Origin of the sequence: Streptomyces sp. CB00316, assembly GCF_001905595.1 — a bacterium.
GTDB lineage: Bacteria > Actinomycetota > Actinomycetes > Streptomycetales > Streptomycetaceae > Streptomyces.
On record NZ_LIXI01000011.1, the window covers coordinates 112226 to 224263 of the forward strand.

105 protein-coding genes, 1 tRNA gene and 3 pseudogenes (1 of these 109 running past the window's edge) are annotated in these 112038 nt (G+C 71.4%); 39 read left to right on the forward strand and 70 right to left on the reverse strand.

The genetic code is table 11. The features are described from left to right. The 3 genes from AMK21_RS27440 (at position 1) to AMK21_RS27450 (ending at position 1838) form a co-directional block, all read left to right on the forward strand. On the forward strand, positions 1 to 858 hold the full coding sequence (locus AMK21_RS27440; RefSeq protein ID WP_073881873.1) for a 3-hydroxybutyryl-CoA dehydrogenase: 858 nt from the start codon (positions 1 to 3) through the stop codon (positions 856 to 858). A 264-nt stretch (positions 859 to 1122) separates the two neighbouring features. Beyond that, positions 1123 to 1437 (forward strand): hypothetical protein, encoded by a 315-nt coding sequence (locus AMK21_RS27445; RefSeq protein WP_073881874.1) that lies wholly within the window; start codon positions 1123 to 1125, stop codon positions 1435 to 1437. 116 nt (positions 1438 to 1553) lie between these two features. Continuing rightward, entirely contained in the window at positions 1554 to 1838 is a 285-nt protein-coding gene (locus AMK21_RS27450) for a tail fiber domain-containing protein (protein WP_073881875.1), read from the forward strand. A 428-nt stretch (positions 1839 to 2266) separates the two neighbouring features. Here AMK21_RS27450 and AMK21_RS27455 read toward each other — a convergent pair whose 3' ends face one another. From AMK21_RS27455 to infC, 9 genes are all read right to left on the reverse strand, one after another. Then, positions 2267 to 2794 (reverse strand): NUDIX domain-containing protein, encoded by a 528-nt coding sequence (locus tag AMK21_RS27455; RefSeq protein ID WP_073881876.1) that lies wholly within the window; start codon positions 2792 to 2794, stop codon positions 2267 to 2269. Between the two features lie 86 nt (positions 2795 to 2880). After that, on the reverse strand, positions 2881 to 4230 hold the full coding sequence (locus tag AMK21_RS27460) for a transcriptional regulator (RefSeq protein WP_073881877.1): 1350 nt from the start codon (positions 4228 to 4230) through the stop codon (positions 2881 to 2883). A gap of 417 nt (positions 4231 to 4647) precedes the next feature. Next, positions 4648 to 7161, reverse strand: a complete 2514-nt coding sequence (gene pheT / locus AMK21_RS27465; RefSeq protein ID WP_073881878.1) for a phenylalanine--tRNA ligase subunit beta — start codon at positions 7159 to 7161, stop codon at positions 4648 to 4650. Continuing rightward, complete coding sequence (gene pheS, locus AMK21_RS27470; RefSeq protein WP_073881879.1) at positions 7161 to 8300, reverse strand: phenylalanine--tRNA ligase subunit alpha; 1140 nt, start codon at positions 8298 to 8300, stop codon at positions 7161 to 7163. Before pheS ends, pheT begins: the two co-directional genes overlap by 1 nt. Positions 8301 to 8416: 116 nt before the next feature. Continuing rightward, on the reverse strand, positions 8417 to 9562 hold the full coding sequence (locus tag AMK21_RS27475) for a sensor histidine kinase (RefSeq protein WP_073881880.1): 1146 nt from the start codon (positions 9560 to 9562) through the stop codon (positions 8417 to 8419). A 172-nt stretch (positions 9563 to 9734) separates the two neighbouring features. Then, a complete protein-coding gene (locus tag AMK21_RS27480) occupies positions 9735 to 10580 on the reverse strand; it encodes a TrmH family RNA methyltransferase (RefSeq protein ID WP_073881881.1) in 846 nt (281 codons plus the stop codon). A gap of 114 nt (positions 10581 to 10694) precedes the next feature. Beyond that, the gene (rplT, locus tag AMK21_RS27485) at positions 10695 to 11078 is read right to left on the reverse strand and encodes a 50S ribosomal protein L20 (RefSeq protein ID WP_007457565.1); all 384 of its coding nucleotides are present in this window, start codon (positions 11076 to 11078) and stop codon (positions 10695 to 10697) included. A 108-nt stretch (positions 11079 to 11186) separates the two neighbouring features. After that, the gene (gene rpmI / locus AMK21_RS27490; protein WP_003970213.1) at positions 11187 to 11381 is read right to left on the reverse strand and encodes a 50S ribosomal protein L35; all 195 of its coding nucleotides are present in this window, start codon (positions 11379 to 11381) and stop codon (positions 11187 to 11189) included. 121 nt (positions 11382 to 11502) lie between these two features. After that, on the reverse strand, positions 11503 to 12213 hold the full coding sequence (infC, locus tag AMK21_RS27495; RefSeq protein WP_214961713.1) for a translation initiation factor IF-3: 711 nt from the start codon (positions 12211 to 12213) through the stop codon (positions 11503 to 11505). A 323-nt stretch (positions 12214 to 12536) separates the two neighbouring features. Between infC and AMK21_RS27500 the strand changes: the two genes are divergently transcribed. After that, positions 12537 to 12902 carry a DUF1844 domain-containing protein gene (locus AMK21_RS27500; protein WP_073881883.1) on the forward strand — a complete coding sequence of 122 codons (366 nt, stop codon included), beginning with the start codon at positions 12537 to 12539 and terminating at the stop codon, positions 12900 to 12902. Positions 12903 to 12969: 67 nt separating this feature from the next. On the opposite strand, the gene AMK21_RS27505 is transcribed toward AMK21_RS27500, so the two are convergent. The 3 genes from AMK21_RS27505 to AMK21_RS27520 all read right to left on the reverse strand — a co-directional run bounded on the left by AMK21_RS27505 (position 12970) and on the right by AMK21_RS27520 (position 16093). Beyond that, the gene (locus AMK21_RS27505) at positions 12970 to 13698 is read right to left on the reverse strand and encodes an SseB family protein (RefSeq protein WP_073881884.1); all 729 of its coding nucleotides are present in this window, start codon (positions 13696 to 13698) and stop codon (positions 12970 to 12972) included. Positions 13699 to 14042: 344 nt separating this feature from the next. Next, positions 14043 to 15227, reverse strand: coding sequence for a type VII secretion-associated serine protease mycosin (mycP, locus tag AMK21_RS27515; protein ID WP_073881885.1), 1185 nt, complete (start codon positions 15225 to 15227; stop codon positions 14043 to 14045). Next, entirely contained in the window at positions 15224 to 16093 is an 870-nt protein-coding gene (locus tag AMK21_RS27520; protein WP_073882106.1) for a hypothetical protein, read from the reverse strand. Before AMK21_RS27520 ends, mycP begins: the two co-directional genes overlap by 4 nt. A 484-nt stretch (positions 16094 to 16577) precedes the next feature. On the opposite strand from AMK21_RS27520, the gene AMK21_RS27525 reads away from it, so the two are divergent. Continuing rightward, positions 16578 to 17780, forward strand: a complete 1203-nt coding sequence (locus AMK21_RS27525) for an amino acid deaminase/aldolase (protein ID WP_073881886.1) — start codon at positions 16578 to 16580, stop codon at positions 17778 to 17780. A gap of 17 nt (positions 17781 to 17797) precedes the next feature. Here the strand turns inward: AMK21_RS27525 and AMK21_RS27530 are convergent, their stop codons facing one another. Further along, positions 17798 to 18751, reverse strand: a complete 954-nt coding sequence (locus tag AMK21_RS27530) for a DUF2510 domain-containing protein (protein ID WP_073881887.1) — start codon at positions 18749 to 18751, stop codon at positions 17798 to 17800. Positions 18752 to 18771: 20 nt separating this feature from the next. Beyond that, positions 18772 to 19740: a LysR family transcriptional regulator gene (locus AMK21_RS27535; protein WP_073881888.1), complete on the reverse strand. Its 969-nt coding sequence runs from the start codon at positions 19738 to 19740 to the stop codon at positions 18772 to 18774. A 71-nt stretch (positions 19741 to 19811) separates the two neighbouring features. Between AMK21_RS27535 and AMK21_RS27540 the strand changes: the two genes are divergently transcribed. Then, complete coding sequence (locus AMK21_RS27540) at positions 19812 to 20993, forward strand: TDT family transporter (protein ID WP_073881889.1); 1182 nt, start codon at positions 19812 to 19814, stop codon at positions 20991 to 20993. Here the strand turns inward: AMK21_RS27540 and AMK21_RS27545 are convergent. The 4 genes from AMK21_RS27545 to AMK21_RS27560 form a co-directional block, all read right to left on the reverse strand. Continuing rightward, entirely contained in the window at positions 20932 to 21642 is a 711-nt protein-coding gene (locus AMK21_RS27545) for a helical backbone metal receptor (RefSeq protein WP_073881890.1), read from the reverse strand. The genes AMK21_RS27540 and AMK21_RS27545 overlap by 62 nt on opposite strands. Positions 21643 to 21657: 15 nt before the next feature. Next, positions 21658 to 22203: a helix-turn-helix domain-containing protein gene (locus AMK21_RS27550; protein ID WP_015607480.1), complete on the reverse strand. Its 546-nt coding sequence runs from the start codon at positions 22201 to 22203 to the stop codon at positions 21658 to 21660. A gap of 161 nt (positions 22204 to 22364) precedes the next feature. Continuing rightward, positions 22365 to 24992: an ABC transporter permease/substrate binding protein gene (locus AMK21_RS27555; protein ID WP_073881891.1), complete on the reverse strand. Its 2628-nt coding sequence runs from the start codon at positions 24990 to 24992 to the stop codon at positions 22365 to 22367. After that, positions 24985 to 26076: a quaternary amine ABC transporter ATP-binding protein gene (locus AMK21_RS27560; RefSeq protein WP_073881892.1), complete on the reverse strand. Its 1092-nt coding sequence runs from the start codon at positions 26074 to 26076 to the stop codon at positions 24985 to 24987. The genes AMK21_RS27555 and AMK21_RS27560 overlap by 8 nt, the downstream gene beginning before the upstream one ends. A 320-nt stretch (positions 26077 to 26396) precedes the next feature. Here AMK21_RS27560 and AMK21_RS27565 point away from each other — a divergent pair, with 320 nt between their 5' ends. Together AMK21_RS27565 and AMK21_RS27570 are read left to right on the forward strand one after the other, a co-directional pair. After that, positions 26397 to 27305 carry a 5'-3' exonuclease gene (locus tag AMK21_RS27565; protein ID WP_079181270.1) on the forward strand — a complete coding sequence of 303 codons (909 nt, stop codon included), beginning with the start codon at positions 26397 to 26399 and terminating at the stop codon, positions 27303 to 27305. 126 nt (positions 27306 to 27431) lie between these two features. Continuing rightward, positions 27432 to 28283, forward strand: a complete 852-nt coding sequence (locus AMK21_RS27570; protein WP_073881894.1) for a siderophore-interacting protein — start codon at positions 27432 to 27434, stop codon at positions 28281 to 28283. A 104-nt stretch (positions 28284 to 28387) separates the two neighbouring features. Here AMK21_RS27570 and AMK21_RS27575 read toward each other — a convergent pair whose 3' ends face one another. Next, complete coding sequence (locus AMK21_RS27575; RefSeq protein ID WP_073881895.1) at positions 28388 to 29044, reverse strand: MerR family transcriptional regulator; 657 nt, start codon at positions 29042 to 29044, stop codon at positions 28388 to 28390. 168 nt (positions 29045 to 29212) lie between these two features. Between AMK21_RS27575 and AMK21_RS27580 the strand changes: the two genes are divergently transcribed. From AMK21_RS27580 to AMK21_RS27600, 5 genes are all read left to right on the forward strand, one after another. Continuing rightward, on the forward strand, positions 29213 to 30142 hold the full coding sequence (locus AMK21_RS27580; RefSeq protein WP_073882107.1) for a hypothetical protein: 930 nt from the start codon (positions 29213 to 29215) through the stop codon (positions 30140 to 30142). Further along, the gene (locus AMK21_RS27585; protein ID WP_073881896.1) at positions 30139 to 30582 is read left to right on the forward strand and encodes an ABA4-like family protein; all 444 of its coding nucleotides are present in this window, start codon (positions 30139 to 30141) and stop codon (positions 30580 to 30582) included. The genes AMK21_RS27580 and AMK21_RS27585 overlap by 4 nt, the downstream gene beginning before the upstream one ends. A gap of 105 nt (positions 30583 to 30687) precedes the next feature. Beyond that, positions 30688 to 31296 (forward strand): sigma-70 family RNA polymerase sigma factor, encoded by a 609-nt coding sequence (locus AMK21_RS27590; protein WP_199863299.1) that lies wholly within the window; start codon positions 30688 to 30690, stop codon positions 31294 to 31296. Next, positions 31293 to 32045: an anti-sigma factor gene (locus tag AMK21_RS27595; RefSeq protein WP_073881898.1), complete on the forward strand. Its 753-nt coding sequence runs from the start codon at positions 31293 to 31295 to the stop codon at positions 32043 to 32045. The genes AMK21_RS27590 and AMK21_RS27595 overlap by 4 nt, the downstream gene beginning before the upstream one ends. Positions 32046 to 32087: 42 nt before the next feature. Beyond that, a complete protein-coding gene (locus AMK21_RS27600; RefSeq protein WP_073881899.1) occupies positions 32088 to 33443 on the forward strand; it encodes a cryptochrome/photolyase family protein in 1356 nt (451 codons plus the stop codon). A gap of 40 nt (positions 33444 to 33483) precedes the next feature. Here the strand turns inward: AMK21_RS27600 and AMK21_RS27605 are convergent, their stop codons facing one another. Genes AMK21_RS27605 through AMK21_RS27625 form a run of 5 tightly spaced genes read right to left on the reverse strand, consistent with a single transcriptional unit; the run spans position 33484 to position 39020 of the window. Then, entirely contained in the window at positions 33484 to 34287 is an 804-nt protein-coding gene (locus AMK21_RS27605; protein WP_073881900.1) for a DUF1295 domain-containing protein, read from the reverse strand. Continuing rightward, entirely contained in the window at positions 34284 to 35633 is a 1350-nt protein-coding gene (locus tag AMK21_RS27610; protein ID WP_073881901.1) for an SAM-dependent methyltransferase, read from the reverse strand. Before AMK21_RS27610 ends, AMK21_RS27605 begins: the two co-directional genes overlap by 4 nt. Then, a complete protein-coding gene (locus AMK21_RS27615; RefSeq protein WP_073881902.1) occupies positions 35630 to 37018 on the reverse strand; it encodes an SAM-dependent methyltransferase in 1389 nt (462 codons plus the stop codon). Before AMK21_RS27615 ends, AMK21_RS27610 begins: the two co-directional genes overlap by 4 nt. Further along, positions 37015 to 37752, reverse strand: coding sequence for a DUF1365 domain-containing protein (locus AMK21_RS27620; protein ID WP_073881903.1), 738 nt, complete (start codon positions 37750 to 37752; stop codon positions 37015 to 37017). The genes AMK21_RS27615 and AMK21_RS27620 overlap by 4 nt, the downstream gene beginning before the upstream one ends. After that, positions 37746 to 39020, reverse strand: a complete 1275-nt coding sequence (locus AMK21_RS27625) for an NAD(P)/FAD-dependent oxidoreductase (protein WP_073881904.1) — start codon at positions 39018 to 39020, stop codon at positions 37746 to 37748. Before AMK21_RS27625 ends, AMK21_RS27620 begins: the two co-directional genes overlap by 7 nt. 740 nt (positions 39021 to 39760) lie before the next feature. Between AMK21_RS27625 and AMK21_RS27630 the strand changes: the two genes are divergently transcribed. Both AMK21_RS27630 and AMK21_RS27635 read left to right on the forward strand, forming a co-directional pair. Further along, complete coding sequence (locus tag AMK21_RS27630; RefSeq protein WP_073881905.1) at positions 39761 to 40408, forward strand: fasciclin domain-containing protein; 648 nt, start codon at positions 39761 to 39763, stop codon at positions 40406 to 40408. Positions 40409 to 40699: 291 nt separating this feature from the next. Next, a complete protein-coding gene (locus AMK21_RS27635; protein ID WP_073881906.1) occupies positions 40700 to 41149 on the forward strand; it encodes an SPW repeat protein in 450 nt (149 codons plus the stop codon). A gap of 150 nt (positions 41150 to 41299) precedes the next feature. Here the strand turns inward: AMK21_RS27635 and AMK21_RS27640 are convergent, their stop codons facing one another. The 13 genes and pseudogenes from AMK21_RS27640 to AMK21_RS27700 form a co-directional block, all read right to left on the reverse strand. Next, the gene (locus AMK21_RS27640; protein WP_073881907.1) at positions 41300 to 44140 is read right to left on the reverse strand and encodes a DEAD/DEAH box helicase; all 2841 of its coding nucleotides are present in this window, start codon (positions 44138 to 44140) and stop codon (positions 41300 to 41302) included. 63 nt (positions 44141 to 44203) lie between these two features. Further along, complete coding sequence (locus tag AMK21_RS27645; protein ID WP_073881908.1) at positions 44204 to 45094, reverse strand: diacylglycerol kinase; 891 nt, start codon at positions 45092 to 45094, stop codon at positions 44204 to 44206. An 18-nt stretch (positions 45095 to 45112) separates the two neighbouring features. Continuing rightward, positions 45113 to 46078: a twin-arginine translocase subunit TatC gene (gene tatC / locus AMK21_RS27650; protein WP_073881909.1), complete on the reverse strand. Its 966-nt coding sequence runs from the start codon at positions 46076 to 46078 to the stop codon at positions 45113 to 45115. 49 nt (positions 46079 to 46127) lie between these two features. Continuing rightward, a complete protein-coding gene (tatA, locus tag AMK21_RS27655) occupies positions 46128 to 46424 on the reverse strand; it encodes a Sec-independent protein translocase subunit TatA (protein WP_015607501.1) in 297 nt (98 codons plus the stop codon). 193 nt (positions 46425 to 46617) lie between these two features. Continuing rightward, a pseudogene (locus AMK21_RS36950) lies at positions 46618 to 47029 on the reverse strand (IS200/IS605 family accessory protein TnpB-related protein); the annotation flags it as partial. A 10-nt stretch (positions 47030 to 47039) separates the two neighbouring features. Next, entirely contained in the window at positions 47040 to 47237 is a 198-nt protein-coding gene (locus tag AMK21_RS27665; RefSeq protein WP_073881910.1) for a hypothetical protein, read from the reverse strand. A 57-nt stretch (positions 47238 to 47294) separates the two neighbouring features. Further along, positions 47295 to 47606 (reverse strand): hypothetical protein, encoded by a 312-nt coding sequence (locus tag AMK21_RS27670; RefSeq protein WP_199863300.1) that lies wholly within the window; start codon positions 47604 to 47606, stop codon positions 47295 to 47297. A 22-nt stretch (positions 47607 to 47628) separates the two neighbouring features. After that, positions 47629 to 48582, reverse strand: coding sequence for a helix-turn-helix transcriptional regulator (locus tag AMK21_RS27675; protein ID WP_073881911.1), 954 nt, complete (start codon positions 48580 to 48582; stop codon positions 47629 to 47631). A 12-nt stretch (positions 48583 to 48594) separates the two neighbouring features. After that, a complete protein-coding gene (locus tag AMK21_RS27680) occupies positions 48595 to 49548 on the reverse strand; it encodes a helix-turn-helix transcriptional regulator (RefSeq protein ID WP_073881912.1) in 954 nt (317 codons plus the stop codon). A gap of 133 nt (positions 49549 to 49681) precedes the next feature. After that, a complete protein-coding gene (locus tag AMK21_RS27685) occupies positions 49682 to 50053 on the reverse strand; it encodes an FKBP-type peptidyl-prolyl cis-trans isomerase (protein WP_073881913.1) in 372 nt (123 codons plus the stop codon). A gap of 43 nt (positions 50054 to 50096) precedes the next feature. Further along, complete coding sequence (locus AMK21_RS27690; protein WP_073881914.1) at positions 50097 to 51035, reverse strand: FKBP-type peptidyl-prolyl cis-trans isomerase; 939 nt, start codon at positions 51033 to 51035, stop codon at positions 50097 to 50099. Between the two features lie 130 nt (positions 51036 to 51165). Continuing rightward, a complete protein-coding gene (gene pafA, locus AMK21_RS27695) occupies positions 51166 to 52527 on the reverse strand; it encodes a Pup--protein ligase (protein ID WP_026242080.1) in 1362 nt (453 codons plus the stop codon). 9 nt (positions 52528 to 52536) lie between these two features. Then, positions 52537 to 53109 (reverse strand): annotated as a pseudogene (locus tag AMK21_RS27700) (MFS transporter); the annotation flags it as partial. Positions 53110 to 53218: 109 nt separating this feature from the next. On the opposite strand from AMK21_RS27700, the gene AMK21_RS27705 reads away from it, so the two are divergent. Then, entirely contained in the window at positions 53219 to 54253 is a 1035-nt protein-coding gene (locus AMK21_RS27705; RefSeq protein WP_073881915.1) for a LacI family DNA-binding transcriptional regulator, read from the forward strand. A 56-nt stretch (positions 54254 to 54309) separates the two neighbouring features. Here AMK21_RS27705 and prcA read toward each other — a convergent pair whose 3' ends face one another. The 6 genes and pseudogenes from prcA to arc all read right to left on the reverse strand — a co-directional run bounded on the left by prcA (position 54310) and on the right by arc (position 60185). Next, complete coding sequence (prcA, locus tag AMK21_RS27710; protein ID WP_073881916.1) at positions 54310 to 55128, reverse strand: proteasome subunit alpha; 819 nt, start codon at positions 55126 to 55128, stop codon at positions 54310 to 54312. A gap of 58 nt (positions 55129 to 55186) precedes the next feature. Then, positions 55187 to 56032, reverse strand: coding sequence for a proteasome subunit beta (prcB, locus tag AMK21_RS27715; protein WP_073881917.1), 846 nt, complete (start codon positions 56030 to 56032; stop codon positions 55187 to 55189). After that, positions 55984 to 56170: pseudogene (locus tag AMK21_RS34550) on the reverse strand (endonuclease domain-containing protein); the annotation flags it as partial. The gene prcB and the pseudogene AMK21_RS34550, both read right to left, overlap by 49 nt. 154 nt (positions 56171 to 56324) lie before the next feature. Continuing rightward, complete coding sequence (locus tag AMK21_RS27725; RefSeq protein ID WP_030114141.1) at positions 56325 to 56543, reverse strand: ubiquitin-like protein Pup; 219 nt, start codon at positions 56541 to 56543, stop codon at positions 56325 to 56327. A gap of 129 nt (positions 56544 to 56672) precedes the next feature. Next, positions 56673 to 58184 (reverse strand): depupylase/deamidase Dop, encoded by a 1512-nt coding sequence (gene dop, locus AMK21_RS27730; protein ID WP_073881918.1) that lies wholly within the window; start codon positions 58182 to 58184, stop codon positions 56673 to 56675. A gap of 234 nt (positions 58185 to 58418) precedes the next feature. Next, positions 58419 to 60185, reverse strand: a complete 1767-nt coding sequence (gene arc, locus AMK21_RS27735) for a proteasome ATPase (RefSeq protein WP_073881919.1) — start codon at positions 60183 to 60185, stop codon at positions 58419 to 58421. A 240-nt stretch (positions 60186 to 60425) separates the two neighbouring features. Between arc and AMK21_RS27745 the strand changes: the two genes are divergently transcribed. Further along, entirely contained in the window at positions 60426 to 60737 is a 312-nt protein-coding gene (locus AMK21_RS27745) for a ferredoxin (protein WP_073881920.1), read from the forward strand. Positions 60738 to 60754: 17 nt separating this feature from the next. On the opposite strand, the gene AMK21_RS27750 is transcribed toward AMK21_RS27745, so the two are convergent. The 3 genes from AMK21_RS27750 to AMK21_RS27760 all read right to left on the reverse strand — a co-directional run bounded on the left by AMK21_RS27750 (position 60755) and on the right by AMK21_RS27760 (position 63774). Then, positions 60755 to 61318: a hypothetical protein gene (locus AMK21_RS27750; RefSeq protein ID WP_073882109.1), complete on the reverse strand. Its 564-nt coding sequence runs from the start codon at positions 61316 to 61318 to the stop codon at positions 60755 to 60757. Between the two features lie 219 nt (positions 61319 to 61537). Beyond that, the gene (locus AMK21_RS27755; RefSeq protein ID WP_073881921.1) at positions 61538 to 62452 is read right to left on the reverse strand and encodes a tRNA (adenine-N1)-methyltransferase; all 915 of its coding nucleotides are present in this window, start codon (positions 62450 to 62452) and stop codon (positions 61538 to 61540) included. Positions 62453 to 62523: 71 nt separating this feature from the next. Further along, complete coding sequence (locus AMK21_RS27760; protein WP_073881922.1) at positions 62524 to 63774, reverse strand: site-2 protease family protein; 1251 nt, start codon at positions 63772 to 63774, stop codon at positions 62524 to 62526. A gap of 177 nt (positions 63775 to 63951) precedes the next feature. On the opposite strand from AMK21_RS27760, the gene AMK21_RS27765 reads away from it, so the two are divergent. Then, positions 63952 to 64800 (forward strand): RecB family exonuclease, encoded by an 849-nt coding sequence (locus AMK21_RS27765; RefSeq protein WP_234422070.1) that lies wholly within the window; start codon positions 63952 to 63954, stop codon positions 64798 to 64800. 9 nt (positions 64801 to 64809) lie between these two features. Further along, entirely contained in the window at positions 64810 to 65481 is a 672-nt protein-coding gene (locus AMK21_RS27770) for a response regulator (protein ID WP_030570198.1), read from the forward strand. Between the two features lie 100 nt (positions 65482 to 65581). Here the strand turns inward: AMK21_RS27770 and AMK21_RS27775 are convergent, their stop codons facing one another. The 3 genes from AMK21_RS27775 to metH all read right to left on the reverse strand — a co-directional run bounded on the left by AMK21_RS27775 (position 65582) and on the right by metH (position 71800). Beyond that, entirely contained in the window at positions 65582 to 67180 is a 1599-nt protein-coding gene (locus tag AMK21_RS27775) for an ABC transporter substrate-binding protein (protein WP_073881924.1), read from the reverse strand. A 261-nt stretch (positions 67181 to 67441) separates the two neighbouring features. After that, positions 67442 to 68143: an HAD family hydrolase gene (locus AMK21_RS27780; protein WP_073881925.1), complete on the reverse strand. Its 702-nt coding sequence runs from the start codon at positions 68141 to 68143 to the stop codon at positions 67442 to 67444. Positions 68144 to 68284: 141 nt separating this feature from the next. Beyond that, on the reverse strand, positions 68285 to 71800 hold the full coding sequence (gene metH / locus AMK21_RS27785; RefSeq protein ID WP_073881926.1) for a methionine synthase: 3516 nt from the start codon (positions 71798 to 71800) through the stop codon (positions 68285 to 68287). 240 nt (positions 71801 to 72040) lie between these two features. On the opposite strand from metH, the gene AMK21_RS27790 reads away from it, so the two are divergent. From AMK21_RS27790 to AMK21_RS27810, 5 genes are all read left to right on the forward strand, one after another. After that, on the forward strand, positions 72041 to 72805 hold the full coding sequence (locus tag AMK21_RS27790) for an IclR family transcriptional regulator (protein ID WP_030570186.1): 765 nt from the start codon (positions 72041 to 72043) through the stop codon (positions 72803 to 72805). 385 nt (positions 72806 to 73190) lie between these two features. Next, a complete protein-coding gene (locus tag AMK21_RS27795) occupies positions 73191 to 73982 on the forward strand; it encodes an MIP/aquaporin family protein (protein ID WP_073881927.1) in 792 nt (263 codons plus the stop codon). A 57-nt stretch (positions 73983 to 74039) separates the two neighbouring features. Continuing rightward, positions 74040 to 75584 carry a glycerol kinase GlpK gene (gene glpK, locus AMK21_RS27800; protein ID WP_073881928.1) on the forward strand — a complete coding sequence of 515 codons (1545 nt, stop codon included), beginning with the start codon at positions 74040 to 74042 and terminating at the stop codon, positions 75582 to 75584. 13 nt (positions 75585 to 75597) lie between these two features. Continuing rightward, on the forward strand, positions 75598 to 77208 hold the full coding sequence (locus AMK21_RS27805) for a glycerol-3-phosphate dehydrogenase/oxidase (RefSeq protein WP_073881929.1): 1611 nt from the start codon (positions 75598 to 75600) through the stop codon (positions 77206 to 77208). A gap of 219 nt (positions 77209 to 77427) precedes the next feature. Continuing rightward, complete coding sequence (locus tag AMK21_RS27810; RefSeq protein WP_073881930.1) at positions 77428 to 78465, forward strand: PAC2 family protein; 1038 nt, start codon at positions 77428 to 77430, stop codon at positions 78463 to 78465. A 93-nt stretch (positions 78466 to 78558) separates the two neighbouring features. Here AMK21_RS27810 and mshC read toward each other — a convergent pair whose 3' ends face one another. The 4 genes from mshC to AMK21_RS27830 all read right to left on the reverse strand — a co-directional run bounded on the left by mshC (position 78559) and on the right by AMK21_RS27830 (position 82102). Then, complete coding sequence (mshC, locus tag AMK21_RS27815; protein ID WP_073881931.1) at positions 78559 to 79788, reverse strand: cysteine--1-D-myo-inosityl 2-amino-2-deoxy-alpha-D-glucopyranoside ligase; 1230 nt, start codon at positions 79786 to 79788, stop codon at positions 78559 to 78561. Positions 79789 to 79914: 126 nt separating this feature from the next. Beyond that, positions 79915 to 80754: an SCO1664 family protein gene (locus AMK21_RS27820; protein WP_073881932.1), complete on the reverse strand. Its 840-nt coding sequence runs from the start codon at positions 80752 to 80754 to the stop codon at positions 79915 to 79917. Next, positions 80718 to 81308 (reverse strand): DUF3090 domain-containing protein, encoded by a 591-nt coding sequence (locus tag AMK21_RS27825; protein ID WP_073881933.1) that lies wholly within the window; start codon positions 81306 to 81308, stop codon positions 80718 to 80720. Before AMK21_RS27825 ends, AMK21_RS27820 begins: the two co-directional genes overlap by 37 nt. A gap of 71 nt (positions 81309 to 81379) precedes the next feature. Continuing rightward, complete coding sequence (locus AMK21_RS27830) at positions 81380 to 82102, reverse strand: histidine phosphatase family protein (protein WP_073881934.1); 723 nt, start codon at positions 82100 to 82102, stop codon at positions 81380 to 81382. 123 nt (positions 82103 to 82225) lie between these two features. Between AMK21_RS27830 and corA the strand changes: the two genes are divergently transcribed. Next, a complete protein-coding gene (gene corA / locus AMK21_RS27835) occupies positions 82226 to 83212 on the forward strand; it encodes a magnesium/cobalt transporter CorA (protein ID WP_073881935.1) in 987 nt (328 codons plus the stop codon). Positions 83213 to 83241: 29 nt separating this feature from the next. On the opposite strand, the gene AMK21_RS27840 is transcribed toward corA, so the two are convergent. Continuing rightward, positions 83242 to 84024 (reverse strand): hypothetical protein, encoded by a 783-nt coding sequence (locus AMK21_RS27840; protein WP_073881936.1) that lies wholly within the window; start codon positions 84022 to 84024, stop codon positions 83242 to 83244. A gap of 235 nt (positions 84025 to 84259) precedes the next feature. Further along, positions 84260 to 85309, reverse strand: coding sequence for an LLM class F420-dependent oxidoreductase (locus AMK21_RS27845; protein ID WP_073881937.1), 1050 nt, complete (start codon positions 85307 to 85309; stop codon positions 84260 to 84262). A 138-nt stretch (positions 85310 to 85447) separates the two neighbouring features. On the opposite strand from AMK21_RS27845, the gene AMK21_RS27850 reads away from it, so the two are divergent. Then, positions 85448 to 86431: an aldo/keto reductase gene (locus AMK21_RS27850; protein ID WP_073881938.1), complete on the forward strand. Its 984-nt coding sequence runs from the start codon at positions 85448 to 85450 to the stop codon at positions 86429 to 86431. Then, positions 86428 to 88713, forward strand: coding sequence for an ATP-dependent DNA helicase (locus AMK21_RS27855; RefSeq protein ID WP_073881939.1), 2286 nt, complete (start codon positions 86428 to 86430; stop codon positions 88711 to 88713). The genes AMK21_RS27850 and AMK21_RS27855 overlap by 4 nt, the downstream gene beginning before the upstream one ends. 51 nt (positions 88714 to 88764) lie before the next feature. Here the strand turns inward: AMK21_RS27855 and AMK21_RS27860 are convergent, their stop codons facing one another. Beyond that, positions 88765 to 89427, reverse strand: a complete 663-nt coding sequence (locus AMK21_RS27860; protein WP_030570140.1) for a hypothetical protein — start codon at positions 89425 to 89427, stop codon at positions 88765 to 88767. A 47-nt stretch (positions 89428 to 89474) separates the two neighbouring features. On the opposite strand from AMK21_RS27860, the gene AMK21_RS27865 reads away from it, so the two are divergent. Further along, on the forward strand, positions 89475 to 89663 hold the full coding sequence (locus AMK21_RS27865) for a DUF5703 family protein (protein ID WP_003970138.1): 189 nt from the start codon (positions 89475 to 89477) through the stop codon (positions 89661 to 89663). 109 nt (positions 89664 to 89772) lie between these two features. Here the strand turns inward: AMK21_RS27865 and AMK21_RS36955 are convergent, their stop codons facing one another. From AMK21_RS36955 to AMK21_RS27880, 3 genes are all read right to left on the reverse strand, one after another. Further along, positions 89773 to 90573: a chaplin gene (locus AMK21_RS36955; protein ID WP_073881940.1), complete on the reverse strand. Its 801-nt coding sequence runs from the start codon at positions 90571 to 90573 to the stop codon at positions 89773 to 89775. Positions 90574 to 90712: 139 nt separating this feature from the next. Beyond that, the gene (chpH, locus tag AMK21_RS27875; RefSeq protein ID WP_015607544.1) at positions 90713 to 90946 is read right to left on the reverse strand and encodes a chaplin ChpH; all 234 of its coding nucleotides are present in this window, start codon (positions 90944 to 90946) and stop codon (positions 90713 to 90715) included. A 164-nt stretch (positions 90947 to 91110) separates the two neighbouring features. Beyond that, the gene (locus AMK21_RS27880; RefSeq protein ID WP_073881941.1) at positions 91111 to 92445 is read right to left on the reverse strand and encodes a M20/M25/M40 family metallo-hydrolase; all 1335 of its coding nucleotides are present in this window, start codon (positions 92443 to 92445) and stop codon (positions 91111 to 91113) included. A gap of 183 nt (positions 92446 to 92628) precedes the next feature. Between AMK21_RS27880 and AMK21_RS27885 the strand changes: the two genes are divergently transcribed. Together AMK21_RS27885 and AMK21_RS27890 are read left to right on the forward strand one after the other, a co-directional pair. After that, a tRNA-Leu gene (locus tag AMK21_RS27885) sits at positions 92629 to 92716 on the forward strand. A 62-nt stretch (positions 92717 to 92778) separates the two neighbouring features. Further along, positions 92779 to 93723 (forward strand): RluA family pseudouridine synthase, encoded by a 945-nt coding sequence (locus AMK21_RS27890; RefSeq protein ID WP_073881942.1) that lies wholly within the window; start codon positions 92779 to 92781, stop codon positions 93721 to 93723. A 12-nt stretch (positions 93724 to 93735) separates the two neighbouring features. Here AMK21_RS27890 and AMK21_RS27895 read toward each other — a convergent pair whose 3' ends face one another. The 3 genes from AMK21_RS27895 to AMK21_RS27905 all read right to left on the reverse strand — a co-directional run bounded on the left by AMK21_RS27895 (position 93736) and on the right by AMK21_RS27905 (position 96222). Further along, a complete protein-coding gene (locus AMK21_RS27895) occupies positions 93736 to 94365 on the reverse strand; it encodes an MBL fold metallo-hydrolase (RefSeq protein WP_073881943.1) in 630 nt (209 codons plus the stop codon). Further along, positions 94365 to 95450, reverse strand: coding sequence for an S-(hydroxymethyl)mycothiol dehydrogenase (locus AMK21_RS27900; protein WP_073881944.1), 1086 nt, complete (start codon positions 95448 to 95450; stop codon positions 94365 to 94367). The genes AMK21_RS27895 and AMK21_RS27900 overlap by 1 nt, the downstream gene beginning before the upstream one ends. 70 nt (positions 95451 to 95520) lie before the next feature. Further along, on the reverse strand, positions 95521 to 96222 hold the full coding sequence (locus AMK21_RS27905) for a FadR/GntR family transcriptional regulator (RefSeq protein ID WP_073881945.1): 702 nt from the start codon (positions 96220 to 96222) through the stop codon (positions 95521 to 95523). Between the two features lie 131 nt (positions 96223 to 96353). Between AMK21_RS27905 and AMK21_RS27910 the strand changes: the two genes are divergently transcribed. Continuing rightward, positions 96354 to 96863 carry a gluconokinase gene (locus tag AMK21_RS27910; RefSeq protein ID WP_073881946.1) on the forward strand — a complete coding sequence of 170 codons (510 nt, stop codon included), beginning with the start codon at positions 96354 to 96356 and terminating at the stop codon, positions 96861 to 96863. An 11-nt stretch (positions 96864 to 96874) separates the two neighbouring features. After that, on the forward strand, positions 96875 to 98272 hold the full coding sequence (locus tag AMK21_RS27915) for a GntP family permease (protein ID WP_073881947.1): 1398 nt from the start codon (positions 96875 to 96877) through the stop codon (positions 98270 to 98272). A 77-nt stretch (positions 98273 to 98349) separates the two neighbouring features. Here AMK21_RS27915 and AMK21_RS27920 read toward each other — a convergent pair whose 3' ends face one another. Together AMK21_RS27920 and AMK21_RS27925 are read right to left on the reverse strand one after the other, a co-directional pair. Next, positions 98350 to 99930: an APC family permease gene (locus AMK21_RS27920; protein WP_073881948.1), complete on the reverse strand. Its 1581-nt coding sequence runs from the start codon at positions 99928 to 99930 to the stop codon at positions 98350 to 98352. Between the two features lie 60 nt (positions 99931 to 99990). Further along, on the reverse strand, positions 99991 to 100962 hold the full coding sequence (locus AMK21_RS27925; protein ID WP_073881949.1) for a hypothetical protein: 972 nt from the start codon (positions 100960 to 100962) through the stop codon (positions 99991 to 99993). On the opposite strand from AMK21_RS27925, the gene AMK21_RS34935 reads away from it, so the two are divergent. Together AMK21_RS34935 and AMK21_RS27930 are read left to right on the forward strand one after the other, a co-directional pair. Then, positions 100961 to 101188, forward strand: coding sequence for a hypothetical protein (locus AMK21_RS34935; protein WP_143194886.1), 228 nt, complete (start codon positions 100961 to 100963; stop codon positions 101186 to 101188). The two genes, AMK21_RS27925 and AMK21_RS34935, sit on opposite strands and share 2 nt — an antisense overlap. After that, positions 101167 to 101610, forward strand: coding sequence for an ASCH domain-containing protein (locus tag AMK21_RS27930; protein WP_073881950.1), 444 nt, complete (start codon positions 101167 to 101169; stop codon positions 101608 to 101610). Before AMK21_RS34935 ends, AMK21_RS27930 begins: the two co-directional genes overlap by 22 nt. Positions 101611 to 101695: 85 nt before the next feature. Here AMK21_RS27930 and AMK21_RS27935 read toward each other — a convergent pair whose 3' ends face one another. Then, complete coding sequence (locus tag AMK21_RS27935) at positions 101696 to 103348, reverse strand: FAD-binding dehydrogenase (RefSeq protein ID WP_073881951.1); 1653 nt, start codon at positions 103346 to 103348, stop codon at positions 101696 to 101698. 129 nt (positions 103349 to 103477) lie between these two features. On the opposite strand from AMK21_RS27935, the gene AMK21_RS27940 reads away from it, so the two are divergent. The 3 genes from AMK21_RS27940 to AMK21_RS27950 all read left to right on the forward strand — a co-directional run bounded on the left by AMK21_RS27940 (position 103478) and on the right by AMK21_RS27950 (position 104886). Next, positions 103478 to 103987, forward strand: coding sequence for an NUDIX domain-containing protein (locus AMK21_RS27940; RefSeq protein WP_073881952.1), 510 nt, complete (start codon positions 103478 to 103480; stop codon positions 103985 to 103987). Positions 103988 to 104179: 192 nt separating this feature from the next. After that, entirely contained in the window at positions 104180 to 104575 is a 396-nt protein-coding gene (locus AMK21_RS27945; RefSeq protein ID WP_073881953.1) for a YidH family protein, read from the forward strand. Beyond that, positions 104572 to 104886, forward strand: a complete 315-nt coding sequence (locus tag AMK21_RS27950; protein ID WP_073881954.1) for a DUF202 domain-containing protein — start codon at positions 104572 to 104574, stop codon at positions 104884 to 104886. The genes AMK21_RS27945 and AMK21_RS27950 overlap by 4 nt, the downstream gene beginning before the upstream one ends. Before the next feature lie 20 nt (positions 104887 to 104906). On the opposite strand, the gene AMK21_RS27955 is transcribed toward AMK21_RS27950, so the two are convergent. Further along, a complete protein-coding gene (locus AMK21_RS27955) occupies positions 104907 to 105842 on the reverse strand; it encodes an NADP-dependent oxidoreductase (protein WP_073881955.1) in 936 nt (311 codons plus the stop codon). A 55-nt stretch (positions 105843 to 105897) separates the two neighbouring features. After that, positions 105898 to 106038, reverse strand: a complete 141-nt coding sequence (locus AMK21_RS35185; RefSeq protein WP_158070732.1) for a hypothetical protein — start codon at positions 106036 to 106038, stop codon at positions 105898 to 105900. 155 nt (positions 106039 to 106193) lie between these two features. Between AMK21_RS35185 and AMK21_RS27960 the strand changes: the two genes are divergently transcribed. Continuing rightward, positions 106194 to 107216 carry a phosphotransferase family protein gene (locus tag AMK21_RS27960; protein ID WP_073882110.1) on the forward strand — a complete coding sequence of 341 codons (1023 nt, stop codon included), beginning with the start codon at positions 106194 to 106196 and terminating at the stop codon, positions 107214 to 107216. A gap of 6 nt (positions 107217 to 107222) precedes the next feature. Beyond that, complete coding sequence (locus AMK21_RS27965) at positions 107223 to 108437, forward strand: acyl-CoA dehydrogenase family protein (protein ID WP_073881956.1); 1215 nt, start codon at positions 107223 to 107225, stop codon at positions 108435 to 108437. Positions 108438 to 108490: 53 nt separating this feature from the next. Here AMK21_RS27965 and AMK21_RS27970 read toward each other — a convergent pair whose 3' ends face one another. The 3 genes from AMK21_RS27970 to AMK21_RS27980 form a co-directional block, all read right to left on the reverse strand. After that, positions 108491 to 109828 (reverse strand): M28 family metallopeptidase, encoded by a 1338-nt coding sequence (locus AMK21_RS27970; RefSeq protein WP_073881957.1) that lies wholly within the window; start codon positions 109826 to 109828, stop codon positions 108491 to 108493. A 269-nt stretch (positions 109829 to 110097) separates the two neighbouring features. Then, complete coding sequence (locus AMK21_RS27975; protein ID WP_073881958.1) at positions 110098 to 110691, reverse strand: TetR/AcrR family transcriptional regulator; 594 nt, start codon at positions 110689 to 110691, stop codon at positions 110098 to 110100. Between the two features lie 49 nt (positions 110692 to 110740). Next, positions 110741 to 112038, reverse strand: the 3' portion of a protein-coding gene (locus AMK21_RS27980; protein ID WP_073881959.1) for an AMP-binding protein. Its footprint extends 388 nt past the window's final position; the window shows 1298 of its 1686 coding nt (coding positions 389-1686); the start codon falls outside the window, past its right edge; the stop codon is at positions 110741 to 110743.

The following is a 112038-nucleotide window of genomic DNA, read 5'->3' on the forward strand; positions in this document are numbered from 1 at the left end:
ATGGCCGACATTGCACGCGTCGGGGTGGTCGGCTGTGGCCAGATGGGCGCAGGTATCGCGGAGGTGTGCGCACGCAGCGGCCTCGAAGTGAAGGTCGCCGAGACCACCGGCGAGGCGCTGGAGATCGGCCGCACCCGGCTGCACAACTCCCTCTCGAAGGCCGCCGAACGCGGCAAGATCACCGAGCAGGAGCGGGACGAGACCCTCGGCCGCCTGAGCTTCACCACCGACCTCGGGGAGTTCGCCGACCGCGACCTCGTCATCGAGGCCGTCGTTGAGAACGAGCAGGTCAAGACGGAGATCTTCCAGGTCCTGGACCAGGTCGTGACCCGGCAGGACGCGATCCTGGCCTCCAACACCTCCTCCATCCCGCTGGTGAAGCTGGCCGTCGCGACCTCGCGTCCGGACCGGGTCATCGGGATCCACTTCTTCAACCCGGCCCCCGTCCAGAAGCTGGTCGAGCTGATTCCGGCGCTGACCACGTCGGACGAGACGATCGCGCGCGCCGAGGCCGTCGTGCAGGGCGTGTTGGGCAAGCACCCGATCCGCGCCCAGGACCGGTCCGGCTTCGTCGTCAACGCGCTGCTGATCCCGTACCTGCTCTCGGCGATCCGGATGTTCGAGTCGGGCATCGCGAGCCGCGAGGACATCGACAACGGCATGGAGATGGGCTGCGCCCACCCGATGGGCCCGCTGAAGCTCGCGGACCTGATCGGCCTGGACACCGTGGCCTCGGTCGCCGACTCGATGTACGCCGAGTACAAGGAGCCCCTGTACGCCGCTCCCCCGCTGCTCCAGCGGATGGTCGACGCGGGCCGGCTCGGCCGCAAGACGGGGTCGGGCTTCTACGCCTACTGACCGTCCTACCGGCGGGCCCGGCGCGCTCACCCCGCCGGGCCCACCGGGGCACGTTGCCCGAGGTCAGGACCGTGTGCGGTCCCGAAGCACCGTAGTCGGCGACCACCCACTACTGCGCTCGGTCACATGTGTGACTGAGCGACCTGGCTGGTGCTGTTCGCAAGCGTGCGGCCAGGGCAGCGCGGAAATCGACGTGCCCTTTGGGGCGATGGGCCGTTAGGGGTTTCGCGGATGCACTCGGCGTCCCGGATGGAGGGATGCTCGATGTCCACGAAGCGCGTTGCCCGTCGTCTGCTGGTGCTGACAGCCACGGCGGCTACCGGTACGGGTGCGTTGAGCGGCCCGGCCTTCGCGAGCACGAACATCCTGGCGGCCGGCAACGCCGCTTACGACACCACGATGATCAACCAGGACCGTGCGGTCACGGCGGTCGGCATGACGACTCACGGCAGCGGGGTGGGCAGCGGTCTGGTCCAGCTTCCGGTGAACAGTCCGGAGAACCGCGGTGGCGGGGGCAGCCTGCTCTTCTCGGACCGTGCACTGAAGACTGAGGTCACAGCGGTGGTCTGGGAGCGATGAGCTACCGGCGGTCGGGAAGGGTCCTGGCCAGGCTGTGGATGCACGCCCTGGGCAGGATGCGCCTGCGGCGGGGGGCTTCCGCGGCTGGTCTGGCGTCCGGTGCTGTGTCGGGTGCGGTGAGCGGTAGCGGTCCGGTCAACGGTTACGAGGTACTGGAACAGGTGGTGCGGCTACCGGTCAGCACGTGGCGGTACCACTGGGACCCGCCACACGTACGCCACCTGGGCCCCATGGCGCAGGACTGGTGGGAAGCCTTCGGGGTCGGCGAGAACGACCGGACGATTGGCTGCACCGATGCCAACGGGGTGGCCATCGTCGCCATCCAGGCACTGCACCGGGAACTGACCGAACTGCGAGGCGAAGTCGCGGCCCTACGGGCCGAGAGTTCCCGACGGGTGTAACCGAGCCGTGCACCTGAGCAGATGACATTCGGGAAAGCCTCAGACCATGCGGAGGAGTGCCCTGCGTGCCTGCGTGCCTGCTCGACTGCTCGACTGCTCGACTGCTCGACTGCTCGACTGCTCAGGGGTACCCGCTCAGCAGGCGTCGGTACCGGCTGGAGGACACCGAACGCGTCACCCTCGCCACCGTGGCGTCCGACACCTGCCCGCTCGCCGTGCGGCGCGCAGCGGCCGGGGCCCGGTTTTGGTGGCGCCCCGCCCCGGTCGGAGAGGCCGCCCCGCTGTCCGCTGCTCCCCGCTGCTCCCCTGGATGGTCGACGCGGGCCGCCTCGGCCGCAGGACGGGGTCGGGCTTCTACCCGTACCCCTGACTGTCCCGCCACTTCGTGGAGCCGGTCCCGGGCACCCCGAGGCCGGCTCCACATGCGTTCAGAGCCGCAAGTGGTGCAGCATCAGCAGCGCCGCCGCCATGTTCGCCGCGGGCACCTCGCCCCGGGCGATCATGTCCGGGATGAGCTTCAGCGGTATCCACTCACGGCGTGAGGACTCGAAGGCGTCCTGCGGAGGGCCCGTGTACTGCGCTTCTTCTGCCCAGTAGAGGTGGTGGCGGGCGTCGGTGAGGCCGTTGGCGGGCTCCACGGTGAGCAGGGGGCGCAGCGGGCCGGGGCGCCAGCCGGTCTCCTCCTCCATCTCGCGGGCCGCCGCCGCCGCGATGTCCTCGCCGTCCTCGACGACGCCCGCGGCCAGCTCCCACCCCCAGCTGTCGGTGATGAACCGGTGGCGCCAGAGCAGCAGCACCTCGTCCGCCGCGTTGACGACGGTGGCCGCGGCGACGGGCCTCAGCCGGATGACGTAGTGGTCGAGGTGGCTGCCGTCGGGCAACTCCACATCCGCCAGGTTCACCTGGAACCAACGGTTCTGATACACATTCTGTTCGCTTACGTTCGTCCACTGCACGGTTCTGCCGCCTTTCGACATGTTGGGGGCAACATGCCAGCAGGGTCAGCCGCCAAGCGGAACGAACGGCGGGTGCGCGGCGGAGCTCACAGAGGCACGCGGAGCGCCCCGTCGATCAGGCCGGCCGTCTGTACGGCGTCGGCGCAGCCGCTCTCCGCCAGCTCCCGCCGCACCTGGCGCAGCCGGTCGCGCAGCCGCTGGGACTCCATGCCCCGGGCCCGCTCGGCCATTTCGGCGGCGGTGGTGGCCGCCCGGTCCGGCTCGCCCTGGAGCAGTTCGATATGGCTGAGCATCGCGAGGCGGTGCACGCGCCCCCGGTCGTGCGCCGGGGCGCGCACCGCGGAGGCCGCGTGCTCCCGTGCTGCGGGCAGATCCCCGAGGCTGAGCAGCGCCTCCGCCACCTGGACGTCGACCAGCCCCGGCTGGACGTACCCGGTCTCGTCCGGCTCCCGCCCGGTGTGGATCCGGCCCGCCTGGGCCTCGGCCCGCCGGATGCAGGCGCGGGCGCTCGCCGCGTCGCCGAGGTGGGCGTACGCCTTGGCCTGCATGGCGTGCAGATCGGCGGCGAGCGCCGGAGTGATGTGGTCGCCTGCGGCCCGCAGCGCGGCTTCGGCGAAGGCGATGGAGCGGCGGTGGTCGCCGAGGAAGAGGGACTGGGTGACCAGCAGGGCGATCACATAGCCACCGAGCGCCCGGTCCCCGCTGGACTTGGCGAGCCGCAGTGCCTGGTGGAAGTAGCGCTGGGCGAGGCCGTGGGCGTCGGAGTCGTACGCGCAGATGCCGGCCATCGCCACCAGCGCCGCCGTCGCCCGGTGCAGGCGGCGGCCGACCTCGTCGCTGTAGCCGCCGCGCAGCAGTGGCGCGGCCTCGGCGTTGAGGAAGCGGACGATCCGGGGTCTGGTCGCGATGCCGCCCGCCTTGCGGTACATCTGCTCGTAGTGGTCGCGCGCGGACCGGAGCGTCTCTATGTCGGCGGCGCTGACCCGGCCGGGGCCCGGGCGGGAGACATCGGTGTCCTCCGGCGGGTTCTCCCACTCCCAGACCGGCATCACCGCCGTGGTCCCGGTGACGGCGGGGACGGTGGCCAGATGCGGGCGCTGCTGTTCGTCCGAGCGCCAGAGCGCGGTGGCCCGCTCGACGAAGCCGGAGAGGGAGGCGCTGTGGGGTGCGGTATCGGTGCCGTAGCCGCCGGGGACGCCCATGCCGATGTCGTCCAGCACGACCGGGCGTCCGAGCCGGCCGCCCAGCACCTCGCAGATCAGGTCCGGCACCTGGCCGCGTGGGCGCTGGCCCTTCAGCCAGCGGGAGACCGCGGTGTGTTCGTACCGCAGGCTCAGGCCGCGGGCCAGGCCCGCCCGGTTGACGTGACCGGCGAGCCCCGCCCGGGACATCCCGGCCTCGTCGATCAGGGATTCGAGCAGGACATTCGGCTCCATCGTCCCCCCAGGTGCGTGTCGCGATGAGCCTAGTCCAGCACGTTTCACACGGGGTGTGAACGGAATGCCCGAACCGTCGGGCTGTGCGCTCTGCCGCACCGGGGCGGGGCTCGGTTGAATGAGCTCCTCGCAAGAGGCGGCCGGGTCGTCGGCTCCCCCTCGTAACGGTTGACGACCCGCACCCGCGTCCGTCCGCACCGCCGGCCTGCCCGACACTCCGTGGCCGTGCGGACGGACGCCGGACCGCACGACCCACTGCCCAACGACGAAGGAGGGTGGCTGCGGGTCGGGGCCGGAACCGCGCTTCCTCCCGGTTCCGTGTCCGGTCCGCGTGCGGTCCCTCAGCCGCCCGGCGGGACAAGGAGAAGGGGCGTATCCGGTGGCCGGATACGCCCCTTCTCAACTCCTTGGCGGCTACTACGCTCCGCGCAGCACCGCGCCCGTGCGCTCGGCGGCCAGGGCCACCGCGCTGTCGCGGGCGGCCGATGCCTCGTCCACGGTCAGCGTGCGGTCGGCGGCGCGGAAGCGCAGCGCGTACGCCAGGGACTTGTTGCCCCCGCCGATCTGCTCGCCGGTGAAGACGTCGAACAGCCGCAGCGATTCGAGGAGTTCACCCGCGCCCTCGCGCAGCGCCCGCTCCACGTCGGCGGCCGGGATGTCCCCGGCGACGACGAGCGCGACGTCCTGGGTCGCCACCGGGAAGGTGGAGATCCGGGGTGCCTGGAGCGCTCCGTCGACGGCCTGCTCCAGGACGTCCAGCTCGACCTCCGCGGCGCAGGTCCGCTCGGGCAGGTGGAGCGTCTTGATGACGCGCGGGTGGAGTTCGCCCGCGTGCCCGAAGAGGGTCTCCTCGCCGTTCACCGTGACGTACAGCGCGGCGCAGCGGCCCGGGTGCCACGGGGCATGCTGGTCGGCGCGGACGGTGACCTCCACGCCGGCCTCGGCCGCGATGGACCGGGCGGCCTCGACGGCGTCCGCCCAGGTCGCCGGGGTGCCCTTGCCCCACCAGCCGGCCTGCTCGCGGGCGCCCGCGAGGACGACGGCGGCGCGGCGCGGCTGACGCGGGAGGGCCGCGTCCAGTCCGGCGATCTCCTCGTCGGTGGGACGGCGGTCGACGGGCAGGCGGACCGCCCGCTTCTCCTCGCCGGTCGGCCGGAAGACCAGGCCGGTCTCGAAGAGCGCCAGGTCGTGGCTGCCGCGGCCGTCGTTGCGCCGCAGTGCGCCGAGAAGGCCCGGCAGCAGCGTGGTGCGCAGCGCCGGCTCCTCGTCGGAGAGCGGGTTGACGAGCTTGACCGTACGGCGGCGGGCGTCGTCCGCCTCCAGGCCGAGCTGGTCGAGGACCGCGTCACCGATGAACGGGTAGCTCAGCGCCTCGACGTATCCGGCTCCGGCCAGCACCCGGCCGATGCGGCGATGCAGCCGCTGGCGGTCGGTGAGACCGCGGCCGGAGGGGGGCTTCGGCAGGGTGGAGGGCAGGTTCTCGTAGCCCTCGAGACGGATGACCTCTTCGGCCAGGTCGTTCGGCTCGTTCAGGTCGGGCCGCCAGGACGGGACGGTGACGATCAGCTCGTCCTGCCCGTAGACGTCGCAGCCGACCTCCTGGAGGCGGCGGACGACGGTCTCGCGGCCGTACTCCACACCGGCCACCCGGTCGGGGTGGTTCGCCGGCATCGCGATGGTGCGCGGCGCGTGAGGCGCGGTGATCTCGGTGACCCCGGCCTCGGCGGTGCCGCCCGCGAGGAGGACCAGCAGGTCCACCGTGCGCTGCGCGGCAGCCGCTGCGGCCTGCGGGTCGACGCCGCGCTCGAAGCGCTTGGACGCCTCGGAGGACAGCTTGTGGCGGCGCGCGGTGCGGGCGATCGAGATCGCGTCGAAGTGCGCGGCCTCGATGACGACCTCGGTGGTGAGGGCCGACTCGCCGTCCGCGTCGGCGATCTCGGTGTTGGCGCCGCCCATGACACCCGCGAGGCCGATCGGCCCGCGGTTGTCGGTGATCACCAGGTCCTCGGCGTCCAGCACGCGCACGGTGCCGTCCAGCGTGGTGAGCTTCTCGCCCTGGGTCGCGCGGCGCACTCCGATCGGCCCGTCGACCCGGGTGCGGTCGTAGGCGTGCAGCGGCTGGCCGAGCTCCAGCATCACGTAGTTGGTGACGTCGACGGCCAGCGAGATCGGCCGCATCCCGGCCTTCTGGAGGCGGCGCTGCATCCAGATCGGGGAGCGGGCCTCGGGCTGGAGACCGGTCACGGTGCGGGCGGTGAAGCGGTCGCAGCCGATCGGGTCGGAGATCTGGACCGGGTAGCCGTACGCGTTGGGCGCGGGCACGTCCAGGAGCGCCGGATCGCGCAGCGGCAGCCCGTACGCGATGGCGGTCTCGCGGGCGACACCGCGCATCGAGAGGCAGTAGCCCCGGTCCGGGGTGACGGCGATGTCGAGGACCTCGTCGACGAGCTGGAGCAGCTCGATCGCGTCGGTGCCGACCTCGTGCTCCGGCGGCAGCACGATGATGCCGTGCGTGCCGTCGTCGCCCATGCCGAGCTCGTCGGTGGAGCAGATCATGCCGTGCGAGGTCTTGCCGTACGTCTTGCGCGCGGCGATCGCGAAGTCGCCGGGCAGGACCGCGCCCGGGAGGACCACGACGACCTTGTCGCCGACCGAGAAGTTACGGGCGCCGCAGACGATCTCCTGCGGTTCGCCGGTGCCGTTGGCGGAGCCGACGTCGACCGTGCAGAAGCGGATGGGCTTCTTGAACCCCTCCAGCTCCTCGATGGTCAGGACCTGTCCGACGACCAGGGGGCCCTTGAGGCCCGCACCGATCTGCTCGACGGTCTCGACCTCGAGGCCGACGGAGACGAGCTTGGCCTGTACGTCACGGCCGGTCTCCGTCGCCGGCAGGTCGACGTACTCCCGCAGCCAGGAAAACGGGACGCGCATCAGATCTCCATCCCGAACGGCCGGGTGAACCGGACGTCGCCCTCGACCATGTCTCGCATGTCTTCGACGTTGTGGCGGAACATCAACATCCGTTCGATGCCGAACCCGAAGGCGAATCCGCTGTACTTCTTGGGGTCGACCCCGCAGGCGGTGAGCACCTTGGGGTTGACCATGCCGCAGCCGCCGAGCTCGATCCAGCCCTCGCTGCCGCAGGTGCGGCAGGGCCGGTCCGGGTTGCCGACGGACTCGCCGCGGCAGACGTAGCAGACCATGTCCATCTCGGCGGACGGCTCGGTGAACGGGAAGAAGTTCGGCCGCAGCCGGGTCTTCATGTCCGGCCCGAAGAGCGCCTGGACCATGTGGTCGAGGGTGCCCTTGAGGTCGGCCATGGTGAGGCCCTCGTCGACGGCGAGCAGCTCGATCTGGTGGAAGACCGGGGTGTGTGTGGCGTCCAGCTCGTCGGTGCGGTAGACCCGGCCGGGGCAGACCACGTAGACGGGCGGCTTGCGCTCCAGGAGCGAGCGGGCCTGGACGGGCGAGGTGTGCGTGCGCAGCACGACGCCGGACTCGTCGCCCTCGGTCGCCTTCCCGTCGGGCGTGGTGCCCTGGACGAAGAAGGTGTCCTGCATCTGGCGGGCCGGGTGGTCGGGCACGAAGTTCAGGGCGTCGAAGTTGAACCACTCCGCCTCGACCTCGGGGCCCTCGGCGATCTCGTAGCCCATGGCCACGAAGACGTCCGCGACGCGCTCCATGATGGTCGTCAGCGGGTGGCGGGCGCCGGCCGGGACGCGGTCGTAGGGCAGCGTGACGTCCACGGCCTCCTCGACGAGCACCCGGGCGTCGCGCTCGGCCTCCAGCTCGGCCTGGCGGGCGGCCAGGGCCTTGGAGACGGCGCCGCGGGCCTGGCCCACGCGCTTGCCCGCCTCGGCCTTGGCCTGCGGGGGCAGGGCGCCGATCTCGCGGTTGGCGAGCGACAGGGGCGAGGTACCTCCGGTGTGCGCGGTCTTCGCCTGGGCGAGCGCGTCGAGGTCGCCGGCGGCGGCGAAGGCGGCGAACGCCTCGTCCCGCATGCGCTCGATCTCTTCCGGTTTCAGTGCCTCGACCTCGACTGGGTCGTACGACTTGTTCGGTGCCGACATCTCTTCCCGTGCTTCCGATTGGCTGGTGGCGCGACCCCGCTCGACGACTGGAGGACGCAAAGGTGCCAAAGGTCGAGTCTAAAGGCCGCAGGACGGTCGGGGCGCCCGTGGGCTGCTCACACCAGGTAGGCGGGCATGCTCACGGGCAGAATAAAACGGAACTCGGCCCCGCCGCCGGGCCCCCGGCCGACGGTGATGGTCCCGCCGTGCGCCTCGACGATGCCCTTGACGATGTAGAGGCCCAGTCCGGTGCCGCCGCGCTTGCTCCCCCGCCAGAAGCGGGTGAAGACACGGCCCATCGACTCCTCGGGGATGCCGGGGCCTTCGTCGCTCACGGTGACCGCCGTTCCCATCTCGTCGCAGGCACCCGGCGCGGGTGCGGGGGCGATATCGATGGTGACGGTTCCTTCGCCGTGGCGCACCGCGTTTTCCAGGAGGTTGCCGAGGATCTGGTCGATCTTGTCGGGGTCGGCCCACAGATCGGGCAGCGGCCCCCGGGCGCGGACCCGGAAGCGGTCGGGGGCCTGGCCGCCCGCGATGAGGGCCTGGATGTGGCGGGCGACGGCGGCGGCGATGTTGACGGGCTGGCGGCGCAGCTCCAGGCGGCCGGAGTCGATCCGGGAGATGTCGAGGAGCTCGGCGATGAGCCGGGTGACCCGGCCGGCGTCGGCGTCGACGGTCTCCAGCATCAGCCGCTTCTGGTCGTCGGTAAACCGCTCCCACTTGGCGAGCAGGGTGGCGGTGAACCCTTTCACCGAGGTCAGCGGGGAGCGCAGCTCGTGGGCGACGGTGGCGATCAGCTCGGCGTGGCTGCGTTCGGTACGCCGGCGGGCCTCGGTGCCGCGCAGCGAGACGACGACCCGGCACACCGGGCCGAGCGGATGCTCGCGTACGTACCGGGCGGAGACCAGCACCTCGCGGCCGCCGGGCAGCAGCAGGTTCCGCTCAGGCTGGCCGTTACGGGTGGCGAGGCCGCCGTACGGGTCGGTCAGCGCCCACCAGCGCTTGCCCTTGAGGTCCTCCAGCGGGAGGGCCACGTCCAGGGGGCGGCCGATCGCCCCGGCACGGGGGGTGGCGGTGATGCGGGTGGCGGCGGCGTTGAAGCAGACGACACGGCCGCTCCCGTCGGCGACGACGAGCCCGTCGGGCAGGTCGTCGGGGTCGAGGCCGGCGGAGAGGGCGTCCAGGTGTCCGAAGCCGGTGCCGTCCGCGCTGCCGACAGCGGTGTGCGCCGGTCGCGGCGAGCTCATGCCGACAGCCATTTTCCCCTATCCCCACCTCTCGAACCGGTGCAGTGGGCCCCCGAGTTCGTCACCCTACTAGCCGTCGGCGAGCCCGCGACACCCTGTGGGGGCGCGCGGTGGGAGTGCGCCGGTGGGCGGGGAAGCGGAATGGCCGGGACCGTTCGGTGACGGGCCGTCGGACGGCCTGCGATTACGCGTCGGGGGTGCGGCGCGGGCGCTGGGCGCGGGCGGAGGCATAGAGGCAGACGGCGGCGGCGGTGGCGAGGTTGAGGCTCTCCGCCTTGCCGTGGATGGGGACGCGGACGACGGCGTCGGCGAGCGCCCGGGTCTCCTCGGGCAGCCCCCAGGCCTCGTTGCCGAAGACCCAGGCGGTGGGCCCGCCCATGGTGCCGGCGTCCAGCTCGTCGTCCAGGTCGTCGTCCCCGGCCCCGTCGGCGGCGAGGATGCGCACCCCGGCGTCCCGGAGCCCCCGCACGGCCTGCTCGACGGGGACGCCGACGGCGACGGGCAGGTGGAAGAGCGAACCGACCGACGCCCGTACGGACTTGGGGTTGTACAGGTCCACGGAGGCATCGGTCAGCACCACGGCGTCGGCACCGGCCGCGTCGGCGCAGCGCAGTACCGTACCGGCGTTCCCGGGGTCGCGGACGTTGGCCAGAACCGCCACCAGGGTGGGCTTCGCGTCCAGGATCTCCTGGAACGGGGAGTCCAGGAAGCGGCAGACGCCGATCAACCCCTGCGGGGTGACGGTCTGCGAGACGTCGGCGAGGACGTCGTCGCCCGCCAGGTGGACCCTGGCCCCCGCGGCGTGGGCGGCGTCGACGATGTCGGCGTACCGGTCGGCGGCCTCGGGGGTGGCGAACAGCTCGATGAGCGTCGGCTCGCCGTCCCCGCCCCGGTGGGCGGCGGCCTCCCGCACGGCCTGGGGCCCCTCGGCGATGAACCTGCGCTCCTTGCCGCGGAAGTTGCGGCGGGCCAGCCGGCGGGCGGCGGCGACGCGCGGGGAGCGCGGGGAGATCAGTTCGGGGGTGCCCATGGTCGGCGACGAGCCTCTCTGGTGACGGCGGTGAAGTTCAGCGGCAACGCACCGGACCCGCAGACGGCGTGCGCCTGCGGGTCCGGTTCACGTACCTGGAAGGTGGCGCCTGGATCAGGCGGCCTTCGGGGCGTTGACGTCGCTCGGGAGGGCCTTCTGAGCGACCTCGACGAGAGCGGCGAACGCGTTGGCGTCGTTGACCGCGAGCTCGGCCAGGATCTTGCGGTCCACCTCGATGTTGGCGGCCTTCAGACCCTGGATGAGGCGGTTGTACGTCATGCCGTTCTGGCGGGCAGCGGCGTTGATGCGCTGGATCCACAGCTGACGGAAGTCGCCCTTGCGCTTCTTGCGGTCGTTGTAGTTGTAGACCAGGGAGTGGGTGACCTGCTCCTTGGCCTTGCGGTACAGGCGCGAGCGCTGCCCGCGGTAGCCCTTGGCCGCCTCGAGGATTGCCCGGCGCTTCTTGTGGGCGTTGACTGCCCGCTTGACGCGTGCCACTAGTTGACTCCTTGTAGCGGGGCCGTGGGTGTCTTCACACGGCCCGGAAACGAATTGGTCCCGGTGTGATCGAGGTCGTGCCCCCGGAGAAGGTCCGGGGGCCGGACCTCACTTGCCGAGAAGCTTCTTGATCTTCTTGGCGTCGGCCGGAGCCACGACGACCGTGCCGGTCAGCGAGCGGGTCTTCTTGGACGACTTGTGCTCGAGAAGGTGGCGCTTGCCGGCCCTCTCACGGAGCACCTTGCCGGAGCCGGTGATCTTGAAGCGCTTGCTGGCACCGCTGTGCGTCTTGTTCTTCGGCATCGCGCCGTTCTCTCCTCGTCAGTGGCGCCCCTCACGGTGCCGGGCACCGGACTGCAGGGGCGTCAGATCTCTATGGGGATTCCGGGGGACCCGGGGGCGCCTGGATGGCAGCCCCCGAAGGTCACGCCTCGGAAGGTGTCTCGGCCGCTTCGGCCGGAGCCTCGGCGGTGTCGTGCTCGGGCGCGGCGTCGGTCGTGCCCTGACGCTCCGCCTTGCGGGCGGCCTGGGCCTCACGGGCCTCGGCCATGGCTTCGGTCTTCTTCTTGTGCGGGCCCAGAACCATGATCATGTTCCGGCCGTCCTGCTTCGGGTTGGACTCGATGAAGCCCAGGTCCTCCACGTCCGAAGCAAGACGCTGGAGCAGTCGGAAGCCCAGCTCCGGGCGGGACTGCTCACGACCACGGAACATGATCGTGATCTTGACCTTGTCGCCCTGCTTGAGGAACCGGACGACGTGACCCTTCTTGGTGTCATAGTCGTGCGGGTCGATCTTCGGCCGGAGCTTCATCTCCTTGATGACCGTGTGCGCCTGGTTCTTGCGCGCCTCACGGGCCTTCATGGCCGACTCGTACTTGAACTTCCCGTAGTCCATGAGCTTGCACACGGGCGGACGGGCTGTCGCCGCCACCTCGACCAGGTCGAGGTCATACTCCTGTGCGAGTTCCAGGGCCTTGGCAAGCGGAACAATCCCGACCTGCTCGCCACTGGGACCGACAAGTCGGACCTCGGGAACGCGAATCCGGTCGTTGATGCGGGGCTCGGCGCTGATGGATCCTCCTCGGTAGCACCACGCGACCGCCTGGCGGACAGCCGCGTTACGTGTGTGTCTCAAGACCAACCGAGCCGGAACGGCAAAAATGCCCCGGACGGGACACAGGCGGGGCTCCATCAACTACCGGAGCACCGCCGCGGTCAACCGCGGGGCGCATCGAGCGGCTCCATCGTCCGTACGGAACGATGGGGACCGCCTGACCGGTGACCCGCCGTCCGCGAGGACGGTCAGGTGGGAGATCGGAGCCTCCACTTGTGGGCCGAGCACATAGGTGTCCGGCCGGTCGTTACACAAGGTTAGCAGCCCGGTCGCGGGGGCGCTAATCCTGAGTCCGCGGGGCTCCCGGGCGAAGGGCGGCCGCCGCCGGGCCTTATCGTGTGGGCATGAGCGACGCGACCCCCACCAGCAGTGAGAACCCCGGCTTCGACGCCATGGCCCGCGACATCGCGGAGGTCCCGGCCGTCGAGGTCATCGTGACGGTCGCCGTCAACCTGATGAGCGCGGCGGCGGTGAAGCTCGGCCTCACCGAGGAGGGCGAGGACCACAAGGACCTCGACGAGGCCCGCAAGCTGGTCCACGCCCTGGCCGGCCTGCTGGACGCCTCCACCACGGAGATCAGCACCTTCCACGCCTCCCCGCTGCGCGACGGCCTGAAGTCGCTTCAGCTCGCCTTCCGCGAGGCCTCCCTGGTGCCGGACGAGCCCGGCCAGGGCCCCGGCGAGAAGTACACGGGCCCGGTCTACGGCTGAACACCTGTTCGTACGTGCGTGAGCCCGCCTCCCCTCGTCGGGGCGGCGGGCTCTCGCATGTCCGGGCTCAGCGGCTGAACAGGGGCTCCCCCGGCGCGGTGGCTCCGGCCGGCAGCAGGGCCAGGTCCAGCCCGCCGACCAGCCGGGCCCTCAGCGCCTCGCTGCCGGAGAGCGCCTCGGCGACCCGGCGGACCGCCTCGGCGGGGACCGCGTCCGGGGCGAGGACCAGGGCGAGGGTGCCGTCGGCCCGGCCCGGGCCGAGGTGCGCGCGGAGCACGGCGGGTTCGGCGGCGACGACCTCACGTACGGCGTCGATCACCGCGGGGTCCTGGAGCGGGTCGGTGCTGGTGCGGTTCTCGGCGAGCGCCAGAAGGGCCTGGCCGCTCAGCTCGAAGGCGACGGGCCCGGCGAGGTCCAGCACCACGGTGTCGGCCTTCTCGTGCGCGGCGGCCTGGAGGGCCTGGTGCAGCGGTACGGCGACGGGGCGGGCCTCGGGGTCCCAGCGGGCCAGCGAGTGGGTCGAGGTGAAGGCGGGCAGTGCGCGCCGGTCACCCGCCTTGAGGGTCGGGACGGCCATGTCGCTGGTCTTCTCACGCCGCAAGCCGTTCTCGTCCTCCTCGACCTCGCCGAGGACGGCGACGACGGGGACCAGGAGCCGGGCCTCGCGCAGCGCCGCCAGGACCGGGCCGACGGCGCTCCGGTCCCGCGACCAGGCGTCGAGTGCGCTGGTCAGGGCGGGGGAGGCCGAGCCGTCGTCGTCGGAGAAGCCGGAGTCCGGGATGTTCTTGAGCGCCACGGGACGAGCGTAGTGCCTGGGGGGCGGGGCCTCCGCCGCAGGGGCGGGGCCCAGGCGTGGTCGGCAGGCGAGGCTCGGGCGCCGCCACCTCGCCCTGCCGTCGCCAGGAGGGCGCGGCCCTCGTCGCGGGCGTGCGTGAAGGGGTCGGGGAAGACGTTCAGGCCGTGGGCGACCAACGCGCCCTCGTGGGGCAGCATGAGCGTCGGGGCCAGGCCCTCGGCGCCGTGTGTGGAGTACCTCGCCCCCGACCGCGCTCGGCCTGGCCCTGGGCCTCGCGGCGGTCGTCGTCGTGCGGCGCGGTGAGCGGCCGTAGGGCGGCGGGCGCGAGGGGCCGCGCGGTCCGGTCAGCGATGGCCCGGCGCGTTCCGGCCGCGCCACAGGACGACGGCCGCTGCCAGCAGGGCCGCGCCCAGACCGCCCGCGAGCGGGGCCGCCCAGTTGACCGGGGTGTCGTCGGCGGGGGGCGGGGTCGGGCCGGGGCCGAAGAACTTCTTGCCGTGGCCCGCCGTGGCGGTCTGGGCGCTCAGCTCCCCGGGGCGCAGCCGGGAGCCCGCCTCGATGGCCTCCGCCGGGTCGACGATGCCGTAGCCCCGGGCGTCGTCGCGGCCCTCGGCGGGGGCGTCGCGGGCGGTGTCGGCGAGGAGCTTCTTGATCTGGGCGGGGTCGAGGCCGGGGTGGGCCGCGCGGACCAGGGCGACGGCACCGGAGACGAACGCGGCGGCCGCCGACGTGCCCCACTCGATGTAGTAGTGGCCGTCCGGGTTGGCGACGACGATGTCCACGCCGGGCGCGCTGACGGTGGCGTACCAGCGGCGGGTGGAGAAGGAGGCGTGAGTGCCGTACTCGTCGACGGCGGCGACCGCGATCACGCCGGGGTAGGCGGCCGGGTAGGAGATCCGGTCCCCCTTCTCGCCGCCGTTGCCCGCCGAGGCGACCACGGAGATGCCCTTGGACAGGGCGTACTGGATGGCGGAGTCCTCGCCCGGGTCCGGGTGGGCGGACTCGCTGTCGTCGCCCAGGGAGAGGTTGATGACGTCGGCGCCGTTGTCGGCGGCCCAGCGGATGCCCTGGGCCAGCGCGGTGCCACGGGTCTTGCGGGCCTTGGCGCGGGCCGGGTCCTTGGACTCCAGGATCACCCGCACGGGCAGGATCTTGACCTCGGGGGCGATGCCGAGGATGCCGTCGGCGCGGCCGGGGCCGTTGCCGCGGCCGGCGATGATCCCGGCCATCGCGGTGCCGTGGAGGGCCCAGGAGGGGTCGCCCTTGGTGGCGCCGAAGCCGACGAGGTCCTCGCCGGGGAGCACCTGGCCCGCGAGGTCGGGGTGGGTGCCGTCGACCCCGGTGTCCAGGACCGCGACGGTGACCCCCTCGCCCTGGGTGGTCTGCCAGGCGCGGTCGGTGTGCATGGCCGCCAGGGCCCACTGCTGGTCGCGGATGGCGTCCGCCTGGGCGGGGAGTGCGGGGGCGAGCGCGAGGACGGCGGCGGCGCAGACCGCGGCGAGGACGCGGTGGGGTCGTCGTCGGGTCATGCGGGCGGCTCCACAAGATCGGTTACGGTCCTGCGCAGCCCTCGCTCCACCCGGTCCGCGATGCCCTTCGCCTCGTGGCCGAGGCCGGCCTGGGCGACGTCCGAGGTGGCGGGCGTCCGGGTCGCCGCCTCGGCGGGCTGCGGCTCGGCGACGGTACGCGCGTCGGCGAAGCCGGACACGGCGAAGACGACGACCGGGATCTCGGTCAGCGGCCGGACGATCCAGCTGGCCCGCTGCCGGTCGCCGAAGCCGGCGGCGACGGTGCCCTCGGGGGCGTACGTACGCGGCATCAGGTCCTTGCGTGCGGCGAGCTTCTGCTCGGTGAACCGGGTGCTCAGGGACTGCATCCCGGCGGCGTCGGCCTCGGTGACGACCATGCCGACGGTGGTGACGGCGGAGCGGGTCGAGTCGGTGTAGGTGGCCCGCACCATCCGCTCGCAGCCGACGGACCGGAGGGTGGTGCGCAGCAGCGGGTCGAGCCCCTTGGAGCAGTCGCTGTCGGCGGCGACGGCGAGCCGGGTCCAGGTGCGGTTCGTACCGCCGGGCCCGGCCCCGGTGCCCTTGAGGGTGCGCGGGAAGAGCGTGTCGACGGGGACGCTGTGCCAGACGGTACGGCCTTCGGTGTACGGGGTCCGGGTGGGTTCGGCGGAGGAGTCGCCGGTGAGCCAGGCCCCGGTGGCCGCGCCGCCGATCAGCCCGAGCCCGAGGACCACGCAGGCCGCGGCCACGGGGGCCCTCCACCGCTGCCGGGGCGGGACCGGGCGGAGCCGGGTGGTGGTCTCCACGGGCGTCTCGGGGTAGCCGTAGCGGGCCGGTACGCGGTACGCGCCCGGGGGCGGCGGGACGGCTCCCGGTGCCGGGGTCATGTCGACGGCCCCCACGGGCCTGCGCTTCTGGATGGTGAAGGCGGGAGGCGGCCCGGCCCCGGGGTGCGTGGGGCACGGGGCGGGCGCGGGTGCCGACGAGGCGGTGGGGGGTGCTGTGTTCGGCGGTACGGGGGTGGTGGGCGGTGTCTGCGGGGGGCGCGGGGCCGGCGGGGTGGGTGAGGCGCCCGACGTCTGCGGGGCGCCCGCGCCGCGAGGGGCCTGCGCAGGTGGAGGGACCGCCGGGGCCGGTGGTGTCGTCGGGCGGGGCGGCACGGGAGCGCGCTGCGCTTCGGTACTCATCCGGCCCCCTGGTTCACGTCCCCGTACCGACCACGGATCACCGCCACCGTCAGGCGCGTTGGTGCTCGCGTGCCCGTCACTCTACGGGCTGCGGGCGCACGGCGGGGAACGGGACGCCCGGCCTCGGCGGATCTGCCCCGAACGTCCCCTACCCAGGGGTAGCGCTCTCTGGCAAGCTGCGGCCATGACTGCCCGCGCCGCTGACCGGACCCGGTACAACCGGGCCACCGCCCATCTCGACGCCCCGATCGCGATCGTCGATCTGGACGCCTTCGACGACAACGCCGACGATCTGGTGGCCCGGGCGGGCGGGAAGCCGGTCCGGGTCGCGAGCAAGTCCGTGCGGTGCCGGGCCCTGCTGGAGCGGGTGCTCGCGCGCCCCGGGTTCGCCGGGATCATGTCGTACACGCTGGCGGAGTCGTTGTGGCTGGCGCGCGCCGGGTTCGAGGACGTGCTGCTGGCCTATCCGTCGGCCGACCGGAGCGCCTTCGCCGAGCTGGCCGCCGATCCCAAGCTGGCCGCCGCGGTGACGGTGATGGTGGACGACCACTCCCAGCTGGAGCTGATCGACGCCTCCCGGGCCGGCGGCCAGGAGGAGATCCGGGTCTGCCTGGAGCTCGACACCTCGCTCCAGCTGCTGGGCGGCCGGATCAGGATCGGGGCGCTCCGTTCGCCGCTGCGCTCCCCCGCGCAACTCGCCGAGCTGGCCCGCTCGGTGGCGCGCAGGCCGGGCTTCCGGCTGGCGGGGCTGATGGCGTACGAGGGTCATGTCGCCGGGGTCGGCGACTCGTTGGCGGGGCGGCCGCTGCGGTCCCGGGCGATCCGGCTGATGCAGGCGACCGCCCGTAGGGAGCTGGCGGCCCGCCGGGCCGAGGTGGTCCGGGCGGTCCGCGCGGTCGCCCCCGACCTGGAGTTCGTCAACGGCGGCGGCACCGGCAGCGTGCAGCACACGGCGGCCGAGGCCGCGGTGACGGAGATCGCGGCGGGTTCGGGGCTGTACGTGCCGCGCCTCTTCGACAACTACACGTCGTTCACCGCCCGCCCGGCGGCCCTGTTCGCCCAGCCCGTGGTGCGCCGGCCGGGCGTGGGCGTGGTGACGGTCCTCGGCGGCGGCTACCCGGCCTCCGGCGCGGCCGGGGCGGACCGCTCCCCGGTTCCGTACCTCCCGGAAGGGCTGCGCTACGACCCGCAGGAAGGCGCGGGCGAGGTCCAGACGCCGCTGTTGGGCTCCCCCGCCGACGACCTGCTGATCGGTGACAAGGTCTGGTTCCGGCACGCCAAGGCCGGTGAGCTGTGCGAGCGCTTCGACGCGCTCCAGCTGATCGAGGGCGATCGGATCACGGCGACCGTTCCGACGTACCGGGGCGAGGGGAAGACCTTCCTCTGAACCTGGGCTGAGAGTGCTCAGGGGCCGATCGACGCTCCCACGCCACCGCTCGTCGCGCCGTCCCCGATCGGGCGGATCGACCTCGTGATCGTGTCCATCAGGGAGACCGGCAGCTCCGGCCGGTCCGCGTCGAAGGCGAGCCGGACGATCACCGGGGTCTCGCTGCCCACGGTCGACGGGAAGGCCACGGACTGCACCACCCCGCCGGGGCCCTTCGCGGTGACGACCCGCCAGCGCACCAGGTACCCGGTGCGTCCGGCGACCGCCACCGGCTCCGCCTTGAGCACCTGGTGGGAAGTGATGCCGCCGTGGATGCGCCGGCCGAGGATGTCCTCCTCGTAGGCCCGGTCGGCGGCGGCGGTGATGTCGGCTGCGGCGATCGCCCTGGGGTCGGTCCGGCCGGCCCGGGCGGTGCGGGTGGAGACGGTGCCCCGGTAGCAGAAGGACGCGGAGGTGCCGGGGCAGTCGTAGGAGACGGCGGTACGGATGGTGGGGGCGTCGTCGGAGGTGTTTTTCGCCTTCTCCCAGCCGTCGGGCACCACCAGCGTGATCCCGTTGAGCTGGTCGACGAGTACGCGGGGGTCGCCGCCCGGGCTGTCTTCCGGGGTGGGCGCCGTGGAGGTGGCGGGTGCGGTGGGGGGCGGGTCGGAGGCGGTCGGGCCCGGAGCCGCTCGCGTACCGCTGTCGTCGGGGCCCAGCAGGATGGCGGCGGTGACGGCCGCGCCCAGGACCGGCAGGCCCGAGAGGGTGATCGCCAGGGCTCGCGTTCGGCTGCCGCCCCGGGGAGGCGGGGGTGTGGTCGGCGGCCCGAACGCCTGGGGAGCGTACGGCGGGTGCGACGGTTCGTACGGTGCAAAGTGCGCGGCGGCGGACGGGCGGGTGTGCGCGGTCCAGGCCGTGCCGTCCCACCAGCGGTCGGTACCGGATGTCCCCGCGTCCGGGTACCAGCCGGGCGGCGTCGCGAAGCTCATGGAGCCACCCTAGGCGGCCTTCACAGCGTGTTCGAAGCGGTTGCGGGCCCGGAGGTGTCCGTGGACCGCCCGGTGCGGGAGAGCAGGTCGCGGGCCGGTCCGGTGGGGCGGTGGCCCGCCGGCCAGACGGCCCGCAGCTGGCGGCGCAGCCGTACGCCCGCGACCGGGATCCCGACCAGGCGGCGGGACGACAGCTCCTCGCCGAGGGCCAGTTCGCTCAGGACACAGGGTCCGGCGCCGCTCTCCGCCGCGCCCTTCACGGCGGTCGTCGACGAGAGCTCCAGCAGCGGCTGGGCGAGGCCGCCGTGGACGGTGAGGGCCGCGTCCAGGACCTGCCGGGTGCCGGAGCCGCGCTCGCGCAGGATCAGCGGGGTGGTGGCCAGTTCGTCGGGGAGCAGCGGGGTGCGGCGGCGGGCCCACGGGTGGCTGGGGGCGACCACGACGACGAGGCGGTCGTGGGCGATGACGGTGGCGTCCAGGCCCTCCGGTATCGACAGGCCCTCCACGAAGCCCAGGTCGGCCTCGCCGGTGATCAGGCGCCGGGCGACGTCCGCCGAGTTGCCGACGAGGAGCGAGACGGCGGTGTCGGGGCGCTCGGCGCGCAGAGCGATCAGCCAGCCCGGCAGCAGGTACTCGGCGATCGTCATGCTGGCCGCGACCCGCAGCCGGGAGTCCCGCCGGTCGCGCAGCGCCTGCGCCCCCGCGTCGAACGCCTCGGCGGCCTCCACCACCCGGCGCGCCCAGTCGGTGACGAGCGCGCCCGCGTCGGTGAGCCGGGAGCCGCGCGGGGAACGGTCGAGCAGGGCGACGCCGAGCTGCCGTTCCATGGAGCGGATGCGGCTGGAGGCGGCGGGCTGGGTGATGCCGACGTCCTTGGCGGCCCGCCCGAGGCTGCCGTGGCGGGCGACGGCGAGCAGCAGCTCCAGCGCTCCGAGGTCGGGGACCCGGTGGGAGAGGGGGGCGCGGGGGGCTTGGTCGTCGCTGGGCATAAAGCCAGCTTATGACCTCATAGGAGCGGAGTCCCTGGTGGACGGAGCCGGCCCGCGCGAAGAATCGTGGCATGGCCATCTTTCCGCGGACCCGGACCACCGATCTCCTCCCCCGCCCGGCAGCCGGGTGGACGGACACGCGGCCGGTCGTACGGCGGCTGCCGTCCCTGCGGCACATCGGCCCGAACTGGTACGCCAGCGTCATGGGCACCGCGATCGTCGCGAGCGCCGGGGTGGCGCTCCCGGTGGACGTGCCCGGTCTGCGGGGCGCGTGCACGGTGGTGTGGGCGCTGTCGGCCGTCCTCCTCGCGGTCGTCCTCGCCGCCCGGACCGGCCACTGGCTCCACCACCGCGACCAGGCCCGCGCCCATCTCCTGGACCCGGCCGTCGCCCCCTTCTACGGGTGCCTGGCCATGGCGCTGCTCGCCGTCGGCGGGGCCACGCTGACGGTGGGCGCGGACGTCATCGGCGTACGGGCCGCGCTCGCCGTGGACGTGGTGCTGTTCGCCGCGGGGACGGCGATCGGCCTGGTGGCCGCCGCGGTGGTGCCGTACCTGATGGTCGTACGCCACCGTCCGGCGCCCGGGACCGCGTCGCCGGTCTGGTTGCTGCCGCTGGTCGCGCCGATGGTCTCGGCCTCGCAGGGCGCGCTGCTGGTGGCCCATGTGCCGGCCGGGCAGGGGCGGGAGGCGCTGTTGCTGGCCTGCTACGCGATGTTCGGGCTCTCCCTGCTGGCCACGCTGGTGGTGCTGCCGCTCGTCTTCGCCCGGCTCGTCCACCACGGGCCGCCGCCGCTCGCGTCGACCCCGACGCTCTTCCTGGTGCTGGGGCCGCTGGGCCAGTCGACGACCGCCGTCAACCAGCTGGCCGACGCGGCTCCGGGTGCGGTGGCGGGGCCCTACGCCTCGGCGTTCGGTGCGTTCGCGGTGCTCTACGGGGTGCCGGTCATGGGCTTCGCGCTGCTGTGGCTGGCGCTGGCTGCGGCGATGGTCCTCAGGGCGACGCGTGAGGGTATGGGTTTCGCGATGACCTGGTGGGCGTTCACGTTCCCCGTCGGTACGTGTGTGACGGGGGCGGCCGGACTGGCCCGGCACACCGGTCTGGACGCCCTGACCTGGCTGGCCGTGGCGCTCTACGTGTTCCTGGTGGTGGCGTGGGCGGTGGCGGGGGTCCGGACCGTAGGCGGGGTGGTCAGCGGAGCGCTGACGGCAGCTCCTGCGCCGCCTGGAGCAGCGACGGCCCGTACCAGGTGAGCAGGCGGCCGTTGACGAGGGCGGCGGGCAGGCCGGGGAAGGCCTCGGGCCCGTCGTCGGCGGTGAAGCGGTAGGGCTCGTCCGGCAGTACGACCAGCTCGGCGCCGGAGGCGTTCAGCTCGTCGACCGGGATGCGCGGGTAGCGCTCGACGTGGTCCGCGTACACGTTGCGCACGCCGAGGCGGGCCAGCAGGTCACCGGCGAAGGTGTCGCGGCCGAGGACCATCCAGGGACGGCGCCAGATCGGTACGACGGCGGGGCGCGGGCTCGCGGCGGGGGCGGGGAGCGTGGCCCAGGCTTCCTCGGCCTCGACGAGCCAGCGGGGGCGGGTCAGGCCGCATCCGGTGGTGAGGACCCGGTCCAGCTCGGTGAAGGCCTCGTCCAGGGTGCGGATCTCGGTGACCAGGACGTCGAGCCCGGCCTCCCGGAGTGCGGCGAGGTCGGGGGCGCGGTTCTCCTCCTCGTTGGCGATGACGAGATCGGGCGCGAGGTCGGTGATCGCGGCCACGTCCGGGTTCTTCGTGCCGCCGATCCGGACGGCGGTGAAACCTTCGGGGTGCGTGCACCAGTCGGTGACGCCGACGAGCAGCCCGGGGGCGGTGACGGCGACCGCCTCGGTGAGGGAGGGGACCAGGGAGACGACACGCACCAGCGCTCCCGGCCCTCAGCGGCGCGAGTCGTACGTCGCGTCGATGTGCTCCGCGACCGCGACGAGCAGCAGTCGGGTGCCGGGCCGGGTGGCCCGCCAGCGGTGCCGTACGCCGCCGGAGAGGAACAGGGTGTCGCCGCGCTCCAGCCGGTACGCCTGGCCCTCGGCCTCGACCTCGGCGGCACCCTCGACGACGTACATCAGTTCGTCGTTGCGGTGCTGGAACTCGCGGCCGAGGTCCTGCTCGCCGGTGAACTCCAGGGCGCTGAGCTGGTGACGGCCGCGCACGACGCGGCGTACGCCGTCGCCCTCCTCACCCCGTACGACATCGACCGCGCGTGCCGAGTCGGCGGCGGCCCGCAGCCGCGAGGTGGTGGTCTCCAGGGCCTCGGCGACCCGGTCGAGGGAGCGGGCGCTGGGGCGGGCGCGCTCGTTCTCGATCTGGCTGAGGAAGGGCACGGAGAGGCCGCTGCGCTCGGCGACCACAGCCAGCGTGAGGCCCAGGGTGCGGCGCCGACGGCGGACCGCGGCACCCACCCGCGGGGTGTCCTTGTCGTCCATGTCCGGGCTCCCTCCCACCTCAGCCATCCTCCCGGCTGCCAGCACCTTACGCACATGGTTGCGCGAGACGTCCGGTAATCGGCCCCCGGACAGCCGGAAGGGGTGGGCCCCGCCCGACGGCGGTACCCACCCCTCACCTGCGATTTTCTGCCCGGCAGCCCTTACTGGGGTGCCATGGTGTCCGCGATGTCCGGATTCTCGCCCATCCAGGCCTTCACGGCTTCCTCCTCGTGACCCGCGCCGCGCTTCTGGATCTCGTTCTCCAGGCCGCCGAGCTGCTTCTCGTCCAGCTCGAAGTCCTTGAACCACTTGGTCAGCTGCGGGTACTGCTTCGGGAACTCCTTGGAGGCGATGGTGTGCAGCCGGTCGCCGTCACCGAACACCTTCTTCGGGTCCTTCAGCTTGGTCATGCCGTACTCGTTGTACGCCCAGTGCGGGGTCCAGAGCAGGACGGCGATGGGCTCCTTCTTGGCGTACGCGCGCTTCAGCTCGGCGAGCATGCCGGGCGTGGAGGAGTCCAGGACCTTGTACTCCTTGTCCAGGCCGTACTGCGGCAGGACGTTCGTCTTGAGGTTCTCCATGGTGGCGGTGCCGGGCTCGATGCCGACGATCCGGCCCTTGAAGTCCGAGCCCTTGCCCTTGAGGTCGTCGAGGGTCTTGACGTCCTTGACGTAGTCGGGGACCGCGACCTCGATGGAGGTCGGCCCGTACCAGGAGCCGAGGTTGGTCAGCTTGTCGCCGTACTTGTCCCAGTAGTTCTTCTGCGTGTACGGCAGCCAGCCGTCGAACTGCACGTCGATCTGGCCGCGCGACATGGCGGCGTACATCGGACCGACCTCGAACTGCTTGAGGTTGATCTTGTAGCCGCGCTCCTCCAGGACCGCCTTCCACAGGTACGTGGCGGCGATGTCCTCCTCCCAGGGGAACCAGGCGACCTCCAGGGCGCGGTCGCGCTCGTCCTTGCCCCCGGGGGCGGCCTTGGCGTCCTCCGGGGCGGGGGACCACTTGTCGGCGACGCCCGGGTTGGCCTTCAGCCAGGTGCGGACGGCCTCCTGCTCCTTGCCGGAGCCGCTCTTCTGGATCTCGGCCTCAAGGCTGGTGAGCTGCTTCTCGCTCATCTTGAAGTCCTTGAGCCACTTGGCGACCACGGGGTTCTCGGCGGAGAAGCCCTTGCGCGCCAGGGTGTGGACGCCGTCGCCCTCGCCCCAGAGCTTCTTGGGGTCCTTGAGCTTGGTGAGGTCGTACTCGTTGTACGCCCAGTGCGGCGACCAGAGCGGAACGACGATCGGTTCCTTCTTGGCGTACGCGCGCTTCAACTCGGCCAGCATGGACGGCGTGGAGCCGTCGATGAGCTTGTACTCCTTGTCCAGGCCGTAGCCCGGCAGGAGCTTGTCCTTGAGCAGGCCCATCTCACCGGCGCTCGGCTCGATGCCGACGATCCGGCCCTTGAACTCAGCGGAGCGGCCCTTCAGGTCGTCCATCGACCGGACGTCCTTCATGTACGCGGGGACCGCGAGCTCCAGCGAGGTGGGGGCGTACCAGGCACCCATGTCCTCCAGGCGGTCCTGGTACCTCTTCCAGTAGCTGGCGTGGGTGGTGGGGAGCCAGGAGTCGGTCTGGAAGTCGATCTGGCCGTTGGCCATGCCGGTGTAGAGCGCGCCGGCCTCGTACTGCTTGACGTCGACCTCGTAGCCGCGCTGCTCCAGCATCTCCTTCCAGAGGAAGGTGGAGGCGATGCCCTCGTCCCACGGGATGTAGCCGATGGAGATCTTCTTGCCGTCGCCGACCTTGGCGTCCGCGCCGGAGGCGGTGTTCTTGGCGGAGCCGCCGAAGATGCCCATGCCGCCCGCGACGAGCGCGAGGGCCACGATGCCGGCGACCGCGACGACGGGCTGCGGGCGGTAGGCCCAGATCCTCCAGCCCTCGACGGAGGCCTGGGCCTTGGCGGCGGCGCGGCGGCCCAGCGGGGAGACCTCGCGGCCGAGCGCGCCGGTCATCCGGTCGAGGTACATGGCGAGGATGACGATGGAGATGCCCGCCTCGAAGCCGAGCCCGACGTCGATGTTGCCGATGGCGCGGTAGACGGAGCCACCGAGGCCGCCGCCGCCGACCATGCCCGCGATGACGACCATGGACAGGCCCAGCATGATGACCTGGTTGATGCCCGCCATGATCGTGGGCAGCGCCAGCGGCAGCTGGATTCGCAGCAGGGTGTTGCGCGAGGTGGTGCCGAAGGCCTCGGCCGCCTCGACGAGTTCGCCGTCGACCTGGCGGATGCCGAGCTCGGTCATCCGGACGCCCGGAGGCAGCGCGAAGATGATGGTGGCGATGATGCCGGGGACCACGCCGACGCCGAAGAAGATGACGCCGGGGATCAGGTAGACCATGGCGGGCATGGTCTGCATGAAGTCCAGGACCGGCCGGATCACCGCGCTGACGGATCTGGACCGGGAGGCCCAGATGCCCAGCGGTACGGCGATGAGCAGCGTGACCAGGGTCGCGACGAGCACCAGGGTGAGGGTGTCCATCGCCTCGGCCCACAGCTCGACGGAGTCGATGAGGGCGAACCCGACGAAGGCCAGCAACCCGGCCGGCAGACCGCGCAGCCACCAGGCGATGATCGCGACGATGCCGGCGAAGAGGAGCGGGTGTGGGGCGGAGAGCACGGCGGCTATGCCGTCGAACATGCCGGCGACGATGGAGCTGATCGCGTCGAAGAGCCAGGCGAGGTGGGTCTGGAGCCAGTCGACGGCGGAGTCGACCCATTCGCCGAGAGGGAGCCTAAACACTGGCCACCTTCCTCGCGGCATCGTTGTCGGAGAGCGTCTTGTGCGGTGCCGCGGAGTCCTTGAGCGCCTCGGTGGGCGTCATCGGGTCGCCGAGCACGGCGAGCAGCCGGGAGCTGGGGACGACGCCGACGAGCTTGCCCTTGGCGTCGGTGACGGCCACCGGGTCCGCACTCTGCGAGCAGGGGGTGAACAGCTCGATGATCGGCGTGGACTCCGCGACCGTGGCGGGGGCCGCCGCGAGGACGTCCTGGGGGGTGCGCAGTTCCTTGCCGTCGGTCGTGGTGGAGCCCATGACGGTGTGCGGCTCGGCCATGATGGCGCCCGCGGTGAGCACCCGGGAGCGGTCGACGTCCTGGGTGAAGGAGGCGACGTAGTCGTTGGCCGGGGTGACGAGGATGTCCTCGGCGGTACCGAGCTGGACGATCCTCCCGTCGCGCATCACGGCGATCCGGTCGCCCAGGCGCATGGCCTCGTTGAGGTCGTGGGTGATGAAGACGATGGTCTTCTTCAGCCGCTTCTGGAGCTCCAGGAGCTGGTCCTGCATGTCGCGCCGGATCAGCGGGTCGAGCGCGCTGAAGGACTCGTCCATGAGAAGCAGGTCGGCGTCGGTGGCCAGGGCGCGGGCGAGGCCGACGCGCTGCTGCATACCGCCGGAGAGCTCGTCGGGCCAGGAGTTCTCCCAGCCGGCGAGGCCGGTCAGCTCCAGCGCCTCGGTGGCACGCCTGATCCGCTCGGAACGGGGTACACCCTGGACCTCCAGGCCGTACGCCGCGTTGTCCAGGACGCTCCGGTGAGGGAAGAGCGCGAAGTGCTGGAAGACCATGCTGATCTTGGAGGAGCGCACATGACGCAGCTCGCGGGGGCTCAGGGCGGTGAGGTCCTGGTCGTCGAAGAGCACGCGTCCGGCGGTGGGTTCGAGCAGCCCGTTGAGCATCCGGAGCAGCGTGGACTTGCCCGAGCCGGACAGGCCCATCACGACGAAGATCTGGCCCGGCTCCACCGTGAAGGAGGCGTCGATCACCGCTGCGGTCGCTCCGTCGGCGCGGAGCTCGTCGCGGTCGGTGCCGCTCTGGAGCTTTCGCACGGCTTGATCGGGTCGTCGGCCGAACACTTTGTACAAGTTCTCGGCTTGCAGCCTGGACACATACACCTCACGGGTTGAACTGAAAAACGGTCTGCCACCCCCGCCGGCAGACCGAGGAGCGGTGCGGGTTCGGTCCGCATGGCACGTACACAAGGTGAAAAGGCGACGTGGTCCGCTCCGGTGGCGCGTCTGCCCGTGCTTACACAGCCCAAACGCAACAGTGATCCAGGTCACGGCATGGGCGGTTTCCGGTCACCGGGAGCCATCGACGGCGACTGTCAGTGGTGTGGTGCATCATCGGTTCCGTGACGCGACGCCTGATGCTCCTCGACACCGCCTCCCTCTACTTCCGCGCCTATTTCGGCGTCCCCGACTCGGTGCGCGCACCGGACGGGACCCCGGTCAACGCCGCGCGCGGCCTCCTCGACTTCATCGCCCGCCTGGTGCAGGACCACCGGCCGGACGAGCTGGTCGCCTGCTGGGACAACGACTGGCGCCCGCAGTGGCGGGTGGACCTGATCCCCACGTACAAGGCACACCGGGTGGCCGTCGAGACGCCCGCGGGGCGGACCGACGAGGAGGAGATCCCCGACACGCTCTCCCCGCAGGTCCCGATCATCGAGGACGTGCTGGCCGCGCTCGGGATCGCCCGCGTCGGCGTCACGCCGTACGAGGCGGACGACGTGATCGGCACGCTCACCGCCCGGGCGACCGGGCCCGTGGACATCGTGACCGGCGACCGCGACCTCTATCAGCTGGTCGACGACGCCCGGCAGGTGCGGGTGCTCTATCCCCTCAAGGGGGTCGGCACGCTCCAGATGACCGACGAGGCGTGGCTCCGCGAGAAGTACGGGGTGGACGGCGCGGGCTATGTGGACCTGGCCCTCCTCCGCGGCGACCCGAGCGACGGGCTCCCGGGCGTGCCCGGCATCGGCGAGAAGACGGCGGCGAAGCTGCTGGACGCGTACGGGAACCTGGCCGGGATCATGGCGGCGGTGGACGACCCGAAGGCGAAGCTCACCCCCTCGCAGCGCAAGCGGCTGGACGAGGCTCGGGAGTACGTGGCGGTGGCACCGAAGGTCGTGCGGGTGGCCCAGGACGTGCCGCTGCCCGATTTCGACCCGGCACTGCCGCGCGAGCCTCGCGACCCGGCCGCGCTGGAAGCGCTTGCCGACCAGTGGGGGCTGGGCGGGGCGCTTCGGCGGCTCCTCACCACACTCCAGGCCTGAGGTGTTAACTTAGGCATACCTAAGTCATCGGGGCCGGAGGTGTCCGGCCCCGGGCGCCGATACGTACGCCGCACGCACCCGTCCACCGACGAGCGCGCCTGTACGTCGAAACCCAGGGAGCACCTCGTGGCAGAGCGGCCGGCCCGGCAAGGACCCAAGGCCCATGGGGCGCAGGTCGTGCGCACCGAGCGGATCGCCCCGCACATGGTGCGCGTGGTCCTCGGCGGCGAGGGGCTCGCCGAATTCTCCCTGGACGGCTTCACCGACCACTACGTCAAGCTGTGCTTCGCGCCCGAGGGCGCCGACTACGCGCACCCGTTCGACATCGCGGCCATCCGCGAGAGCCACCCGCGCGAGCTGTGGCCCACGACCCGTACGTACACGATCCGCTCGTGGGACCCGGTCGCCCGGGAGATGGCCGTCGACTTCGTCGTCCATGGCGACGAGGGCCTCGCGGGACCGTGGGCGCAGCGCGCCCGGGCCGGCGAGCAGGTCACCGTCCTCGGCCCCGGCGGCGGTTACACACCGCAGGCCTCGGCCGACTGGCACCTCCTGGTCGGCGACGAGAGCGCCCTCCCGGCGATCGCCGCGTCGCTGGAGCAGATGCCGGTGGGCGCCCTGGTGCACGCGTTCGTCGAGGTGCCGGACGCCTCCGAGGAGCAGAAGATCGTGACGCCCGACGGGGTGGCCGTGACCTGGCTGCACCGCGCCGACCGGCCGGTCGGCGAGCTGCTGACCGCAGCGGTGAAGGGGCTGGACTTCCCCGAGGGCGAGGTCCAGGCGTTCGTACACGGGGAGGCGGGCTTCGTGAAGGAGATCCGCCGCTATCTACGCGTGGAGCGGCAGATTCCGCTCGCCCAGCTGTCGATCTCCGGCTACTGGCGCCTCGGCCAGAACGACGACGCCTGGCGCGCGGTCAAGCGCGAGTGGAACGAGCAGGTGGAGCGAGAGCAGGAGGGGCCGGCGGCGGCCGCGTAGGCCCCCTCGCACCCGGGAAGTAACCGGACCCCGTCCGCCGTCCTCGGCGGGCGGGGTCCGCGCGCACCCGGGGCTGCCCCACCCGTCGGGGGCGCGGCACGACATCAGGCTTCCGCAGCACCCCCGTCGGTCTCCCGCGACTCGTAGCGCCGGACCGAGACGTCCTCGTGGGCCAGCCTGCGCAGGGCACCGAACATCGCCTCCCCCAGGACCGTCCCCACCACCACGCTCTCCGCCAGCTCCTCACGGGACACCAGGCGCTGCACGTAGTCGAGGTCGGCGCGGGCGACGGACTCGGCCGCGTCGGCGTAGACCTCCAGCAGGTCGGCGAATCCGCCGTGCCCGACCCGGCGCAGAGCGGCGATCACTCCGGCCAGCGACTCGGCCGCCGTGGCCCCCTCCTCGATCTGCCAGCCGCGTCGCACCAGCAGCTCGGCCACATCCTCCCGGGCCCGTTCCAGCTCCGGCCCGGCCTCGCCCTCGCCGAGCGGAGGGACACCCTCCGACGCTCGGCCCAGCACCTCTATCACCGGCTGTCCGGGGTCGTCCGCGGCCGCCAGGACCTCACCGATGGCCGCGAGCGAGAGGCCGCCCACCTCCAGCAGGACCCGGATCAGGCGCAGCCGCCGTTCGTGTTCGGGGCCGTAGTCCGCCTGGTTGGGGCTCGTCAGCTCCCCAGCGGGCAGAAGCCGTTCCCGTACATAGAACTTGATCGTCGGTACCGGAACCCCGGATCTACGGCTCAACTCGCCGATGCGCACCGCGTGTCCGCCTTTCCACCCTTGCCAGATCAGACCGCCATCATAGATAGTGACCTTATGGATAGCGGTAAGCGCCACTATCTATATGTCGGTTCAGGACAACCTCACAGGCGGTCCCTCATGTCGTGGCGTTCCTGGCATCGCCCGTTGGTCGTCTCCTCCGCCGCGATGGCCCTCGGAGCACTCGTCTGTGCCGTCGGCCTCGTGGTCGACGACCGGGTCCTGGTGGGCGCCCCGATCTGGGCGAAGCCGTTCAAGTTCTCCGTCTCCTTCAGCGCCTACAGCCTGACCCTGGCCTGGATGCTCGCGCAGACGACCTGGGGGCGCCGGACCGGCTGGTGGGCGGGGAACGTCGTCGTCCTCACGAGCGTCCTCGAGATGGTGATCATCACCGGTCAGGTCATCCGCGGGAAGCGCAGCCACTTCAACGCCGAGACCGCGTTCGACGCGAACCTGTACACGGTGATGGGACTCACCGTCGTCGTCCTGTGGGCGGCCACCCTCGTCATCGCCGTCCTGCTGCTGCGCAACCGGCTGGCCGACCGGGCGACGGCCTGGGCGATCCGGGGCGGTGCGCTGATCGCCCTGGCGGGCGCGGCCGTCGGCTTCCCGATGTCGCAGCCGACCGCGGAGCAGCGGGCCGCCGGGAACCTGGACTCCGCCGACGTGATCGGCGCCCACTCCGTCGGCGTACCGGACGGCGGACCCGCGATGCCGCTGACCGGCTGGTCCACGACCGGCGGCGACCTGAGGATCCCGCACTTCCTGGGCATGCACGCGCTCCAGCTGATCCCGCTGTTCCTGATTGCGCTGGTGCTGCTCGCACCCCGGTTCGCCCGGCTGCGCGATGCCGGGGTGCGGCTGCGTCTCGTACGGGTTGTGACCGTCGGGTACGCGGGGCTCGTCGCGCTGACCACCTGGCAGGCGCTGCGGGGGCAGCCCTTCATCCACCCGGACTCCGCGACCCTCACAGCCGCCGGGGTGCTTCTGGCGGCGGTGGCGGCCGGGGTGTGGGCGGCGCTGCGCACCGTCCCCGAACCCGTATCCGTACGCACAGAGACCGAACCGGCCTCCGACAGCAAGGAGTTCACGGCATGACCGGCACCCTCTTCGAGATCACGTTCTATCTGGCGGCACCGTTCTGGCTGCTGATGATCTTCGCCCCCACCTGGTCCGTCACCATGCGGGTAGCCTCCTCACCCCTGACGGTCCTGCCGCTTCTCGCCGTCTACACCGTCCTGGCCGTTCAGGTCTTCCCGGAGCTCTGGACGGCGGTGAGCAGCCCGGACATCGACACCCTACGGGAGCTGACGGCGTTGGCCGAAGGCGCAGGAGCCCTGTGGGCGCAGGTGATCGCCTGGGATCTGCTGGTCGGCCAGTGGGTGTTCCTCCAGAGCCGGAAGCTCGGCTTCTCCCCGTGGCTGATGGGCCCGCTGCTCGTGCTGACGGTCCTGCTCTCGCCGTTCGGGCTGCTCCTCTTCCTCGCACTGCGCGCCACCCGGCGGGGCGCGGACCGGCCGCAGGAGCAGCACGGCTGAAACGCGCCGCTGCGTCGTACGGTCGGGCGGGGACCGGTTCTGGAAAGATCGCGGGCATCGGACCAATCCGGACGGCAGTCGGCTCCGAATCAATTCTTGGAACCGATGACGTCCCGGGAGGAAACCCGCGTGAACCAAGCCGTACAGATCAGCGGGGTGCCCTCGCCAGAGCCTGACCTGCAGGAACTCATGGTGCTGGTCGCGCGGGGGGACCAGGACGCGTTCGCCAGGGTGTACGACGCGGTCTCCGGGCCCGTGCTCGGCCTCGTACGCGGTGTCCTGCGCGACCCGGCCCAGTCGGAGGAGGTCGCCCAGGAGGTCCTGGTCGAGGTGTGGCGGACCGCCCCCCGCTTCCAGGCCTCCCGGGGCAGCGCCATGAACTGGGTGCTGACCCTCGCCCACCACCGGGCCGTCGACCGGGTCCGCTCGGCGGAGGCGTCGGCGGCGCGGGAGCACAGGGCGGCGCTCCTGGACCGCACGCCCGCCTTCGACGAGGTCTCCGAACAGGTGGAGACGCGGTTGGAGAGAGAGCAGGTACGCCGCTGTCTGCGGACCCTGTCCGAACTCCAGCGGCAGTCCGTCACCCTGGCCTACTACCGGGGCCTGACCTACCGTGAGGTGGCGGAACTCCTCACCGTGCCGCTGGGCACCATCAAGACACGACTCCGCGACGGCCTCATCCGGCTGCGCGACTGCCTGGGGGTGAGCGCATGAACACGGCCGAACTGCACACGCTGACCGGGGCCTATGCACTGCATGCGCTGCCGGAGGACGAGCGCCGCGAGTTCGAGCGGCACCTGGACGACTGCGAGGCCTGCACCCAGGAGGTGCGGGAGCTCTCGGCCACGGCCGCCCGGCTCGGTCTCGCCGTCGCCGAGAGTCCCCCGCGCGAGCTGCGCGAGAGGGTCCTGCGGGAGATCACGACCGTACGCCAGGAGGTGCCGTCGCACGGCAGACCGGGGCGTACGGGCGGCGGTGGCCGCACCGGCCGCTGGTCCACCTACGCGCTGGCCGCCTGCATCGCGGCGGCGGCCGCCTTCGGCGGAGTGGCGGTGTGGCAGAACCAGGTGGCGCAGGACGCCCGCCAGGAGGCGAACCAGGCCCAGCGGCAGAACGAGCAGCTGGCCCAGGTACTCTCCGCGCCGGACGCGAAGACCAGCTCGGGCGAGCTGACCGGCGGCGCTCGCGGCACCGTCGTCGTCTCGGAGCAGGAGAACCGGGCGGTGTTCCTGGCCTCGGGGATGGAGCGGCCTCCGAGCGGCAAGGTGTACCAGCTCTGGTTCAACGACGAGGGCACCATGCGTTCGGCCGGTCTGATGGACCCCTCGGCGAGCGATGACGCGGTGCTGCTGGACGGGCCCGTGGACCGGGCGTCGGGGATGGGCATCACGGTCGAACCGGCGGGCGGATCGGCCGAACCGACCTCCGACCCGGTGGCCCTGATGGACTTCCCGACCGCCTGACCTCCCTCCCCTCTGCCCTCGTCCGCAAGGAGCTTGCGTTCCATGAACGTCGCGGTGGTGCTGTTCACCTCCGATCTGCGTCTGCACGACAACCCGGTGCTGCGTTCCGCCCTGCGGGACGCGGACCGGGTCGTCCCGCTCTTCGTCCGGGACGACGCCGTCCACCGGGCCGGGTTCGACGCCCCCAACCGGCTCGCGTTCCTCGCCGACTGCCTGGCGGACCTGGACGCCGGACTACGGAAACGGGGCGGCCGGCTCATCGTCCGTGCGGGCGCGGTGGCGAAGGAGGTGCGCCGGCTGGTCGAGGAGACCGGGGCGGGGGCGGTGCACATGGCCGCCGGGGTGAGCGGGTACGCGGCACGGCGTGAGGAGCAGTTGCGTACCGCCCTGGCGGACAGCGGCTGCGAGCTGCGCATCCATGACGCGGTGGTCACCGCGCTCGCTCCGGGCCGGGTGGTCCCGGCGGGCAAGGACCACTTCGCGGTGTTCACCCCGTACTTCCGCCGTTGGGAGGCGGCGGGGGTGCGGGGCACGCTGACCGCACCCCGCACGCTCCGGCTGCCGGACGGTGAGCTCTCCTCCGACCCGCTCCCCGCGCGGAACGACGTCAAGGAGGTCTCCCCCGCCCTGGCCGACGGGGGCGAGGGGGCGGGCCGCAAGCTGGTGACGTCCTGGCTCGACGGCGACATGGGCGACTACGCCGACGGCCACGACGACCTCGCCGGGGACGCCACCTCCCGGCTCTCCCCGCACCTCCACTTCGGTACGGTCTCCGCCGCCGAACTGGCCACCCGGGCCCAGGAGAAGGGCGGACCGGGCGGCGAGGCGTTCGTCCGGCAGCTCGCCTGGCGCGACTTCCACCACCAGGTGCTGGCGGCCCGCCACGACGCCTCCTGGTCCGACTACCGGCCGCGCCGGGACCGCTGGCGCTCCGACGAGGACGAGATCACCGCCTGGAAGACCGGGCGGACCGGGTATCCCGTGGTGGACGCTGCGATGCGGCAGCTGGCGCACGAGGGGTGGATGCACAACCGGGGGCGGCTGCTCGCCGCGAGCTTCCTCACCAAGACGCTGTACGTGGACTGGCGGGTGGGCGCCCGGCACTTCCTGGAGCTGCTGGTCGACGGCGACATCGCGAACAACCAGCTCAACTGGCAGTGGGTCGCGGGCACGGGCACGGACACCCGGCCCAACCGGGTGCTCAACCCGGTGGCCCAGGCCAAGCGCTACGACCCGCGCGGCGATTACGTACGCCGGTGGGTGCCGGAGCTGGCGGGGGTGGAAGGGGCCGCGGTCCACGAGCCGTGGAAGGTGAAGGAGCGGCTCGACTATCCGGAGCCGGTGGTGGACCTGGGCGAGGCGCGGGCACGGTTCGAGAGGGCGCGCGGGCTGGACTGAGGGCCTGTACGCCTGAGCGCGTACAGGCCCTCCACACATTTCACCCGCGCCGAGGGGGCCGGGGGAAGAACCCGCTCGTCCGGGCCTGGTAGTCGGCGTACCCGGCGCGTTCGGCCATATGGCGCTCCAGCAGGGCCGCCCCGCTCCCCTTGGTCAGCAGGAACGTCATCACCAGCGGGGCCACGACCGTCGCGGCGGCGGCAGCGGGCGCCTGGCAGACGAAGAGGAACAGCCCCCACCAGACGAGGAAGTCACCGAAGTAGTTCGGGTGCCGGGTCCACGACCACAGGCCCCGGTCCATGATCTTCCCCTGGTTGGCGGTGTCGGCCTTGAACCGGGCGAGCTGGTGGTCCCCGATCGCCTCGAAGGCGAGCCCGACCGCCCACAGCACCGCACCCGCCCAGGCCCACCACACCAGAGGCCCGGTCAGATACTGCGCGGCCTGCACCGGCAGCGAGACCAGCCAGACCAGCGCGCCCTGGAGGAGGTAGACCTTGCGCAGGGCGTGGAGCTTCGGGTTGCCGGGGGCCTTGGCCAGCATCTTCTCGTAGCGCGGGTCCTCCCCGTGGCCGCGCCCGCGCCGCCCGATGTGGACGGCGAGCCGCAGCCCCCAGACCACGGTCAGTACGGTCACCAGGAGCCGCCGCCCGTCGTCGCCCTCCCCGGCCGAGAGGCCGTACGAGACGAGGGCGACGGCGGCGAAGCCGAGGCCCCAGGCGACGTCGACGATGCGGTGGACGCCCTTCTTCAGGGCGACGGCGAAGGTGACCAGCATGACGGCGAGGGCGGCGCCGGCCGCGCCCGCGAGCCCGCTCGCGAACGCGGCCCAGGCGAAGCCGCTCACCGGTCCGCTCCGTACCAGCCGGCCCGGGTGGACTCCATCGCCGCCTTACCGTTCCGGTCGGGTCGTACGCACAGGATCTGGTCGACGCCCATGCGCCGCTCCTCGAACGCGAGGGCGCCGCCGACGAGATAGAGCCGCCAGACGCGCGCGGTCTCCTCCCCCACCAGCGCCGTGAACTCCCTCCAGCGCTCCTCCAGCGTCCGCCGCCAGGCATACACGGTCAGGACGTAGTGCTCGCGCAGGGCCTCCACATCCCGCACCTCGAGACCCGCTCCCTCCAGCAGCCCGACGGTCTCCCCGACCGGCCGCATGTGCATGTCCGGGGCGATGTACGACTCGATGAACGCGCCGCCGCCCGGGGCGTTGGCGCCCCGCGACATCTGCTGGACGAGCACCCGGCCCTGCGGGCGCAGGGAGTCGTGCAGGATCCGGGTGAAGGCGGGGTACTCGGCGTCCCCGACGTGCTCGCCCATCTCGATGGTGGAGACGGCGTCGTACGCCCCCCGGGTCTGCGGCCGCTCGGCGATGTCGCGGTAGTCGATGTTGAGGACCTCGACGAGCTCCTCCAGACCACGTGCCGTCACCTGCCCCCGTACGTACGCGGCCTGTTCGGCGGCGAGCGTGACGGCGGTGACCCGGACGCCGTGGTGCTGGGCCGCGTGGAGGGTCAGGGAGCCCCAGCCGCAGCCGATGTCCAACAGGCGTGCGCCGGGCCGCAGTCCGAGCTTGCGGCAGATCAGCTCCAGCTTGTCGCGCTGGGCGTCGGCGGGGCCGTAGCCGGGAGCGTCGCTGGTCCAGTAGCCGCAGGAGTACGCCATGGTCTCGTCGAGGAGCAGCGCGTAGAAGGCGTTGGACAGGTCGTAGTGGTGGCTGATCGCCGCCCGGTCCCGGGCCGGGCTGTGCAGCGCCCCGCGCAGCCCGGCCCTGGCTGCCGGGACCGGCGGGCGGGGTCCTACGGCGCCGAGGCGCAGGGCGGTGCCCGCGGCTCTGAGACGGTCGGAGAGGGAGGGCGCGGGCGGGGTGAGGCCGCGTTCGTCCATCGCGCGGCGCATGGCGCGCAGCCCCTCGCCGAGGTCTTCGTCGAGGTCGATCTCCCCGGTGATGTACGCCTCCGCCAGGCCGAGTTCACCCGGCTCCCAGAGCAGGCGGCGCAGGGCGCGGCGGGAGCGCACATGGACCGTGGGGGTGTTCTCGGGGCCGGCCTCGCTGCCGTCCCACATCCGTACCCGGACCGGCAGTCCGCCGCCGAGCAGCCGCTCGGCCAGGGGTTCAAGCCGCTGTGCGGCGCCGGTGGGGGTGCGGCGGACGGGGGGCTTCGCGGGGGGCCTGGTGGCGGTGCTGGTCACGGGGACTCCTGGTGGGTCGGGCCGCCGGCCGGTACCCCGCCGGTCCGGTCGGCGGGGTCACGTGTCAGCAGCAGTTGCTGCACATCGAGGTAGCCGGAGCGGAAGCCGGCCTCCGAGTAGGCCAGGTAGAAGGTCCACATACGGCGGAACACGGCGTCGAAGCCGAGGGCGTCGACCTCGGCGGAGCGTTCGGTGAACCGTTCGCGCCAGAGGCGGAGCGTCTCGGCGTAGTGCGCGCCGTACCCCGTGCGCCGGGCGGTCCGCAGGCGGGTGTGCTCGGTGGTGACCCGTTCGATCGCCTCGGTGGAGGGCAGCAGCCCGCCCGGGAAGATGTACTTGTGGATCCAGGTGTACGTGGACCGGCTGGCGCGCAGCCGGTCGTCCGGCATGGTGATGGCCTGGAGGGCGACCCGGCCGCCGGGGGCGAGCAGCCGGTCCAGGGTCTGGAAGTAGACGGGCCAGAACTCCTCGCCGACCGCCTCGATCATCTCGACGCTGACGATGGCGTCGTACTCGCCGGTGACCTGCCGGTAGTCGCGGAGCCGGACCTCGACCCGATCCTCGGAGCCGGCCTCGCGGATGCGCGTACGGGCCAGCTCGCGCTGTTCGGCGGAGAGGGTGACGGTGGTGACGCGGGCGCCACGGGCGGCGGCCCGGATGGCGAGTTCGCCCCAGCCGGTGCCGATCTCCAGGAGCCGGGTCCCCTCGCGGACCCCGGCGGCGTCCAGCAGCCGGTCGATCTTGCGGTGCTGGGCGGCGGGCAGCAGGGACTGCTCGGCGGGGAAGCCGCGGAAGACGGCGGAGGAGTAGGAGAGCGTCTCGTCCAGGAAGAGCGCGAAGAGGTCGTTGGAGAGGTCGTAGTGGTGGCTGACGTTCTCCCGCGAACCCTCGGGGGTGTTGAGCTGCGCCGCCGGCTTGCGCGACGCCCAGAGGGAGCGCAGCCGTTGGAGGGGGGCGGGGACGAGCTCGGCGGCGTTGTCGGCGAGGACGGTGAGGACGGCGACCAGGTCGGGGGCGTCCCACTCACCGGCCATGTAGGACTCGCCGAAGCCGATGAGCCCGCTCGCGCCGATCCGCCCGAAGAAGGCGTCGGGGTCGCGGATGTCCATGAGCGGCCCGCCGAGGCCGATGTCCTCCACACCCGCGAGCCGGGCGCGCAGGGGGAGCTTCGCGAGCGCGCGGCGGACGATGCGTTCCGCGACGGCGGTCCTGGCGCGGGAGGCGCGGGGCCGGGTGACGATGTCGGGCCAGCGCTCGGGGTCGGTGGCGGGGGGCCGCTGGTCCGCCCGGTCGGCCGGTCCGTAGTCGTGGCCCCTCTGCGCGGGGACGGGTGCTGCCGGGTCGGAGGTCGGGTCTGCCGGCAGCTGGTGGGTGGGCGCGGTCACTGCATGCCTTCCTGTGGGCGGTGCTGGGGACGGGGCTGCACGGGGAGGCCGCGCAGGTAGAGCCGGATGCCGTGCAGCCGGATGGCGAGGGAGACGGCGACGGTGGAGAAGGGGTGGCGCAGGGCGAGACGGGCCAGCGCCCGGGAGGTGGCCCGGCGGCGGGTGCCCCGTACGGTCGCGGTGAACGGGCGGCCGTCGTCACGCTCCAGATGGACGCTCAGGTCCAGCCGGTCGCCGGGCTCGGGCAGCCGCATCCGGTACCCGCCGTCGACGGGGAAGAACGGCGAGACGTAGAACTCCTTGCCGGTCGTGGCCCGGTGCTCGCCGTCCGGGTGCAGCAGATAGCCATGCCGTTCGCCGTAGGTGTTGTGCACCTCGGCCACGACGCAGAGCGGGGAGCCGTCGGCGCGGCGGCACCAGTAGACGGTGAGCGGGTTGAAGACATGGCCGAGGACCCGGGCCTGGGTGAGCATGGCGACGGTGCCGTCGGCGAGGTCCACACCACGGGCTTCCAGGAACCGGCTCAGCCCGGCCCGGATGGTGGGCGCGGTCCCGCCGAAGTGGTCCCGCGCCTCGAACCGGGCCAGCGGCCGCAGGGCGCGCGGCAGCCGGGGCGGGGCGTCCGGGTCGATGAGCCACAGGTAGGTCCGGTGCCGCAGCGCGTACCTGCGGGGCCGGGTCCGTACATGCGTCACGGTGCACGGGTACAGGGCACCTCCGGAGCCGCTCACCATTCCACCCCCAGCGCCGCGGCGGCCTCGGCCCCCGAACGGCAGCCGTCCTCGTGGAAGCCCCAGCCGTGGTACGCCCCCGCGTAGGCGGTGACGGGCCCGGAGAGAGCGGGCAGCCGGGCCTGGGCCGCGACGGATTCCGGGGTGTAGACGGGGTGTTCGTAGACCATGCGGGCCCGTACGGAATCGGGGTCGACGCGGTCGGAGCCGTTCAGCGTGACGACGAAGGTCTCGGGCGCGTCGAGCCGCTGGAGCCGGTTCATGTCGTAGCTGACGGTGACCCGGTCGGCGTCGGCGGCGCAGGAGGGCATCAGGTAGTTCCAGGAGGCCCTGGCGCCCCGGCTGCGGGGCAGCAGCGTGGTGTCGGTGTGCAGGAGCGTCGGGTTGCGGGAGTAGGTGAAGGCGCCGAGCGTGGCGCGTTCGGCGCCGGTCGGGTCGGCCAGCAGCCGGAGCGCCTGGTCGGGGTGGGTGGCGATGACGACGGCGTCGTACGGCGTGGTCGTACCGTCCTCGGTGGTGAGGTCGATGCCCTCCGCGTGGCGGGTGATGGTGCGGACCGGGGTCGCGGTGTGGACGGCGGTGAGCTGCTTGACCACGCGCTCCACGTACGCGCGCGAGCCGCCGGTGACGGTCCGCCAGACCGGGGAGCCGCCGATGGTGAGCATGCCGTGATGGGCCAGGAAGGCGAAGAGATAGCGGGCCGGGTAGCGCAGGGCGGTGACCGGGTCGCAGGACCAGACGGCGGAGACCATGGGGGTGAGGAAGTGGGCGTGGAAGTACGGGGAGAAGCGGCCGCGCCGGGCGAACTCCCCGAGCGTCATGTCGGTGGCCGGGCTCTCCGGCAGCTCCAGCAGCGCGCGGGCGGCACGGTGGAAACGGGTCACCTCGGCGAGCATCCGCAGGTAAGGGCCGCGGAAGACCGAGCGGGGCCGGGCGAAGAGTCCGGCGGGCCCGCGGGCGCCCGCGTACTCCAGGCCGCACCCTTCGCACCGTACGGACATCGACATCTCCGACTCCTGGGTGGCGACGCCCAGTTCGTCGAAGAGCCGCAACAGGTGGGGGTAGGTCCGCCGGTTGTGCACGATGAAGCCCGAGTCGACGCGGTGCACCCGGCCGTCGGACGCCGCCAGCTCGTGCGTGTGGGCGTGGCCGCCGACGCGGTCGTCCGCCTCGTACAGCGTGACGTCGTGCGCCCTGCGCAGGACATGGGCGGCGGTCAGTCCCGCCACTCCGCTCCCCACCACGGCTGTCCGCCGCCGCTCCCCTGCCATCCCCGGCTCCCTCCGGTCCTCCTGCGCTGTTCGGAGCAGTACGGAGACGCTCCTCGGACTGCATTCGTCGCAAGTGGCCGGAAGGATTGGTCGATGATCGGAACTAATTCGATCGAGTGAATGCCCCCGCCGGACCAATCCGCTGGGGGCCCCGCGCCGAATCCCTTACGTGAGAGCAGATCGGAACACTCCGCGGACGGACGGGGCCCTCGGGTCCCGGCGGTCCCGCCCGGCGCGCGCCACGTTCGCCGCGCCCGGCGGCCGGACCACCGGGCCCGGTGCCCGGTGCGCCGCCCCCTCGCCCTCCGCGCCCCACGTGCACCGGCCGGCGCCGGTCACCGCGGCGGGCGGGGCGGGCCGGCGACCCACCCCGTCGGCGGATCCGGTCTGCGGTGCGGTCGGCGGCGGCGCCGTCCGGACGGCCGGGGAGCCGTTCGTGCGGTGCGCCGCCACCGGTCGGGGGCGCCGGACCGGCCGCAGGAGCGAGGCGGCTCCTGGTCGGACGACCGGCTCCGGCACCGGGTCCGTCTCCCGCGGCTGGGAGGCGGACCACGGAACGGTCCACGGAACGGACCGTGGAACAGACCACGGAACGGACCGTGGACCGGACCGTGGAACGCCGGAAGCCAACCAGCACCCCCCGTTGCCGCCACCACTTCCCCTCGCCCTCCCCACCCCCCGCCCCTGAGCAACGTTCATCTCCCTCCCCCGCTCAGCACCTTCGATCCAGGAGAACCACCATGAACACCCTCCACTTCCGTCGCATCGCCGTCGCCGTGGCCACCGCGGCCGTGCTGCCGCTGGCTCTGACCGCCTGCTCCTCGGGCGACTCCTCCAAGGACTCGGCGGCGGGCTCGACCCCCAGCGCGGCCGCGTCCACGAGCGCCTCGGCCGATGACTCCATGCCCACGGACAAGCCGTTCGGTCCCGGGTGTGCTTCCGTGCCGCAGGGCGGTGCGGGCTCGTTCGACGGCATGGCGAAGGACCCGGTCGCGACGGCCGCTTCGAACAACCCGGAGCTGTCGACGCTGGTGGCCGCCGTGAAGCAGGCCGGTCTGGTGGACACCCTCAACAACGCCGAGAACATCACGGTGTTCGCCCCGACCGACGACGCCTTCGCCAAGATCCCGAAGGCCGACCTGGACGCGCTGCTGGCGGACAAGGCCGAGCTCACCAAGGTCCTCACCTACCACGTGGTGGGCGAGAAGCTGACACCGATGCAGCTGGAGAAGGGCTCGTTCGACACGCTGGAGAAGAGCAAGCTGACGACGGCCGGCTCGGGCACGGAGTACACCGTGAACGACGCCTCGAAGGTCGTCTGCGGCAACGTCCCGACCGCCAACGCGACGGTGTACATCGTCGACTCGGTCCTGATGCCCCCGAAGTAACCGCAAGGGCGTGACGAAAAGGCGGTGGGCCGCAGGGGATCGCGGCCCACCGCCCTTCGCCGTTCCCTTGCGGAGGCGGAGGCCGGGAGCCGGCGAGGCCACGGGCGACACGCAGATGGCGGTGCTGGACGGCGGGCGAGCCGAAGGACCTGCTCGCCCTCGCGGAACGTCTGAACAGCGAGGCCCCAGGGGTGCGCATAAGGAACAGATAAGAGCAAACTAGACGCATGGGTGCCTGGCGCACACTCCGCACGACGTCGGGGCCCGCAGGACCGAAGGGGACGAATTCTCATGAGCAACGTCTCGGACTCCAGGAGTGGTGTCAGGGGTGACATGGCAGGACACCCCGACGCCTCCGAAATGAGCGCACGGTACGACAGGATGATGGGCGGCCGCGATGTGGCCCTGGTGGATGCGCCGGTGTTCCTCGTCGGCCTCTACTGCGCCGTCTCCCCCTGGGTGCTCCACTTCACGGCCAGCCAGCCCGCCCTGGTGACGCACAACCTGGTGATGGGTATCGCGATCGCCGTCCTGGCTCTCGGCTTCACCGCGATGCCGGAGCGGATGTACGGCCTGAGCTGGGCGATGTGCGCGATCGGTGCGTGGGTCATCGTGTCGGCCTGGGTGGTCGGGAGCAACCCGGACGCCGGAGTCGTGATCAACAACATCATCGTCGGCGGACTGACGGTGCTGCTGGGCCTGGTCTGCGCCGGAGCCGCAACGAGAAACCGCCGCACCTGAAAGCCCCCGCCGTCAGCACAACAGCCCCGCCCCAGCCTCTCCGGCGCTTGAGGAGCGGGGCCCGGGGTGGAGGCCCGGTTTCGGGAAGGGGCGGGTAGGGGAACAACCGCCGCAGGCGCCCACACCCCCAACCGCTCCCACCCAACGGCGTCAGCCGACAGAGCTGTACGCCACAACCCCCCGCAGCACAGCGTCAACCGCCTTCCGCGCATTCCGAGAAACGGAACTCGCCCCCGCACTCCCCTCCCGAGGAGCCGCCGCAGCCACCTGCCCCAGCACGTCGATCACCTGCTTGCACCACCGTACGAAGTCCCCCGCCGGCATCTCCGCCTCGCGCAGCACCTCGTCCAGCGTGCGCCCGGAGGCCCACATGTAGACCGCCCAGGCGAAGCCGAGATCGGGCTCACGCTGCCCGACCCCCTCCGTCTGGTTGATCTTGAAGTCCTCCTCCAGCGCGTCCAGCCGCCCCCAGATCCGCACCATCTCGCCCATGGCGACCTTGGCGGGCCCGGACGGCACCTTGGGCGCGACCGCGTCGTCGGCCTGCCGCGCCTCGTACACGAGCGCCGAGACACAGGCGGCGAGCTCGGCAGGGTTCAGCCCTTCCCACACCCCCTCCCGCAGACACTCGCTGGCGAGCAGATCCAGCTCCCCGTACAGCCGGGCCAGCCGCCGCCCGTTCTCCGTGACCTCGTCACCCCGGAGGTAGTCCAGCTCGGTCAGGAGCGCGACGATCCGGTCGAAGGTCCGGGCGATCGTGTTCGTCCGCCCCTCGATGCGGTGCTCCAGCTGCCGTGTGTCCCGCTGCAGCCGGTGGTAGCGCTCGGCCCAGCGCGCATGGTCCTCGCGCTCGTCGCACCCGTGGCACGGGTGGGCGCGCAGCTCGGTCCGCAGCCGGAGGATCTCGCGGTCGTCGGCGGCGGGCGCCCGCCCCTTGCGGTGCCGGTCGGGCACGATGTGCCCGGCCTTGGTCCGCAGTGCGGAGGCCAGATCGCGCCGGGACTGCGGAGAGCGCGGGTTGAACGACTTCGGGACCCGCATCCGGTCCAGCGCCTCCACCGGCACCGGGAAGTCCATCGAGGCCAGCCGCTTGACCTGCCGCTCGGCGGTCAGCACCAACGGACGCGGCCCGTCGTGGTGGTCGAACCCGCGGTGCCCGTTGGCACGCCCGGCGGGCAGACCGGGATCCAGCACCAGGGCGAGCCCGGCGAACTTCCCCGTCGGCACGTGGATGACGTCGCCCGGCTTCAGCTTCTCCAGCGAGGAGGCCGCGGCCGCCCGCCGCTGCGCCGCGCCCTGCTTGGCGAGCTCCGTCTCCCGGTCCTTGAGGTCGCGGCGCAGCCGCGCGTACTGCTCGAAGTCACCGAGGTGGCAGGTCATGCCTTCCTTGTAGCCCTCCAGACCCTCCTCGTTGCGCTGCACCTGCCGGGAGATCCCCACGACGGACTTGTCCGCCTGGAACTGGGCGAACGAGGTCTCCAGCAGCTCCCGCGACCGGTGCCGCCCGAACTGCTGCACCAGGTTGACCGCCATGTTGTACGAGGGGCGGAAGCTGGAGCGCAGCGGATACGTACGCGTCCCGGCGAGGCCGGCCAGCGCCGTCGGGTCCATGCCGCGCTGCCACAGAACCACGGCGTGGCCCTCGACGTCGATGCCGCGGCGGCCGGCCCGGCCGGTGAGCTGGGTGTACTCGCCGGGGGTGATGTCGGCGTGCTGCTCACCGTTCCACTTGACGAGCTTCTCCAGCACCACGGAGCGCGCGGGCATGTTGATGCCGAGCGCCAGGGTCTCGGTGGCGAAGACCGCCTTCACCAGTCCCCGTACGAACAGCTCCTCGACGACCTCCTTGAAGGTCGGCAGCATGCCCGCGTGGTGCGCGGCGATGCCCCGCTCCAGTCCTTCGAGCCACTCGTAGTACCCGAGGACATGGAGGTCCTCGCCGGGGATGGAGGCGGTCCGCTCCTCGACGATCTCGCGCACCAGTCGGCGCTTGTCCTCGTCGTTGAGCCGGAGCCCGGCGTACATGCACTGCTGGACGGCGGCCTCGCAGCCGGCCCGGCTGAAGATGAACGTGATGGCGGGCAGCAGTCCCTCGTTGTCCAGACGCTCGATGACCTCGGGCCGGCCGGGCGTCCAGATCCGGCTGCGCTGGCGCCGCTCGCGCTCGCGGTCCGCCTCCCGGATCATCTTGCCCCGGCGGCGGTCGCGAGGGTTGTACCCCTGCTGGTTCTCCTGGCGGGCGAGACGGACCAGGTCCGGGTTGACCTCACGGCGTCCGGCGCCGCGGCCGCCGTGGTCGGTGGCCTCCTCGAAGAGGTCGTACATCTTGCGTCCGGCCATGACGTGCTGCCAGAGCGGCACGGGCCGGTGCTCGGAGACGATCACCTCGGTGGAGCCGCGCACGGTGTCCAGCCAGTCGCCGAACTCCTCGGCGTTGGACACGGTCGCCGACAGGGAGACCAGAGTCACCGATTCCGGGAGGTGGATGATCACTTCCTCCCACACCGCGCCACGGAAGCGGTCCGAGAGGTAGTGCACCTCGTCCATGACGACGTAACCGAGGCCGGAGAGCGACTGCGAGCCCGCGTACAGCATGTTCCGCAGGACCTCGGTGGTCATCACGACCACCGGCGCCTCGGAGTTGACACTGTTGTCGCCGGTCAGCAGACCGACCTTGTCCGCGCCGTACCGCTTGACCAGATCGGCGAACTTCTGGTTGGAGAGCGCCTTGATCGGCGTGGTGTAGAAGCATTTGCGGCCCTGCTCCAGCGCCAGGTGCACGGCGAACTCGCCTACGATCGTCTTTCCCGACCCCGTCGGGGCCGCGACCAGCACCCCCTTGCCCGCCTCAAGGGCCTGGCACGCCTCGGTCTGGAACGGGTCCAGTCCGAACTCGTACATCTCCCGGAAGGGCCCGAGGGCCGTCGCCATCTCGGCCGCACGGGCGCGGGATGCCTGGTATCGCTCAGCTGGTGAGAGGTCCTCTGTCATCTTGCATACGAGCCTACCCGTCACCTCTGACACTCAGCCCGATCTTTAAATCCCCATGGCCCCTCACCCCGACAGCACCTGTACGGCACCCGGTACGCAGGTCGCCGTGAGCGGCAGGGCGCCCAGCGGCTCACCGTCCGCGTACGCCGTGACACCGGCCGCCGCCAGCTCGATCGAGGAGACCCGGTGCACGGTGACGGCGGGGTGGCTCAGATGCGTGCCCTTGTAGACCTTCGGGAACACCTTGAGGAGGGTGGCACGTGAGCACTCCCCCACCACCGTCACGTCGAAGAGGCCGTCGTCCATCTCGGCCCCGGCGCAGATCCGCATGCCTCCGCCGTACGTGGGGCCGTTGCCCACCGCGATGAGTGTGGCCTCGATCTCGCGGGCCTCTCCCCCGTCCAGCCTGATCCGGTACGGGATCGGCGCCAAGGCGGCCAGCTCCGCGAGGATCGCGAGGTCGTACGTGAACCGGCCGCCGACGAAGCGCATCCGGTTGCCCCGGTCGTTGACCCGGGAGTCGAAGCCGGAGGCGAGCACGGTGCCGAACCAGCGCTCCCCGGCCCGCCCGAGGTCGATGGAGCGGTGGCTCCCCTCCTTGAGCGCCCGCGCGGCCAGCGCTCCGGCGGCGGCCGGGTCCCGGACCGGCAGGCCCAGGGCGCGGGCGAAGTCGTTGCCGGTGCCGACGGCGACGACACCGAGCGGCGTGCTCGTCCCCGCGACGGCCTGGAGGGCGAAGGACATCAGCCCGTCCCCGCCCACGGCTATCAGCGCACCGGTCCCCGCCGCCACGGCCTCGCGGGCCCGGCGCAGGGCGTCGTCGGCGTCCTCGCCGAGCACCGTACGGACGGAGAATCCGGCGTCCCGCAGCGCGGAAGCGGCCGGCTGCGCGGCGTGCGCGCCCCGGCCGCGTCCTGCGGTGGGATTGACGAAGAGGGTGATCTCGCTGGTCACCCGCCGGACCCTACAAGGTCAGGTGATGTCGTCGTAACCGTTGAGGCGGTGCGAACGGGAGCCGTCCGCCTCGCCGGACGCCTGCTCCGGCAGCGCTGGGCGCGGGGCCCCCACGGGCTCGATCCCTCCGACCGGCTCGGGCGTCAGATCGAGCTCGGACGCCTCGTCGTCACTGAGCTCGGCGTCGGGGTTGTTGCGCTTGCGCCGCTTGTCGTTCAGCAGGGAGAAGCCGACGGCGATGAAGTAGAGCACCGCGAGCGGACCGGCCAGCAGGAGCATCGAGATGGGCTCACCGCCAGGCGTGGCGATGGCCGCGAAGGCGGTGAGGCCGACGATCATCCCGCGCCACCAGCCCAGCATCCGCTTGCCGGTGATGAGGCCCGTCATGTTCAGCGCGATGAGCAGCAGGGGCAGCTCGAAGGCGAGACCGAAGACGATCACCATGCGGACGAGCAGATCCAGATAGCTGTCGAGCCCGATCTGGTTCTGCACATCGTCGGGGCTGAACCCGAGCATGATCTCGGCGGTCTGCGGCAGGATCGCGTAGGCGAGGTAGCCACCGGCCAGGAAGAGCGGTGCGCCGACGACGGCGAAAGCGTAGGCGTAACGCTTCTCGCCCTTGTGCAGGCCCGGGGCGACGAAGGCCCACAGCTGGTACAGCCAGACCGGGGTGGCCAGCAGCACACCGGACATCAGCGCGACCTTGAGCGCGTTCGTGAACGGCCCGATGAGGGTGTCGGTCTTCAGCAGCGCGCAGGACTTGCCGTCGACCGTGGTGACGACGCCGTTCTTGCAGCCGACCGAGTCCTGGATGGGGGCCAGAAGGAACTCGTAGATCTCCTTCTGGAAGAACGCCGCCACGATCATCACGACGACGATCGCCAGCACGGCCTTCAGCAGCCGGTTACGCAGCTCACGCAGGTGATCGAGGAGAGGCATCCGCCCCTCTTCGTCCTTCTCCTGCTTGCGGGCGGACTTGAGCAACCCACTTCCCTCGTCTCGTGCGGCGGCTGTCGGCGAAGCGCGTCAGCGGTCAGCTCTGGGTGGTGGGCTTGGGCTCGTTGACCGGGCGGGAGCTGGTGACGTCACCCGGAGCGGCCTGGATGGTGCGCGCGGTGGTGGACTGCGGAGGAGCCGGGTCCGCGACGGTCTCCGTCGTGGGCGTGGCGGTCGCCGCGTCGTCCTTCTTCATCGCCTTGGCCTCGCTCTTGAGGATGCGGGCCGACTTGCCGAGCGAACGCGCCATGTCGGGAAGCTTCTTGGCACCGAAGAGCAGCAGGATGACAGCGATGATCAGAACGATCTCGAGGGGCTTCAGGTTGCCGATCATGTGCGACTTCCTTCTCACTGAGGCGGCTGGAGGGTGGGCTCGCTACCCGTTCGACCGGGCATACGTCCGATCGTCGCGCTTGGCAGCGATCGTAACCCGCGGTGGTAAACGCGAGGCAATGCCCGTGCGTACTGCGGCTTGCGGCCCGCACCTCCCTGCCTGGGCCGACCCTTGCAGCGTACCGTTCCCAGCCGGTGTGCATGAGTGGGCCTTGGGTCCACTGATGTTGTTCTGGGCGCATCCCGAACGGTTTCGGGTGCGCTGGTTTGCCGCTTTCGCGTCCCGTTCGGTGGCACGTCTGCAGGGGCGTGGTCCGTGGCGGGTGGGCGGGTTCCCTCACGCTGTCGTGCACTGGTGCGGCCTGGGCGGTCCGATGCCCGACACGATCTCTTGGCCAGCGGTTTCTGCCAGTGCTGCCCGCCCCACATGGAGGTGTAGGCCGGGTCTACCGCGATGATGGCCAGGCCTTGTTCGGCGGCCATGGAGACCAGTCGGGCCTTGAGTTTCCCGGTGGGGATGCCGGAGATCAGCTGCCGGAAGCGTTTCCTGCGGCCGTGCTTCTCCCGGGTCGTCTCGGCGCTGAAGTCGAGGTCCTCGATACCGATCCCGGGACCGCTATCGCAGGCCGTCGCCGGTGGCCGCGAGGCGGGTCGCGGCCCGTTCCAGGTCCCCCGACGCCCGGTTGATCCGCTCGGTGGTGACCGTGATCTGTCGGCCGAGACGCTGGGCCTCGACGAAGACCTTGATGCCGAGCACACCGAGCACGGCGATACCCAGGAATCCGAGGGCGATGGCGAGCATGGGCCAGAACATTCGGCGGTGCCTCTTCCTACGGGCTTCCGGGCGCTGTGGTCGGGGTGGGTCGGGGTGCTACAGGGCGGTGTGCAGGCGCAGGGTCCGTACGCCACCGCCGGTGAGCAGTTCGATGATGCGCTCCCCGGCGGGCTTGCGGACCGAGGCGCCGCACTCGGGGCAGGTGAAGGTGTAGAAGGTGGTGCGGCTGGTGGCGCCGATCGCCAGGCGCAGTGCCGCGGCGGCCAGCTCGAAGCGCCCGCGGCAGTCGGGGCAGGCGGCCCGGAAGCGTACGGCGGCGGGTACCGGCACGGGGACGGGACCGGTGCCGGGCAGCGGTGCCGTGCGGATCCCGGTAGCGGCGGCGGGAAACAGGGACGTCCGGTTCATCGTGTTCTCCCCTTCCCGGGTCTCAGACCGTGTCGTAGGCGGCGAGCGCCTCGCGGGCCGCCGTCCGGGCGCTCTCGGCGAGCTCCGGCGGGGCGACGATGCGGCCCTCGCCGCCGAGGCGCAGGGCGAGGCGGCGCAGCGAGGCCGGGTCGGGGGTGCGCAGGGTGATGCGCAGTCCGCCGTCGGGCAGTTCCTCGGCGGAGTCGTGCGGGTAGTACTCGGCGACCCAGCGGCCGCCGGTGCCGACCTCGATGACGACCTCGGGGTCCTCGGCCGCGGGCTGGACCAGCCCCTCGGAGAGGTCCCGCAGCTCCAGCTCCGGCGGCGCGGCGGGGGCGTCGAGGAGGCGGATCTCGGCGACCCGGTCCAGGCGGAAGGTCCGGCGGGCCTCGGAGAGCCGGCACCAGCCCTCCATGTAGGTGTGGCCGACGGCGAAGAGCCGGATCGGGTCGACCTCGCGCTCGGTGAGCTCGTCGCGGGCGGGCGAGTAGTAGCGCAGCCAGAGGCGGCGGCGCTCGGAGATGGCCCGGTCGACGTCGGCGAAGACGCCGCCCTCCGCCTCGAAGGTCACCGAGAGGCGGGAGCTGGCCGCGCCGGACTCCCCGGCCGCCGTCTCCAGCTTGGCGGTGGCGCGGACCAGTGCCTGCCGGTCGCCCTCGCGGAGGCCGGGCAGGGTCGCGACGGCGCGGGCGGCGACGAGCAGGGCGGTGGCCTCGTCGGCGGCGAGCCGGAGCGGCTCGGCGACGTCGTCCGGGTTGTGCCACCAGATCCGGTCGCCGTCGGTGTCGATGTCGAGGAGGTCGCCGCCTCGGAAGCTGGTCCCGCACATGGGCAGCACGTCGAGGTCCGAGATCAGCTCGTCCTCGGTGATCCCGAAGGCCCGCGCCACGTCCTGGACATGGGCGCCGGGGCGCTCGCGCAGGTACGTCACCAGGGAGAGCATCCGGCGGGTCTGGTCGATCGCGTTCGTAGCCATCGCTGGATTCCCCTAGTCCTTGGCCACGGCGCGCAGCCGGTCCACCACATCGGCCCGCAGATCGGCGGGTTCCTCCACGACGACGTCCGGACCGAACTCGACGAGCCAGGCGTCGAGCCCGTGTCCGTACGGGATCTCCAGCTCGTCCCAGCCGTCGCCGCGCTCCTGGACGGATATCGCCCGCGAACGCAGCGGGTAGCCGGATCCGGCGCGGAGCCTGATCCGGGCGGTGCGGGTGGCGGTCTCGCCGGCCCAGCTCTCGACGGTCTCGCGGACCGTGACGACGTCGGGCACCTCGGCGGTGAAGGCCCCGGCGCGGGAGCGGACCTTGCCGGTGATGCGGGAGAGCCGGAAGACGCGTTCGGCGCCGCGGCCGCGGTCCCAGCCTGCGAGGTACCAGTGGCCGCGCCAGCACTCCAGGGTCCAGGGTTCGACCTGGCGCTGGACGGGGGCCGCCGAGTTCGCCTTGCGGTAGTCGAAGGTCACCGGGCGGCGGTCGCGGCAGGCGAGCATCAGGGGTTCGAAGGCGGCCTCGTGGACGGGGATGCGGGGTTCGAGGGCGCTGTGCACCTCGTACGCGTCCTCGGCCTCGGGCATGCCGGCCGCACGCAGCTTCTGCAGGGCGCCGCTGGCGGCCCCGGCGAGGCGGGCCTGCTGCCAGACCTTGGCGGCGAGGCCGAGGGCGGCGGCCTCCTCGGCGTCCAGGGTGATGGGGGGCAGCCGGTTGCTGTCGCGGCGGGCCAGGTATCCGGTGTCACCGTCGAGGTTCTCGACGGTCTCGATGACGAGGCCGAGCTCGCGCAGATCGTCCTTGTCGCGCTCGAACATCCGGTTGAAGGAGTCGTCGGAGCCCGCTTCGAGGTAGGCCTCGATGGAGCCGCGGAGTTCGCGCTTGCTGAGCGGGCGCCGGGTCCCCAGCAGGCACAGCGCGAGGTTCATCAACCGCTCGGCCTTGGCAATCGCCATCGACGCCCTTTCTCTTGTGCTCTACGACCGTCGACCGTACCGCCCCGGGGTGTCGGGACCAAAGCGGGCCCGTGGGCCGGCCAGCGGTGAGGGCCCCCACCGACTGGTGGGGGCCCTCACCGACCGGAACGGATCAGACCGAGATCAGGTCGCAGACGAAGATCAGCGTCTCGCCCGGGGCGATCGCGCTGCCGGCGCCGCGGTCGCCGTACGCGAGGTGCGCGGGGATGGTCAGCTGGCGGCGGCCGCCGACCTTCATGCCCTGCACGCCCTGGTCCCAGCCGGCGATGACCTGGCCGGCACCGAGGTTGAAGGCCAGCGGCGTACCGCGGTTCCAGGAGGCGTCGAACTCCTCGCCGGTGGAGAAGGCCACGCCCACGTAGTGGACCTTGACCTGGTCGCCGGCCTTGGCGACGGGGCCGTCGCCCTCCCAGATGTCCTTGATCTCCAGGTCGACCGGCGGCTCGCCACCCGGGAAGTCGATCTCGGGCTTCTCGATGCTCACTGAACTGCTCCTCTAAATGATGAACTGGTCAACCGGGACAGTCTTACACCTTGGCGAGGATGTCCACGGCGAAGACCAGCGTGGAGTTCTTCGGGATCGCCTGCTGCTGCTGGTCGCCGAAGGCCTGGTCCGGCGGGATGACGAGGAGGACCCGGCTGCCGACCTTCTTGTCGATCAGACCGGTCTTGAGTCCCTTGAGGGTGACCTGCGACAGCGGGAAGGTCTGGGTCTTGCCGGTGGAGTAGGTGTTGTCGAACTCCTTGGCGCCCTTCCAGATCATGCCGACGTAGTTCACCACGACACTGTCGGACTCCTTGACGACCTCGCCGTCGGACTCCAGGACGTAGTTGGAGACGAGCTTCTTCGGCGGGTCGCTCTTGGGGATGGTGACCGTCGGGGCCTTGCCGTCGGTCTTCACACCGACCTTGGGCAGGTCGATGTTGTCCTGTGCGACCTCGGTGCCCTTGGCGGTGGCCGGGATCTGGGTGGCCTTCAGGATGTCGACGACGAACACGAGGGTCGCGTTGGGCTTGATGTCGCCCTGGCCCTGCTCGCCGTAGCCGAGGTCCGGCGGGATGACCAGCTGGACGCGGCTGCCGACCTTCTGGCCGACGAGACCCTTGTCCCAGCCCTGGATGACCATGCCCGCGCCCAGCGTCAGGTCGAAGGGCTGCTTGCGGTCGAAGCTGTTGTCGAACGGCTTGTCGGAGTCCCACGACTGACCGAGGTAGTTGACCTGGATCGCGTCGCCGTTCTTGAGCTTCGCACCGTCACCCTCGCTGATGACCTCGGTCTTCAGCTCCTTGGGCGGCTCTCCCTTGCCCTTGGAGAGGGTGGGCTTCTCGCCGAACTTCGCGCCTGCGGTGATCGCGGGCACGCCGTTCTTGGACGAGGCGGAGTCGGAGGCCTTGTCGTCGCTGCCGCAGGCCACTGCCGACAGCAGTAGGAGGGGGGCGACGAGAAGGCCGGCAATTCGGCGCACTGGTTCCTCAGATCTCAGGGGGCACTGTGGTTGAGTCCGAACCACTCTAGGCCGTGGGCAGGGCCCCGTACGAGGAACGTACGGGGCCCTGTCACGCCACGGCCTGCCGAGGTAGTGCCCCCGGAGCCGCTCACATGCCCGCGATCAGCTTCTCCACGCGCTCGTCGACGGAGCGGAACGGGTCCTTGCAGAGCACCGTGCGCTGCGCCTGGTCGTTGAGCTTGAGGTGGACCCAGTCGACGGTGAAGTCCCGCCGCTGCTCCTGGGCCCGGCGGATGAAGTCGCCGCGCAGCCTCGCCCGGGTGGTCTGCGGGGGCACGGACTTGCCCTCGAAGATCTTCAGGTCGTTGCAGATGCGGGCGGTCTGGCCCTTCCTCTCCAGGAGGTAGAACAGACCGCGGCGACGGTGGATGTCGTGGTAGGCGAGGTCTATCTGGGCGACCCGCGGGTTCGACATGGTCATGTTGTGCTTGGCCCGGTACCGCTCGATGAGCTTGTACTTCATGACCCAGTCGATCTCGGTGTCGATCCGGTCGAGGTCCTCGGCCTCGATGGCGTCGAGCGTGCGGCCCCACAGCTCCAGGACCTGGTCCACGGTGCCGGTGCGGATGCCCCGGCGCTCGACGAAGTCCACGGCCTTCTCGTAGTACTCCCGCTGGACCTCGATGGCCGAGGCCTCGCGGCCGCTGGCCAGGCGCACCTTGCGCCGGCCGGTGAGGTCGTGGCTGACCTCGCGGATGGCCCGGATCGGGTTCTCCAGGGTCAGGTCGCGCATCACGGTGCCCGCCTCGATCATGCGGAGCACCAGGTCGGTGGCGCCGACCTTGAGCAGCATGGTCGTCTCGGACATGTTCGAGTCACCGACGATGACGTGGAGGCGGCGGTACCGCTCCGCGTCGGCGTGGGGTTCGTCGCGGGTGTTGATGATCGGCCGGGAGCGGGTGGTCGCGGAGCTGACGCCCTCCCAGATGTGCTCGGCACGCTGGCTGACGCAGTAGACGGCTCCGCGCGGCGTCTGGAGCACCTTGCCCGCGCCGCAGATGAGCTGCCGGGTGACGAGGAAGGGGATGAGGATGTCCGCGAGCCGGGAGAATTCTCCGTGCCGGGCGACGAGGTAGTTCTCGTGGCACCCGTAGGAGTTTCCCGCCGAGTCGGTGTTGTTCTTGAAGAGATAGACGTCGCCCGCGATTCCCTCCTCGTGCAGGCGGCGTTCGGCGTCGACGAGCAGGCCTTCGAGAATGCGCTCGCCCGCCTTGTCGTGCGTGACCAGTTCGGTCACGTTGTCGCATTCGGGGGTTGCATATTCCGGATGCGATCCCACGTCGAGGTAGAGGCGGGCGCCGTTCCGCAGAAAGACATTGCTGCTGCGGCCCCATGACACAACACGGCGGAAGAGGTAGCGCGCCACTTCGTCAGGTGACAGTCGGCGCTGTCCCCTGAACGTGCACGTGACGCCGTACTCGTTCTCCAGCCCGAAAATGCGGCGGTCCATGACTGAACATTACGCCTTACGGCCGGTGCTGAAACCGGGTTCGGCAGCACCGTTTCGATCATTTTCCGATCCGGTCACGACGGCGGGGTCGCGTACGGGAGCTGCGAGGACCTTCCCCGTGGCCAGCAGGACCACCAGGGCGAGGACGCCGCCGACCCCCGCCACGCCGAAGCTCCAGGCCGTCGAGCCCAGCTCGACGGCCGGTCCCGCCACGGCCGTTCCGGCTGCCGCGCCGACGCCGAAGGTGGTGACGAGCCAGGAGAACGCCTCGGTCACCGTGCCGCGCGGAGCGTGCCGGTCCACCACGATGAACGAGCACGCGATGGCCGGGGCGAGGAAGACTCCGGCGAGTGCGGCCAACGCGGTCATGACGGGGACCGAGGGGGTGAGCGTCAACGGCAGGTAGCCCAGCGCCAGCAGGCCGACGATGACGCGCAGCCGCCGCTCGGGCGCACCCGCCCATTGTCGCGCCCCGTAGCCCAGGCCCCCGATCAGGGCTCCGAGGCCGAGCGCGGCCATCAGCCAGCCGTACACCGACTCGCGGCCGTGGTCGTCCGCGTAGGCCACACCGGCCACCGTGGCTGCCGCCATCCGAGGTTTTACGTATAACTTCGAGGTGCATACGTACCATGTCCGCAGTCCGCGGGTCCACCCTCGCGGCGCCACGGAACCACCCCGCGCGGAGGCCCGAGTGACCGACCCCCATCAGCCCACCCCGTCCCGGCCCACCAGCCGCGACGTGGCCCGAGCGGCGGGTGTCTCGCAGGCGACGGTCTCGCTGGTGCTCGGCGAGAAGTGGCCGGGCCGGGTGTCGGAGGCCACGGCCCGGCGGGTCCGGGACCACGCGGCGCAGCTCGGCTACCGGCCCAATCTGGCCGCCCGTAATCTGCGCCTCGGCCGCACCAGGACCGCGCTGCTGGTGGTCCCCGCCCTGACCAGCGAGTTCTTCGCCCGGGTGTACACGGGGGCCGCCGCCGTGGCCGCCGAGCACGACTTCGGCGTGGTGCTCTACCCCTCACCGGACGGCGCGGGACCGGCCCGGGCGCCGTTCGCCTCGGCCCGCGCCGCCCTGGACGGGGTGATCGCCTCCTCGATGGCCTCCGATGCGCTGAGCGCCCTGCACGGGACCGACCTGCCCCTGGTGATGCTGGACAGCGACCCGGCCGGCACGGACGCGGCGGCCCACGTGAACCTGGACATCGCCGACGGCATGCGCCAGGTGACGGAGCATCTGCTGGACCTCGGCCACCGCCGGTTCGTGCATCTGGCGTCCGCCGTGGACACCTGGACGTTCGCGGTCCGGGCACAGGCGCTGCGGGACGCGGTGGGCGCGGTGCCGGGCGCCACGGTGCGTACCGTACGGTCCCCGCTCGACGTACGGGCCGGGCGGGAGGCCGCCGAGCAGGCGCTGGCCGTCGCCGGGGAGCGGCCGACCGCGGTGGTATGCGACGACGACATCCTGGCGGCCGGGGCCTGCAAGGCGGCCCGCCGGCTCGGGCTGCGGGTGCCGGACGACCTCTCGGTCACCGGCTTCGACGACCTCGCCCTGGCCACCGCCGTCGAGCCGGAGCTCACCACCGTGCGGCTGCCCGCCGAGCAGGTCGGCGAGCGGGGCATGGCGGCGCTGCTCACGGCGCTGGAGGGCCGCGCCGCCGAGCCGGGCAGTCTGCCGGTGCGGCTGGTCGTACGGGGCTCCACGGCGCCGCCGCCCGCCGCCCGGGAATGACGGATGCCCCCGGGCCGGGGCCCGGGGGCATCTGTGAGGTGTGCGGTGTGCTCGGCCTACTCCTCGGTGGAGCCGGACGCGGTGCCGGTGTCCGTACCCGTGCCCGTGTCCGTGGAGTCGGTGGTGTCGGTCTCCTCGGTGTCGGACGGGGCGTCCGTCGGGGTGGCGCTCGCCGCTTCCGCGTCGAGCAGGCGGGTCAGCTGGCGGCCGACGATCCGCTTGAACTTGCGCTGCTGGGGCCGCGTACGGTCCAGCACCGCGACTTCGAGGCGCTCGGCGGGAATCTCCCGCTCCCCGCCGCCCGGCTCCCGGGAGAGCGCCTGGACGGCCAGCTTGAGCGCCTCGGCGAGCGTCATGCCGTCGCGGTGGCGCTGGTCCAGGAAGCTGCTGATCTGCTCGGCGTTGCCGCCGACCGCGACCGAGCCGTGCTCGTCCACGATCGAACCGTCGTGCGGCAGCCGGTAGATCTGGTCGCCCTCGGGCGCGGAGCCGACCTCGGCGACGACCAGCTCCACCTCATAGGGCTTCTCGGCAGCACTGGAGAAGATGGTGCCGAGCGTCTGCGCGTAGACGTTGGCCAGCCCACGGGCCGTCACGTCGTCGCGGTCGTAGGTGTATCCGCGCAGGTCGGCGTAGCGCACGCCGCCGATGCGGAGGTTCTCGTACTCGTTGTACTTGCCGGCGGCCGCGAAGCCGATCCGGTCATAGATCTCGCTGAACTTGTGCAGCGCGCGGGACGGGTTCTCACCGACGAACACAATGCCGTCGGCATACTGCAGCACAACGAGGCTGCGACCACGGGCGATGCCCTTGCGGGCGTATTCCGCCCGGTCGGCCATGGCCTGCTGGGGTGAGACATAGAACGGCGTCGACACCGGCTATCCGTCCCTTTCTGTCAGTGACGAGTGCATCTCGGAGGGCTCGGAGCCCCAGTCAGAGCAGCGCGGCGCGCGGGCCGTCGGGCTGCTCCAGGCGGCGTTCCAGGATGGAGCGCGCGATGTCGGCGGACTCCTGGTCGCCCAGCCTCCGGAAGCCTTCGTCGGTGATGACGGTGACGATCGGGTAGATCCGGCGGGCCACGTCCGGGCCGCCGGTCGCCGAGTCGTCGTCCGCGGCGTCGTACAGCGCCTGCACGACCAGGGTGAGAGCCTGCTCCTCCGTCAGGTCCTCGCGGTAGAGCTTCTTCATGGCGTTGCGGGCGAAGATCGACCCGGAGCCGGTGGCGGCGTAGCCGGTCTCCTCGGAGCGGCCGCCGGTGACGTCGTACGAGAAGATGCGACCCTTCTCGCGGTCGACGTCGTACCCCGCGAAGAGCGGCACCACGGCAAGGCCCTGCATGGCCATGGCCAGGTTGGAGCGGATCATGGTGGAGAGCCGGTTGGCCTTACCCTCCAGGGAGAGCTGGGCGCCCTCGACCTTCTCGAAGTGCTCCAGCTCCAGCTGGAAGAGCTTGACCATCTCCACGGCCAGCCCGGCGGTGCCGGCGATGCCCACCGCCGAGTACTCGTCGGCCGGGAAGACCTTCTCGATGTCGCGCTGCGCGATCATGTTGCCCATGGTGGCGCGCCGGTCACCGGCCAGGACGACGCCACCGGGGAAGGACGCCGCGACGATGGTCGTCCCGTGCGGTGCCTCGATGGCCCCCTGGAGCGGCGGCAGACTCCGGTTGCCGGGGAGCATCTCGGGCGACTGGTCGGACAGGAAGTCCATGAACGAGGACGAACCCGGCGTCAGGAAGGCAGCTGGTAGACGCCCGGTGCTACGAGTGTTGGCTTCCACGCGTTTCCCTCCAGGTATGCGATGGCCCTGCGCAAGAGAGTCAGGATCATCCCCCAACTTGCCGATGGCCGAATTGCAGTTGAAGCAACGTACGCCACGGACCCTACCCGCCTGGGGGCGGTGATCCACATGTTCGGCGGAGGGATCTGCGTCGATCCCGCGCTCGCGGAGCGGCAGGGGCTCCACCGCTTGGCGAGCGGGGTGACGGCGTCCGCCACGGCGGACGCCGTCACCCCGTCTCCCCCGGATGCCGCAGTCGCCCGGAACTCTACCGAGCGTTCACACTCGTGAACTACTGTCCACCCTTTTGAACGAAGGAGCGGACGAAGTCCTCGGCGTTCTCTTCGAGGACGTCGTCGATCTCGTCCAGCACCGAGTCGACATCGTCGCTCAGCTTCTCCTGGCGCTCCGCGAGGTCCTCGGACGCCTGCGCGTCCTGCGCCTGCTCCTCGGCCTCCTCGGTGGAACGCGTCGCCTTCTGCTGTCCGCCGCCGGTGTCCTTGGTCGCCATGTAGCTCACCCCGCTCGGTTCGAAGCAATCGAAGCTCTTGATCAGACCCTACCCACGGGGTCCGACATTTGGCCCGGTAGTTGTTCAACGTCCGGGCCTCGGGTGATTGATTCCCAGCCCGGACCCCTTTCAGCCGCCCGAGAGCGTACGGACCAGCTCCTCCGCCGTACGGCAGCGGTCGAGGAGATCCTTGACGTGCTCCTTGGTGCCCCGCAGCGGCTCCAGGGTGGGCACCCGCTGGAGCGAGTCACGGTCCGGCAGGTCGAAGATGACCGAGTCCCAGGAGGCGGCCGCCACGTCGTCGGCGTACTGCTCCAGACAGCGGCCCCGGAAATAGGCCCTGGTGTCCTCCGGAGGCTTGGTGCGGGCCCTGGTGACGTCGTCCTCGTCCAGCAGCCGCTTCATCCGCCCACGGGCCGCCAGACGGTTGTAGAGCCCCTTGTCGGGCCGTACGTCGGCGTACTGGAGGTCGACCAGGTGCAGCCGGGGGGCGTCCCAGTCCAGCGAGTCGCGGCGGCGGTAGCCCTCCATGAGCTCCCGCTTGGCGATCCAGTCCAGCTCCCCGGCCAGGCTCATCGGGTCGGTCTCCAGCCGGTTGAGCGTGTCCTCCCAGCGGGCCAGGATGTCCTTGGTCTGCTCGTCGGCGTCGGCGCCGTACCGCTCGTCCACATATTTGCGGGCCAGCTCGAAGTACTCCATCTGGAGCTGGACAGCGGTGAGTGTCCGGCCGCTGCGGAGCGTGATCAGCTGCCGCAGGTCCGGGTCGTGCGAGATCTGGTGCAGTGTGCGTACGGGCTGGTCGACCGCGAGGTCGACGCTGATGAAGGCGTCCTCGATCATGGACAGCACCAGGGACGTGGTGCCGAGCTTCAGATAGGTCGAGATCTCCGAGAGATTGGCGTCGCCGATGATCACATGGAGCCGGCGGTACCTCTCCGCGTCGGAGTGGGGCTCGTCCCGAGTGTTGATGATGGGGCGCTTGAGCGTGGTCTCCAGGCCGACCTCGACCTCGAAGTAGTCGGCGCGCTGACTGATCTGGAAGCCGTGCTCATGGCCGTCCTGGCCGATGCCGACCCGCCCCGCGCCGGTGACGACCTGGCGGGAGACGAAGAACGGCGTCAGGTGGCGCACGATGTCCGAGAACGGGGTCTCCCGCTGCATCAGATAGTTCTCGTGCGTCCCGTAGGAGGCGCCCTTGTTGTCGGTGTTGTTCTTGTAGAGGTGGATCGGCTGGGCGCCGGGGATGGCGGCCGCCCGCTCGGCGGCCTCGGCCATGATCCGTTCGCCGGCCTTGTCCCAGAGCACCGCGTCGAGCGGGTTGGTGATCTCCGGTGAGCTGTATTCGGGGTGCGCGTGGTCGACGTAGAGCCGGGCACCGTTGGTGAGGATCACATTGGCCAGGCCGATGTCCTCGTCGGTGAGCTGGCTGGAGTCGGCGGTCTCACGGGCGAGGTCGAAGCCTCGCGCGTCGCGCAGCGGATTCTCCTCCTCGAAGTCCCAGCGGGCGCGTCGCGCCCGGTGCATCGCCGCCGCGTAGGCGTTGACGATCTGGGACGAGGTGAGCATGGCATTGGCGTTGGGGTGGCCGGGGACGGAGATCCCGTACTCCGTCTCGATGCCCATTACTCGCCGTACGGTCATGCGGCCCTCCTTGCCCGGCGTCGGCCCCGTCCGGGAGCGACGCTCAAGTACCGCTGCTTGTCCGGTGCGTATGCGGTGCCCGTCACCGCACTGCGCGACTCGGCGGTACCGCAGAGCCTAGAGCGCCTCTGCGCCGGTGGGGAGATCAATTACGACATTGCTCCGACGTGGCCGGAACAGGGGAAAACGAGCGGCTGCGGATGCCCCTCCGGGCATCCGCAGCCGGTTGGCGTATTACAGGTACTGGCCGGTATTGGCCACGGTGTCGATGGAGCGCCCGGTGTCCGCGCCCTGCTTTCCGGTGACGAGTGTGCGGATGAAGACGATCCGCTCACCCTTCTTACCGGAAATCCTGGCCCAGTCGTCCGGGTTGGTGGTGTTGGGCAGGTCCTCGTTCTCCTTGAACTCATCCACGCAGGCCTGGAGGAGATGGGAGACGCGAAGGCCCTTCTGACCGTGTTCCAGAAATGCCTTGATGGCCATCTTCTTTGCCCGGTCGACGATGTTCTGAATCATCGCGCCGGAGTTGAAGTCCTTGAAGTAGAGGACTTCTTTGTCGCCGTTGGCGTACGTGACCTCGAGGAAGCGGTTCTCCTCGGACTCCGTGTACATCCGCTCCACGACGGACTGGATCATGGCGTGCGCGGCGGCCGGCCGGGAGCCGGTGTGCTCGGCCAGATCGTCCGCGTGCAGCGGGAGGGACGGGGTCAGGTACTTCGCGAAGATGTCCTTCGCTGCCTCGGCGTCCGGACGCTCGATCTTGATCTTCACATCGAGCCGGCCGGGTCGCAGGATGGCGGGGTCGATCATGTCCTCGCGGTTGGAGGCGCCGATGACGATGACGTTCTCCAGACCCTCCACACCGTCGATCTCGGCGAGCAGCTGCGGGACGATGGTGTTCTCCACGTCCGAGCTGACGCCACTGCCGCGGGTACGGAAGAGGGACTCCATCTCGTCGAAGAAGACGATGACGGGGGTACCCTCGCTCGCCTTCTCCCTCGCACGCTGGAAGACCAGGCGGATGTGCCGCTCGGTCTCGCCGACGTACTTGTTGAGGAGCTCGGGCCCCTTGATATTGAGGAAGTAGCTCTTCCCCGCGGGCTGCCCGGTCACCTCCGCGACCTTCTTGGCGAGCGAATTGGCGACGGCCTTGGCGATGAGCGTCTTGCCGCAGCCGGGCGGACCGTAGAGCAGGATGCCCTTCGGCGGTCGCAGCTCGTGCTCCTTGAAGAGGTCGGGGTGGAGGTAGGGAAGCTCGACCGCGTCGCGGATCAGCTCGATCTGGTCGCCCAGACCGCCGATCTTGTCGTAGTCGATGTCCGGAACCTCTTCGAGGACGAGCTCCTCGACCTCGCTCTTGGGGACCACCTCGTAGACGTAACCGGACCTGGAGTCCAGCAGCAGGGCGTCACCGGAGCGGATGGTGATGTCCAGCAGCGGCTCGGCGAGCCGTACCACCCGCTCCTCGTCGGTGTGCCCGACCACCAGGGCGCGCTCGCCGTCCTCGAGGATCTCCTTGAGGGTGACGATGTCCCCGGCCCGCTCGAACTCCATGGCCTCGACCACGTTGAGCGCTTCGTTGAGCATGACCTCCTGGCCGCGTCGGAGGTCCTCCAGTTCGACGCTGGGGGACACGTTCACCCGGAGCTTGCGGCCCCCGGTGAAGATGTCGCAGGTACCGTCCTCGTTGGCCTGCAGGAACACTCCGAAGCCGGCCGGCGGCTGAGCGAGCCGGTCGACCTCCTCCTTGAGGGCCACGATCTGGTCACGCGCCTCACGGAGCGTGTTGGCGAGCCGCTCGTTCTGTGCGGACACGCCTGCCAGATTCGTCTGCAACTCGACGATCCGCTCTTCGAGAATCCTCGTATGACGCGGAGAGTCGGCGAGCTTACGTCGCAGGACGGCGATTTCCTGCTCGAGATAGGCAACTTGGCCGGCCGGGTCTTCTGACCCTCGCGCGGGCCGGATGCCGCGGTTGATGTCGTCGTCGTGGGCTGCCACGGTCCTCACCTCCTCCATGGGGAGCTGGACGCTTCCTGACCCTACCTGGGTGGGTGGTGATTGAAACCCCTAGATCACAAAGACTGCGGGGCGTGTCCGATCTTCACCCTTGCGCTCTCCCTCACGTCAAGGGAATACCCACCCTTCGGCATCGGAAAGCCGCCGGTTGTATCGTCGAAGCGTTCAACACCCGTCAGGGCTGGCTCCAATTGGTTCGGATACGCAGGAACGGCAGGACACATGACCGTGCAGCAGGACTCGCCGGGCGACGGTGACACACAGGACCTGGAGGTCTGGATCGACCAGGACCTCTGTACGGGCGACGGCATCTGCGTGCAGTACGCGCCGGAGGTCTTCGAGCTGGACATCGACGGCCTGGCGTACGTGAAGAGCGGCGACGACGAGCTCCTCCAGGCCCCCGGGGCCACCACGCCGGTGCCGCTGCCGCTCCTCCAGGACGTGGTGGATTCGGCCAAGGAGTGCCCCGGGGACTGCATCCACGTACGGCGCGTCACGGACAGCGTCGAGGTGTACGGGCCGGACGCGGCCTGACCCGTACGGGCAGCCGCTCAGACGCTGCGCGCGAGGTCTCCCGAGGTGCGGACGAAGGCGTTGCCCTTCCACCGCCAGGAGGCCTGTTCCTCCTGGTCGGGGCAGCAGCGGGGCACCTCCAGCGAGGAGTAGCCGAGCAGGGTCGCCAGGACGCGCCCCTCGCGTACGGCGAGGTCCCCGACGGTCTTCCTGTCGGCGGGGTCCACCAGAGTCGCCACGACCCTCGGTGCGGCCCCGCTCGCCTGTGTCAGGACGTAGATGCCGCTCGGCGGGGTCCCCGAGCCCGCGTCGCAGTGCACCACGGCGACGGTTTCCGGCCGCCCGTCGCCGTCGAGGTCTCCGGGCGCCTGCTTCGCCACGGTGGTCCCGGCCCCGCCGCACTCCAGGGGGAAGTCCACCTCCGCCGGGTCCGGGGCGGCAACGGGCGTGGTGGTCCGCTGCTCGGAGGCGGTGGCGGTGGCCGTGCGGGGCTGGAGCAGCCCGGCCAGGGCGACGACGCCGGCCATGGCCGCGGCCGTGGCGAGCCAGTGCACCGGCTTCGTGCCGTTGTGCGCGAGGTCCGGGAGCGCGGAGGTCTGCACGCGGTGTGTCTCCATGTGGTTCCTGGGAGCCCGGGGGAAGGGTGGGTCCGCCCCCGAGGGGTGGCCAGCATCGTGCCACACCTCACACGCCGGGGGAACGGCGGGGTGTGCGCCGGTTTCACCACCGGGGCGCGCGCCCGAGCGGCAACGCGAAGGCGCCGCCGCGCAGTTCCCCGGTCGGTCGGGGAACTGCGCGGCGGCGCCGGTTCGTTGGGCGGGTCAGCCGCGGTCGGCGGAGCCTCCGCGGCTCTGGCTGCCCGGTCCGTCGTAGTCCTCGCCGTAGGCGCCCTTGGAGGGGCGGCGGCGGCGCAGCGGCGGCTCGACGCCGTCCGCGAGCCGGCGGGCGGTGACCAGGAAGCCGGTGTGGCCGATCATCCGGTGGTCGGGGCGGACGGCCAGGCCCTCGACGTGCCAGTTGCGGATCATCGACTCCCAGGGCTGCGGTTCGGCGAAGCAGCCGATCTCGCGGATGGACTCGACGGTGCGCGAGAGCTGGGTGGTGGTGGCGACGTAGGCGCAGAGGATGCCGCCGGGCACCAGGGCCTTGGAGACGGCCTCCAGGCACTCCCAGGGGGCGAGCATGTCCAGCACGACGCGGTCGACGTCGGTGTCGGAGAGGTTGTCCTGGAGGTCCCCGACGGTCAGCTGCCAGGCGGGGTGCGGCGAGCCGAAGTAGCGCTCGACGTTCTGCTGGGCGATCTCGGCGAAGTCCTCGCGGCGCTCGTAGGAGTGCAGCATGCCCTGCTCACCGATGGCGCGCAGCAGGAAGGTGGAGAGCGAGCCGGATCCGACCCCGGCCTCCACGACGCGGGCGCCGGGGAAGATGTCGGCGAAGGCCAGGATCTGGCCCGCGTCCTTGGGGTAGACCACGGCGGCGCCGCGGGGCATGGAGAGGACGTAGTCGGGGAGCAGGGGGCGCAGCGCGAGATAGGCGACGTTTCCCGTGGTTCGGACAACACTGCCCTCGGGAGCACCGATCAGCTCGTCGTGCGGGAAAGAACCCTTGTGGGTGTGGAAGTTCTTCCCGGCTTCGAGCGTGAAGGTGTAGTGGCGTCCCTTGGGGTCGGTGAGCTGTACCTGGTCCCCGACCTTGAAGGGCCCACGTCGGCGGGCGGCACCGGTCGGTTCAGACATGTGACCAGCGTACCGGTGTTTCCCCGGCCGCCGACCGCCCGGGCTGCGCTCTCGACGGGGCCGGGAGGCGCTCAGGCCTCGGGGCGGGCCATGGCCTTGACGAAGGCGCGCTCCACGTCGGCGGTGGAGAGGACTCCGTAGATCTCGCCGGTCTCCTCGATCACCAGGTACTCGGTGGCCGGGGTGGCCTTGAGCCGGTCCAGGAGTGCCTCTCCGGCGAGTTCGGCGGGGACCTTCATACCCTCGGTGAGGTCCTGGGCGAGGCCGCTGACGGCGACCCAGGGGCGGCGGTGTTCGGGGACGCCGACGATGGCGGCCTCACGGACGACGCCCTTGGGGTTGCCCTGTCCGTCGACGACGACCAGCGCGCGGGCGCCCGCCTCGTTGGCCCGGCGCAGGGCCTCGGAGAGGGGGGTGGCGGACTCGACGGGGACGGCGCGCCGGGTGAGGGTGCGGGCCCGGAGGTCGGGCAGGTGCTCGCGGAGCCGGGCCATGCGCAGGCTGTTCCCGGCGCCGGTCCAGATGATGCCGGCGAGGATCGCGGCGAGCAGCGCGTCCATGACGGTCTCCACACCGCCGATCTCCTCGTTGGCGCTGCCGAGCGCACCGGTGTGGGTGAGCAGCGGCAGGCCGATGAGGACGGTGACGGCGAGGCCCCGGCCGACCCAGGCGGCGGCGATGGTGCCGCTCATGGGCTTGCCGGTGATCTTCCAGACGATCGCGCGGAGCATCCGGCCGCCGTCGAGGGGCAGGCCGGGCAGCAGGTTGAAGGCGGCCACGATGAGGTTGGAGATCATCAGACCGGCGATCAGGACTCCCGGCACGGTGCCGGGCTCGACGAGCTGCATCGCGCCGTAGAAGACACCGCCGAGGACGAGGGAGAGGAGGGGGCCGACGAAGGCGAGGATGAACTCGCGGCCGGGGGTCTCGGTCTCCTTCTCGATCTCGGAGACGCCACCGAAGAACTGGAGCTGGATGCGGCGGACGGGGAGCTTGTAGCGCAGGGCGGCGACCGTGTGGGCCAGTTCGTGGACGAGTACGGAGGCGTAGAAGGCGATCGCGAAGAAGAGGGCGACGAGATAGCGGGCGCCGCCGAGTTCGGGCAGCACCCGGTCGAGCTGGCCGCCGAAGACCCAGGTGATCAGGGCGGCGACCACGAACCAGCTGGGCGCGACGTACACGGGCACGCCGAAGGGACGGCCCATGAGCAGACCGCCGCCCGGATCAGCGGGCCGTTTCGGCTTGCCGCTGCCGGGGGCGGCGGAGGGGTCCCCTCCCCCTGCGCCGGGCTGCGGCCGCCCGCTGTCGCCGCTCTCGTCCACGGGGTCCCTTCGGTTCGGTACGTGGCCTGCGCCACGATGATGCTGTCTGCGAGGGTCTGCCGTCGATGGTATGCCGCCGGCTGTCAGTGGCGGGCCGTAGGGTCTTGAGACATGACCTCCGTGCCCCGGCCGCCGCAGCCGCCCACATCTCTGTCGCCGTCGCGGGCGAGCGATTTCATGCAGTGCCCTCTGCTCTACCGCTTCCGGGTCATCGACAAACTGCCGGAGCAGCCCAGCGAGGCCGCTACCCGCGGCACCCTGGTCCATGCGGTGCTGGAGCGGCTCTTCGACGCCCCGGCGGCTGACCGTACGGCGCCGCGGGCGCGGGCTCTGATCCCCGGCCAGTGGGACCGGCTGCTGGAGTCGAAGCCGGAGCTGGGTGACCTGTTCGCCGGGGACGCCGAGGGCGAGCGGCTGTCGCGCTGGCTGGGTGAGGCGGAGCGGCTGGTGGAGCGGTGGTTCTCGCTGGAGGACCCGACGCGTCTGGAGCCGGCCGAGCGTGAGCTCTTCGTCGAGACGGAGCTGGAGTCGGGGCTGCGGCTGCGCGGGGTGATCGACCGGATCGATGTGGCGCCGACCGGGGACGTGCGGATCGTCGACTACAAGACGGGGAAGGCGCCGCGGCCGGAGTATGCGGACGGCCCGCTCTTCCAGATGAAGTTCTACGCGCTGGTGATCTGGCGGCTGAAGGGGATCGTGCCGCGCCGGCTGCAGCTGGTCTACCTGGGCAGCGGCGATGTGCTGACGTACGACCCGGTCGTGGCGGACCTGGAGCGGGTGGAGCGCAAGCTGCTCGCGTTGTGGGAGGCGATCTCGCTGGCCACCGAGACCGGTGACTGGCGCCCGCGCCCGACGAAGCTGTGCGGCTGGTGCGACCACCAGGCGGTGTGTCCGGAATTCGGCGGGACTCCCCCGGTATACCCGCTGTCGGTACGCCCGGCGGAGTCGGGCGAGGATGACCAGGGCAGAATGGGCCCCCCCGACCGGGCCGAGGCCGGCCGACCCGTGGCTCTTGAGGGCCTGTGAGGAGTTTCCGTGGCGATCCGCGTCCTACTGGTCGATGACCAGCCGCTGCTGCGCACCGGTTTCCGGATGATTCTGGAGGCCGAGGGCGATCTGGCGGTGGTCGGTGAGGCCGGTGACGGTCTGCAGGCCATCGACCAGGTGCGGGCGCTCCAGCCCGATGTGGTGCTGATGGACATCCGGATGCCGCGGATGGACGGGGTGGAGGCGACCCGCCAGATCACCGGCCCCGGCAAGGACGGCCCGGCGAAGGTGCTGGTGCTGACCACGTTCGATCTCGACGAGTACGTGGTGGAGGCGCTGCGGGCGGGGGCGAGCGGCTTCCTGCTGAAGGACGCTCCGGCCAACGAGCTGGTCCAGGCGATCCGGGTGGTGGCGGCGGGCGAGGCGATGCTCGCCCCGAGCATCACACGCCGGCTCCTCGACAAGTACGCGGACCATCTGCCCTCGGGCGAGGACCCGGTCCCGGACGCCCTGCACACGCTGACGGACCGTGAGGTGGAGGTCCTGAAGCTGGTGGCGCGCGGCCTGTCCAACGCGGAGATCGCGGCGGACCTGTTCGTCAGCGAGACGACGGTCAAGACGCATGTGGGCCACGTGCTGACGAAGCTCGGCCTGCGCGACCGGGTGCAGGCCGCGGTGTACGCGTACGAGAGCGGCCTGGTGCGTCCGGGCGCCCAGTAGAAGCCCCCTGGTCACCTGGTTACGAGGCCGTCCGGCCCGCCCGTCCTGCGAACGCGGACAGGATCGGGGCGGGCCGGACGGCTTTCGTGGTTCCGGGCGGTCAGGCGCTGGTCCTGTTGAGCTCCCAGAGCTGGAGCTCGGAGGTGGCGCTGACGGACCGCTCGACCCCGGCGACCCCGCTGCGGGAGGCCACGTACTGCTTGCCCTGCCAGATCGGCAGGACGGGGACGTCGGTGGCGACGATGTCCTGGAGCTTCTCGTACGTCGTGGCGGCGGCGCTGCGGTCGGCCGCGCGGCGCGACTTCGGGATGAGGACGTTCTGCGCTTCCTGCGACCGGTAGGGGGAGTTGAGGAAGTTGTTCTTGTCCAGGAACGGGGCGGTGTAGTTGTCCGGGTCCGGGAAGTCGGGGAACCAGCCCATGCCGTAGGCCGCGTAGTCGCCGCGCTTCTGCTCCGGCCGGTACTTCGACCACTCCTTGCCCTGGATGTCGACGTCGAAGAGGCCCGAGCCGTTCAGCTGCGCTTGGAGCGCCTTGAACTCCTTGGCGGTGGCGGATCCGTAGTGGTCGTTGGTGTAGTGCAGGGTGAACTTCACCGGCGTCTTGACCCCGGCGTTCTTGAGGGTCTGCGCGGCCTTGGCGGCGCTGGGCTCGCCGTACTTGTTGAAGAAGGCGTTGGTGTGGCCGGTGATGCTGGAGGGGATCAGCGAGTAGAGCGGCTCGGCGGTGGTGCCGTACACCTTGCCCGCGATCTCGCCCCGGTCGATGATCTGCGCCATGGCCTGCCGGACGGACTTGTTGACCACGGGGTCCTTGGTGTTGAACCCGAGGTAGCTGATGGCGAGGCCGGGCATCTCGGTGAGCTCGATGCCTTCCTTCGGCCTCACCAGCATGTCGCGGGCCTGCTCGGGCGACATGGCCCGGGTCATCATGTGGATCTTCTTCTCCTCCAGCGCCTTGCCCATGGTCTCGGCGTCGGGGAAGAGGTCCATCTCGACCTTGTCGTTGAGGACCTTCAGCTCGCCCTTGTAGGAGGGGTTCTTGGTGAAGGCGATCCGAGTGACCCGGCCGTCCTCGACCTGCGGCTTCATGGTGTACGGCCCCGAGCCGTCGACCTGGAAGCCCTCGCGCGCCTCCTTCCCCGGGTACTTCCCCTTGGGGACGATGCCGGCGGCGGGGGTGGCGAGCTTGTACGGGAAGGTCGCGTCGGGCGTCTTCAGGTGGAAGATCACCTGGTCGTTGCCCTTGGTCTCGATCGTGTCGATGTTGGCGAGGAGCCCGACCGGCCCGCTGTCGGAGTTGATGTCGATGACCCGCTGGATGGAGAACTTCACATCCTCGGCGGTGACGGGGGTGCCGTCGGCGAACTTCAGGCCCGCGCGCAGGGTGCAGCGGTAGCTCTCGTTCGCGTTGTCCGTGAAGGTGCAGCTCTCGGCGGCCTCGGGTACCGGCTCGCCGCCGCCGTTGGGCACGGTGGTCAGGGTCTGCACGGTCTGCCGCAGAACGTTCCAGACGCCTGCCTCGTACCCGATGGCCGGGTCGAGAGGAGCGGGGTTCTCCTCGGAGGCCACGAGCTGGTCCGTGGTGCCGACGACGATGGCGCTGCCGCCACCGGCGCCGCTGTCCGTGCTGCCGCAGGCGGCGAGCACGGGGGCGAGCAGGCCGACGACGGCCGGCAGCACCAGGGTCTTGCGGTTCATACGTACGTTCTCCCTCATCACGGTGGGTGAGGAATCAAAGTTAGTAGCCGCCGGTGACCGCCCCGACCGCGCTCGGAGCGGGCTACCCTCCCCTCGCCTGAGAGGAGGGCGATATTTGATCACCATTCCGGACAGATCAACCGATCACGGCAGGCCATGAAGGGCTTTCGGGTGAGGAAGCTCACCCACCCCGCCTCTTCACACAGGTGGCCCGTGGCTGATTCACATCCACGGAAAACTGCCGGAACGCACACGGACCCTTCAGCCCGTGGCGGTGACGAGCTTCCGCAGGAAGGCGAGATCGACGTCTTCGAGGGAGCCGACGACGACCCGGCCGGAGGCGGGTGCGATGGGGGCCACGGACGGTACGGCGACCACCCGGCACCCCGCCGCCTCGGCAGCGGCCACCCCGGTCGCGGTGTCCTCGATGACCGCGCAGCGCCACGGGTCGGCGCGGAAGCCCGCGGCGGCGGTGAGGTAGGGCTCGGGGTGCGGCTTGGTGCGCGTGACCTCGTCACCGGCGACCGTGAGCGCGAAGTGGTGGTGGCCCACGGAGTCCAGCACCCGGTCGATGATCCGGCGGTGCGAGGCCGAGACGAGCGCGGTGGGGATCTTCGACGCGGCCAGCTCGGCGAGCAGTCTCCCGGCGCCGGGCATCAGCGGCACGCCGTTCCGGATGCGCTTCTCGAAGCGGTCGTTGAGCAGCACGGTCAACTCGTCCAGGGAGATGTCGGCGCCGGTGACGTCGATCAGGTAACCGGCGCTGCGGGTCATCGGCCCGCCGACGACGACGTCCCGCCAGGGCTCCTCCAGACGGTGTCCGAGGTCGGCGAAGACCTCCTTCTCGACGTCCCACCAGAAGCCCTCGGTATCGACCAGGGTGCCGTCCATGTCGAGGAGGACCGCCTGCAGGGCGGCGCCTTCGGCCGTGCGGGTCAAGGACGCGGGGACCGTACTCGTCATCCGGCACACCTTCCGTAAGGGACGAGAAGGCCGGTCGCCGCTCCCGGAGGGGAGGGCGACCGGCCTGCACTGGACCGACCAGTCTACGACGTGTCCGCCTGCGGTGCGCGAACGACGCGAAGCAGCGGGGTGAAGGGGCGGCTACCGTGCGTTGAAGTACTTCGCCTCGGGGTGGTGGATGACGAGGGCGTCGGTGGACTGCTCCGGGTGGAGCTGGAACTCCTCGGAGAGCTCCACGCCGATCCGGCCCGGCTGGAGGAGGTCGGCGATCTTCGCGCGGTCCTCCAGGTCCGGGCATGCACCGTAACCGAGCGAGAACCGTGCGCCCCGGTACTTCAGCGCGAACATGTCCTCGACGTCGGCGGGGTCCTCCCCGGCGAAGCCCAGCTCGCTGCGGACCCGGGCGTGCCAGTACTCGGCGAGGGCCTCGGCGAGCTGGACGGAGAGCCCGTGCAGCTCCAGGTAGTCGCGGTAGGAGTTGGCGGAGAACAGCTCGGCGGTGGCCTCGCCGATCCGGGAGCCGACGGTGACGACCTGGAGGCCGATCACATCCGTCTCGCCGGACTCCTCGGGGCGGAAGAAGTCCGCGAGGCAGAGGCGGCGGCCTCGGCGCTGGCGCGGGAAGGTGAAGCGGGTGCGCTCGGAGCCGTCCTCGCGCAGGAGGATCAGGTCCTCGCCCTTGGAGACGCAGGGGAAGTAGCCGTAGACGACGGCCGCCTCCAGGAGGTTGTTGGACTGGAGGTGGTCGAGCCAGCCCCGCAGGTGCGGGCGTCCCTCGGTCTCCACCAGCTCCTCGTACGTCGGTCCGTCGCCGGTCCTGGCCTGCTTGAGGCCCCACTGGCCTTTGAACAGGGCGCCCTCGTCGAGCCAGGAGGCGTACTCCTTGAGCGGGATGCCCTTGATGACCCGGGTACCCCAGAACGGCGGCTCGGGGACGGGGTTGGTGGTGGAGACGTCCGAGCGCACCGGACCCTCGGGCTCCTCGACCTCCAGCACCGCCGCGACGTCCTTCCTGGGGACCCGGCGCTGCTTGAGCTCGGGCAGGGCCGCGCCCGGCACACCGCGCTTGAGGCCGATGAGCGCGTCCATCAGGCGTAGGCCCTCGAAGGCGTCGCGGGCGTAGCGGACCTCGCCCTCGTAGATCTCGTGCAGGTCCTGCTCGACGTAGGCCCTGGTCAGCGCGGCGCCACCGAGGATGACCGGGAAGTCGGCGGCCATCTTGCGCTGGTTCAGCTCCTGGAGGTTCTCCTTCATGATCACGGTGGACTTCACCAGGAGGCCGGACATGCCGATGACGTCGGCGCGGTGTTCCTCGGCGGCTTCCAGGATCGCGGAGACGGGCTGCTTGATGCCGAGGTTGACGACGTTGTAGCCGTTGTTGGAGAGGATGATGTCGACGAGGTTCTTGCCGATGTCGTGGACGTCGCCGCGGACGGTGGCGAGCACGATCGTGCCCTTGCCGTCGTCGTCGGTCTTCTCCATGTGCGGCTCAAGGTGTGCCACCGCGCTCTTCATGACCTCGGCGGACTGGAGGACGAACGGCAGCTGCATCTGGCCGGAGCCGAACAGCTCGCCGACCGTCTTCATGCCTTCGAGCAGCGTGTTGTTGACGATGTCCAGGGCCGGGGTGTCCTGGAGCGCCTCGTCGAGGTCGGCCTCCAGGCCGTTCTTCTCGCCGTCGATGATGCGGCGCTGGAGCCGCTCGTCCAGCGGGAGGGCCATCAGCTCCTCGGCCTTGCCCGCCTTCATCGACTTCATGTTGACGCCCTCGAAGAGCTCCATGAGCTTCTGGAGGGGGTCGTAGCCCTCGGCACGGCGGTCGTAGATCAGGTCGAGGGCGACCTTGACCTGCTCCTCCTCCAGCCGGGCGATGGGCAGGATCTTCGAGGCGTGCACGATCGCGGAGTCCAGGCCCGCCTTGACGCACTCGTCGAGGAAGACGGAGTTCAGCACGACCCGGGCGGCCGGGTTGAGACCGAAGGAGATGTTGGACAGACCCAGGGTGGTCTGGACGTCCGGGTGGCGCTTCTTCAGCTCGCGGATCGCCCCGATGGTGGCGATGCCGTCGCCGCGGGACTCCTCCTGGCCGGTGCAGATGGTGAAGGTCAGGGTGTCGATGAGGATGTCGGACTCGTGGATGCCCCAGTTGGTGGTGAGGTCCTCGATGAGCCGCTCGGCGATGGCGACCTTGTGCTCGACCGTCCGCGCCTGGCCCTCCTCGTCGATGGTCAGGGCGATCAGGGCGGCGCCGTGCTCGGCGGCCAGGGCGCTGACCTGCGCGAAGCGGGACTCGGGGCCGTCGCCGTCCTCGTAGTTCACCGAGTTCAGCACGGCACGGCCGCCGAGCTTCTCCAGGCCGGCGCGGAGCACGGGCAGCTCGGTGGAGTCCAGCACGATCGGGAGGGTGGAGGCGGTGGCGAAGCGGCCGGCCAGCTCGCTCATGTCGGCGACGCCGTCGCGGCCCACGTAGTCGACGCAGAGGTCGAGCATGTGCGCCCCTTCGCGGATCTGGTCGCGGGCCATCTCCACGCAGTCGTCCCAGCGGGCCTCCAGCATGGCCTCGCGGAACTTCTTGGAGCCGTTGGCGTTGGTGCGCTCCCCGATCGCCAGGTAGGCGGTGTCCTGGCGGAAGGGGATCGTCTGGTAGAGCGAGGCGGCGCCGGGCTCGGGGCGCGGGTCGCGCTCGGTCGGCGTGAGCCCCCGGGCCCGCTCCACGACGGCCTTCATGTGGGCCGGGGTCGTACCGCAGCAGCCGCCGACGAGGGAGAGGCCGTAGTCCCGGACGAACAGCTCCTGGGAGTCGGCGAGGCCCTCGGGGCCGAGCGGGAAGTGCGCGCCGTCCTTGGTGAGGACGGGCAGGCCGGCGTTGGGCATGCACATCAGGGGCGTACGGGAGTGGCGGGCGAGGTAGCGCAGGTGCTCGCTCATCTCGTCCGGGCCGGTGGAGCAGTTCAGACCGATGAGGTCGATGCCCAGCGGCTCCAGGGCGGTGAGGGCGGCGCCGATCTCGGAGCCGAGCAGCATGACGCCGGTCGTCTCGAAGGCGAGGGAGCAGATCAGCGGCACGTCGATGCCGAGCGCGTCCATGGCCCGGCGCGCTCCGATGATGCTGGACTTGGTCTGCAGCAGGTCCTGGGTGGTCTCGACGATCAGGGCGTCGGAGCCGCCCGCGAGGAGACCCTCGGCGTTCTTCTGGTAGCCGTCGCGCAGGACGTCGTAGGAGATGTGGCCGAGCGAGGGCAGCTTGGTGCCGGGGCCGATGGAGCCGAGGACCCAGCGCTGGCGGCCGTCCTTGCCGGAGAACTCGTCGGCGACCTCGCGGGCGATCCGGGCGCCGGACTCGGAGAGCTCGAAGATCCGGTCGGCGATCTCGTACTCGTTGGCGGCGGAGTGGTTCGCGCCGAAGGTGTTGGTCTCGACGCAGTCGACGCCGACCGCGAAGTACTCCTCGTGGACGGTGCGCACGATGTCGGGGCGGGTGATGTTGAGGATCTCGTTGCAGCCTTCGAGGTTCTCGAAGTCCTCAAGCGTCGGGTCCTGCGCCTGGAGCATGGTGCCCATCGCACCGTCGGCCACCACCACCCGGGTGGCGAGCGCCTCGCGCAGGGCTTCTACGCGGGTCCGGCTGTCGGCGGCGGGTGTCGGCAACGAGGCCATGGATGATCTCCCAGGGATGCGACGGCTGTCGGCTTTGCGTCCTTCTCGGGGAAGGCGCACCCCGTCAGCGTAGCCGGACACCTCGACGCGTGGTCGGTCCGTCCATGAGGCGGACTGCATGCTGTGCGGGTGCGGGGGCGGCGGGCCGTCAGGAGGAGACTTTCCCCCGGAGTCCGGCGCAGGTCGGCATCGACCGATAGTGTTCAGCATTGTCGAACCGAGGTGGAGGAGTACGGCGCGATGGCCAAGAACATCCAGTCGCTGGAGCGGGCGGCCGCGATGCTGCGCCTGCTGGCGGGCGGCGAGCGGCGGCTCGGGCTGTCCGACATCGCCTCCTCCCTGGGGCTGGCCAAGGGCACCGCCCACGGAATCCTCCGCACCCTCCAGCTGGAGGGGTTCGTCGAGCAGGACGCCACATCGGGGCGCTACCAGCTCGGCGCCGAGCTGCTGCGCCTCGGCAACAGCTATCTCGACGTCCATGAACTGCGGGCCCGCGCCCTGGTCTGGACGGACGACCTGGCCCGCTCCAGCGGCGAGAGCGTCCACCTCGGCGTGCTGCACCAGCACGGCGTCCTCATCGTCCACCACGTCTTCCGGCCCGACGACAGCCGCCAGGTGCTGGAGGTCGGGGCGATGCAGCCGCTGCACTCCACGGCGCTCGGCAAGGTGCTGTCCGCGTACGACCCGGTGGCGCACAGCGAGGTCATGGAGGCGGAGCGCCGCTCCTTCACCGGCCGCACGGTCACGGCCGCCGACGAGTTCGAGGCGATGCTGGACCTGATCCGCGCCCAGGGCTGGGCCGCCGACGCCGAGGAGACCTGGGAAGGGGTGGCCGCCGTGTCCGCCCCGATCCACGACCGGCGCAGGATGCCGGTGGGCGCGGTGGCGGTGACGGGTGCGGTGGAGCGGGTGGCGCCGGGCGGCGTGCTGCGGCCCGAGCTGATCGCGGCCGTACGGGACTGTGCCCGGGCGGTCTCCCGGGACCTGGGCGCCGGGCGCTTCTGAGACCGGGGTACCCCTGAGGGTCAGGCCACCGCTGAGCACCGGGCCGCCCCTGAAAGCCGGGCAGCCACCCCCGTGACGCATGCCGTGTGCGCCGGGGTGCGCCCGCGCGCGTCCGGGCGCATCGTGGGGTAACGATCGCGTCGCGCACCGAGTCCTCGGCCACAGAACCCTTGACGCTTCCTTCACTCGGGGGAAACACTGCCGTTCAACGGTCGGCATTGTCGAACGCCTAACGGCAATACGCGTTAGGGTGTGACAGTGCCAAGGGCCGGCCAAGCCCTTACAGGTGGGCTGCCCACGCTTCGTGGATACCCACCTGGGGCGCGGACCACCGGAGGGACCCGGTGTTCCGCTCTCCCCCGGACGAAGGACGAAGGAGTCGCGGGTGTCCAGCTCCGACATTTTCATCGGCGAGACCATCGGTACCGCCGTACTCATCCTGCTCGGTGCCGGTGTCGTTGCCGCCGTCACGTTGAAGCACTCGAAGGCCCGGAACGCGGGCTGGCTGGCCATCACCTTCGGGTGGGGTTTCGCCGTGCTGACCGGCGCCTATCTGGCCGGCGGCGTCTCGGGCGCTCACCTCAACCCCGCGGTCACCCTCGGCCTGGCCATCAAGGGCGGTACCGCGTGGGGCGACGTGCCCCTCTACCTCGGCTCGCAGCTGCTCGGCGCGATGGTCGGCGCCCTGTTGGTCTACGCGGTGTACTACGGGCAGTTCCACGCCCACCTCACCGACCCGGAGATCATCAAGGCGCAGCCCACCGACGAGGGCATGGTCGACCAGGCCGCCGCGCCCAAGGCCGGTCCGGTGCTCGGGATCTTCTCCACCGGCCCCGAGATCCGTAACGGCGTGCAGAACGTCGTCACCGAGGTCATCGCGACCGTGGTGCTGGTCCTGGCGATCCTGACCCAGGGCCTCAACGACGAGGGCAACGGCCTCGGCGTGCTCGGCGCCCTGGTCACCGCCCTGGTCGTGGTCGGCATCGGTCTCTCCCTCGGCGGCCCCACGGGTTACGCCATCAACCCGGTCCGTGACCTCGGCCCCCGCATCGTGCACGCGGTGCTGCCGCTACCGAACAAGGGTGGTTCCGACTGGGGCTACGCGTGGGTACCCATCGTGGGTCCGCTCATCGGCGGCGCACTCGCCGGTGGGCTCTACAACCTCGCCTTCGCCTAGCCCACGCGGGTATCAGTGCCGTAACCCCTTTCACCCACAGACTTCCGGGAGCACACCGTGACCGACGCACACACCACCGGCACCCACGGCACCGGCCCGTTCATCGCGGCCATCGACCAGGGCACCACCTCCAGCCGCTGCATCGTCTTCGACAAGGACGGCCGGATCGTCTCGGTCGACCAGAAGGAGCACGAGCAGATCTTCCCCAAGCCGGGTTGGGTCGAGCACGACGCGACCGAGATCTGGGAGAACGTGCAGGAGGTCGTCGCCGGGGCCATGGTCAAGGCCGGCATCACCTCCGCCGACGTCAAGGCGATCGGCATCACCAACCAGCGCGAGACCACGCTCCTGTGGGACAGGAACACCGGTGAGCCGGTGCACAACGCGCTGGTCTGGCAGGACACCCGTACCGACGCGCTCTGCAAGGAGCTCGGCCGCAACGTGGGCCAGGACCGCTTCCGCCGCGAGACCGGGCTGCCGCTCGCCTCGTACTTCGCCGGGCCCAAGGTCCGCTGGCTGCTCGACAACGTCGAGGGGCTGCGCGAGCGCGCCGAGGCCGGCGACATCCTCTTCGGCACCATGGACTCCTGGGTCATCTGGAACCTGACCGGCGGCACCGACGGCGGCGTCCACGTCACCGACGTCACCAACGCCTCGCGGACCCTTCTGATGAACCTGCACAAGATGGAGTGGGACGAGAAGATCCTCCACTCCATCGGCATCCCGGCCGCGGTCCTCCCCGAGATCCGCTCCTCCGCCGAGGTGTACGGCCACGCCAAGGGCGGCATCCTCGACGGCGTGCCCGTCGCCTCCGCGCTCGGTGACCAGCAGGCGGCCCTGTTCGGCCAGACCTGTTTCGCCGAGGGCGAGGCCAAGTCCACGTACGGCACCGGCACCTTCATGCTGATGAACACCGGCTCCAACCCGGTGAACTCGTACAACGGGCTGCTCACCACCGTCGGCTACCAGATCGGCGACAAGCCCCCGGTGTACGCCCTGGAGGGCTCCATCGCGGTCACCGGTTCGCTGGTGCAGTGGATGCGCGACCAGATGGGCCTGATCAAGTCGGCCGCCGAGATCGAGACGCTCGCCTCCTCGGTCGAGGACAACGGCGGCGCCTACTTCGTGCCCGCCTTCTCCGGTCTGTTCGCCCCCTACTGGCGTCCCGACGCCCGCGGTGTGATCGCCGGTCTCACCCGTTACGTCACCAAGGCGCACATCGCCCGTGCCGTCCTGGAGGCCACCGCCTGGCAGACCCGCGAGATCAGCGACGCCATGACGAAGGACTCCGGCGTCGAGCTGACCGCGCTCAAGGTCGACGGCGGCATGACGTCCAACAACCTGCTGATGCAGACGCTCGCCGACTTCCTGGACGCGCCGGTGGTGCGCCCCATGGTCGCCGAGACCACCTGCCTCGGCGCGGCCTACGCCGCCGGCCTGGCCGTCGGCTTCTGGCCGGACACCGACGCGCTGCGCGCCAACTGGCGCCGGGCCGCCGAGTGGACCCCCCGCATGGACGCGGACACCCGTGCCCGCGAGTACAAGAGCTGGCTCAAGGCCGTCGAACGGACCATGGGCTGGATCGAGGACGAAGAAAGCTGACGAGGAGCATTCCATGACCACCCTGCAGAGCGTTCCCGCCCTCGGAACGCACCCGGCCTCCGGCTCCCTGCCGAGCCGCGCCGAGACCCGGGAGCAGCTGTCCCGGGCGACCTACGACCTCCTGGTCATCGGCGGCGGCATCCTGGGCATCTCCACCGCCTGGCATGCCGCGCAGTCCGGGCTGCGGGTGGCTCTGGTGGACGCCGGTGACTTCGCCGGCGCCACCTCCTCCGCCTCCTCCAAGCTGCTCCACGGCGGTCTGCGCTATCTCCAGACCGGCGCGGTCAAGCTGGTCGCGGAGAACCACTTCGAGCGCCGCGCGGTCTCCCGCGAGGTGGCCCCTCACCTGGCCAACCCGCTCACCTTCTACCTGCCCGTCTACAAGGGCGGCCCGCACGGCGCGGCCAAGCTCGGCGCGGGCGTCTTCGCCTACTCCGCGCTCTCCGCGTTCGGCGACGGCGTCGGCCACGTCATCTCCCCGGCCAAGGCGCAGCGTGACGTGCCCGAGCTGCGCACCGACAACCTGAAGGCCGTCGCGGTCTACGGCGACGACCAGATGAACGACGCCCGCATGGCGCTGATGACGGTCCGCGCGGCCGTCGACGCGGGCGCGGTCGTCCTCAACCACGCGGCCGTCACCGGTCTCCGCTTCACCCGGGGCCGCGTCACGGGCGCCGACCTCGAGGACAGCGTCGACGGCACGGAGTTCGGCGTCACCGCCCGCCTCGTGCTGAACGCGACCGGCCCGTGGGTCGACCACCTGCGGAAGATGGAGGACCCGAACGCGGCCCCCTCCATCCGCCTCTCCAAGGGCGCCCACCTGGTCCTCAAGCGGACCCGTCCGTGGCGGGCGGCGCTGGCCACCCCGATCGACAAGTACCGGATCACGTTCGCGCTGCCGTGGGAGGACATGCTGCTCCTCGGCACGACGGACGAGGAGTACGAGGGTGACCCGGCGGACGTCTCGGTGACCGAGGCGGACACCGCTCAGATCCTCGACGAGGCGGCGTTCTCGATCAAGGACCAGCAGCTCTCGCGCGACCTGATCACGTACTCCTTCGCCGGTCTGCGGGTGCTGCCCGGCGGTCCGGGCGACACCTCCAAGGCCAAGCGCGAGACGGTCGTCACCGAGGGCCGCGGCGGGATGCTGTCGGTCGCGGGCGGCAAGTGGACGACGTTCCGCCACATCGGCCGCACCGTCATGAACAAGCTGGCCGCCCTGCCCGGGCACCCGCTGGCCGAGGACATGGAGCCGATGAACCGGCTGCCGAAGAAGCTGCCGCTGCCCGGGATCGCCAACCCGAACGCGGTCGCGCACCGGCTGCTCATCGACGGCGGCACCCCTGGCCCCCGCATGGCGCCGGACACCGCCCGGCACCTGGCCACGCACTACGGCTCGCTCGCCTTCGACATCGCGCGCCTGGCCAACGAGAGCCCGGAGCTGGCCGAGCGCGTACACCCGGACGCCCCGGAGATCTGGGCCCAGGTCGCCTACGCCCGCGACCACGAGTGGGCCGAGACGGCGGACGACGTACTGCGCCGCCGGACCACGCTGACGATCCGGGGCCTGGCGACGGACGATGTCCGCGACGGCGTCGAGAAGCTGCTGGCCGACCGGGACTGACCTCCCCACGGGTACGACGGACGGGGTCGGCTTCCTGACGGGAGCCGACCCCGTCCGCGTACGCGTGTGTCCCCGGACGGATACGGGCTGATGCACCGATCGGGCCGATGATTGACGCCTGATGGAAGGTTCACCCGGCCGTGCAAACGGGCTGCGGCCCGGGGGGCCCGAAGCCGTAAGGTTGCTCCGTACGTATGGAGACTTCGGAAGGAGGCCCGGGTGATCGAGCTCGAGTCGGTGCCCGAGCTGATCGACCCGGTCATGGTGGCCGCGTTCGAAGGCTGGAACGACGCCGGTGACGCCGCCTCCACAGCGGTGAGCCACCTGGACCGGGAGTGGAAGGGCGAGGTGTTCGCGGCGCTGGACGCCGAGGACTACTACGACTTCCAGGTCAACCGGCCCACCGTGTGGCTGGAGAACGGGGTGCGCAAGGTCACCTGGCCGACGACCCGTCTCTCGGTGGTGCGCGTCGGCGGGGAGAAGCCGCGGGACCTCGTCCTGGTGCGCGGGATCGAACCGTCGATGCGCTGGCGCTCGTTCTGCAACGAGATCCTCGGCTTCGCCCATGAGCTGGGCGTCGAAATGGTCGTCATCCTGGGCGCGTTGCTCGGTGACACCCCGCACACGCGGCCGGTGCCGGTGAGCGGGGTCACCTCCGACGCGGACCTGGCACGGACGATGGACCTGGAGGAGACCCGGTACGAGGGTCCGACGGGCATCGTGGGCATCCTCCAGGAGGCGTGCACCCATGCCGGGGTGCCGGCGGTGAGCCTGTGGGCGGCGGTGCCGCACTACGTGTCGCAGCCGCCGAACCCGAAGGCGACGCTGGCCCTGCTGAACCGACTGGAGGACCTGATCGGGCTGCACATCCCGCTGGGCGAGCTGCCGGAGGACGCGCGGGCCTGGCAGGTCGGTGTGGACCAGCTGGCGGCGGAGGACAGCGAGGTCGCGGAGTACGTCCAGACGCTGGAGGAGGCGCGGGACACCGCGGAGCTGCCCGAGGCGTCCGGCGAGGCCATCGCCCGGGAGTTCGAGCGGTATCTGCGGCGCCGGGACGGCGGCCCCGGACCGGGTCCCGGCGGCCACGCGACGGAGAGCGGGGACTCGACGTACCTGCGGGATCCGTCGAGCGGCCGCACCCGGCCGCCGAAGCCGCCGCGTCCTGAGGCCGGACCGGGTCGGCCCGGCCAGGGAAAGAAGCCCGAGGACAAGGGACCTGACGAGGCGCCCGGGGAGGAAACCCCCGACGAGGAGTGACCTCGCACGGCCTGCCGGTGACCGGCCCCGGACTTCACGGAGAAGTCCGGGGCCGGCCTTGGTGGGCCGGGCGGCGGCGGGCCGCCCTCCGTCCTACAGTGCGACCCCGAGCAGGGCGTCGACGGTACGGGAGACGAGGCCGGGTGCCCCCTCGTCCGTACCGCCCTCCGCACTCTGGAGCTCGGCCCAGCGGTCCACGGCTGCCAGCGCCGCGGGGGTGTCCAGGTCGTCGGAGAGGGCCTCGCGGACCTCCTCGACCAGTGCGTCGGCCGGCCGGCCGTCGGGGCGGGAGACCGCGGCGCGCCAGCGGGCGAGGCGCTCGACGGCGTCGGCGAGGACCTGGTCGGTCCACTCCCAGTCGGCGCGGTAGTGGTGGGAGAGCAGGGCGAGCCGGAGCGCCGCCGGGTCCACGCCCTCGCGGCGCAGGGTGGAGACGAAGACGAGGTTGCCCTTGGACTTGGACATCTTCTCGCCGTCGAGACCGACCATGCCCGCGTGCACGTACGCCTTGGCGAACGGGTACTCGCCGGTCAGTGCCTGGGCGTGCGAGGCGCCCATCTCGTGGTGCGGGAAGGCGAGGTCGGAGCCGCCGCCCTGGACGTCGAAGCCCATGCCGAGGTGGTCCAGCGCGATCGCGACGCACTCGATGTGCCAGCCCGGGCGGCCCTCGCCCAGGGAGGCCCCGTCCCAGCTCGGCTCGCCCGGGCGGGCGGCCGTCCAGAGCATCGGGTCGAGGGGGTTCTTCTTGCCGGGACGCTCCGGGTCGCCGCCGCGCTCGGCGGAGAGCAGGCGCATCGCCGCCGCGTCGAGCCCGGAGACCTCTCCGAAGTGCGGGTCGGCGTCGACGGAGAAGTAGACGTCGCCTTCGAGGTCGTAGGCGACGCCCGCCTCCCTCAGCCGCTCGACGAGGGGCACGATGCCGGGTATGGCCTCGACCGCTCCGATGTAGTGCTGCGGGGGAAGCATCCGCAGGGCGGTCATGTCCTCGCGGAAGAGTGCCGTCTCGCGCTCCGCGAGCTCGGTCCAGTCCTGGCCGTCGCGCGCGGCCCGCTCCAGGAGCGGGTCGTCCACGTCGGTGACGTTCTGGACGTAGTGAACCTGCCGCTTGGTGTCGAGCCACACGCGCTGAACGAGGTCGAACGCGTTGTAGGTCGCCGCATGACCCATGTGGGTCGCGTCGTACGGCGTGATGCCGCAGACGTAGATGCGGGCGACGGGACCGGGGTCAAGGGTGATCCGTCCGCCGGTCGCGGTGTCGTGGATCCGAAGGTCGCGGCCCTTGCCAGGCAGGGCGGGGACCTCAGAAGCGGGCCAGGCATGCATGTCATGAGCGTAACCGGACGACGCTTCCGGATACGAACCGGATCCGGATTCCTGTCCGAAGAGACACTCTTGCGGTAGACCGTCGAAAGACTGTACGGCCAGGGTGTTCGCCGCCGGCAAGGCCCCCTAGACCGGCGGCCACGGGATCGGCGGCCACTGGCCGCTCGGCTTCGGGTGCACCCCGCTGTCGAGCAGCCCCGCCACCCGCTCCCGGAGGGCCTCCAGCTCGGCCGTCGTGATGAGTTGCGCCATCCGGGTGGCCAGGGGCTCCCCCGCCGCCAGCTCACCGGCGAGCCGCCCGAGCACCCGCAGCGCCGCCTCGCCGAGCGGCTCGCCGGCCCAGCCCCACAGGAGGGTGCGCAGCTTGTCGTCCGCGTTGAAGGTGACCCCGTGGTCGATGCCGTACAGGAGCCCGCCGGGGGCCGGCAGCAGATGGCCGCCCTTGCGGTCACCGTTGTTGATCACCGCGTCCAGCACGGCGAGCCTGCGCAGCCGGGGGTCGTCCGCGTGCACCAGCAGCGCGGTCCTCCCGCCCCCCACGTCGGCGGAACCCACCGCCTTCCAGCCCTCGCCCGGCTCGTCGTCCTCGACGAGGGCCAGCAGTTCCGGTACGCCGTCGGCGGGCTCGGGCGCGTCGATCCAGAGCTGGCACATGCCCTGCCCGTACGGCCCGTCCCGCAGCACGGTGGGCGGCACGAGGTCCCACCCGGTCGCCCGGGAGATCTCGTACGCGGCCACCTCCCGCTGCGCGAGCGTCCCGTCGGGGAAGTCCCACAGCGGCTGCTCCCCCGCGACCGGCTTGTAGGCGCAGGTGCGCTCCTCGCCCTCGTACGCGACGGTGCAGTGCAGCACCGCGTTGGACGCCCCGCCGACCTGCCCGAGCACCGTGAGCGTGCCCTCGGTGAGCAGGGTGAGCAGCTCGGTGTCCGTCAGGCTCCGCGACGGTATCCGTTCTGGCGCGGGCATACGTGTCCTTCCGGATCGAGCGGCAGGCTGCACAGCGGGCACGGCGGGCGGCCGGCGTTGACGACGTCCAGGGCGCGCTTGGCGAAGGCGCGGGCCTGGGCGCCGCTGAGCCGGACGCGGAGCATCGGCGGGCCGTTCTCCTCGTCCTGGAGGAGCTTCTCCTCGGCCTCCGCGAGGTCGTCCTCGGAGTCCGCGTCGAGCTCGACGAGGGCCTGCGCCTCGACGATCATGCGCTGTTCGTCGCCGTCCCAGGCCAGGGCCATGGTGCCGACCCGGAACTCCTCCTCGACGGGAACGTCGAGGGGAGCGGTGTCGGTGACGTCGGTGGGAGCCACGGCGGGCACCGGCGAGTTGCCCCCGGTACGCCGGACCACCTCGTCGAGCAGTTCGTCGATCCGCTCGGCCAGGGCGGTCACCTGGGTCTTCTCCAGGGCGACGCTGGTGACCCGCCCCTTGGAGGAGGCCTGCAGGAAAAACGTACGGCGGCCAGGCAACCCGACCGTACCGGCCACGAATCGGTCCGGTGGGTCGTAGAGGAACACCTGACGTGACACGTCCTGTCTCCCTTGAGAATCGTTGGGTGGATAGCGGCGCTACGGCGCGTCCACCCTACTGCCCGCGGAGATCACGGCGCGCCCCCGCCGCCCCCGACCGCCGCGTCCGACGTGACGTCACCCGCGCCGGAGGGCAGGGCGTCCGCCCCGACGGGCTGTTCGCGCGGTGCCAGCGGGGTGAGGTCGCCGGTGTCGCCGACCCGCAAGAGGAAGGGGCGCAGCCGCATGTAGCGGATCGCGGTGACCGAGCAGGGGTCCACGTGGATGCGCTGGAAGAGGTCCAGGTGCATACCGAGGGCGTCGGCGACGAGGGACTTGATGACGTCGCCGTGCGAGCACATGACGTACGTGGCGTCCTCGCCGTGCTCCGCCTCGACCCGGTCGTTCCAGTCGCGTACGGCGTCGACGGCGCGGGCCTGCATGGCGCGCATCGACTCGCCGCCGGGGAAGGCCGCGGCGGAGGGGTGCTGCTGGACGACGGACATCAGCGGTTCGTCGGAGAGTTCGGCGAGCTTGCGGCCCGACCAGTCGCCGTAGTCGCACTCGCTGATGCGCTCCTCGGTGTGCACGGGCAGTCCGGGCCGGGCGTCGAGGAGCGGCTGGAGCGTCTGGCGGCAGCGCTCCAGGGGGCTGCTGACGGCGGCGGCGAGGGCGAGGGCGGACAGCCGCGCCGGCAGGGCGGCGGCCTGTTCGGTACCGCGCTCGTCGAGGAGGACCCCGGGTGTGCGGCCCGCGAGCACTCCGGCGGTGTTGGCGGTGGAGCGTCCATGGCGTACGAGGATCAGCGTGGGCATACCGGCAGCCTAGATGCCTCCTTGCCGCCGGTGCGAGGACGCCTCCCTGGGGAAGGAGGGAGCGGTGAGCTGACCCCGCCCACCTTGTACGTTGTGGTCCTTAAACCTCCCAAGGATGCTGAAATGATCGTGGACTGTGCCATCTACCAGGACGGCCGCCGGACCGATGGGCCCGACGACTTCTCCGAGGCCCTCCAGAAGGCCCGGGGGGCCGGCGACGCCTTCCTCTGGATCGGCCTGCACGAGCCGTCCGAGCGGGAATTCGACCTGGTGCGTCACGAGTTCGGTCTGCATCCGCTCGCGGTCGAGGACGCGCTGCGCGCGCACCAGCGCCCCAAGCTGGAGGTGTACGACGACTCCCTGTTCGCGGTGCTGAAGCCGGTCGTCTACGAGTCGAGCAGCGACACGGTGAGCGCCGATGAGCTGATGATCTTCATCGGGGACTCGTTCGTGGTGACGGTCCGGCACGGCGAGAGCGCCCCGCTGGCGGATGTCCGCAGCCGTCTGGAGGCGGACCCGCAGATACTGGCGCACGGGCCGACCGCGGTGCTCTACGCGATCAGCGACGCGGTGGTGGACCACTACATCGATGTGGCCGGTGAGCTCCAGGTGGACCTGGAGGAGCTGGAGACCGAGGTCTTCGCCCCGAGCGGGAGCGGCGACTCCTCGAACACGGCGGCGAGCATCTACACGTTCAAGCGGCAGGTCCTGGAGTTCCGCCGGGCCACCGGCCCGCTCACAGCGCCGATGACCCGGCTCGCGGGGGCCGGGGTGCCGTTCGTCCACCAGGAGGCGCAGCCGTTCTTCCGTGACGTCGCCGACCACCTGACGCGGGTCAACGAGCAGGTGGAGGGGTTGGACCGGCTGCTGTCGGACATCCTCTCGGCCCACCTCGCACAGATGGGGGTGCGGCAGAACGACGACATGCGCAAGATCTCGGCGTGGGCGGCCATGGCCGCCGTCCCGACGATGGTGGCGGGCATCTACGGCATGAACTTCGACCACATGCCGGAACTGCACTGGGCGTGGACGTACCCGGCCGTGATCCTGTCCATGACCCTGGCGGTGGTCGGCCTGCACCGCCAGTTCAAGCGCCGCGGGTGGCTGTGAGGATCACGCATGCGCGTACGGGGTCACGCCTACTCCGGTTCCGGTAGGGCCCGGCCGCCGAGCGCGTCGCGCCGCTCGGGCATCTCCAGGCCGACCATGCGCCGCCAGCCGATCAGACGCTCGTACGCGTACACCGCGTGGATTCCGGCCGCCAGGGCCACGGACTTGGGGCGCGGCCAGCCCAGCAGCCGGCCCATGTGGTCCATCACCGCGAGGCTGACGTCCCGGTAGACGCGGATCTCCGCCAGGGCGCACTCCCGCATGATCCGCTGGATGGTGCGGCCGTGGCCCTCCCGGGCGAGCCGCAGCAGCTCCTCGTGGCAGTACGCGAGGTGGTTGTCCTCGTCGTCGGAGATCATCCGCACCGCGCGCCCGATGTCGGGATGGTCGGCGAAGTGCCGCCGCAGCAGCCGCATCTGCTCGGAGGCACGCTGCTCGGTGATCCTGCTGTGGGCCAGATAGGTGATGATGTCGCGCTCGGTGAGCCGCTCCTCGCCGCGCAGCCGGGAGTGGGCGAGGCCGATGCCCTGCTGCTCCAGGAGCATCGTGTAGTCGGTCTCCGGGGGGACGTCGGCCGGTCGCAGCCCGCGCTTCTTCAGGAGGGCGTTGAAGATCCGGCCGTGCTTGTCCTCGTCGGCGCCGTGCCGGACGATCCTGGGCGCCAGGGCGCGGCGGCTCTCCGGGACGAGGGCGGCGATGCGGGCGTTCTCCCAGCCGCCCTGGGACTCCCCGCTGGCGGCGATGGAGCAGAAGAGCCGGTAGGCCTCGTCGTCGTCCAGGATCTCCTGGAAAAGGCTGCGGGCTGAGAGCATGAGGGCCACCTTCGTACCGGACCCCATGGAGCAGGCGCCGCGGGGCAGTAGTGCGCAGAGCAGCAGTCAAGTGCTCCGGGGAGCGGTCGGCAACCGGAGCAACGGCGGCGAGGGTACGGGGCCGGGCCGCGCGGCCCGGCGCAACCCCGCGGCGTACGGCGCGTTGTTCCCGGTGACGGCCGTGGCGGGGAAGACCCCCGAGCCCCCACCACGGCCGCAGCGCTGTCTGGGGGCGTTACGCGAGCCCGGAGCGCTCCAGGGCGTCCGTGCCGGCGCGCAGGGCGGTGAGCCGCTCCTCCAGGGTGAACCCGGCGGGGGCGAGGTTGAGCGTGGTGACCCCGGCGGCCGCGTACGCCTGCATCCGCTCGGCGATGCGCTCGATGGGCCCGAGCAGCGTGGTCTGGTCGATCAACTGGTGCGGTACGGCGGCGGCGGCCCCGGCCTTGTCCCCGTCCAGGTACTTGTCCTGGATCTCGGCGGCCTCCTTCTCGTACCCCATGCGCTGCGCGAGCTGGTTGTAGAAGTTCTGCTTCCGGCTGCCCATCCCGCCGACGTACAGGGCGGTGTACGGGCGGAACATGTCGGCGAGGCCCTTGACGTCGTCACCGATGGCGAGCGGCAGCGTCGGGGAGACGTCGAAGCCCTCCATGGTCTTCCCGGCCTTCTCCCGGCCCGCGCGCAGATAGGTGAGCGCGGTCTCCTCCAGGTGCTCGGCGGAGGGGAAGATCAGCAGGGCGCCGTCGGCGATCTCGCCGGTCTGCTCCAGGTTCTTCGGGCCGATCGCGGCGATGTAGAGCGGGATGTGCTCACGCTCCGGGTGGACGGTGAGCTTGATCGGCTTGCCGGGGCCGCCGGGCAACGGGAGCGTCCAGTGCCGGCCCTCGTAGGAGAGGCGCTCGCGGGTCATCGCCTTGCGGACGATCTCGACGTACTCGCGGGTGCGGGCCAGCGGCTTGTCGAACTTGACGCCGTACCAGCCCTCGGAGACCTGCGGGCCCGAGACGCCGAGGCCGAGCCGGAAGCGGCCGCCGGAGAGCGAGTCCAGGGTGGCGGCGGTCATCGCGGTCATGGCGGGCTGGCGGGCCGGGATCTGCATGATCGCGGAGCCGACGTCGATGGATTCGGTCTGGGCCGCGACCCAGGACAGCACGGTCGGTGCGTCCGAGCCGTAGGCCTCGGCGGCCCAGCAGACGTCGTAGCCGAGGCGATCGGCCTCCTGGGCGACGGCGAGGTTGTCGCCGTCCATCCCCGCGCCCCAGTAACCGAGATTGATGCCGAGCCGCATAGCCGCTCCCCTTACTGATCAGTAACGTCCCTTCCGGGGGACTCTAGCGCGGGTGGCGGCGATCCGGCAGGCCCACGCGACCTCCCGTTGTCCACAGGCCTGCACCCGGTGGGGCCATGGCCAGTAATCTCAGCGCCCATGGAGCAGAGGCATCTCGGCCGCACCGGCCTACGCGTGTCCCGGATCGGGCTCGGCACCCTCACCTGGGGCCGGGACACGGACGAGGACGACGCCGCCGACCAGCTCAAGGCCTTCTGGGACGCGGGCGGCACCCTGGTGGACACCGCCGATGTGTACGGGGGCGGGGAGGCCGAATACCTGCTCGGGCGGCTCGTGGGCGGCCTGGTGCCGCGCCACGATCTGGTCATCGCCACGAAGGCGGGCAACGTCCCCGACCCCTACCGCCGCTTCAACGGCTCACGCGGGCACCTGCTGGCCGCCCTGGACGCCTCGCTGGAACGGCTCGGCACGGACTACGTGGACCTGTGGCAGGTCCACGCCTTCGACCCGGCGACCCCGCTGGAGGAGACGCTCCAGGCGGTGGACCTGGCCGTCTCCTCCGGCCGGGTCCGCTACGCGGGTGTGTCGAACTTCTGCGGCTGGCAGCTGGCCAAGGCCGCCACCTGGCAGCTCGCCGCGCCCGGGGTGCGCACCCGGCTGGCCAGTACGCAGATGGAGTACTCGCTGCTCCAGCGGGGCATCGAGCGGGAGGTGCTGCCCGCCGCGCTGGACCTCGGGATCGGGCTGCTGCCCTCCTCTCCGCTGGGCCGTGGCGTGCTGACGGGCAAGTACCGCCAGGGCACCCCGTCCGACTCCCGGGGCGCCTCCGAACGGCTCGCCCCCTTCGTCGAGCCGTATCTGGACGACGCGGCGGCCCGGATCACCGACGCGGTGGCGACGGCGGCGGACGGCCTGGCGACGAGCCCCCTCCACGTGGCCCTGGCCTGGGTGCGGGACCGGCCGGGGGTGGCCGCCCCGATCGTCGGTGCGCGCAACGCCGGGCAGCTCGCGGAGGCTTTGTCAGTGGAGGCGCTTAGTCTTCCCTACGAGATCTGCCAGGCGCTCGACGACGTGTCGGCGCCCGTGCACCGCTATCCCGACCAGGACTGGAGCACGCTGTGACTGCGCTTCCCGGGGAGACCCCCGGCACCCTCGGCACGGACACACCGCAGGGCGCCGAGCCCCCGGCGGCCACCGACGCCGAAGGCCCCGCGCACGCCGAAGCGCCCGACGCCGACGAGTCCGCCGAAGACACGGAGCCCGCAGCGGACGGCTCCGACGACGCGGAGACCTCTACGGAGGATCCGCCCGTAGGTGACGCGGCTGCCGGTGATGCTCCCACCGGCGAAGAGGGCGACGCGGCGGCCGCCGCCGCGCTCTCCGAGGCGCAGGCCGAGCTGGCCGCCCAGCGTGAACTGCGCGAGAAGATCGCGAAGCGCAAGGCCGATAAGGAAGGTCCCGTCCCCGCCGGTACGAAGCTGAGCGGCACCGCCGCCGACCTGCTGGCGGCCGTCCGGGCCGTGGAGAGCGGCGAGAAGGCGGGCGCGGAGTTCTTCGACTCCCCCGCCGCCGCACCCGCGCCCCGCCGCGCCGCCCCGGCGCCCGCCGGCCAGCCTCCCCACCCCACGCCCACCCCGGCCGCCCCCGTCGACCGGACCGCGTCGCCCGAGGCCACGGACGCGGTGCGGGCGGTCCTCGCCGAGGGCGAGGCCCCCCCGGCCCTGGCCCGCCCGGCCACCGGGACCCTGGGCGAACAGGCCGCCGAGCTGCTGCGCGCCGACCCCTGGCAGCTGCTGGCGGTCCCGGGCGTGCGCCCCGAGCAGGCGGACGGCTTCGCCCGGGCCCTGCTGGGCGCCGCGTGCGGCCCGGACGACGGGCGCCGCACGGCGGCGCTGGTCGGCTGGCTGCTGGAGCGTGCCGCCCTCCAGGGCCACACGGCGCTGGACGCCGAGGCCGTGCGGGCGGCGCTCGCCGAGCGTGCGGTGAACGACCCGGAGGAGGCCGTGCGCAACGCCGTGGAGGAGGGTGTCGCCCTGGTCTTCCAGGAGGGCACGGAGCCCACGGAGCCGGCCGCCGCGTACGAGGAGGACGGCGAGGCACCGGCGGAGACCGAGGCACCGGAGCCGGTCCAGGTGCTGCTGGGCCTGGACCGGTACGCGCTGGCCGAGGAGAGCCTCGCCGACGGCCTGGCCCGCCTCATGAACGCCTGCGAGAAGGGCGCCGACTGGGCGGAGGCGGCAGCCGTCGCGCCCTCCCCCTCGGCCGCCGAGCTGATCCGTACGGCGGCCACCGCCGGGCTGGTCGCGCACAGCGGCGGCGAGGCGGCGCGGGCCGAGCCCGCCGCCCTGATCGCGGCGGCGCGGGGCCTGGGGCTGCGGGCCCTGGGCGCCACCCACAGCGAGGGCGGCCGCCGCCGGCTGGCCGAAGCGGTCGGCGCCCCGGACGCGGCGGTCACCCTGGCCGGGCTGCTCTCCGGCGCCGAGGGCCCCGGCCGCGACGAGGACGGGGCGCTCGCCCTGGACCTGCTCGTGGTGCTGGACGCCCCCCAGCTGGACGTGGAGGGCGCGGCCGTCCTGGTCGAGGCGCTGGCGGACGGCGTCCGGCTGGTGCTGAGCGGTGACCCCGGTGTGCTGGGTTCGGCGGGTGCCGGGCGGGTCTTCGCGGACGTGCTGGCCGCACGCGCGTGCCCGCAGGTCGTCTCCCGTACGCCGGACCCCGGTCCGATCGGCGAGCTGGTCTCCGGCATCGGCATCGGTGAGCTGACCCAGGTCGAGGCCCCCGGCAAGGAGGTCGTGATCGTCCCGGTCCGCGATGCGGGCGAGGCCGTCCACCGCACGGTGCAGCTGGTCGCGGACTCGGTGCCCCGGGCCTTCTCCATCCCCGCCGACGACACCCAGGTCATCACCGTGGGCCACGGCGGGGCGGCCGGGACCCGGGCGCTCAACGAGGCCCTCAAGCAGCGGCTCAACCCCGGTCCCGGCCGTTTCGGCGGGTTCGACCCGGGGGACCGCGTGATCCATGTCCCCGCGCCCGGCCGTGCGGTCCCCGGCGTGGTGCGCTCGGCCGACGCCGAGGGGCTGCACCTGGACTGCGGCGGCGTCCCCGTCGTCGTACCGCAGGAGCGGGTGGAGTCGGCGGTGCGGCACGGCTGGGCGCTCAGTGCCCATCAGGCGGCCGGGATGCGCTGGCCCGCCGTGGTGGTGGTGCTGCCGGGCGACGCGGCGGCGGGGCTGAGTCGGCCGTGGGTCTACACCGCGTTCGGCCGGGGCGAGCGCCACCTGTCCGTGGTGCACGGGGTGGACCAGGCGCTCCCGCACGCGGTGGCGCAGATCCCGGCCCAGGAGCGGACGACCCGCCTGCGGCCGCTTCTGGAGGCCCTCCCGACGCCCACCTCGGTTTCCTGAGCGACGCATGACAGCGGGCCCGGGCAACGTGCGCCCGGGCCCGCTGTCATGTCACGCGCGGCCCGCCGCCGGCTCGTCGAGCTCCTCGTCCAGCTCCTCCTCGTCGAAGACGGCGCTGACGTCGAAGCGGCAGACCACCAGCTCCGGATCGGCGTCCTCGAACGGGGCGCCGAGCCACTCCCCCGGCTCGGGCAGCGCATCGGCGGCCGAGACCCAGAGGGTGGAGTCTCCCTCCTCAAGGCCGAACTCCTTGTGCCGGGAGGCGATCTCGTCCGGTTCGTACTCGCCGAAGAGCATGCCGAGCGCGGCGTGGACGCTGGTGCCGACCACCGGGGTCGTGGCGCCGTCGGCGCCGGGTCCCTCGTCGATGTCGGCGAGGCGCTGGGCCTGGGCGAGCAGCCGCTGGGGTTCCGCGACCGCGTAGTCGCGCCGGATCAGCACACTGAGCGCGCTGGGCTCGGCCGGTCCGGCGTAGGGCGGCAGGGAGTCGTCCGCGCCGGGGATCTCGAAGGGGGTGACCTCGTCGTAGCGGTCGTAGAGGAGCTCGTCGTAGACCTCGGCCGCAGCGGCCAGTGAGTTGAACGCTTCGTAGACGGCGGGGTCGTCGTCCCCGGTACGGCGTTCGACCGCGTCGAGGTGACGGTCGATCGCGGCTTTGACCGCCTCGGCGGCGGCACGTACCTCGGCAGCGGTGGGCTGCGCAGCATCAGACATAGTGCAGACGCTATCCGTACCGGGGCTCTGCCCGCACAATAGATGCGATGCCGGAATACGAATTTGTCGACGTGTACGTGCCGCGCGGGGTCTCCCGCAAGGAAGCGGCCCGACTGCTGACCGACCACGCCGAGTACGGACACTGGGAGCTGGACCGCCTGACGCTGCGCCGCGACGGCAGCCGCAGGGTGCGGCTGCGCCGACGGATCATCCGTCAGCTTCGAGCCACCTGGTGACAGGGTCACGCGCCGCCTGAGAACAGAAACGGGCCCCGCGGATGCGGGGCCCGTCCGTGTTCGTCCTGCCGGTCTCGTCCTGCGGTGCCGACCGGTGTGCGCGCCTGGATCAGGCGGCGCTGCGGGAGCGGCGGTAGAGCACCGATCCCATCCCGGCCAGCAGCAGTCCGGCGCTCGCCGGGATCAGCATCTCCATGCCCCCCGCACCGGTCTGCGCGAGCTGCTCCTCCGGCTCGAGCTGGGGCCCGGGGACATTCGGCTCGGGCGGCTGGTAGGCCGGGGGCTCGACCGGCGGGTCCACCGGCGTCTCCGGCGTGACCGGCGGCTTCTCCGGCTCCTCCGGCGGCGGGGGCGGCGGCTCGGCGTCGTTGGAGCAGCTGTTGCCGAAGGTCGGGTTCAGCAGCCCGATGACGGAGACGCTGTTGCCGCAGACGTTGACCGGGACGCTGATGGGCGCCTGGATCGCGTTGCCGGAGAGGATGCCGGGCGAGCCCTGCGCGACCGCTTCCGCACCGGCGCCACCTGCCCGGTGACGACCCGTGCCGGGCTCGCCGTGCCGGTCGGTCGCGGTGGTGTTCCCCGCCTGTGCCCCGTTGCCGGCCTGGGCTCCTTCGCCGGAGCCGCCGCCGATACGGTTCTGCGGTCCGGAGTCCTGGCGCGATTCCGCCGGCCCGTTCTCGCAGTCGTTTCCGAAGGTGGGGTTGATGAGACCGCCGACGGTGACCGAGTTGCCGCAGACGTTGACCGGGATGTCGATCGGGACCGAGACCGAGTTGCCGGACAGCACGCCCGGCGAGCCCGTGGCCGTCGAGGCCGCCCCGGCGTCGGCGTGGGCGTAGCCGCCACTGAGAGCGAGGACCCCGCCCGCCGCCGCCATGGTGATCAGGCCTTTACGAGTGACCTGTCGCATAGGTTCGTTTCCTGCCTTCTGCCTTCCGAAAAACCCCCGGACATGACCGTGCGGGAGCCGAATGCCGAGCGGTCCCGGAGTGCATGGCACGCACTCCGGGACCGGCCGAGCTCAAACCCTTACGGGTTGACGACCAGCGTCAGGCGTTGACGCAGGTGTTGCCGAAGGCGGGGTTCAGCAGCCCGATCACGGAGACCGTGTTGCCGCACAGGTTGATCGGCACGTGGACCGGGACCTGGACGACGTTGCCGGAGAGCACGCCGGGGCTGCCGATGGCCGCACCCTGGGCGCCCGCGTCGGCGGAAGCCATGCCCGCACCCGCGAGAACGAGGCCACCGGTAGCAGCCGCAACTGCGACGACCTTCTTGATCATGATTCCTCCTAGTTGGAAAGTGCGGTCCCAGCCGCGGACCGCAAACCTTGTAACGAGGAGGGTGGAGCGGGGCTACGCGTGAACGGCGCGTTTCACCCTTTCGGTCACGTACGCACAGGCAGTCGAATCACGCACGGGACCGGTCGGCGGTTCGTGCGGGCCGGTCAGCAGTTGTCGATGAACCGGTCGAGCACCCGCACGCCGAACTGCAGACCGTCCACCGGGACCCGCTCGTCGACACCGTGGAACATCCCGGCGAAGTCCAGCTCCGGCGGCAGCTTCAGCGGGGCGAAGCCGAAGCCCCGGATGCCGAGGTCGTCGAAGGACTTGGCGTCGGTGCCGGCCGAGAGCATGTACGGCACGGCCCGGGCGATCGGGTCCTCGGCGACCAGCGCGGTCTGCATGGCGTCGACCAGCGCGCCGTCGAACGTGGTCTCCAGCGCCTTGTCGGCGTGCACGTCCTCGCGCTTCACGTTGGGGCCGAGGATCCGGTCCAGGTCGGCGAGGAACTCCTCCTCGTACCCCGGCAGGTACCGGCCGTCGACGTGGGCGGTGGCCTGGCCCGGGATGACGTTGACCTTGTAGCCGGCGCCGAGCTGGGTGGGGTTGGCGGTGTTCTGCAGGGAGGCCCCGATCAGCTTGGAGATGCCGCCCAGCTTGGCCAGCGTCTCGTCCATGTTCTCCGGGTCCAGCTCGGTGCCGAGCGCGTCCGAGAGCTCGTCCAGGAAGTGCCGCAGCGTCTTGGTGACGCGGACGGGGAACTTGTGCCGACCCAGCCGCCCGACCGCCTCGGAGAGCTCCGTGATGGCGTTGTCCTTGTGGATCATCGACCCGTGCCCGGCGGTGCCGTCCACGGTGAGCTTCATCCAGTGCATGCCCTTCTGGGCCGTCTCCACCAGATAGAGGCGCAGCTTCTCGTTGACGGTGAACGAGAACCCGCCGACCTCGCTGATCGCCTCGTTGACGCCCTCGAAGAGCCCCGGGTGGTTGTCGACCAGGTAGCGGGCGCCGTACGTGCCGCCCGCCTCCTCGTCCGCGACGAAGGCCAGCACGATGTCGCGCGGGGGCTTGCGGCCCGTGCGCATCCGTTCGCGTACGACCGCGAGGGTCATCGCGTCCATGTCCTTCATGTCGACGGCACCCCGGCCCCAGACACAGCCGTCCGCGATCTCCCCGGAGAACGGGTCGTGCGTCCAGTCCGCCGCGTTGGCCGGGACGACATCGGTGTGTCCGTGGATGAGCAGGGCGGGCCGGGACGGGTCCTCGCCCTCGATCCGGGCGACGGTGGAGGCGCGGCCCTTGTGCGACTCGAAGATCTGCGGCTCCAGACCCACCTCGGCGAGCTTCTCCGCCACGTACTCGGCGGCGAGCCGCTCACCGGGGCCGGAGTGGTCGCCGTAGTTGCTGGTGTCGATCCGGATCAGGTCACGACAGAGGTCCACGACCTCCCTCTCGGCGTTGCCGCCGCCGACGGTGCTGCCCGTGCTGCTCTCGCTCACGCTGCTTCCTTCCGCTGTCGCCGTGGTGCTCCTCCCCATCCTCCCGCGCCCACCGCCCACACCCAAGGCCGTGCACCCCCCGTCACGCACCGTTCACAGCCATCGGGGCGTGATCGAGCACCCCCGAATGTTTGCTATGGTTTTCCACGTCGGAACGGGCACGGCCCGCGAGACAGACACCTTGTCCGGGTGGCGGAATGGCAGACGCGCTAGCTTGAGGTGCTAGTGCCCTTTATCGGGCGTGGGGGTTCAAGTCCCCCCTCGGACACCAGCGGGAGCCCCACTTCGGTGGGGCTCTTTTGCGTCACCGGGTTCGGCGGGAAAGGGGCGGGGATGAGGGGCCGCAGGAAGGCGTCCGTCGGGCCCCTGCCCCAGCGGGACGGGATCGATGCCGTACGGGTGCGGCTGCCCGAGGATCCCGGCGGGGTGTGGGGAAACGTCGGGGGGTATCTCGTCGCGCGGTTCGGTGGGGCGATCGGGGCCGAGCGGGTTCGCGCGATGCTCGACGCGGGGCGGTTCGTGGGCGCCGAGGGGGGCGCTGTGCGGGGCGGTGAGCCGTACGTCGCCGGGCGGAGCATCTGGTTCCATCGGGACTTCGCGGCCGAGGAGCCGGTGCCCTTCCCTATCGGGATCGTGTACCGGGACGCGCATCTCGTGGTCGCCGACAAGCCGCACTTCCTCGCCACCACGCCCCGGGGGCGGCACATCACCGAGACCGCGGTGGCCCGGCTGCGCCGGGAGCTGGGGGTGCCCGCGCTCCAGCCCGCGCACCGGCTGGACAGGCTGACGGCGGGGCTCGTGCTCTTCGTGGTGCGGCCCCAGGAGCGGGGCGCGTACCAGACGCTGTTCCGGGACCGGCTGGTGAGCAAGGAGTACGAGGCGGTGGCCCCGTACGACCCGGAGCTGTCCCTCCCCCGGACCGTACGGAGCCGGATCGTGAAGGAGCGCGGGGTGCTCGCCGCGCGGGAGGAGCCGGGTGAGGCGAACAGTGAGAGCCGGCTGGAGCTGGCGGAGCGGCGGGGCGGGCTGGGCCGCTACCGGTTGCTGCCCGCCACCGGGCGGACGCATCAGCTGCGGGTCCATATGAAGGCGCTGGGGGTGCCGATCGTCCACGATCCGCTGTATCCGGTGGTGGAGCCGGCGGCGGAGGGGGCGGTGGAGGACTTCTCCCGGCCCTTGCAGCTGTTGGCGCGGCGGCTGGAGTTCACCGATCCGGTCAGCGGGGAGCCGCGCCGCTTCGTGAGCGGGCTGCGGCTCTCCGCCTGGCCGGAGGGGTGACGTACGCGGTCCTCAGTGGCCGCGCTTGATCCAGTCGTCGAGCTGCGGGGCTTCCGCGCCGATGGTGGTGGGGTCGCCGTGACCCGTGCGGACGGTGGTGTCACCCGGGAGCGTGAGCAGCCGGTCCCTGATCGAGTCGATGATCGTCGGGAAGTCCGAGAAGGACCGGCCGGTGGCGCCGGGGCCGCCCTGGAAGAGCGTGTCGCCGGTGAAGACCGTGGCCAGCTCGGGGGCGTAGAGGCAGATGCCGCCGGGGGCGTGGCCCGGGGTGTGGAGGACCTTGAGGGTGGTGCCCGCCACCTCCAGCTCCTGGCCGTCGGTCAGTTCACCGTCGGGGGCGCGGTCCGGGTGGGTCTGCTGCCAGAGCGGAAGGTCGTCCGGGTGCAGCAGGATGGGGGCGCCGGTGGCCTCCGCCAGGGCGGGGGCGGCGTCGATGTGGTCGTTGTGCGCGTGGGTGCAGACGATGGCGCGCAGCGAACGGCCGGCGAGCGCGGCCTCGATGGCGGCGGCGTCGTGGGCGGCGTCGATGACGATCGCCTCGGTGTCGTCGCCGACGATCCAGACGTTGTTGTCCACGTCCCACTCGCCGCCGTCGAGGGCGAAGGTGCCGGAGGTGACCAGGTGGTCGATGCGGCCGGCCATCAGAAGACCACCACCGAGCGGAGGACGTCGCCGTCGTGCATCCGGGCGAAGGCCTGCTCGATGTCGCCCAGGCCGATCGTCTCGGTGACGAAGGCGGCCAGGTCGAGACGGCCCTGCTGGTGGAGGTCGACGAGCATCGGGAAGTCGCGGGAGGGCAGGCAGTCGCCGTACCAGGAGGACTTGAGCGAGCCGCCGCGGCCGAAGACGTCCAGGAGAGGCAGTTCGAGCTTCATGTCCGGGGTGGGGACGCCGACGAGGACGACCGTTCCGGCGAGGTCACGGGCGTAGAAGGCCTGTTCGTACGTCTCCGGGCGGCCGACGGCCTCGATGACGACGTCGGCGCCGTTGCCGTCGGTGAGGGCCCGGATCGCCTCGACCGGTTCGGTGGAGCGGGAGTTGACGGTGTGGGTGGCGCCCATCTTCCGCGCCGTCTCCAGCTTGCGGTCGTCGATGTCGACCGCGATGATCTTCGCCGCTCCGGCCAGCCGGGCCCCGGCGATGGCCGCGTCACCGACGCCGCCGCAGCCGATGACGGCGACCGAGTCGCCGCGGCCGACCTGGCCGGTGTTGATGGCGGCGCCGATGCCGGCCATCACGCCGCAGCCGAGCAGTCCGGCGACGGCCGGGGAGACCTCGGGGTCGACCTTGGTGCACTGGCCGGAGGCGACCAGGGTCTTCTCGGCGAAGGCGCCGATACCGAGGGCGGGCGACAGCTCCGTGCCGTCGAGCAGGGTCATCTTCTGCTGGGCGTTGTGGGTGTCGAAGCAGTACCAGGGGCGGCCGCGCAGACAGGCGCGACACTGCCCGCACACCGCACGCCAGTTGAGGATGACGAAGTCGCCGGGAGCGACGTCCGTGACGCCCTCGCCGACCGACTCCACGACGCCCGCCGCCTCGTGGCCGAGGAGGAAGGGGAAGTCGTCGTTGATGCCGCCCTGCTTGTAGTGGAGGTCGGTGTGGCAGACGCCGCACGCCTGGATCTTCACGACGGCCTCTCCGGGACCGGGGTCGGGGATGACGATCGTCTCGACCCGCACCGGCTCGTTCTTCCCCGGTGCGATGACCCCTTGCACCTGCTGCGCCATACCGTGCTCTCCCTGCTCCCGGATTTTCGCGAAGATCGATCGCGGACAACCGTACGCCCCGGGACACCCCCTACGGGGCCAGGACGTCCAGCTCGTGCAGGGCACCCACCGCGATCTCCTTGGTGATCCGCTCGGCCGCCTCCGGGTCTCCCTCGCGGACCGCCTCGGCGAGCCGTACGTGCAGGGTGACGGCGGCCGGGTCGGGGTCCTCGAACATCACCTGGTGGTGGGTGCGGCCGGCCAGGACCTCGGCGACGACGTCCCCGAGCCGGGCGAACATCTCGTTGCCGGAGGCGTTGAGGACGATCCGGTGGAAGGCGATGTCGTGTTCGAGGTAGCCCTCCAACTGCTGGCCGCGCGAGGTGGCGACCATGCCGAGGGCGCGTTCGGTGAGCGCGGCGCACTGCTCGGCGGTGGCGTGGCGGGCGGCGAGCCCGGCGGCGACCGGTTCGATCGCGGAACGCAGCACGGTGAGGGAGCGCAGCTGCCGCGGGCGGTCGGAGCCGGCCAGGCGCCAGCGGATGACCTGGGGGTCGTAGACGTTCCAGGTCTCGGCGGGGCGGACCGTCACGCCGACGCGGCGGCGGGACTCGACCAGGTGCATCGATTCCAGGACCCGGATCACCTCACGGATGACCGTACGGGAGACGTCGAAACGCTGGGCCAGCTCGTCGGTGCGCAGGACGCTGCCGGGCGGGCACTGGCCGGAGGAGATCTCCAGACCCAGGGTGTCCAGCACATGTGTATGCAGCCCCTGGCTCTGTGTGGTCATGGGTCAAGCCTACGGGGCGATCCTCGGGAACAAAAAGTACGACGTATACATCACAAGCTCTTGAATAAGTCGTACCTAATGGGTTTCAGTAGCGCGACGGACCGATGTCGACGAAGACAGCGAGGCACCTCATGAGCATCCCCCACGTCGTCGTGGTGATGGGCGTAGCAGGAACCGGCAAGACCACGATCGGTCCCCTGCTCGCCGCCGAACTCGGCGTTCCGTACGCCGAGGGCGACGACTTCCACCCGCCGGCGAACATCGGGAAGATGTCGGCCGGCACCCCGCTGGACGACGACGACCGGTGGCCCTGGCTCGATGCCATCGGTGAGTGGGCGCACGGGCGGGCGGGGCTCGGCGGGGTCGTCTCCAGCTCGGCCCTCAAGCGGTCCTACCGGGACCGGCTGCGGGCCAAGGCGCCCGACGCCCTGTTTCTGCATCTGACCGGCGACCGGGCGCTGATCGAGGAGCGGATGGCGGACCGCAAGGGCCACTTCATGCCCACCGCGCTGCTCGACTCCCAGTTCGCGACGTTGCAGCCGCTCCAGGCCGACGAGGCCGGGGTGGACGTCGACGTGTCCGGCACCCCCGATGAAATCACCCAGCGAGCCGTCGCCGCACTGCGCCGGCTCGACACCTAAGGATCATCACCGTGACCAGTCTCAGCGTCGAGACGCTGGCAGCGGACGCCGCCGAACCGATCACTTCGGCAGGCAACGCGCAGTTGGGCATCGCCGTCCTGGCGGGCATCGCCGTCATCGTTCTCCTGATCACCAGGCTCAAGATGCACGCGTTCCTGGCGCTGACCATCGGTTCGCTGGCGCTCGGCTCCTTCGCGGGAGCGGCCCCGGCCGACACGATCACCAGCTTCTCCGCCGGCCTCGGCTCCACCGTCGCGAGCGTCGGCGTCCTCATCGCGCTCGGCGCCATCCTGGGCAAGCTGCTCGCCGACTCCGGCGGGGCCGACCAGATCGTCGACACCATCCTGGCGAAGGCGAGCCGGGGGGCCATGCCGTGGGCGATGGTCCTCATCGCCTCGATCATCGGGCTGCCGCTCTTCTTCGAGGTCGGGATCGTGCTGATGATCCCGGTGGTGCTGCTCGTCGCCAAGCGCGGCGACTACTCCCTGATGCGGATCGGCATCCCTGCTCTGGCCGGACTCTCCGTGATGCACGGGCTCATCCCGCCGCACCCCGGCCCGCTGGTCGCGATCGACGCCCTGGACGCCAACCTCGGTGTGACGCTGGCGCTCGGTGTGCTGGTCGCCCTCCCGACCGTGATCATCGCCGGACCGGTCTTCGCCCGCTACGCCGCGCGCTGGGTGGACATCGAACCCCCGGAGAGGATGATCCCGCAGCGCCCGTCCGAGGACCTGGACCGCCGCCCCAGCTTCGCCGCCACCCTGGTGACGATCCTGCTGCCGGTCGTGCTCATGCTGCTCAAGGCGCTCGTCGAGATCGTCGTCGACGACCCTGACAACAGTGTCCAGCGGGTGACGGACGTGGTCGGCTCGCCACTGATCGCCCTGCTCGCCGCCGTCCTGCTCGGGATGTTCACCCTCGGCCGGGCTGCCGGGTTCACCAAGGGCAAACTCGCCGGGACGGTGGAGAAGTCGCTCGCCCCGATCGCCGGGATCCTGCTGATCGTCGGCGCCGGCGGTGGCTTCAAGCAGACGCTGATCGACGCCGGCGTCGGCCAGATGATCCTGGACTTCTCCGAGAACTGGTCGATCCCCGCCCTGCTGCTCGGCTGGCTGATCGCCGTCGCGATCCGCCTCGCCACCGGCTCGGCCACGGTGGCCACCATCTCCGCCGCCGGCCTGGTCGCCCCGCTCGCGGCCGACATGTCGACCGCCCACGCGGCCCTGCTGGTCCTCGCGGTCGGCGCCGGTTCGCTCTTCTTCAGCCATGTGAACGACGCCGGGTTCTGGCTGGTGAAGGAGTACTTCGGGATGGACGTCGGCCAGACCGTGAAGACCTGGTCGGTGATGGAGACGATCATCTCGGTGGTCGCGATGGCCTTCATCATGGTGTTGTCGCTGTTGCTGTAGCGCCCCCCGCAGATCAGAAGCGCCCGCCCCGGCGGACTCCCCTGGGGCGGGCGGCTTCTTACGTACGTACGGGGTGTTCAGCGGCGGGTGGCCTCGCTCTCGGCCGCCTTCTCCAGCTGGAACGCCTCGTTGCCCAGGCCGATCCGGGCATGCACCTCGGGCTTGGCCTTGCGCAGGACCGCACCGTAGACGAGCCCGCCGACGAGGGCGAGGACGATCACGCCGGGCAGCAGCCAGTTGAGGGCCGAGCCGTCGCCGGAGCCCACCAGGACGTCGAAGTCGCGGACGGTGAAGACGGCGATCGACAGGAGCGCGATACCGGCCAGGCCCGAGGCGACCAGGCGCGGAGCCTGGGCGCGGCCCGCGCCGCGCTTGACGAAGAAGGCGATGACGGCGAACGAAGCGGCGGCCATCAGCAGGATGACGCCCAGCGCGCCGACGTTGCCCATCCAGGTGAACAGGCGCAGGACGGGGACGGTGGGGTCACCGATGTGGTTGTCGTCGGCGAAGGCGAAGGCCAGCACGATGACGACGGAGATGACGGACTGGAGCAGCGAGCCGGTGCCGGGGGCACCGCTGGCCCGGTTGGTGCGGCCGAAGCGGGCGGGCAGCAGGCCCTCACGCCCCATGGCGAACGCGTAGCGGGCGACCACGTTGTGGAAGCTGAGGAGCGCCGCGAACATGCCGGTGACGAAGAGGATGTGCAGGACGTCGGTGAAGGTCGAACCGAGCCGCTCCTCGGTGAGTTGGAACAGCATGCCCGGCCCCTCCTTGAGGGAGGTGTCGGCGATGAAGCCGGGTCCGGCGGCGACGGTCAGGGCCCAGGAGCTGATGGCGAGGAACAGCGCCGCGTACCCCACCGCGAGGAACATCACCCGGGAGACCACGATCTGCGGGCGGCTGGTCTCCTCGGCGTAGACCGGTGCCTGCTCGAAGCCGACGAACGCGGCGATGCAGAAGCAGAGCGCGGTGGAGAGGCCGGCGCCGGTGAGGGTTTCCGGGTTGAACGCCGCGAACGAGAGCCCCTCGGGGCCCGGCTCGGCGACGGCGGCGATGTCGAAGATCACGACGAGGAGGCACTCGATGACCAGCAGGACGCCGAGCACCTTGGCGTTGAGGTCGATCTTCAGCCAGCCGAGGATGCCGACCACGACCACCGAGATCAGTGCGGGTATCCACCACTGCACGTCGATGCCGGCGTACGTGGAGAGGATGACGGAGACCTCGAAGCCGAGGATCCCGTAGATGCCGACCTGCATCGCGCTGTACGCCACCAGCGCCACCAGCGAGGCTCCGGCACCGGCCGTCGGACCGAGGCCCCGGGCGATGTACGCGTAGAAGGCACCGGCGTTGTGGACGTGCCGGCTCATCTCCGCGTAGCCGACGCTGAACAGCATCAGGACGGCGCCGAGGATCACGTAGAGCAGGGGCTGCCCGACGATGCCCATCACGCCGAAGACCGTGGGCATCACCCCGGCGACCACCATCAGGGGGGCGCTGGCGGCGAGCACGGAGAGCAGCAGGCCGGGGGTGCCGAGGCGGTCGGCCCGCAGGGCGCGTTCCTCACCCTTGTAGGTGTTGATCCCGCCGGTATCGCCCGTCAGCCTGGTGGTGCCGGCCTGCCGGGTCTTGCCTGGATATGAACTGCCCGTCGACATGGCGGGGTCGGTCCCTTCTTCGGTTCTGGGTCCTCGGTCTTCGGTTCGGTGAGGCACTGGTCAGGGGGTGCCGAGTGCGTGGTCCCGGGCGGCGGTGAACGCGGCGTACGGGTCGCGGCCGGAGTAGGACCAGGGGGCGGCCGTGGCGTGCGGGCCGATCCGGTGGAAGAGGGCGGCGGCTTCGGCGGTCCGGCCCTCGCAGACCTTGGCGTGGGCCAGGAAGTTGAGGTCGACGCGGTGGCGGGGGTGGTCCTCGCGCTCCCACTCCAGCCACCAGTCGAAGGCCGCCTTCATCACCTGCCGGGCCCGCCGTCCCGACCAGTGCCCGGACGCCACCGGGTCGTCCGGCTCACTGCCGGCCGCCACGAGTACGCGGTAGCGCTCGGCGTGGGCGACGACCGGGAGCACCGCGAGCGGCGAGTCGGCCGGGGCCTGCTCGGCGGCCCAGGCGGCGAAGTCGTACACCTCGTGCAGCGGGTCCTGGCCGCTGTCGGGGCGGCTCTCGGCCAGTTGCGCGGTCATCACGTGGTGGGCGTGGTGGTGCTCGGGGTGGCGGGAGCGGACCTCCTCGAAGAGCCTGCCGGTCTCGTCACCGCCGTCGTCGCGGCCCCGGTCCAGGAGGAGCAGGGCCAGCCACGGGGTGGGGTCGTCGGGGGTGATCCGGGCGGCGGCGAGACAGGCCTGCCGGGCGCGCACGGCATCGTCGGCCTTGGCCTTGGGCCGCAGGGCCCGTACGACACAGGCGCAGCCGAGGAGGGTGGTGGCGTCGGCGCTCTCGGGTTCGGCGAGCAGCCAGTCGCCGGCCCAGTCCGCGGCGGAGGGGAGTTCGGCGAGGGCCAGGAGGCGGTGTCCCCGGCGGTCCCAGTCCTTCCCGGTGGCCACCAGCAGGGCGCGGGCGTCGCCCCAGCGTCCCTGGGTGAACTGGCTGCGGGCGTCGATGAGTTCGCGGTCGTCCAGAGCCGGGTCGAAGGCGTGCTCCGAGCGGCCGCCCCGGCGGCGGGAGCGGCCCAGGGGCGGCGGAGGCGGGGACATGCCGCAGACTTCTTTCGACGCGGTGTGCGAGCAGATGATCGCGCACAGCAAAGCGGCAGGGAACACTCCGAGTCAAGAGGTGGTCTCTACCAACTCCTCTTCCGTTCCTAATAGTTGGCTGGAAGTCGTCGTGCCGGGAAAGGTGTTTGCCCAGCGTGCGGGTGCGGTGGGCGGGCGGGGAGTGACGCCTGACACACTGGCGGCATGGAGCCTCGCGAACCTCTGAAACCCTTTCTCCTCGCCTTTCCCGGCCCGTTGCGCGACCGGCTGGTGGCGGCGGTCCTCTCCGGCGAAAAGGTGTCCACCTCCGGGCTGTTGGCCGAGTACGAGCTGGAGGGGGAGGAACTTCCGCCGGTGGGCGAACTGTCCGCGCTGATCGACTCGGAGGGGCGGGAGGTGGCGGTGCTGGAGATGACGGAGGTACGGGTGCTGCCGCTCGGGGAGGTCGATCTGCGGCATGCGCTGGATGAGGGCGAGGGGTATCGGTCGGTGGCCGAATGGCGTGCGGGGCACGAGGCGTTCTGGCACGGGGAGGAGATGCGGGAGGCGATGGGGGATCCGTCGTTCACCGTGGACGACGGGACGATGATCGTGGCTGAGCGGTTTCGGGTGGTGGAGCGGTTGGACGGGGGCGGGGTCTCCGGGTGAAGCTCCGGGGCGCTGCCCCGGGCCCCGCTCCTCAATCGCCGCAAGGGCTTGATTTCGTGCCCCGGTCCGCTCGGCGCTGACGGGTCTACAGGGCCTTCGCCGCCGCCCTGCCCGCCGCTCGGCCCGAGAAGACGCAGCCGCCCAGGAACGTGCCCTCCAGGGAGCGGTAGCCGTGGACTCCGCCGCCGCCGAAGCCCGCCGCCTCCCCCGCCGCGTACAGGCCGGGGAGCGGGGTGCCGTCCGCGGTCAGGACCTGGGAGGAGAGGTCCGTCTCCAGACCGCCCAGGGACTTACGGGTCAGGATGTTGAGGCGTACGGCGATGAGCGGGCCTGCCGCCGGGTCCAGGATGCGGTGCGGTTTCGCCGTACGGATCAGGCGGTCGCCGAGGTAGGCGCGGGCGCCGTGGATCGCGGTGACCTGGAGGTCCTTGGTGAAGGGGTTGGCGATCTCCCGATCCCGGGCGGTGATCTCGCGGCGCAGCTCCTCCGCGTCGATCAGACTGTCGCCGCTGACCGCGTTCATGCCTCGGACCAGGGCGTCGAGGTCCTTCTCCACGACGAAGTCGGCTCCGTGGTCCATGAACGCCTTCACCGGGGCGGGCACGTCCGCGCGGGCCCGGCCGATCACGTCACGCACCGACTTGCCGGTCAGGTCCGGGTTCTGCTCGGAGCCCGAGAGGGCGAACTCCTTGCCGATGATGCGCTGGTTGAGCACGAACCAGGTGTAGCCGTGGCCGGAGCGCATGATGTGTTCGAGGGTGCCGAGCGTGTCGAAGCCGGGGAAGAGCGGGACCGGCAGCCGCTTGCCGCGGGCGTCCAGCCAGAGGGAGGAGGGGCCGGGCAGGATGCGGATGGCGTGCTTGGACCAGATCGGGTTCCAGTTCTCGATGCCTTCGGTGTAGTGCCACATCCGGTCCCGGTTGATGTGGTGCGCGCCCGCCTCCTCGGCGATGCCCAGCATCAGCCCGTCGACGTGGGCAGGGACGCCGGAGAGCAGCTTGTCGGGCGGGGTGCCGAGTCGCTCGGGCCACTGGGAGCGGACCAGGTCGTGGTTGCCCCCGATGCCCCCGGAGGTGACGATGACCGCCTGGGCCCTGAGCTCGAAGGCGCCGGTGGTCTCCCGGCTGCTGGCGGTGCCTCGCTCGGCCGCGCTCGGCTCCAGGATCTCGCCGGTGACCGTGTCCAGCGCCCCGGCGGTACGGGCGAGGCCGGTGACGCGGTGGCGGAACCTCAGCTGGACGAGCCCCTTGGCGACGCCCTCGCGGACCCGCCGTTCGAAGGGGGCGACGACGCCGGGGCCCGTGCCCCAGGTGATGTGGAAGCGGGGTACGGAGTTGCCGTGGCCGGTCGCGTCGTAGCCGCCGCGCTCCGCCCAGCCGACGACCGGGAAGATCCGCAGCCCCTGCTGGTGCAGCCAGGAGCGCTTCTCGCCCGCCGCGAAGTCGACGTACGCCTCGGCCCACTTCTTGGGCCAGTGGTCCTCCTTGCGGTCGAACCCGGCGGTGCCGTACCAGTCCTGGAGGGCCAGTTCCCGGCTGTCCTTGATCCGCAGCCGGCGCTGCTCGGGCGAGTCGACGAGGAAGAGGCCGCCGAAGGACCAGTGGGCCTGCCCGCCGATGGACTGCTCGGGCTCCTGGTCGAGGACGATCACGGAACGGCCGGCGTCGACCAGTTCGGCGGTGGCCACGAGTCCGGCGAGCCCTGCCCCGATCACGATCACATCAGCGTCGTACGCCATGGGTTCCATCCTGTTCGGGGAAGCCCGGAGGGCTCGGAAGGCTCGGCGGGCGTGCAAGTTACCCGTGCGTCAGATCTTGGGTACCGGCCGCTGCCACGTCAACCACCCGGGTGCTGTTGGATGAAGCGCATGACGTCTTCTGACGAGATCCTGGACATCGTCGACGAGAACGACGAGGTCATCGGCCAGGCCCCGCGCGGCGAGGCGACCGCCCGGGGCCTGCGCCACCGCTGTGTCTTCATCGAGGCGCGCGACGCGCAGGGGCGTCTCTTCGTCCACCGCCGGACGGCGACCAAGCTGCTCTTCCCCTCGCACTACGACATGTTCGTGGGCGGCGTGGTGGGCGCGGGCGAGTCCTACGACGAGGCGGCGCTGCGCGAGGCGGAGGAGGAGCTGGGGGTCTCGGGGCTGCCGAAGCCCGAGCCGTTGTTCCGTTTTCTCTACACCGGTGAGAAGCGCTCCTGGTGGTCCGCCGTCTACCAGGTGCGGTGCGAGCTTCCGGTGGCCCCGCAGGTGGAGGAGGTCGCCTGGCACACCTTCCTGGACGACACGGACCTGGAGGACCGTCTCGGTCGGTGGCCGTGGGTGCCGGACGGGGTGGAGGCGTACCGGCGGCTGCAGACCCACCGGTCCGCCTGATCCGCGACGCCGGGGCAGCGGCGCTCTCCGGCCGGGCTCAGCGCGCCGGTACGCCCGCGGGTCGTCTCCGTCTGCCGTACGGGCCGACGCCTCGTCGGGGGCGTCAGGCTCGGGCTCGGCCGTGCGGCCTACGAGGCCCTGCCCGCCGGAGGCGGCGAGCCGGCGGAGCAGTTCCTGGCCTAGGGTGCCCATGTGAACAAGATCGCGCAGAGCGCACGTCTGTGGTTCGCGCCGCAACGGGTCCGGGACGAGGGGGCTACCCCCGACTACCGGTTCTCCCTGGCCAACGAGCGGACGTTCCTCGCCTGGATCCGGACGGCACTGGCCCTGATCGGCGGCGGTTTCGCCGTGGACCAGTTCCTGCCGGAGCTGGTCTGGGGCGTCCGGGCGGGACTCGCCCTGGGGCTGCTCGCCGCCGGGGTGCTGTGCGCGCTGCGGGCGGTCAACCACTGGCTGCGGTGCGAGCGGGCGATGCGGCGCGGGGAGGATCTGCCGGCATCCCGGTTCCCGACGCTGCTGGGGATCGCGGTGGCGGTCGTGGCCGTCGCGATGGTGGTGGTGGTCCTCTTCGGCTGGGAGGGCCGGTGACGGCGGCGGTGGACCGGGACCCCGGGCTCCAGCCGGAGCGGACCCGGCTCGCCTGGCGGCGTACCACGCTGACGGCCACGGTGGTGGCCCTGCTCGCCGGGCGGCAGGCGCTGCACAGCGGCGCGTCCCCGGCCGCGCTGGTGGCGGTGGCGCTGACGGCGGTGGCCTGGCTGGGGCTCCTGGCGGTGGCCCACCTCAGGGTGCGGCGCATGGGCGTGGCCCGGCCGGAGCCGCTCGCGCCGCGCGGGGCGCTGGCGGCGGCGCTGTGCACGGTGGCGTTCGCCGTGTTCGCGGTGGCCATGCTGTTCTGAGTGCGGCGGACCGTGTTCCCTCAGCTGTCCCAGTCCACCGTGACCACGATCTTGCCGCGCGTGCGTCCCTCCTGGTTGAGGCGGTACGCCTCGGCCGCCTGCTCCAGCGGGAAGACCCGGTCCACATGGACGGTGACGATGCCCCGTTCGGCCAGCTCCGCGAGCTGGGCCAGGTCGGCGGCGTCGGGCCGGACGAAGGCGTAGCGGCCGCCGTAGGAGAAGACCTCGCTGTCGGCGATCGAGGCGAGCCGACCGCCCTGGGCGAGGGTCTCGGCCGAGACCCGCAGCGCGTCGCCGCCCACCGTGTCGAAGGCCGCGTCGATGCCCTCGGGGGCCAGCTCCCGCAGCCGGTCGGCGAGCCCCTCCCCGTACTCCACGGGTTCGGCGCCGAGGCTCCGCACATGGTCGTGGTTGCGGGCGCTCGCGGTGCCGATGACCCGGCAGCCGGTGTGGCGGGCGAGCTGGACGGCGAGCGAGCCGACGCCGCCCCCCGCCGCGTGGACGAGGACGGTGTCACCGTCGCGGATCCTCAGGGTGCGGTGCAGCACCTGGTACGCGGTGAGCCCGGCCAGCGGCAGGCCCGCGGCCTCCTCGAAGCTCAGGCTGAGGGGCTTGCGGGCGAGGGTGCGGACGGGGGCGGCGACGTACTCGGCGAACGTACCGCGGGAGAGGAAGTCCTCGCGGACGTAGCCGATCACCTCGTCCCCGACCCCGAACTCGTCGACGGCGATCCCCGGTTGCACGACCACTCCGGAGACGTCCCAGCCGGGGATCACCGGGAAGACGGCTTCGAGGCCGCCCTGGAGGTAGCCTTCGCGGGCCTTCCAGTCGACCGGGTTGACGGCGGCGGCCCGCACCTTCACCAGGACCGAGTCGGGGCCGACCTTGGGGTCGGGCCGCTCACCGTACTCCAGGACATCGGCCGAGCCGTACGCGCTGTAGCTGATCGCCTTCATCTCTCGACCTTCGGCGCAGGGCGGGGTCACCGCAACCCAGAGCGCACGGCGCCTCTCACCAGCGCGGGATCACCGGCGTCACCCACTCCGGGTCGCCCCCGCGCATCGCCGCGGCGGCGTCGCGCTCGCGGTAGGCGGCGTCGTCGGTGGCGGTCCCATGGGTGCCCCGCGGCGAGGCTGCGGACGCTTCGACCATCAGGCGACATGCATACGTGAACGACATTCAGGGATGCGATCCATCACCGGATTCGGGACGTGGTTCCCAGCTTGATTGAGGGAGCCCACTGGACGACATACCGACTGGTCGGCATCATGGTCAGCGATCGTTCCGTCGCCCCGGAGGTGCGCACCATGAGCTCAGCCCCCCCACCAGGTCTCGATCCGCAGCTGCTGCGCGGCCATCTCGACCGCGAGCGGCCGGGGCTGGTGAGCGGACCCCTCGAAGCGCGGCTCATCGAGGGCGGCCGCTCGAACCTGACGTACACGGTCACCGACGGGACCGGCCGCTGGGTGGTGCGCAGACCGCCGCTGGGCCACGTGCTGGCCACCGCGCACGACATGAAGCGCGAGCACCGGGTGATCAGCGCCCTGTACCCCACCGCCGTCCCCGTGCCGGAGCCGGTGCTCCTCTGCGACGACGAGTCGGTGCTCGGCGCGCCCTTCTACGTCATGGAACACGTCGAGGGCACCCCGTACCGCACCGCCGAGCAGCTCGCCCCGCTGGGACCCGAGCGCACCCGGGCCGCCGTCCTCGCCCTCGTCGACACCCTGGTCGACCTGCACGCGGTGGACCCGCAGGCCGTCGGGCTGGGCGACTTCGGGCGGCCGGAGGGCTTCCTGGACCGGCAGTTGCGGCGCTGGGGCAAGCAGCTGGACGCCTCCCGCAACCGAGACCTGGCGGGCATCGACGAGCTGCACGCCTCCCTCGGCCGTGAGCTGCCCGCATCCCCCTCGCCCACCGTCGTCCACGGCGACTACCGCCTGGACAACGTGCTGCTCGGCCCGGACGACCGCATCAACGCCGTCCTGGACTGGGAGATGTCGACCCTGGGCGATCCACTGACCGACCTCGGGCTCCTCGTGATGTACAGCTCCGACCTCGATCTGCCGCACTCCCCCGTCTCCACCACCAGCGGCGCCGCCGGGCACCCCTCCCCCGCCGAGCTGGTCGAGCGCTACGCCGCCGGGTCGGGCCGGGACACCTCCGCCATCTCCTGGTACACCGCCTTCGCCTGGTTCAAGCTCGCCGTGATCCTGGAGGGCATCCACTACCGCTACACCCTCGGCCAGACCGTCGGCGCCGGCTTCGACCAGATCGGCGATCTGGTCCCGGTCTTCATCGAGCACGGCCTCACCACCCTCCAGGAAGGCTGAACACCCATGGACTTCGCATTCGACGCCCGTACCGAGGAGCTGCGGAACAAGCTGCTCGCTTTCATGGACGACTACGTCCACCCGGCCGAGAAGACCGACCGCGAACAGCGGGCTCTGCTCGCCTCGCCGTGGGACACCCCGGCCGTCGTGGGTGAGCTGAAGGCCGAGGCGCGGCGGCAGGGGCTGTGGAACCTCTTCCTGCCCGACGCGGAGTACGGGGCCGGGCTGACGAACCTCCAGTACGCGCCGCTCGCGGAGATCACCGGCCGCTCCCCGCACCTCGCGCCGACCGCGCTGAACTGCGCGGCCCCGGACACCGGGAACATGGAGGTGCTCTTCCAGTTCGCCACCGACGAGCAGAAGAAGCAGTGGCTGGAGCCGCTGCTGGCCGGTGAGATCCGCTCCGCGTTCGCGATGACGGAGCCGGATGTGGCGTCCTCCGACGCGACGAACATCGAGACCCGCATCGTCCGGGACGGCGACGACTACGTCGTCAACGGCCGCAAGTGGTACATCTCCGGGGCGATGAACCCCGACTGCGCGGTCTTCATCGTGATGGGCAAGACCGACCCGGACGGCGCCGACATCCGGCGTCAGCAGTCGATGATCCTGGTGCCGCGCGACACCCCGGGGCTCGAGGTGCGGCGCGCCATGCAGGTGTACGGGTACGAGGACCACTCCCACGGCGGCCACGCCGAGGTGGTCTTCCACGACGTACGGGTGCCCGCGGCGAACCTGATCGGTGAGGAGGGCGGCGGCTTCGCCATCGCGCAGGCGCGGCTGGGGCCGGGGCGGATCCACCACTGCATGCGGCTGATCGGGATGGCGGAGCGGGCCATCGAGCTGATGTGCCGCCGGGCGGTGGAACGTACGGCGTTCGGCAAGCCGCTCGCCCAGCAGGGCGTCGTGCAGAACTGGATCGCGGACGCCCGGGTGACGGTGGAGCAGCTGCGGCTGCTGGTGCTGAAGACGGCCTGGCTGATGGACACGGTGGGCAACAAGGGCGCGCACACCGAGATCCAGGCCATCAAGATCGCCACGCCGCGCGCGGTGGTGGACATCCTGGACTCCGCGGTGCAGCTGCACGGCGCGGGCGGGGTGAGCCAGGACTTCCCGCTGGCGGAGCTGTGGGCGTCGGCGCGGACGCTGCGGCTGGCGGACGGGCCGGACGAGGTGCACCAGCGGTCGCTGGCCCGGCGGGAGATCAAGCGCTACCTGTGAAACACGTGTGGCCCCCTCCCCGGGGAGGGGGCCACAGCAGGGGCGCCGGGAGATCAGAAGGTGAGCCTCCAGCTGTCGATGTAGCCGGTGTCCTGCCGGGCGATGTCCTGCACCCGGAGCTTCCAGACGCCGTTCGCCGCCTTGGCGGAGGCGTTGACGGTGTACGTCGTGATGACGTTGTCCGCCGAGTCGCCGCTGCTGGAGTTCTTCAGCCGGAAGGCCGCGCCGTCCGGAGCCAGCAGGTCGATGACGAGGTCACCGCGGTAGGTGTGCTTGATGTCCACGCCCACCTGGAGTGCGGCGGGCGCGTTGCCCGTCCGGCCGGAGACGGTGACCGAGGAGGTCACGGCCGCCCCGGCGTCCGGGATGGCCACATCGGCGTCGTTGGAGAAGACCGTGCCCGCCGGCGGCTCGCCCGTGGAGCCCGCGGAGAGGGTCCAGACCGCGTGGGCGGCGGCGTCGCTGTTGCGGTCCAGGGCGGTGTCGTTGATGTTCGCCGTGGTGTCGCACGAGGAGTGGTAGCAGCGGTCGAAGGCCTGCCCCTGCGTTCCTCCCCACTTCTGCACCTGGGCCGCGGTCTTGGTCCGGCCGGCACCGGTGAAGAGACCGCCGACGGGGACGCCCGCCGACTTGAACGGGGCGTGGTCGGAGCGGCCGTCGCCCTCGGTCTCGATCTCGGTGGGTACGCCGAGGCCCGCGAAGTAGTCCTTGAAGGTCTTCTCGATGACCGGGTCGTCGTCGTAGACGAAGTAGCCGGCGTTCGGCGAGCCGATCATGTCGAAGTTGAGGTAGCCGGAGATCTTCGAACGCTCGGCGGCCGGCAGGTTGTTGACGTAGTGCTTGGAGCCGATCAGGCCCAGCTCCTCCGCACCCCACCAGGCGAACCGCAGGTGCTTGTCGGGCTGGTAGCCGGCGCGCGAGACGGCCAGGGCCGTCTCCAGGACGGCGGCCGAGCCGGAGGCGTTGTCGTTGATCCCGGCGCCGGAGGAGACGGAGTCGAGATGGGCTCCGGCGAAGACGACCTTGTTCGGGTCACCGCCCGGCCAGTCGGCGATCAGGTTGTAGCCCGTGGCGCCGCTGGAGGTGAACTGCTGGATGGACGTGGTGTATCCGGCCGCGTCGAGCTTGGCCTTCACGTAGTCGACGGACGCCTTGTAGCCGGGGCGGCCGTGGGCACGGTTGCCGCCGTTGTTCGCGGCGATCGTCGAGAACTGGGTGAGGTGGGCCTTGACGTTGGCCAGGGGTATGTCGGGCGCTGCGACGGCGGCGGTCGCCGTGGTCGTCGCCGGGGCGGCCTGCGCGGCGGGCGCGGCGGTCCCGAGAAGGGCTGCGAGAGTGACGGCGGCGACGGCCGCCGGGGATCTGCGCAGGGTGAGGCGGTTCGCTCTCATGGTGGGGCTCCGGATTCCGTTCGGGGACTGACGGAACGTGCGGGGGGCACCCGGCCGCGTGGAACGTACGGCCGGGTCCTGGAGCTGGTGGTGCGCACCGCGGGGCCGACGGCCCGTGCGACGCGTGACCGATGGTCAATGAGGTGACAGTGTTCCGTCAAGAGCGGAAAACGGACATGTCAGCTCTATTAACGAACACCGAACCGTGTTTGAAAGCGCTGAACCGGCCCTGAACAGTGCGGAGTTCAGGGCCGGTTCGGTCGGCGGTGTCAGGGGCGCAGCGCCCGCAGCAGCAGATCCGCGAGGTGGTCGGCGACCTGTTCGCGACTGAGCGGGCCGTCCGGGCGGTACCAGGTGGAGAGGTGGTGGACCGAGCCGAAGTGGTAGTCGACCACCAGGTCGGCGGGGGTGGCGGTGGAGAACACCCCGCTGCGCTGGCCCTCCTCGATCAGCGCCCGGAACCGCTCGTGGTAGCGGCGGCGCTCCACCCGGACCTGCTTGTTCTTCTCCGGGCTCAGGTGGTGCATCGAGCGGAAGAAGATCGCGGCGTCGTCCAGGTTGTCGATGGTCGTGACGACCACGTCGGCGGCCGCGTCGCGCAGCCGCTGCTCGACGGGGGCCTCGGCGCCCGCGAAGGCGTCGAGCCGCTCCTGCTGGAGCCGCAGCACCCGGGCGTACACCTCCTGGAGGAGGTCCTCCTTGGAGCCGAAGTAGTGGTAGAGCGCCCCCTTGGTGACGCCCGCCGCCTCGACGATCTCCTGCACCGAGGTGCGGTCGTACCCGCGCTCGGCGAAGAGCCGGGTGGCGGCGGCCAGCAGCCTCTGGGGGACGGGCGTGCCGTTCTGCTCCGTCGCCTTGGCCATGGGCCGCCACCTGCCTTTCATACCGTGCGTTCGCTGTTTCGACGAGGTTCTAGCGGGAGGAACGCAGTTCCCGCCTGAGGATCTTCCCACTCGCCGTCTTCGGCAGCTCGGCCAGGATCTCCACCTCGCGCGGATACTTGTACGCGGCGAGCCTTTCCTTGCAGTACGTCCCCAGCTCGCCCGGTTCGACGGATGCGCCCGGACGCAGACTGACATAGGCCCGTACGGTCTCGCCCCGGTACGCGTCGGGCACGCCCACCACGGCAGCCTCGCGCACCGCCGGGTGGGTGTACAGGACGTCCTCCACCTCACGGGGCCAGACCTTGAACCCGGAGGCGTTGATCATGTCCTTCTTGCGGTCGACGACGTAGAGCCAGCCCGCCGCGTCCATGAACCCGATGTCACCGGTGCGCAGCTCGCCGTCCGGGAAGGCGGTCTCGGTGGCCTCGGGAAGGTTCCAGTAGCCGGAGACGACCTGGGGGCCGCGCAGCGCGATCTCGCCCTGCTCCCCGAAGGGCACCTCCTGCCCCGCCTCGTCGAGGATCCGTACGACGGTGTCGGGACCGGGCACGCCGACGGAGAGGGTGCCGGAGACCGGGTCCACGGGCGCCTCGTGCTCGGGCGGGACCGAGGCGAAGGGGGCGGTGCACTCGGTGAGACCGTAGCCGTTGCTGATGTACGCGCCGAAGCCGGCGCGGAACTTCTCCACCAGCGCGGGCGGCAGCGGGGCGCCGCCGGAGGAGATCACCTGGAAGGAGGCGAAGTGGTCCGGGGTGACGTCCGGGTGGGCGGCCAGGGCCATGAAGGCGGTGGAGGGGCCGACCGTGTACGCGGGGCGGTGGGCGGCGAAGGCGTCGAGGACGACACCCGCCTCGAAGCGGTAGGCCAGGACCAGGGTGCCCGCGTTGGCGATACAGGCGGCGAGCTGGCAGACCATGCCGGTGATGTGGAAGAGCGGGGCGAGCGCGAAGTAGGCGGAGCCCTCGGCCACGGGGTGCCCGGTGCGCTGCCGCTCGGCGTTGATCATGATGTTGGCGTGTGAGTTCATGGCGCCCTTGGGGGTGCCGCTGGTTCCGGAGGTGTAGCTGATCAGCGCCACGTCGTCGGCGGTGAGTTCCCGGCCGTCCGGAGGCGCGTGGCCGGCCCGGGCGACGGTGAGCAGGTCGTCGGCGAGGTCGTCGGGGCCGGGGGCGGGGAGCCGTTCGAAGCCGAGCACGCGGGGGTCGTCCACGCTCTGGAGGTCCAGCTCGCAGGCGGTCAGCGCGATGGTGAGGTCCGGGGCGGCTTCGGCGGTCTCCCGCAGATACGCCGCCCAGGCCCGGTCCGAGCAGATGAGCGCGGTGACCC

Excerpts from the sequence above, each read along its gene's own strand:
- AMK21_RS27440 (WP_073881873.1), top strand. The coding sequence starts at position 1 with ATGGCCGACATTGCACGCGTCGGGGTGGTCGGCTGTGGCCAGATGGGC.
- AMK21_RS27445 (WP_073881874.1), top strand. The coding sequence starts at position 1,123 with ATGTCCACGAAGCGCGTTGCCCGTCGTCTGCTGGTGCTGACAGCCACG.
- AMK21_RS27460 (WP_073881877.1), bottom strand. The coding sequence starts at position 4,230 with ATGGAGCCGAATGTCCTGCTCGAATCCCTGATCGACGAGGCCGGGATG.
- pheT (WP_073881878.1), bottom strand. The coding sequence starts at position 7,161 with ATGCGCGTCCCGTTTTCCTGGCTGCGGGAGTACGTCGACCTGCCGGCG.
- pheS (WP_073881879.1), bottom strand. The coding sequence starts at position 8,300 with ATGTCGGCACCGAACAAGTCGTACGACCCAGTCGAGGTCGAGGCACTG.
- AMK21_RS27475 (WP_073881880.1), bottom strand. The coding sequence starts at position 9,562 with ATGGCTGTCGGCATGAGCTCGCCGCGACCGGCGCACACCGCTGTCGGC.
- AMK21_RS27480 (WP_073881881.1), bottom strand. The coding sequence starts at position 10,580 with ATGGGCACCCCCGAACTGATCTCCCCGCGCTCCCCGCGCGTCGCCGCC.
- rpmI (WP_003970213.1), bottom strand. The coding sequence starts at position 11,381 with ATGCCGAAGAACAAGACGCACAGCGGTGCCAGCAAGCGCTTCAAGATC.
- AMK21_RS27500 (WP_073881883.1), top strand. The coding sequence starts at position 12,537 with ATGAGCGACGCGACCCCCACCAGCAGTGAGAACCCCGGCTTCGACGCC.
- mycP (WP_073881885.1), bottom strand. The coding sequence starts at position 15,227 with ATGACCCGACGACGACCCCACCGCGTCCTCGCCGCGGTCTGCGCCGCC.
- AMK21_RS27520 (WP_073882106.1), bottom strand. The coding sequence starts at position 16,093 with ATGACCCCGGCACCGGGAGCCGTCCCGCCGCCCCCGGGCGCGTACCGC.
- AMK21_RS27525 (WP_073881886.1), top strand. The coding sequence starts at position 16,578 with ATGACTGCCCGCGCCGCTGACCGGACCCGGTACAACCGGGCCACCGCC.
- AMK21_RS27530 (WP_073881887.1), bottom strand. The coding sequence starts at position 18,751 with ATGAGCTTCGCGACGCCGCCCGGCTGGTACCCGGACGCGGGGACATCC.
- AMK21_RS27535 (WP_073881888.1), bottom strand. The coding sequence starts at position 19,740 with ATGCCCAGCGACGACCAAGCCCCCCGCGCCCCCCTCTCCCACCGGGTC.
- AMK21_RS27540 (WP_073881889.1), top strand. The coding sequence starts at position 19,812 with ATGGCCATCTTTCCGCGGACCCGGACCACCGATCTCCTCCCCCGCCCG.
- AMK21_RS27550 (WP_015607480.1), bottom strand. The coding sequence starts at position 22,203 with ATGGACGACAAGGACACCCCGCGGGTGGGTGCCGCGGTCCGCCGTCGG.
- AMK21_RS27565 (WP_079181270.1), top strand. The coding sequence starts at position 26,397 with ATGCTCCTCGACACCGCCTCCCTCTACTTCCGCGCCTATTTCGGCGTC.
- AMK21_RS27580 (WP_073882107.1), top strand. The coding sequence starts at position 29,213 with ATGGCCCTCGGAGCACTCGTCTGTGCCGTCGGCCTCGTGGTCGACGAC.
- AMK21_RS27585 (WP_073881896.1), top strand. The coding sequence starts at position 30,139 with ATGACCGGCACCCTCTTCGAGATCACGTTCTATCTGGCGGCACCGTTC.
- AMK21_RS27590 (WP_199863299.1), top strand. The coding sequence starts at position 30,688 with ATGACGTCCCGGGAGGAAACCCGCGTGAACCAAGCCGTACAGATCAGC.
- AMK21_RS27595 (WP_073881898.1), top strand. The coding sequence starts at position 31,293 with ATGAACACGGCCGAACTGCACACGCTGACCGGGGCCTATGCACTGCAT.
- AMK21_RS27600 (WP_073881899.1), top strand. The coding sequence starts at position 32,088 with ATGAACGTCGCGGTGGTGCTGTTCACCTCCGATCTGCGTCTGCACGAC.
- AMK21_RS27620 (WP_073881903.1), bottom strand. The coding sequence starts at position 37,752 with ATGGTGAGCGGCTCCGGAGGTGCCCTGTACCCGTGCACCGTGACGCAT.
- AMK21_RS27625 (WP_073881904.1), bottom strand. The coding sequence starts at position 39,020 with ATGGCAGGGGAGCGGCGGCGGACAGCCGTGGTGGGGAGCGGAGTGGCG.
- AMK21_RS27630 (WP_073881905.1), top strand. The coding sequence starts at position 39,761 with ATGAACACCCTCCACTTCCGTCGCATCGCCGTCGCCGTGGCCACCGCG.
- AMK21_RS27635 (WP_073881906.1), top strand. The coding sequence starts at position 40,700 with ATGAGCAACGTCTCGGACTCCAGGAGTGGTGTCAGGGGTGACATGGCA.
- AMK21_RS27640 (WP_073881907.1), bottom strand. The coding sequence starts at position 44,140 with ATGACAGAGGACCTCTCACCAGCTGAGCGATACCAGGCATCCCGCGCC.
- tatA (WP_015607501.1), bottom strand. The coding sequence starts at position 46,424 with ATGATCGGCAACCTGAAGCCCCTCGAGATCGTTCTGATCATCGCTGTC.
- AMK21_RS27665 (WP_073881910.1), bottom strand. The coding sequence starts at position 47,237 with ATGTTCTGGCCCATGCTCGCCATCGCCCTCGGATTCCTGGGTATCGCC.
- AMK21_RS27670 (WP_199863300.1), bottom strand. The coding sequence starts at position 47,606 with ATGAACCGGACGTCCCTGTTTCCCGCCGCCGCTACCGGGATCCGCACG.
- AMK21_RS27675 (WP_073881911.1), bottom strand. The coding sequence starts at position 48,582 with ATGGCTACGAACGCGATCGACCAGACCCGCCGGATGCTCTCCCTGGTG.
- AMK21_RS27680 (WP_073881912.1), bottom strand. The coding sequence starts at position 49,548 with ATGGCGATTGCCAAGGCCGAGCGGTTGATGAACCTCGCGCTGTGCCTG.
- pafA (WP_026242080.1), bottom strand. The coding sequence starts at position 52,527 with ATGGACCGCCGCATTTTCGGGCTGGAGAACGAGTACGGCGTCACGTGC.
- AMK21_RS27725 (WP_030114141.1), bottom strand. The coding sequence starts at position 56,543 with ATGGCGACCAAGGACACCGGCGGCGGACAGCAGAAGGCGACGCGTTCC.
- dop (WP_073881918.1), bottom strand. The coding sequence starts at position 58,184 with ATGACCGTACGGCGAGTAATGGGCATCGAGACGGAGTACGGGATCTCC.
- AMK21_RS27745 (WP_073881920.1), top strand. The coding sequence starts at position 60,426 with ATGACCGTGCAGCAGGACTCGCCGGGCGACGGTGACACACAGGACCTG.
- AMK21_RS27755 (WP_073881921.1), bottom strand. The coding sequence starts at position 62,452 with ATGTCTGAACCGACCGGTGCCGCCCGCCGACGTGGGCCCTTCAAGGTC.
- AMK21_RS27765 (WP_234422070.1), top strand. The coding sequence starts at position 63,952 with ATGCAGTGCCCTCTGCTCTACCGCTTCCGGGTCATCGACAAACTGCCG.
- AMK21_RS27775 (WP_073881924.1), bottom strand. The coding sequence starts at position 67,180 with ATGAACCGCAAGACCCTGGTGCTGCCGGCCGTCGTCGGCCTGCTCGCC.
- AMK21_RS27780 (WP_073881925.1), bottom strand. The coding sequence starts at position 68,143 with ATGACGAGTACGGTCCCCGCGTCCTTGACCCGCACGGCCGAAGGCGCC.
- metH (WP_073881926.1), bottom strand. The coding sequence starts at position 71,800 with ATGGCCTCGTTGCCGACACCCGCCGCCGACAGCCGGACCCGCGTAGAA.
- AMK21_RS27790 (WP_030570186.1), top strand. The coding sequence starts at position 72,041 with ATGGCCAAGAACATCCAGTCGCTGGAGCGGGCGGCCGCGATGCTGCGC.
- AMK21_RS27805 (WP_073881929.1), top strand. The coding sequence starts at position 75,598 with ATGACCACCCTGCAGAGCGTTCCCGCCCTCGGAACGCACCCGGCCTCC.
- mshC (WP_073881931.1), bottom strand. The coding sequence starts at position 79,788 with ATGCATGCCTGGCCCGCTTCTGAGGTCCCCGCCCTGCCTGGCAAGGGC.
- AMK21_RS27820 (WP_073881932.1), bottom strand. The coding sequence starts at position 80,754 with ATGCCCGCGCCAGAACGGATACCGTCGCGGAGCCTGACGGACACCGAG.
- AMK21_RS27830 (WP_073881934.1), bottom strand. The coding sequence starts at position 82,102 with ATGCCCACGCTGATCCTCGTACGCCATGGACGCTCCACCGCCAACACC.
- corA (WP_073881935.1), top strand. The coding sequence starts at position 82,226 with ATGATCGTGGACTGTGCCATCTACCAGGACGGCCGCCGGACCGATGGG.
- AMK21_RS27840 (WP_073881936.1), bottom strand. The coding sequence starts at position 84,024 with ATGCTCTCAGCCCGCAGCCTTTTCCAGGAGATCCTGGACGACGACGAG.
- AMK21_RS27845 (WP_073881937.1), bottom strand. The coding sequence starts at position 85,309 with ATGCGGCTCGGCATCAATCTCGGTTACTGGGGCGCGGGGATGGACGGC.
- AMK21_RS27850 (WP_073881938.1), top strand. The coding sequence starts at position 85,448 with ATGGAGCAGAGGCATCTCGGCCGCACCGGCCTACGCGTGTCCCGGATC.
- AMK21_RS27860 (WP_030570140.1), bottom strand. The coding sequence starts at position 89,427 with ATGTCTGATGCTGCGCAGCCCACCGCTGCCGAGGTACGTGCCGCCGCC.
- AMK21_RS27865 (WP_003970138.1), top strand. The coding sequence starts at position 89,475 with ATGCCGGAATACGAATTTGTCGACGTGTACGTGCCGCGCGGGGTCTCC.
- AMK21_RS36955 (WP_073881940.1), bottom strand. The coding sequence starts at position 90,573 with ATGCGACAGGTCACTCGTAAAGGCCTGATCACCATGGCGGCGGCGGGC.
- chpH (WP_015607544.1), bottom strand. The coding sequence starts at position 90,946 with ATGATCAAGAAGGTCGTCGCAGTTGCGGCTGCTACCGGTGGCCTCGTT.
- AMK21_RS27890 (WP_073881942.1), top strand. The coding sequence starts at position 92,779 with ATGAGGGGCCGCAGGAAGGCGTCCGTCGGGCCCCTGCCCCAGCGGGAC.
- AMK21_RS27895 (WP_073881943.1), bottom strand. The coding sequence starts at position 94,365 with ATGGCCGGCCGCATCGACCACCTGGTCACCTCCGGCACCTTCGCCCTC.
- AMK21_RS27900 (WP_073881944.1), bottom strand. The coding sequence starts at position 95,450 with ATGGCGCAGCAGGTGCAAGGGGTCATCGCACCGGGGAAGAACGAGCCG.
- AMK21_RS27905 (WP_073881945.1), bottom strand. The coding sequence starts at position 96,222 with ATGACCACACAGAGCCAGGGGCTGCATACACATGTGCTGGACACCCTG.
- AMK21_RS27910 (WP_073881946.1), top strand. The coding sequence starts at position 96,354 with ATGAGCATCCCCCACGTCGTCGTGGTGATGGGCGTAGCAGGAACCGGC.
- AMK21_RS27920 (WP_073881948.1), bottom strand. The coding sequence starts at position 99,930 with ATGTCGACGGGCAGTTCATATCCAGGCAAGACCCGGCAGGCCGGCACC.
- AMK21_RS34935 (WP_143194886.1), top strand. The coding sequence starts at position 100,961 with ATGCCGCAGACTTCTTTCGACGCGGTGTGCGAGCAGATGATCGCGCAC.
- AMK21_RS27925 (WP_073881949.1), bottom strand. The coding sequence starts at position 100,962 with ATGTCCCCGCCTCCGCCGCCCCTGGGCCGCTCCCGCCGCCGGGGCGGC.
- AMK21_RS27930 (WP_073881950.1), top strand. The coding sequence starts at position 101,167 with ATGGAGCCTCGCGAACCTCTGAAACCCTTTCTCCTCGCCTTTCCCGGC.
- AMK21_RS27935 (WP_073881951.1), bottom strand. The coding sequence starts at position 103,348 with ATGGCGTACGACGCTGATGTGATCGTGATCGGGGCAGGGCTCGCCGGA.
- AMK21_RS27940 (WP_073881952.1), top strand. The coding sequence starts at position 103,478 with ATGACGTCTTCTGACGAGATCCTGGACATCGTCGACGAGAACGACGAG.
- AMK21_RS27955 (WP_073881955.1), bottom strand. The coding sequence starts at position 105,842 with ATGAAGGCGATCAGCTACAGCGCGTACGGCTCGGCCGATGTCCTGGAG.
- AMK21_RS35185 (WP_158070732.1), bottom strand. The coding sequence starts at position 106,038 with ATGGTCGAAGCGTCCGCAGCCTCGCCGCGGGGCACCCATGGGACCGCC.
- AMK21_RS27960 (WP_073882110.1), top strand. The coding sequence starts at position 106,194 with ATGAGCTCAGCCCCCCCACCAGGTCTCGATCCGCAGCTGCTGCGCGGC.
- AMK21_RS27965 (WP_073881956.1), top strand. The coding sequence starts at position 107,223 with ATGGACTTCGCATTCGACGCCCGTACCGAGGAGCTGCGGAACAAGCTG.
- AMK21_RS27970 (WP_073881957.1), bottom strand. The coding sequence starts at position 109,828 with ATGAGAGCGAACCGCCTCACCCTGCGCAGATCCCCGGCGGCCGTCGCC.
- AMK21_RS27975 (WP_073881958.1), bottom strand. The coding sequence starts at position 110,691 with ATGGCCAAGGCGACGGAGCAGAACGGCACGCCCGTCCCCCAGAGGCTG.